Origin of the sequence: Pseudanabaena yagii GIHE-NHR1, from assembly GCF_012863495.1 — a bacterium.
Lineage (GTDB): Bacteria > Cyanobacteriota > Cyanobacteriia > Pseudanabaenales > Pseudanabaenaceae > Pseudanabaena > Pseudanabaena yagii.
This window is the reverse complement of sequence record NZ_JAAVJL010000004.1, coordinates 227,844-339,643: the sequence shown is the minus strand read 5'-3', so window position 1 is coordinate 339,643 and position 111,800 is coordinate 227,844. Positions and strand designations below refer to the sequence as shown.

100 protein-coding genes and 2 pseudogenes (1 of these 102 only partly in view) are annotated in these 111,800 nt (G+C 41.5%); 47 read left to right on the top strand and 55 right to left on the bottom strand.

Translation table 11 applies throughout. The features are described 5' to 3' along the window. Positions 1–68 precede the first annotated feature (68 nt). The 7 genes from rfbC to HC246_RS23900 form a co-directional block, all read right to left on the bottom strand. A complete protein-coding gene (rfbC, locus tag HC246_RS23930) occupies positions 69–602 on the bottom strand; it encodes a dTDP-4-dehydrorhamnose 3,5-epimerase (RefSeq protein WP_169365930.1) in 534 nt (177 codons plus the stop codon). Further along, positions 599–1,834: a class I SAM-dependent methyltransferase gene (locus HC246_RS23925; RefSeq protein ID WP_169365929.1), complete on the bottom strand. Its 1,236-nt coding sequence runs from the start codon at positions 1,832–1,834 to the stop codon at positions 599–601. The genes rfbC and HC246_RS23925 overlap by 4 nt, the downstream gene beginning before the upstream one ends. A gap of 52 nt (positions 1,835–1,886) precedes the next feature. Further along, a complete protein-coding gene (gene rfbG, locus HC246_RS23920; protein WP_169365928.1) occupies positions 1,887–2,963 on the bottom strand; it encodes a CDP-glucose 4,6-dehydratase in 1,077 nt (358 codons plus the stop codon). Then, entirely contained in the window at positions 2,963–3,730 is a 768-nt protein-coding gene (rfbF, locus tag HC246_RS23915; RefSeq protein ID WP_169365951.1) for a glucose-1-phosphate cytidylyltransferase, read from the bottom strand. Before rfbF ends, rfbG begins: the two co-directional genes overlap by 1 nt. Positions 3,731–3,840: 110 nt before the next feature. Further along, positions 3,841–4,947, bottom strand: coding sequence for a radical SAM protein (locus tag HC246_RS23910; protein WP_225903101.1), 1,107 nt, complete (start codon positions 4,945–4,947; stop codon positions 3,841–3,843). Between the two features lie 11 nt (positions 4,948–4,958). Beyond that, the gene (locus HC246_RS23905) at positions 4,959–6,242 is read right to left on the bottom strand and encodes an ABC transporter ATP-binding protein (protein ID WP_169365926.1); all 1,284 of its coding nucleotides are present in this window, start codon (positions 6,240–6,242) and stop codon (positions 4,959–4,961) included. Positions 6,243–6,378: 136 nt separating this feature from the next. Then, positions 6,379–6,930, bottom strand: a complete 552-nt coding sequence (locus HC246_RS23900) for a hypothetical protein (RefSeq protein ID WP_169365925.1) — start codon at positions 6,928–6,930, stop codon at positions 6,379–6,381. A 248-nt stretch (positions 6,931–7,178) separates the two neighbouring features. Between HC246_RS23900 and HC246_RS23895 the strand changes: the two genes are divergently transcribed. From HC246_RS23895 to HC246_RS23885, 3 genes are all read left to right on the top strand, one after another. Next, positions 7,179–7,955 carry a DevA family ABC transporter ATP-binding protein gene (locus HC246_RS23895; protein ID WP_169365924.1) on the top strand — a complete coding sequence of 259 codons (777 nt, stop codon included), beginning with the start codon at positions 7,179–7,181 and terminating at the stop codon, positions 7,953–7,955. Positions 7,956–8,128: 173 nt separating this feature from the next. Beyond that, a complete protein-coding gene (locus HC246_RS23890) occupies positions 8,129–8,428 on the top strand; it encodes a type II toxin-antitoxin system HigB family toxin (protein ID WP_169365923.1) in 300 nt (99 codons plus the stop codon). Beyond that, the gene (locus tag HC246_RS23885) at positions 8,412–8,810 is read left to right on the top strand and encodes a helix-turn-helix domain-containing protein (RefSeq protein ID WP_169365922.1); all 399 of its coding nucleotides are present in this window, start codon (positions 8,412–8,414) and stop codon (positions 8,808–8,810) included. The genes HC246_RS23890 and HC246_RS23885 overlap by 17 nt, the downstream gene beginning before the upstream one ends. Positions 8,811–8,899: 89 nt before the next feature. Here HC246_RS23885 and HC246_RS23880 read toward each other — a convergent pair whose 3' ends face one another. Further along, a complete protein-coding gene (locus tag HC246_RS23880; RefSeq protein ID WP_169365921.1) occupies positions 8,900–9,499 on the bottom strand; it encodes a hypothetical protein in 600 nt (199 codons plus the stop codon). A 66-nt stretch (positions 9,500–9,565) separates the two neighbouring features. Then, positions 9,566–9,823 carry a chlororespiratory reduction protein 7 gene (locus tag HC246_RS23875; protein WP_169365919.1) on the bottom strand — a complete coding sequence of 86 codons (258 nt, stop codon included), beginning with the start codon at positions 9,821–9,823 and terminating at the stop codon, positions 9,566–9,568. Positions 9,824–9,882: 59 nt separating this feature from the next. On the opposite strand from HC246_RS23875, the gene scpB reads away from it, so the two are divergent. After that, positions 9,883–10,521, top strand: coding sequence for an SMC-Scp complex subunit ScpB (gene scpB, locus HC246_RS23870; RefSeq protein WP_211167938.1), 639 nt, complete (start codon positions 9,883–9,885; stop codon positions 10,519–10,521). Positions 10,522–10,590: 69 nt separating this feature from the next. Then, positions 10,591–11,253, top strand: coding sequence for a hypothetical protein (locus tag HC246_RS23865; protein ID WP_169365917.1), 663 nt, complete (start codon positions 10,591–10,593; stop codon positions 11,251–11,253). Positions 11,254–11,272: 19 nt separating this feature from the next. Here the strand turns inward: HC246_RS23865 and HC246_RS23860 are convergent, their stop codons facing one another. After that, positions 11,273–12,463, bottom strand: coding sequence for a DNA cytosine methyltransferase (locus HC246_RS23860; protein WP_169365915.1), 1,191 nt, complete (start codon positions 12,461–12,463; stop codon positions 11,273–11,275). Positions 12,464–12,549: 86 nt separating this feature from the next. On the opposite strand from HC246_RS23860, the gene HC246_RS23855 reads away from it, so the two are divergent. The 5 genes from HC246_RS23855 to HC246_RS23835 all read left to right on the top strand — a co-directional run bounded on the left by HC246_RS23855 (position 12,550) and on the right by HC246_RS23835 (position 16,872). Further along, a complete protein-coding gene (locus HC246_RS23855) occupies positions 12,550–12,753 on the top strand; it encodes a hypothetical protein (RefSeq protein WP_169365913.1) in 204 nt (67 codons plus the stop codon). A gap of 63 nt (positions 12,754–12,816) precedes the next feature. Next, positions 12,817–14,205, top strand: a complete 1,389-nt coding sequence (locus tag HC246_RS23850; protein ID WP_169365912.1) for a dihydroorotase — start codon at positions 12,817–12,819, stop codon at positions 14,203–14,205. A 100-nt stretch (positions 14,206–14,305) separates the two neighbouring features. Then, entirely contained in the window at positions 14,306–15,061 is a 756-nt protein-coding gene (locus HC246_RS23845; protein WP_169365910.1) for a hypothetical protein, read from the top strand. A gap of 48 nt (positions 15,062–15,109) precedes the next feature. Then, positions 15,110–15,808 carry a hypothetical protein gene (locus tag HC246_RS23840; protein ID WP_169365908.1) on the top strand — a complete coding sequence of 233 codons (699 nt, stop codon included), beginning with the start codon at positions 15,110–15,112 and terminating at the stop codon, positions 15,806–15,808. A gap of 254 nt (positions 15,809–16,062) precedes the next feature. Continuing rightward, positions 16,063–16,872, top strand: a complete 810-nt coding sequence (locus tag HC246_RS23835; RefSeq protein WP_169365906.1) for a PhzF family phenazine biosynthesis protein — start codon at positions 16,063–16,065, stop codon at positions 16,870–16,872. A 43-nt stretch (positions 16,873–16,915) separates the two neighbouring features. Here HC246_RS23835 and HC246_RS23830 read toward each other — a convergent pair whose 3' ends face one another. Then, positions 16,916–17,152: a hypothetical protein gene (locus HC246_RS23830; RefSeq protein WP_169365905.1), complete on the bottom strand. Its 237-nt coding sequence runs from the start codon at positions 17,150–17,152 to the stop codon at positions 16,916–16,918. Positions 17,153–17,262: 110 nt separating this feature from the next. Between HC246_RS23830 and HC246_RS23825 the strand changes: the two genes are divergently transcribed. After that, on the top strand, positions 17,263–17,442 hold the full coding sequence (locus HC246_RS23825) for a hypothetical protein (protein WP_169365903.1): 180 nt from the start codon (positions 17,263–17,265) through the stop codon (positions 17,440–17,442). Positions 17,443–17,498: 56 nt separating this feature from the next. Here the strand turns inward: HC246_RS23825 and HC246_RS23820 are convergent, their stop codons facing one another. Together HC246_RS23820 and HC246_RS23815 are read right to left on the bottom strand one after the other, a co-directional pair. Beyond that, positions 17,499–18,599 carry a hybrid sensor histidine kinase/response regulator gene (locus HC246_RS23820; RefSeq protein ID WP_169365902.1) on the bottom strand — a complete coding sequence of 367 codons (1,101 nt, stop codon included), beginning with the start codon at positions 18,597–18,599 and terminating at the stop codon, positions 17,499–17,501. Positions 18,600–18,736: 137 nt separating this feature from the next. Further along, positions 18,737–20,011 (bottom strand): hybrid sensor histidine kinase/response regulator, encoded by a 1,275-nt coding sequence (locus HC246_RS23815; protein WP_169365900.1) that lies wholly within the window; start codon positions 20,009–20,011, stop codon positions 18,737–18,739. 114 nt (positions 20,012–20,125) lie between these two features. Here HC246_RS23815 and HC246_RS23810 point away from each other — a divergent pair, with 114 nt between their 5' ends. The 4 genes from HC246_RS23810 to HC246_RS23795 all read left to right on the top strand — a co-directional run bounded on the left by HC246_RS23810 (position 20,126) and on the right by HC246_RS23795 (position 23,220). Further along, positions 20,126–20,851: a glycosyltransferase gene (locus HC246_RS23810; protein ID WP_169365899.1), complete on the top strand. Its 726-nt coding sequence runs from the start codon at positions 20,126–20,128 to the stop codon at positions 20,849–20,851. Positions 20,852–20,870: 19 nt separating this feature from the next. Next, positions 20,871–21,530 carry a hypothetical protein gene (locus HC246_RS23805; protein ID WP_169365897.1) on the top strand — a complete coding sequence of 220 codons (660 nt, stop codon included), beginning with the start codon at positions 20,871–20,873 and terminating at the stop codon, positions 21,528–21,530. Between the two features lie 49 nt (positions 21,531–21,579). Next, on the top strand, positions 21,580–22,881 hold the full coding sequence (mltA, locus tag HC246_RS23800; RefSeq protein ID WP_169365895.1) for a murein transglycosylase A: 1,302 nt from the start codon (positions 21,580–21,582) through the stop codon (positions 22,879–22,881). A gap of 78 nt (positions 22,882–22,959) precedes the next feature. After that, positions 22,960–23,220: a hypothetical protein gene (locus HC246_RS23795; RefSeq protein WP_169365894.1), complete on the top strand. Its 261-nt coding sequence runs from the start codon at positions 22,960–22,962 to the stop codon at positions 23,218–23,220. 83 nt (positions 23,221–23,303) lie between these two features. On the opposite strand, the gene HC246_RS23790 is transcribed toward HC246_RS23795, so the two are convergent. Further along, entirely contained in the window at positions 23,304–24,251 is a 948-nt protein-coding gene (locus HC246_RS23790; protein WP_169365893.1) for a F0F1 ATP synthase subunit gamma, read from the bottom strand. Between the two features lie 271 nt (positions 24,252–24,522). Here HC246_RS23790 and HC246_RS23785 point away from each other — a divergent pair. Continuing rightward, a pseudogene (locus tag HC246_RS23785) lies at positions 24,523–25,320 on the top strand (thiazole synthase); the annotation flags it as partial. 40 nt (positions 25,321–25,360) lie between these two features. Here the strand turns inward: HC246_RS23785 and HC246_RS23780 are convergent. Both HC246_RS23780 and HC246_RS23775 read right to left on the bottom strand, forming a co-directional pair. After that, positions 25,361–28,015 (bottom strand): EAL domain-containing protein, encoded by a 2,655-nt coding sequence (locus HC246_RS23780; protein ID WP_169365891.1) that lies wholly within the window; start codon positions 28,013–28,015, stop codon positions 25,361–25,363. 218 nt (positions 28,016–28,233) lie between these two features. Continuing rightward, entirely contained in the window at positions 28,234–29,241 is a 1,008-nt protein-coding gene (locus HC246_RS23775; RefSeq protein WP_169365889.1) for a glycosyltransferase, read from the bottom strand. A 44-nt stretch (positions 29,242–29,285) separates the two neighbouring features. Here HC246_RS23775 and HC246_RS23770 point away from each other — a divergent pair, with 44 nt between their 5' ends. The 4 genes from HC246_RS23770 (at position 29,286) to HC246_RS23755 (ending at position 35,328) form a co-directional block, all read left to right on the top strand. Beyond that, positions 29,286–29,864, top strand: coding sequence for a hypothetical protein (locus HC246_RS23770; RefSeq protein ID WP_169365888.1), 579 nt, complete (start codon positions 29,286–29,288; stop codon positions 29,862–29,864). Positions 29,865–30,119: 255 nt separating this feature from the next. Next, positions 30,120–32,042, top strand: coding sequence for an ABC-F family ATP-binding cassette domain-containing protein (locus HC246_RS23765; RefSeq protein ID WP_169365887.1), 1,923 nt, complete (start codon positions 30,120–30,122; stop codon positions 32,040–32,042). Between the two features lie 28 nt (positions 32,043–32,070). Beyond that, positions 32,071–34,494, top strand: a complete 2,424-nt coding sequence (locus HC246_RS23760) for an ATP-binding protein (RefSeq protein WP_169365885.1) — start codon at positions 32,071–32,073, stop codon at positions 34,492–34,494. A 12-nt stretch (positions 34,495–34,506) separates the two neighbouring features. After that, the gene (locus HC246_RS23755) at positions 34,507–35,328 is read left to right on the top strand and encodes a response regulator (RefSeq protein WP_169365884.1); all 822 of its coding nucleotides are present in this window, start codon (positions 34,507–34,509) and stop codon (positions 35,326–35,328) included. A 9-nt stretch (positions 35,329–35,337) separates the two neighbouring features. Here HC246_RS23755 and HC246_RS23750 read toward each other — a convergent pair whose 3' ends face one another. From HC246_RS23750 to HC246_RS23730, 5 genes are all read right to left on the bottom strand, one after another. Continuing rightward, positions 35,338–37,341: an NAD(P)/FAD-dependent oxidoreductase gene (locus HC246_RS23750; protein ID WP_169365882.1), complete on the bottom strand. Its 2,004-nt coding sequence runs from the start codon at positions 37,339–37,341 to the stop codon at positions 35,338–35,340. A gap of 52 nt (positions 37,342–37,393) precedes the next feature. Next, the gene (locus HC246_RS23745) at positions 37,394–38,074 is read right to left on the bottom strand and encodes a DUF4276 family protein (RefSeq protein WP_169365880.1); all 681 of its coding nucleotides are present in this window, start codon (positions 38,072–38,074) and stop codon (positions 37,394–37,396) included. A gap of 3 nt (positions 38,075–38,077) precedes the next feature. Next, entirely contained in the window at positions 38,078–39,172 is a 1,095-nt protein-coding gene (locus HC246_RS23740) for an AAA family ATPase (RefSeq protein ID WP_169365878.1), read from the bottom strand. A 21-nt stretch (positions 39,173–39,193) separates the two neighbouring features. Next, positions 39,194–40,513 (bottom strand): M16 family metallopeptidase, encoded by a 1,320-nt coding sequence (locus HC246_RS23735; RefSeq protein ID WP_211167936.1) that lies wholly within the window; start codon positions 40,511–40,513, stop codon positions 39,194–39,196. A gap of 239 nt (positions 40,514–40,752) precedes the next feature. Beyond that, entirely contained in the window at positions 40,753–41,781 is a 1,029-nt protein-coding gene (locus tag HC246_RS23730) for a tetratricopeptide repeat protein (protein WP_169365877.1), read from the bottom strand. A gap of 173 nt (positions 41,782–41,954) precedes the next feature. Here HC246_RS23730 and HC246_RS23725 point away from each other — a divergent pair. Beyond that, positions 41,955–42,594: pseudogene (locus HC246_RS23725) on the top strand (Uma2 family endonuclease). Between the two features lie 35 nt (positions 42,595–42,629). On the opposite strand, the gene HC246_RS23720 reads toward HC246_RS23725, so the two are convergent. Next, on the bottom strand, positions 42,630–43,829 hold the full coding sequence (locus HC246_RS23720; protein ID WP_169365876.1) for a class I SAM-dependent rRNA methyltransferase: 1,200 nt from the start codon (positions 43,827–43,829) through the stop codon (positions 42,630–42,632). Between the two features lie 235 nt (positions 43,830–44,064). Between HC246_RS23720 and HC246_RS23715 the strand changes: the two genes are divergently transcribed. Further along, on the top strand, positions 44,065–44,526 hold the full coding sequence (locus HC246_RS23715; RefSeq protein ID WP_169365875.1) for a Fur family transcriptional regulator: 462 nt from the start codon (positions 44,065–44,067) through the stop codon (positions 44,524–44,526). 11 nt (positions 44,527–44,537) lie between these two features. On the opposite strand, the gene HC246_RS23710 is transcribed toward HC246_RS23715, so the two are convergent. Continuing rightward, positions 44,538–44,999 carry an SRPBCC family protein gene (locus tag HC246_RS23710; RefSeq protein WP_169365874.1) on the bottom strand — a complete coding sequence of 154 codons (462 nt, stop codon included), beginning with the start codon at positions 44,997–44,999 and terminating at the stop codon, positions 44,538–44,540. 248 nt (positions 45,000–45,247) lie between these two features. On the opposite strand from HC246_RS23710, the gene HC246_RS23705 reads away from it, so the two are divergent. From HC246_RS23705 to rpe, 5 genes are all read left to right on the top strand, one after another. Next, positions 45,248–46,273 carry a rod shape-determining protein gene (locus HC246_RS23705; RefSeq protein ID WP_126387336.1) on the top strand — a complete coding sequence of 342 codons (1,026 nt, stop codon included), beginning with the start codon at positions 45,248–45,250 and terminating at the stop codon, positions 46,271–46,273. Positions 46,274–46,284: 11 nt separating this feature from the next. Next, positions 46,285–47,031 (top strand): rod shape-determining protein MreC, encoded by a 747-nt coding sequence (gene mreC / locus HC246_RS23700; RefSeq protein WP_169365873.1) that lies wholly within the window; start codon positions 46,285–46,287, stop codon positions 47,029–47,031. A gap of 36 nt (positions 47,032–47,067) precedes the next feature. After that, positions 47,068–47,577: a rod shape-determining protein MreD gene (mreD, locus tag HC246_RS23695; RefSeq protein WP_318655998.1), complete on the top strand. Its 510-nt coding sequence runs from the start codon at positions 47,068–47,070 to the stop codon at positions 47,575–47,577. Between the two features lie 170 nt (positions 47,578–47,747). Continuing rightward, positions 47,748–49,220, top strand: a complete 1,473-nt coding sequence (locus tag HC246_RS23690) for an inorganic phosphate transporter (protein ID WP_169365871.1) — start codon at positions 47,748–47,750, stop codon at positions 49,218–49,220. 237 nt (positions 49,221–49,457) lie between these two features. Further along, positions 49,458–50,147, top strand: a complete 690-nt coding sequence (gene rpe, locus HC246_RS23685) for a ribulose-phosphate 3-epimerase (RefSeq protein ID WP_169365870.1) — start codon at positions 49,458–49,460, stop codon at positions 50,145–50,147. 64 nt (positions 50,148–50,211) lie between these two features. Here the strand turns inward: rpe and sixA are convergent, their stop codons facing one another. Genes sixA through purS form a run of 3 tightly spaced genes read right to left on the bottom strand, consistent with a single transcriptional unit; the run spans position 50,212 to position 51,669 of the window. Next, entirely contained in the window at positions 50,212–50,715 is a 504-nt protein-coding gene (gene sixA / locus HC246_RS23680) for a phosphohistidine phosphatase SixA (RefSeq protein ID WP_169365869.1), read from the bottom strand. Then, complete coding sequence (purQ, locus tag HC246_RS23675) at positions 50,708–51,406, bottom strand: phosphoribosylformylglycinamidine synthase subunit PurQ (protein WP_169365868.1); 699 nt, start codon at positions 51,404–51,406, stop codon at positions 50,708–50,710. The genes sixA and purQ overlap by 8 nt, the downstream gene beginning before the upstream one ends. A gap of 11 nt (positions 51,407–51,417) precedes the next feature. Next, positions 51,418–51,669 carry a phosphoribosylformylglycinamidine synthase subunit PurS gene (gene purS, locus HC246_RS23670; RefSeq protein WP_126387373.1) on the bottom strand — a complete coding sequence of 84 codons (252 nt, stop codon included), beginning with the start codon at positions 51,667–51,669 and terminating at the stop codon, positions 51,418–51,420. Between the two features lie 241 nt (positions 51,670–51,910). On the opposite strand from purS, the gene HC246_RS23665 reads away from it, so the two are divergent. Then, positions 51,911–54,349, top strand: coding sequence for an NAD-binding protein (locus tag HC246_RS23665; RefSeq protein WP_169365867.1), 2,439 nt, complete (start codon positions 51,911–51,913; stop codon positions 54,347–54,349). 170 nt (positions 54,350–54,519) lie between these two features. On the opposite strand, the gene HC246_RS23660 is transcribed toward HC246_RS23665, so the two are convergent. From HC246_RS23660 to HC246_RS23635, 6 genes are all read right to left on the bottom strand, one after another. Further along, positions 54,520–55,077 (bottom strand): retropepsin-like aspartic protease family protein, encoded by a 558-nt coding sequence (locus tag HC246_RS23660; RefSeq protein ID WP_169365866.1) that lies wholly within the window; start codon positions 55,075–55,077, stop codon positions 54,520–54,522. A gap of 79 nt (positions 55,078–55,156) precedes the next feature. Then, positions 55,157–56,284, bottom strand: coding sequence for a molecular chaperone DnaJ (locus tag HC246_RS23655; RefSeq protein WP_169365865.1), 1,128 nt, complete (start codon positions 56,282–56,284; stop codon positions 55,157–55,159). A gap of 220 nt (positions 56,285–56,504) precedes the next feature. Continuing rightward, a complete protein-coding gene (locus tag HC246_RS23650; RefSeq protein ID WP_211167935.1) occupies positions 56,505–57,380 on the bottom strand; it encodes a M56 family metallopeptidase in 876 nt (291 codons plus the stop codon). Between the two features lie 2 nt (positions 57,381–57,382). Continuing rightward, positions 57,383–57,811 (bottom strand): BlaI/MecI/CopY family transcriptional regulator, encoded by a 429-nt coding sequence (locus HC246_RS23645; RefSeq protein WP_169365864.1) that lies wholly within the window; start codon positions 57,809–57,811, stop codon positions 57,383–57,385. Between the two features lie 83 nt (positions 57,812–57,894). Then, the gene (locus HC246_RS23640) at positions 57,895–58,209 is read right to left on the bottom strand and encodes a P-II family nitrogen regulator (RefSeq protein ID WP_169365863.1); all 315 of its coding nucleotides are present in this window, start codon (positions 58,207–58,209) and stop codon (positions 57,895–57,897) included. 402 nt (positions 58,210–58,611) lie between these two features. Beyond that, positions 58,612–59,598: a sodium-dependent bicarbonate transport family permease gene (locus tag HC246_RS23635; RefSeq protein WP_169365862.1), complete on the bottom strand. Its 987-nt coding sequence runs from the start codon at positions 59,596–59,598 to the stop codon at positions 58,612–58,614. A gap of 324 nt (positions 59,599–59,922) precedes the next feature. Here HC246_RS23635 and HC246_RS23630 point away from each other — a divergent pair, with 324 nt between their 5' ends. From HC246_RS23630 to HC246_RS23620, 3 genes are all read left to right on the top strand, one after another. Continuing rightward, positions 59,923–60,609, top strand: coding sequence for a Uma2 family endonuclease (locus HC246_RS23630; RefSeq protein WP_169365861.1), 687 nt, complete (start codon positions 59,923–59,925; stop codon positions 60,607–60,609). Positions 60,610–60,996: 387 nt separating this feature from the next. Further along, positions 60,997–61,617 carry a CPP1-like family protein gene (locus HC246_RS23625; protein ID WP_126385655.1) on the top strand — a complete coding sequence of 207 codons (621 nt, stop codon included), beginning with the start codon at positions 60,997–60,999 and terminating at the stop codon, positions 61,615–61,617. A 204-nt stretch (positions 61,618–61,821) separates the two neighbouring features. Then, positions 61,822–63,525, top strand: coding sequence for an NAD+ synthase (locus HC246_RS23620; RefSeq protein ID WP_169365860.1), 1,704 nt, complete (start codon positions 61,822–61,824; stop codon positions 63,523–63,525). 25 nt (positions 63,526–63,550) lie between these two features. Here HC246_RS23620 and hisF read toward each other — a convergent pair whose 3' ends face one another. The 4 genes from hisF to ndhL form a co-directional block, all read right to left on the bottom strand. Then, the gene (hisF, locus tag HC246_RS23615) at positions 63,551–64,321 is read right to left on the bottom strand and encodes an imidazole glycerol phosphate synthase subunit HisF (RefSeq protein WP_169365859.1); all 771 of its coding nucleotides are present in this window, start codon (positions 64,319–64,321) and stop codon (positions 63,551–63,553) included. Between the two features lie 84 nt (positions 64,322–64,405). Then, positions 64,406–66,082 (bottom strand): hypothetical protein, encoded by a 1,677-nt coding sequence (locus tag HC246_RS23610; RefSeq protein ID WP_169365858.1) that lies wholly within the window; start codon positions 66,080–66,082, stop codon positions 64,406–64,408. Then, the gene (locus HC246_RS23605) at positions 66,079–66,408 is read right to left on the bottom strand and encodes a DUF3007 family protein (protein WP_169365857.1); all 330 of its coding nucleotides are present in this window, start codon (positions 66,406–66,408) and stop codon (positions 66,079–66,081) included. The genes HC246_RS23610 and HC246_RS23605 overlap by 4 nt, the downstream gene beginning before the upstream one ends. A 72-nt stretch (positions 66,409–66,480) precedes the next feature. Then, entirely contained in the window at positions 66,481–66,711 is a 231-nt protein-coding gene (ndhL, locus tag HC246_RS23600) for an NAD(P)H-quinone oxidoreductase subunit L (RefSeq protein WP_169365856.1), read from the bottom strand. 263 nt (positions 66,712–66,974) lie between these two features. On the opposite strand from ndhL, the gene rpsJ reads away from it, so the two are divergent. The 4 genes from rpsJ to HC246_RS23580 all read left to right on the top strand — a co-directional run bounded on the left by rpsJ (position 66,975) and on the right by HC246_RS23580 (position 70,833). After that, positions 66,975–67,289, top strand: a complete 315-nt coding sequence (gene rpsJ, locus HC246_RS23595; RefSeq protein ID WP_009625825.1) for a 30S ribosomal protein S10 — start codon at positions 66,975–66,977, stop codon at positions 67,287–67,289. A 348-nt stretch (positions 67,290–67,637) separates the two neighbouring features. Then, positions 67,638–68,660: an MBL fold metallo-hydrolase gene (locus HC246_RS23590; protein WP_169365855.1), complete on the top strand. Its 1,023-nt coding sequence runs from the start codon at positions 67,638–67,640 to the stop codon at positions 68,658–68,660. Positions 68,661–68,871: 211 nt separating this feature from the next. Beyond that, a complete protein-coding gene (locus tag HC246_RS23585) occupies positions 68,872–69,894 on the top strand; it encodes an MBL fold metallo-hydrolase (protein ID WP_225903100.1) in 1,023 nt (340 codons plus the stop codon). 57 nt (positions 69,895–69,951) lie between these two features. Next, positions 69,952–70,833: a M23 family metallopeptidase gene (locus HC246_RS23580; RefSeq protein WP_169365854.1), complete on the top strand. Its 882-nt coding sequence runs from the start codon at positions 69,952–69,954 to the stop codon at positions 70,831–70,833. Between the two features lie 174 nt (positions 70,834–71,007). Here the strand turns inward: HC246_RS23580 and HC246_RS23575 are convergent, their stop codons facing one another. Next, positions 71,008–71,832 (bottom strand): prepilin peptidase, encoded by an 825-nt coding sequence (locus tag HC246_RS23575; RefSeq protein WP_169365853.1) that lies wholly within the window; start codon positions 71,830–71,832, stop codon positions 71,008–71,010. 34 nt (positions 71,833–71,866) lie between these two features. Further along, entirely contained in the window at positions 71,867–72,256 is a 390-nt protein-coding gene (locus HC246_RS23570) for a DUF4189 domain-containing protein (protein WP_169365852.1), read from the bottom strand. 129 nt (positions 72,257–72,385) lie between these two features. Between HC246_RS23570 and HC246_RS23565 the strand changes: the two genes are divergently transcribed. Further along, positions 72,386–73,183: a TrmH family RNA methyltransferase gene (locus HC246_RS23565; protein ID WP_169365851.1), complete on the top strand. Its 798-nt coding sequence runs from the start codon at positions 72,386–72,388 to the stop codon at positions 73,181–73,183. Positions 73,184–73,252: 69 nt separating this feature from the next. On the opposite strand, the gene HC246_RS23560 is transcribed toward HC246_RS23565, so the two are convergent. The 6 genes from HC246_RS23560 to ubiE form a co-directional block, all read right to left on the bottom strand. Next, positions 73,253–76,723 carry a WD40 domain-containing protein gene (locus HC246_RS23560; protein WP_169365850.1) on the bottom strand — a complete coding sequence of 1,157 codons (3,471 nt, stop codon included), beginning with the start codon at positions 76,721–76,723 and terminating at the stop codon, positions 73,253–73,255. 78 nt (positions 76,724–76,801) lie between these two features. After that, positions 76,802–78,730 carry an AAA-like domain-containing protein gene (locus tag HC246_RS23555; RefSeq protein ID WP_169365849.1) on the bottom strand — a complete coding sequence of 643 codons (1,929 nt, stop codon included), beginning with the start codon at positions 78,728–78,730 and terminating at the stop codon, positions 76,802–76,804. 455 nt (positions 78,731–79,185) lie between these two features. Beyond that, complete coding sequence (gene mdh / locus HC246_RS23550; protein ID WP_169365848.1) at positions 79,186–80,142, bottom strand: malate dehydrogenase; 957 nt, start codon at positions 80,140–80,142, stop codon at positions 79,186–79,188. A 44-nt stretch (positions 80,143–80,186) separates the two neighbouring features. Further along, on the bottom strand, positions 80,187–81,443 hold the full coding sequence (rodA, locus tag HC246_RS23545; protein WP_169365847.1) for a rod shape-determining protein RodA: 1,257 nt from the start codon (positions 81,441–81,443) through the stop codon (positions 80,187–80,189). Between the two features lie 116 nt (positions 81,444–81,559). Continuing rightward, positions 81,560–82,123, bottom strand: coding sequence for a Uma2 family endonuclease (locus HC246_RS23540; RefSeq protein ID WP_169365846.1), 564 nt, complete (start codon positions 82,121–82,123; stop codon positions 81,560–81,562). A gap of 20 nt (positions 82,124–82,143) precedes the next feature. Next, positions 82,144–82,851, bottom strand: coding sequence for a bifunctional demethylmenaquinone methyltransferase/2-methoxy-6-polyprenyl-1,4-benzoquinol methylase UbiE (ubiE, locus tag HC246_RS23535; protein WP_169365845.1), 708 nt, complete (start codon positions 82,849–82,851; stop codon positions 82,144–82,146). Positions 82,852–83,088: 237 nt separating this feature from the next. On the opposite strand from ubiE, the gene HC246_RS23530 reads away from it, so the two are divergent. The 6 genes from HC246_RS23530 (at position 83,089) to HC246_RS23505 (ending at position 90,923) form a co-directional block, all read left to right on the top strand. Next, complete coding sequence (locus tag HC246_RS23530; protein WP_169365844.1) at positions 83,089–83,742, top strand: hypothetical protein; 654 nt, start codon at positions 83,089–83,091, stop codon at positions 83,740–83,742. 637 nt (positions 83,743–84,379) lie between these two features. Then, positions 84,380–86,044, top strand: a complete 1,665-nt coding sequence (locus HC246_RS23525; protein ID WP_169365843.1) for a GAF and HD-GYP domain-containing protein — start codon at positions 84,380–84,382, stop codon at positions 86,042–86,044. A 210-nt stretch (positions 86,045–86,254) separates the two neighbouring features. Then, complete coding sequence (locus tag HC246_RS23520) at positions 86,255–87,007, top strand: hypothetical protein (protein WP_169365842.1); 753 nt, start codon at positions 86,255–86,257, stop codon at positions 87,005–87,007. A 351-nt stretch (positions 87,008–87,358) separates the two neighbouring features. Continuing rightward, positions 87,359–89,083, top strand: coding sequence for an AAA family ATPase (locus tag HC246_RS23515; protein ID WP_169365841.1), 1,725 nt, complete (start codon positions 87,359–87,361; stop codon positions 89,081–89,083). Then, complete coding sequence (locus HC246_RS23510; RefSeq protein ID WP_169365840.1) at positions 89,080–89,637, top strand: DUF3038 domain-containing protein; 558 nt, start codon at positions 89,080–89,082, stop codon at positions 89,635–89,637. The genes HC246_RS23515 and HC246_RS23510 overlap by 4 nt, the downstream gene beginning before the upstream one ends. Positions 89,638–89,648: 11 nt before the next feature. After that, entirely contained in the window at positions 89,649–90,923 is a 1,275-nt protein-coding gene (locus tag HC246_RS23505) for an after-VIT domain-containing protein (protein WP_169365839.1), read from the top strand. A gap of 204 nt (positions 90,924–91,127) precedes the next feature. On the opposite strand, the gene HC246_RS23500 is transcribed toward HC246_RS23505, so the two are convergent. The 6 genes from HC246_RS23500 to HC246_RS23475 all read right to left on the bottom strand — a co-directional run bounded on the left by HC246_RS23500 (position 91,128) and on the right by HC246_RS23475 (position 97,375). Then, positions 91,128–92,099: a CHAD domain-containing protein gene (locus HC246_RS23500; RefSeq protein ID WP_169365838.1), complete on the bottom strand. Its 972-nt coding sequence runs from the start codon at positions 92,097–92,099 to the stop codon at positions 91,128–91,130. Between the two features lie 220 nt (positions 92,100–92,319). After that, positions 92,320–92,526, bottom strand: a complete 207-nt coding sequence (locus tag HC246_RS23495; RefSeq protein ID WP_169365837.1) for a hypothetical protein — start codon at positions 92,524–92,526, stop codon at positions 92,320–92,322. A gap of 463 nt (positions 92,527–92,989) precedes the next feature. Next, the gene (locus tag HC246_RS23490) at positions 92,990–93,784 is read right to left on the bottom strand and encodes an FHA domain-containing protein (RefSeq protein WP_169365836.1); all 795 of its coding nucleotides are present in this window, start codon (positions 93,782–93,784) and stop codon (positions 92,990–92,992) included. Between the two features lie 74 nt (positions 93,785–93,858). After that, positions 93,859–95,139: a vWA domain-containing protein gene (locus HC246_RS23485; protein ID WP_169365835.1), complete on the bottom strand. Its 1,281-nt coding sequence runs from the start codon at positions 95,137–95,139 to the stop codon at positions 93,859–93,861. Next, positions 95,140–95,523 carry a response regulator transcription factor gene (locus tag HC246_RS23480; RefSeq protein WP_169365834.1) on the bottom strand — a complete coding sequence of 128 codons (384 nt, stop codon included), beginning with the start codon at positions 95,521–95,523 and terminating at the stop codon, positions 95,140–95,142. A gap of 382 nt (positions 95,524–95,905) precedes the next feature. Then, the gene (locus HC246_RS23475) at positions 95,906–97,375 is read right to left on the bottom strand and encodes an adenylate/guanylate cyclase domain-containing protein (protein ID WP_169365833.1); all 1,470 of its coding nucleotides are present in this window, start codon (positions 97,373–97,375) and stop codon (positions 95,906–95,908) included. A gap of 526 nt (positions 97,376–97,901) precedes the next feature. Here HC246_RS23475 and HC246_RS23470 point away from each other — a divergent pair. Next, on the top strand, positions 97,902–98,720 hold the full coding sequence (locus tag HC246_RS23470; protein WP_225903099.1) for a vWA domain-containing protein: 819 nt from the start codon (positions 97,902–97,904) through the stop codon (positions 98,718–98,720). Positions 98,721–98,761: 41 nt separating this feature from the next. On the opposite strand, the gene HC246_RS23465 is transcribed toward HC246_RS23470, so the two are convergent. The 5 genes from HC246_RS23465 to HC246_RS23445 all read right to left on the bottom strand — a co-directional run bounded on the left by HC246_RS23465 (position 98,762) and on the right by HC246_RS23445 (position 105,403). Further along, positions 98,762–99,598 (bottom strand): septal ring lytic transglycosylase RlpA family protein, encoded by an 837-nt coding sequence (locus HC246_RS23465; protein WP_169365831.1) that lies wholly within the window; start codon positions 99,596–99,598, stop codon positions 98,762–98,764. 1,061 nt (positions 99,599–100,659) lie between these two features. After that, a complete protein-coding gene (locus HC246_RS23460; RefSeq protein WP_169365830.1) occupies positions 100,660–101,532 on the bottom strand; it encodes a pentapeptide repeat-containing protein in 873 nt (290 codons plus the stop codon). A 136-nt stretch (positions 101,533–101,668) separates the two neighbouring features. Further along, positions 101,669–102,742 carry a glycosyltransferase family protein gene (locus HC246_RS23455; protein WP_169365829.1) on the bottom strand — a complete coding sequence of 358 codons (1,074 nt, stop codon included), beginning with the start codon at positions 102,740–102,742 and terminating at the stop codon, positions 101,669–101,671. Positions 102,743–102,832: 90 nt separating this feature from the next. Further along, entirely contained in the window at positions 102,833–103,927 is a 1,095-nt protein-coding gene (locus HC246_RS23450; RefSeq protein ID WP_169365828.1) for a GGDEF domain-containing protein, read from the bottom strand. A gap of 375 nt (positions 103,928–104,302) precedes the next feature. Next, positions 104,303–105,403, bottom strand: a complete 1,101-nt coding sequence (locus HC246_RS23445; protein WP_169365827.1) for a DMT family transporter — start codon at positions 105,401–105,403, stop codon at positions 104,303–104,305. Positions 105,404–106,238: 835 nt separating this feature from the next. On the opposite strand from HC246_RS23445, the gene HC246_RS23440 reads away from it, so the two are divergent. The 4 genes from HC246_RS23440 to HC246_RS23425 all read left to right on the top strand — a co-directional run. Then, complete coding sequence (locus HC246_RS23440) at positions 106,239–106,538, top strand: HU family DNA-binding protein (protein WP_169365826.1); 300 nt, start codon at positions 106,239–106,241, stop codon at positions 106,536–106,538. Between the two features lie 103 nt (positions 106,539–106,641). Further along, a complete protein-coding gene (locus tag HC246_RS25660; protein ID WP_211167934.1) occupies positions 106,642–108,543 on the top strand; it encodes an AAA-like domain-containing protein in 1,902 nt (633 codons plus the stop codon). Continuing rightward, positions 108,544–111,552 (top strand): CHAT domain-containing protein, encoded by a 3,009-nt coding sequence (locus tag HC246_RS23430; protein WP_169365825.1) that lies wholly within the window; start codon positions 108,544–108,546, stop codon positions 111,550–111,552. Positions 111,553–111,748: 196 nt separating this feature from the next. Further along, positions 111,749–111,800: the 5' end (the start) of an AAA-like domain-containing protein gene (locus tag HC246_RS23425; protein ID WP_169365824.1), read on the top strand. The gene runs 3,473 nt beyond the window's last position; only the first 52 of its 3,525 coding nucleotides appear in the window; it begins with the start codon at positions 111,749–111,751; its stop codon lies off the right edge, out of view.

The following is a 111,800-nucleotide window of genomic DNA, read 5'->3' as shown; positions in this document are numbered from 1 at the left end:
CCATCTTTTCTGACCACAGGGCAAAATCTTGTTCATACAAAGTCGTCATAATTTGTATAGCCTCCATGCTAGTCATCTTGCCAAAAAGAATAAGACAGGTCTCGCTCTGAAATGATTTTATTTTCTAGCTGCCATTCTACTTGAAATACTGGGTCATCCCAGCGAATACCTCGCGCTCCTGTTGGATGATAAAACTCTGACATCTGATAAAAAACTTCAGTATTATCTTCTAAGGTTTGGAACCCGTGGGCAAAGCCTTCAGGTATATAGAGCATTTGACGATTAGTAGCACTTAGCTCAACTGCAAACCATTTTTTAAAAGTTGGCGAGTCAGCACGAAGATCAATAATCACATCATAAATTGCACCTTGAGTACATCTAACTAGTTTGGCTTCTTCATGGGGCTTTACTTGATAATGCATACCCCGTAAAGTGCCTTTTTTGATATTAAAAGAAATATTACATTGCACTAAGTTTGAGTTTAGTCCGTGATCGCGAAACTCTTGTTCGCACCATGATCGCGCAAAGAAACCACGGTGATCAATAATTGGTTCTAATCGAATAATATAAGCTCCCTTGAGCTTAGTTTCTAGAAACTTCATTCTAAAACCTCAACCTCTGGAATTGGCACAATAAATTTGCCATCCCATTGACGAATATAGGCAAGCTGTTCTTGAATTTCTTCTTTGAGGTTCCAAGGCAAAATCAGAACATAGTCGGGTTTAGTGACTTGGATTTGTTCAGGAGCATAGATAGGAATGTGCGTTCCAGGTAGAAATAGTCCTTGTTTGTGGGGACTGCGATCGCAGGTGTAATCAAGAAAATCTCCACGAATACCGCAATAGTTTAAGAGAGTATTACCCTTAGCGGGAGCACCATAACCCACAATGGTTTTGCCACTGCGTTTAATATCGATTAAAAAGCTCAAGAGCTTATGCTTGGAGGCAATTACCTGTTCACTAAATTTCAAATAGGTTTGGACTTGATCTAAACCTGCATCTTTTTCTTTCTCCTGTAAAGCAATTAAGCGATCGCTAATGGTTAGTTGATGATTATCGTGATGTTTAGCATAAATCCTCAAGGAACCGCCATGGGTAGGCAGTTCTTCCACATCAAATATAGTCAAATCATGGGCAGCAAAGATCTGCGAAACTGCAATTAAAGAAAGATAAGAAAAATGCTCGTGGTAAATTGTATCGAATTGATTTTGGTTAATCAGTTGTAATAAGTGGGGAAACTCCATCGTAATTACGCCATCAGGTTTTAAAGCAATTTGCATCCCTGCCACAAAATCATTAATATCAGGAACATGGGCTAACACATTATTTCCTAATAACAAATCCGCCTGTTGAGCTTGGGAAACTAATTCTTGAGCAGTGGCAACGCCGAAGAATTTAACTGTGGTATTAATTCCCTTCGCGATCGCCACCTTTGCCACGTTTACCGCAGGCTCTATGCCTAAGACAGGAATCTGCTGATTGTGAAAATATTGCAACAGATAGCCATCATTACTAGCGATCTCTATAACTTGGCTCGACTGACTCAGGCTAAATTTTTCGATCATTAAGTTTGTATATTGCTGGCAATGCTTTAACCAGCTATTGGAATAGGAAGAAAAATAAGCGTAATCACTAAAAATATGATCGGGAGATTCAAATTCTTCTAACTGTATTAACAGGCATTTTGAACATACATAAGTATGTAAAGGATAGAATTTTTCTGATTGGTTTAATTGCTCAGCTTTGAGATATGAGTTAGATAAAGGCGACATACCCAAATCAACAAAAGAGTGTTTCAAATCAGTTTTACAAAACCTACATTGTGCTTTGGTCATAACCCTTTAACTTCTAATTTCTTGATTTATTGCAATTTATTGAAAGCCAATTTTAAGATGCTTCTAAAAGCATAAATTGTTTAATTTGATCAATTGTGATATCTCTCATATCAGCACTAGTCTCTAAAGACTTAGTCCAATTCACTAACCAAGTCAAAGCATTATTCACATCTAATCTTGGATGCCATCTTAATAAACTTCGTGCTTTTGAGCAATCCAACTTTAAGTAATGAGCTTCATGGAGTTGGGGTGTATTTTCTGCGATCCAACCTGCATTTCCTCCCCATAAATTTGCCATCTGTTCCACAATCCATCCTACTGTTTTGGTGTCAGATTCATTAGGACCAAAATTCCATGATCCACCATATACTATCCCGTCTTTATATAACCTCTCTCCTAAAGTGAGATACCCAGATAAAGGTTCGAGTACATGCTGCCAAGGTCGTATGGCTTGAGGATAACGAATTACAACTTTTTGTCCAGATTGCCAAGCTCTCAAGATGTCGGGTATGAGGCGATCGCTTGCCCAATCTCCGCCTCCAATTACATTGCCTGCACGAGCTGTCGCTATCCCCACGCCATGCTGAGCATAGTCTTTGGGATGAAAGAAAGAATTGCGATAGGCAGTAGTTACTAATTCTGAGCAACCTTTACTACTACTATAGGGATCGTAACCGCCCATAGCTTCTGACTCACGGTATCCCCAAACCCATTCTTGATTGTCATAGCATTTATCAGAAGTCACATTGACAATTGCTTTAATGCTATTGACTTGTCGAGCTGCCTCTAACATATTCACAGTTCCCATAACATTAACAGCATAAGTGTCTACGGGATTTTTATATGACTCACGGACTAAAGCTTGGGCTGCCATGTGGATGACTATATCTGGCTGATAGGTTTTCATCACCTGTGCAAGATGATGGAGATCGCGGATATCGCCAACTATGGAAATCATGCGATCTCCTACTTTTGCCAAATCAAATAAACATGGATTAGTAGGAGCAGGCAAACTATAGCCAATTACCTCACTTCCAAGTGTTTGTAACCATAGTGAAAGCCAACTGCCTTTAAAACCCGTATGTCCAGTGATAAAAACTTTCTTACCTTGCCAAAACTCTGGAGTCATTACCATACCTTCCACGGAGCATTACCTGAGTTCCATAATTCTTCTAGGTAGTTTTTATCCCGCAATGTATCCATTGCTTGCCAAAAACCGTAGTGATTAAAAGCTGCCAATTCTTGTTTTTGAGCAATGGTTGGTAGGGTTTGTCCCTCCCAACTAGTTTGATCCCCTTCTAAAAAGTTAAAAACTGCTGGCTCTAAAACAAAATATCCCCCATTAATCCAGCCACCGTCACCTTGAGGTTTTTCCTGAAAATTCAAAACTAAACCTTGATCGATATTGATATTGCCATAACGTCCAGGTGGCTGCACTGCTGTAACCGTAGCAAGATGATTTTGTTGTTGATGAAAAGTAATTAATTCGCGAATATTAACGTTACTAACACCATCGCCATAGGTAAAACAAAAGGTTTCATTACCAACATATGTTTTAACTCTTGCCAATCTCCCTCCTGTAAGCGTTTCTTCGCCAGTATCAACTAAAGTAACTCGCCAAGGTTCTGCTTTCTTGTGATGTACTTCCATCTGATTAGATTGCATATCAAAAGTAACATCAGACATATGCAGAAAATAGTTGGCAAAATACTCTTTAATCACATAGCCTTTGTAGCCGCAGCAAATAATGAAATCATTAACTCCATAGGCAGAGTAAGTTTTCATAATATGCCATAAAATTGGTTTGCCACCAATCTCAACCATAGGCTTAGGCTTTAAGTGAGTTTCTTCACTAAGTCTTGTACCTAATCCACCTGCTAAAATTACAGCTTTAATCATAGTTGACTGTTGAGCATTTATTGGAAACTTCATTGCTTTAATAGGACTTATGTCACCTTATCAAGAAAGTGCCATAAGTCCTATTATTAACTAAGTATTAGTATTAATTAAAACACTGAAGATAAAGCACTACGAATTAGGCGTTTTATAACCCTAAATTTTTTCTTGGAAGAGCCTATGAAATTCTGAACGACAAGTTCCTTTAGGTACATTTTAAGTCCCCTTATTGGAGAATTAGACATTATATTTCTTATAGCTAACTCATTTAGTTCATCACCTCCATAAGTTCCATAAACATGGACACCATGTTTCATACAATTTGAACAAGTTTTTTGGCTGTTATCTGAATACTTTGTAGCTTGTATATCTGATAGAGGAGTTGTTAGATAAGAAGCAATAGTATATTTTTGGGAATCGAATACACCGCAGCATAGTTGCACATTACCTTGAAAATCCATAGCAATTTGTTGGTCTCTCAATATGCAAGGTCTATGGCTGTACTTCGAAGAAATATCTAATGCTTCCTTTAATGGTAATGCCAACTTATTGATAGTTTTATAATCATCAGCAGTCAAAGCAGGAGAATTAGAGTTTTCTTCAATGCTATTTACATAAGCTAATATCTTTTCTAAGGGCATCATAAAAGCCCAAACAGGGTCAAACCCAAAGCCAAGAGATTCTGCAAACTTTCTCATTAAGTCTTCTTCTTCCAAATTGGTTAGATATCTGTGATAAACAACATGGATGTAAGTACTGCTATTTGTTCGTTTTTTTGCCTCTGCAAGAGCACGCATATTATCTTTCACTCTCTCTATGTTTCCTCCTCTATGGGTAGAACCATAAACTTCCTGTGTAAATCCAGAAAGAGATATACGGAAGATATGAGGATTGGAAGATAGTAATTGATCAATATTTTTGAGAATATTTAAATTTGAACTTATGCCACATGGAACACCATAAGACTGAACAAGGCTTACAAGTTCTGGCAACTTGGGATGTAGAAGTGGTTCTGTCCAATTAAATAAGCCCACCCCGCTTAATTTACACTCACTGGTAGCTTTTCTCATAATTGAGTCCAGCAGTTCCAGTTCCATAAATCCTCTAGGATTTTGCACTTCTGCTGAATTTCCTACAGGACATGAAGGACAGCTCAAGTTGCATGATCCAACAACATCAATATGGAAATGAAACGTAGATTCTCCTATTCCCGACATCCTTTAAAGCCTCAAGATATTTTTGTGATTCCGCCTTGAAATTGTGGACGCACAACACCAGAAACTGGTCCACTATAGTCATGATTTCGAGTTCCGTCAATAGGATCTCTGATATTAAAAGTAAGAGCATTCATTTCTTGAAAATGCAGACTACGGTACGGAGTAAATGAATGCAAATTTAATGTAACAAAATAAATGCCTTCATTCAAGAAGTTGGCTGGTACATGACATTCATAGGTATAGTCTCCAACGTCAAGTACGACACATTTATGGTCGGGTGAAGCACCAAAAGCATATGTTCCATCTGATGTACGAAAATCAAAAGCTGGAACAGGGACAATGTTGGATTTCTCTAGAATCCTAAAGTGCATCATAACTTTTAATGGTTTATTAATTAACACCTCAGATTGGGGTTCATTGTTTTCATCCATAACAGAGGCATATATTAATCTCGCGTAATTGTCTCCAACCACTTTTTCAACTTTGGAAAAATCAAGTTGGCAGGTAGATAATTCTCCACTTGAGTAATATTTACTAATCACATAGGCAGAACTTCCTTGTTCTGAGATTTGACCATTTTCTAGGAGTATAACATTTTCACAAAGTGAAGTAATTGTGGGCATACTATGACTTACAAACAATACTGTTCGCCCTTCACAACTTACATCCTTCATTTTGCCTAAGCATTTCTTTTGAAATTGAGCATCTCCTACTGCAAGAACCTCATCAATAATCAAAATTTCTGGCTCTAGATGGGCGGCAACAGCAAACGCTAATCTCACATACATGCCTGATGAATAGTGCTTAACAGGTGTATCCAAAAATTTTTCAACCTCAGCAAATTCAACTATTTCATCAAACTTTTTTGTGATTTCGGCGCGATCCATTCCAAGGACTGCACCGTTAAGAAAAATATTTTCTCTACCAGTAAGTTCAGGATGAAAGCCTGTCCCTACTTCTAATAAGCTAGATACTCTGCCTTTTATTCTGACTTTGCCTGCTGTGGGTTCTGTAATGCGGCTCAAGATTTTTAATAATGTGGATTTACCTGCGCCATTGCGTCCGATAATGCCAACTCGATCGCCTTGCTTTACCTCAAAAGAAACATCCTTAAGCGCCCAAAACTCTTCGCTGATATCACTTGAGTCTTTACCTCGCTTACCAGTTAATCCTTGCCACAAAGATTTTGCCCCGTTGGAAACGACATCTCGTAAGGCTGTATAGCGCTCCTGCTTTTGATGTCCAATAATATACTTCTTACTTAAGTTTTCAACTCGAATTACAACGTCAGACATCTTATATTTATTTACATTGCCCTTTAGTTAAGGCTGTACTATCAGAAAAATAGTAGCAAACTAGCGATCGCTTTTTACCGAAACATTCATTAGCCACGTATAGATAATATCTACAAGTCTAGCTGTAATTATAAATCTATATTTCTACTGAAGATTTAACCAGTTTTAGTACTGAATCTCTGAGGTTGTGGATTGTCTGTGCATCTTCTTCCTCGGAACTGTAAGTTGCGTTAGGTGGAATGACATTAGACTCTTGATCTTCTTGATCTGTTGAATTTTGAGCGAGGCGATCGCATAGTGCATCCATATGCGTAGCTAACTTCACAGGGACATGGGGTGAAACTAAATCAAGATTGGGATGATTGGGTAAATCATCACATGGGCAGCAAACGGGTGTGCGAGGACCAACACCTAGGGTTGGTACAAGTAAGTTGCAACGGGCACAAGCAATTATTTCCCATTGGTTGCTCAGCAAGTCACTGATGGTTTGGCTAGTACCACTTAAATAGGCTTCTTGTGCTTTATTAGTACTAATTTCAGACCAGAGATTGTTAAAAGGTGTTGAATACCTCTCGCCCTGTAGGATTTTATGGATATGTACTGGTTTGTTTTGCGTAGACAAACTCACTGTTTTACCCATTTGCATCCATTGGGCAAGATAATTTTTGACTAAGGTTCGTGATGCCATAAGTTTGAACCTTTGATAAATGCTTAAGTTGGATTACTGTAGACAGGCAATAAATACACCTATCATAGCTAATATAGTCTGATAGCTTCATAAATAATCTGAATAAATTTTTTACTTTGCTGTTTAGGGACGAGAAAGAAAAGAAGGAACCAATTTTGTAGTGCGACAAAGTCACATCACAAAAAATCTAGTTCTCTATTAAACCCCCTAAATCCTTACTTAATTTTGTCCATAGGTTACTTAAGACTATGCTCGAAACTTTTTCTTCTCCTGCGCCAGTTCCTTTGAATCAATCTATAGAAGCATCGATTCAAATTCGCAATTTAAATTTTCACTATGGTGAAGGTGATTTATTTAAGCAGGTTTTGTTCGATATAAATTTGGATGTCTATCCTGGACAAATTGTGATTCTGACAGGTCCCTCTGGATCGGGTAAAACGACATTATTAACTTTGATAGGGGCTTTACGCACGATTCAAGAGGGTAGTCTAAAGGTTTTGGGGCAGGAATTGAGGAGCTTGCATCCTAAGCAATTAGTGCAAATTCGTAAAAATATTGGGTTTATTTTTCAGGCGCATAACCTTTTTCATTCGCTAACGGCTAGACAGAATGTAATGATGTCAACGGATCTATATCCCAATGATTTTCATAATGTTGCGCCTGCAAGTCGAGCCGCCGAGATTCTTGGACAATTGGGGCTAGCCGAAAGGGTTGATTATAAGCCCCATGCATTATCGGGTGGACAAAAACAACGGGTGGCGATCGCCCGCGCATTAGTAAATCGACCTAAGTTAATTCTGGCGGATGAGCCAACGGCGGCTTTGGATAAAAAATCAGGGCGCGATGTGGTGACTTTGATGCAAAAAATGGCGAAGGAGGAAAATATCACAATTTTGATGGTGACTCACGATAACCGCATCCTTGATGTGGCGGATCGCATTATTAACTTAGTAGACGGCAATCTCGAATCAGATAATGTCGTGAATACAGATGTAACTAACGATGCGCGTACATTTATGTTGTAATAAGCCCTAAGTGTCAAACAGGGATAGCATTCTAATGATGTCAAGCAAAAAGGGACGCTTTGCGTCCCTTTTTGCTTGACATCATCCTCTCAGTTTGAGAGGATGATGTCAAGCAAGTCATTACTACGTGTAGGTCTAAATACGAATATGAAAATTACTAGTAAGAATAAAATATGCGAATTTATTCTAAGAAAACACTTGATGAGTTTGGGAAAACTCATGCTGATGTAGTTACTGCTTTAAATAGCTGGCATCAAGTCGCAAAATCTGCATCATGGCAAAGTATCCAAGATGTTAAAAAATCTTATTCGTCTGCTGATGCGGCGGGACGATTCACTATTTTCAATATCAAAGGTAATAAATATCGCCTAATCGTCAGCATTGATTATGAAAGACAAGTTATCTACATCAAATATGTCCTAACTCACGCTGAGTATGACTCAGGTAGGTGGAAAAATGACCCTTACTATTAATAAAAAAGCCTATGGGGATTTACTGGCAGAAATTCAGCCTCAAGTAATTACAAATGATGCTGAAAATGAAGTTGCTCTACAAAATATTGAAAAACTGTTAGCAATTCCCCAACCTACAGCCGAGGAAGAAAGGATACTACAATTGCTTCTTACTTTGGTTGAAAAATACGAAGATGAGCATTATCCAATGAATAATGCTTCACCTTTGGATATTCTCCTGCATTTAATGGAGTCTAATGATTTAAAGCAAGCCGATCTAGTGAATGTAATTGGCTCAAGTGGTGTTGTGTCAGAAGTTGTCAACGGTAAGCGTCAAATCAGCAAAAATCAAGCACAAGCACTTGGTAAATTCTTTCATGTTGATCCTAAGTTGTTTTTGTAAGTAGCTTGTGCAATTAAATAACCTTAAAAGCTATGGCGCACGCGCAGCATGCGCCATAGCTTTTGGTTCTATTTTTTAGTTATGCCTAGCTACTTGGAAACAAAGTTTAGGAGAATACCGAGAATTTTACCTATATCTGTGATGTAGTGATCAGTAAGGTCGATCGCTACTATTTGCTCAGTTATTTGCAGAAATTTCCAGATTTCCCCAGTCGTTACAATGCCGTAGATTGTCTCAAGCTCATTATTTTCTAGCTCATTAAATAATTGAGCTGCTACCATTTCAGCTATACATTGTCCTAAGCCTGATTTGATATCTTCATTTTTTGCTTCTACAATGGCGATCGCTGGGGCGCTAATCCGCAGTTGTTGCTTGGATAGGCTAACTAAATAATCGCAATAGCCCGTTAATCCTTGTTCAGGGCTAACGTTAAACTCTGTTCCAGAAAATAGACTGATGGGGACTGGCGATCGCCTTCTTAGCTCTAGCAAGATGGGCGCGATCAAAAATTCTGATCTGGCTTTTTCAGTATTAATCGCAAGGGCAAGAGGAATGTTTTCAGCTAGTAATTTTTGGATTTCTTCACTCGGTGAGATCGGCTCAACATGGGCAAATAAATTAATTTTTTCTTCGATTTGTAAGTGAAAATCTTTTTCGACCTGTCTCAGGGTGAAATTACTGTAAGCCATAAAATTCTCACGTTAATTTATTTGATTTGAGATATAGGCGGAGCATTGCACTGCCTATATCTCAATTTATTTATCAAGACGGACGACGTACCATTGCCATGTGCCGCGATCGCCACAATCGAGATCACAGGCAGTTTTAATGAGGCGTTGTACCTGTTCGGGGATCGTTTTGAGGTTTTGTAAATCGCGAGGTAGGTCATCTTGCATATCGACTAACAAATCATGCAAAAGCTTTTCTAATTCGGGCTGAGTTACAAACTGTTCTTGCATATCGGGCGGCAGCACCACATAAGTGTCTTCGTAGTACATCATGCTGCTTGGCATATCGGTTCTCAGCTATTGTAAATTTTTTGGGAAGTGTCGTCTGTGTGTAAAATTTTAGCATGACGAATGAAGTGCCTTTTGAACAACCCATAGAGCCAATAGAGCTAGAGCCTGAAGCATCTTCAACCTCGGAAGATGTTGTTGATCTTGTTGAGCCTGTTGAAGAAGAAGAGTCATTTGCTTTATCAATGGACTTGTATGAGCAACCAGAATTACCGATCGCTCAATCACTTAAACAAAAAGTAGAGGCAGTTTTATATCTCAAGGGACAGCCAATGAATTTGGCAGCGATCGCGGCGGCTTTGGGTTGCGAAGTTGAGGATGCGGAAATGGGGCTAATCGACTTGATTACAGAATATGCCCATCGCGATAGCGCTTTAGAAATTGTGGAAACCGATGTGGGGTTTTCGTTACGGTTGCGATCGGAGTTTGAGGATTTAGTTCATAAGCTCATTCCTGTGGATTTGGGACGTGGAGCTTTACGGACTTTGGCAGCGATCGCCTTGAAAAAAAATATTGTGCAATCAGAATTGATTGAGTTGCGTGGGGCAGGAGCATATCAACATGTGCAGGAACTTGTTGAGCAAGGCTTTGTGAAAAAGAAAAGACAGGCAGATGGGGGGCGATCGTCTGTACTACAAGTAACTGCCAAGTTTCATCAATATTTTGAAATTGATGATTTGACTAAATTGATTTAGGTTCATTTGATATTTATTTCGTCACTCTCATGTAATCTTGCCATAACTTAATTTATTGCGAGAAAAATCATGGGATATAACAAAGGTGATAACTATGAGCAAAATATTTTTGATTTATTGTCGTCAAAAGGATTAATTGCGACTGGCTCAACTAGAGGTGGGGCAGGAAATGCAACGGATATCAAGTTTCTATACAATTCTCAGGAATACAATCTAGAGGTTAAACTCGATCTTGAGGCTGATTACGGACAGAAAATGTTGCGATGGGATAATGGAATTTGGGGTTGGTGTGTTGATGATGCTGTGACTGCATTTTATACATCTGTTGGAGTTTTAGATATCGTTAATGCTAAAAACTTCATTCCTAATCGATATTCCATACCCAGAGATGAAATTACTGTGCAACAAAAAAAGCAAGATCAAAAAGCTTTTGAAGATAAATTAGAAATCGATATTAATAGTTTATATGATTTTTATGGTGATAAAAATTGTTACTATATTCAGATTGGTGGATACGGGTTTTATCATCTCAAACGAGATATTCTCCATCTAGGTACACCACAACTTAATTGTAAAATGAACTTGAGATTTAGAGCTAAGACTAACCATAGTAATCCAGTTTATAAGTATAGTTTCTATGCAGTTTTAAAAGTAGATAAAAAAGGAAAGCCCAAAAAATCTTACTATGATCTTGAACAAAGAGATGGACGTTTATTTCCACCAATCATCTAAATTTAATGTGTTCTACAATTCAAAATAATGCAAGCTGAGTAGATTTTACTTTGTCAAGTTGCTTAGATTTATTAAAAGCATTTTCTTTATAAGAAAATGCTTTTGCTCTAATTGATTGAATATCTTCAATTGAGGTAGTTATTTCCATATTATTTTTAGTGGAATCCAACATAAGTATGGATTCACCGATCGCTTTTGCAAGAAGTGGTGGGACAGCATTACCAATTTGTCGCCATTGTTGAGTTAGAGTGCCACAAAAAAAATAATTAGATGGAAAGGACTGAATTGCGGCGGCTTCCCTAGCCGTTAAATAGCGGTTTTCAACTGGATGATAGTAAGTGGTGCGACTGGTGTTAATTGTATTTGCACAATCATCACAATCTAAACGATTTAATTTAGCTTCTCTAAAGCGCTCTTCATGAATACTTGACCAATCGACATCAAACCATAGATTTTTAGGTAAATATGCTAACTGATCTTTCTCATATCTAATGCTTTTTCCTTCGGGTATATGACTAATTCTTTCTCTTTCTAAATCATTAGCAATTTGCGATCGCTTGATATCATGATTTAAGATTTCACCGTTTGATTCTAATAAATTATCAAAAGCCCATCCAACAGTTCTAGGCAAAGGTAAATCTTGAAGATCTTGATCTGAATCCTTAAAAATTTTATCTGGATAAATATTTCTTACGCCAAAGCGATTTCCCAAAAATATTGTCCGTCTTCTTTTTTCTGGGACTCCATAATGATGCGCTGATAAAACTTTGACATCAATGGTATAGCCCAAATCTGTAAAGCTTTTAATTATTGATTTTAAAACACTTTCATTTCTTTTGGATAAAAGACCTGTCACATTTTCAACAATAATGTAATCAGGTTCTAAGGCTTCTACTATTCGAAGAAACTCAAGAAATAGAAAGTTACGTTCGTCTAGGTGATCATTTTGTCCAATTGTAGAAAATCCTTGACAAGGCGGCCCACCACAAATTAAGTCAACTTTTTGATGATGGGTTATTTCTTGAATTTGTTGGTTAGATATTTCGCGAATATCGCCAGCGATCGCTTTCGCTTGTGGATGATTATGCTGAAAAGTTTCAATGGCAGCGCGATCATGGTCAATTCCTAGTAAGCAATGCCAACCAGCCATTTCCAACCCGCAAGACATCCCACCTGCACCAGAGAATAAATCTATAAACGTTTTTTTCATATTTATATCTTCAAGAATAGCTAATTAGCCAATTATATACTTAGCCGTGATATGATGAAGATCATTAATTTATTGCTAAGTTAAAAATGGCGCAAACACAGAGAAAGCCTGTATATGTTTTGCCAGAACATCACGATATTTTAAGGCGCATTGCCTATGAGCAACGTTGTAATCTATCTGATGTATTGGATGCTGTGCTAGAAAATGCCGATTGGGAATTAATTGAAAGCAAGGCTAAAAATAAACCTTTGCAAAGAGCTAATGAAAGAGGCATTTCTTACAGGGTTTAGTATTAATGACTTCTTTTTTGCAAATATCACTTAACTGTATAATTACCGAATAGAGATTTTATTTTGAGCATATTAATTAGACAAAGCACGATTATTTTGCCCGATCGCGAGACTTTGATTGGCGATGTTTACGTCCAGCATGGCAAAATTGCAGCGATCGCCCCAACCCTCAATCCCGATGATCTAAGTACTGATAATCAACCATTAGAAATTATCGAGGCAGCAGGCTTAACCCTAATGGCGGGCGTAATTGATCCACAAGTGCATTTTCGCGAACCGGGGCTAGAGCATAAAGAGGATTTACGAACGGCGAGTCATGCTTGCGCGAAGGGGGGCGTGACTAGCTTTTTAGAAATGCCGAATACTCGACCCCTCACGATTACCCAAGCAGCATTAGATGACAAGCTCAGTCGGGCAGCTAGTAAATGTGTAGTGAATTACGGCTTTTTTATTGGGGCAACGGCCGAGATTTTGCCTGATTTACTAACAGCGAATCCCACCTGTGGCATCAAGATATTTATGGGATCGATGCATGGGGCTTTGCTAGTCGATCAAGAGGAAATATTGGATCGGATTTTTTCTCAGGGCGATCGCCTCATTGCCGTTCATGCAGAAGATCAGGCGAGAATTGCTCAACGACGCATCGAATTTGCAGATAGCAAAATTCCTGCTAAGCATTCACTAATTCAAGACAATCAAGCAGCACTCAATGCCACGCAACTTGCTGTCAAACTTTCTAAGAAATATCAACGACGGTTACATATTCTTCATATGTCCACAGGGGAAGAAGCAGAATTTTTACGTCAAGACAAACCTGCATGGGTGACAGCCGAAGTAACACCACAGCATTTATTGATGAATATTAGTGCTTACGACAAAATTGGTTCCCTAGCGCAGATGAACCCACCTTTGCGATCGCCTCGTGATCAGGAAATCCTTTGGCAAGCTTTGCTCGATGGTGTGATTGACTTTATCGCCACTGACCATGCCCCCCATACTTTGGCGGAAAAGGGACTGGCAGGAAGTGAAGATGACCAACTCAATCAGACTGAAAAATCCTCAAAAGATACGGTATTTCTAGAGCCAGCCAATGTCCCATCAGGAATGCCGGGGGTCGAGACCTCGTTACCATTGATGTTGACCCAAGCCGCAAAGGGGCGTTGCACCGTCCATCAGGTCAGCCAATGGATGAGTAGGAATGTTGCGAAAGCATACAAAATTGCCAATAAAGGCGAGATCCGCATTGGTTGGGATGCTGACTTGGTGCTAGTCGATTTGAATAACTATAAACCTGTCCGAAATGAAGATTTGTTGACTAAATGTGGATGGAGTTCCTTTGCGGGATGGGAGCTTACAGGTTGGGCGGTGACTACAATTGTCGGTGGTCAGGTGGTATTTGCTGATGGTAAAGTCAATGCTGATGTGCGGGGTCAAGCCTTGCGGTTTGGCTAGATTAACGACACAATGAATTACATAGACTTAAAAAATTAAAAGCCTTGCTTTGCAAGGCTTTTAATTATCTGGGTTTGACTAGAACGCACACGCAACATTTATGTTTCTTTATCAAAAGTTGTCGATGAGGGTATCGATGTTACTGCCCTTAGCAGCGATCGCTATGCTGCTATTCACAGCCTGTAGTAACTCCAATACTGGTGGCAAGAGTAATGTGTCTATGCCAGCTACTGATATCACCAAGGTTTCGCCAACTCCAACCAATACCAAAAACAATCCTAGTCCTAATCCTACTAATGCAACTAATCAAATTGCTAGTCCCGCTAAGTCCCCTACACCAAGTCCCACAATTGACTTTAGCAAGCTCCCTGAACTAGAGATTGGCGAACTCGAACTGTATAAGCATCGTTCAGGCATTTTGGAAATTAGTGTACCTAAGGATTGGCAAGTTGTGGATAACAGCCAACCTAGCGAAATTCTTGTTACTTGGAATGAGAAAGCAGGACGAGCTACTATTTCCTCGAATATTTTTGTGCCGCCTAGTGAAATTCCTGAAAATCGTCTGAGTGATGTTTTTGAAATAATTGTTAAAGGAATGTATGGCAACCAGCCCGATTTTGAGATGCGATCGCCAGTGGTGGAATCGGCGGGAAATATTGTGATCGAATGGACATCAACTGTAACAATTGGCGATAAAAAACTGAAATTCCAAGCCAATAGTAAAATGCAACGGGTTAATAACAAGTTTGCTATTTTAACTTTTGGGGCGATCGAACCCAAATTTACAGAAATGAAAGATTCCTTCGCTAAAATATCCAACAGTCAGACGGTGAATGCGAGTTTGGCTATTCCTTAAAAGTTCATGATTTAAAATCTCAAATTAATTTCTAAAGTGAGGAGTGAAATGCGAAAAACTAATTTTATAGTGACATCTCTTGGCGCGATCGCCTTCTTTGGCAGTTTGCTCGGAAGCTGCACCCCTAATGCCCCTGAAACTAAACCTAGTGCATCTGCTAGTCCTACCACATCTAGTGCTGCGAAAACTCCAGATGCCAAAAGTGTAGCTACTAATCCTGATGCTGCGCCAAAGTCCGATGCACGTATTATCAAAGTCAAAATCGATGGTTTAGAGCCATACAAACATCCCTCTGGACTATTCCAAATTGATGTGCCTAAAGGGTGGAAGCCTCAAGAAAACAAGAAGCCTAATGAGGTAATTGTTTTATGGTTTGACCCTAGCAAAAACGCTTTGTTGTCAGTAGATGTATTTAAAGCTCCCACAGAAACAACGCCTGAGCAGTTGACTTCACTGTTAGAAACCTTCCTCAAATCAACTTTTGGCTCTAGAGCAGGATTTACCTCCGAAAAGCCCATCCAACAAAAAGATGGCAGTGTGCAAATTGTGTGGAGCTATGATGAGTCCATCAAAAATATTACTGCCAAGGTACAGGGCAATAGCTTTATCAGCCGCAATGGTGACAAAATTTCCCTAATTACTACTGGTGGTGTTGCCGATCAAATTCCTGCCTTAAAAGATTCCTTTGATCGTGTTGTCAATAGCTATAAAGTCGATCCCACCGTCGCAATTCCTGCAACTCCTTAATCTGGAGAATGAGTCCCACTTACAGGGCTTTGCGCTCAAAACCGAACCAAGAATTTTTTAAAAGAGTTGCTTTGCAATACTTGTAAAAAATTCTTGTGGTTCGGTTGATCGGAAATTGCTGTAGGGTGATGCGATTTGCTCAAGAACTAGATTTTTGTAGCGTGGTGAAGTTGCGCTACAAAAATCGGTTCCTTGTTTTACTGCGCGTTACCTAAGTGGACACTTACATTCACTTAAATATTCAAAAAATATCTATGCAACTGACGATCGCAATTATTGACGCATTTACCAATCAGGTCTTTCAGGGTAATCCTGCGGCAACAGCCTTGGTGGATAAGTTTCCTGAAGATGCTCAAATGCAGCAAATTGCCGCAGAAATCAATCTATCGGAAACTGCTTTTGTCAAACCTTTAGGTAAAAATCATTTTCAGTTGCGTTGGTTTACGCCAAAACGAGAGGTTCCACTATGTGGCCATGCCACTCTTGCCATGGCGCATTATCTCCGTGAAATCGAGGCGATCGCTACCGATACCCCACTTATTTTTTCGACCCTGAGCGGTGATCTCCAAATTAGCTTTGAAGATAATTTGATCGTTATGGATTTTCCTGCGGCTTTTTATCAGAATTGCTCAGATCGATCGCAACTGGTGCTTAAACATATTTTTGGCGATCGTTCCTATATATCTCTTGGACAAAGTGCAGATTATCTAGCTGTAGTTTTAGAGTCTGAGTCAGCCGTTCAAGATTTTGATCCCCCCTATGAGCTTATCGCTCAGTTAGATGGATTTGGATTTATTATTACAGCGATCGCCGATGCAGGTCAGGACTATGATTTTGTATCGCGCTTTTTTGCCCCCAAAGCGGGAATTCCTGAAGATCCCGTCACTGGTTCAGCCCATTGTAGTCTGACTCCCTATTGGTCAAAACGTCTCGGTAAGGGGAGTCTCAAAGCCAAACAATTATCACAGAGGACAGGTAATCTTGAGGTAAGCGATCGCGGAGAGCGAGTTTTGCTCAAAGGTGAGGCAGTCACTTTTTTACGGGGTCAAACTACATATTCTTAAAGTTCCTAGGCTTAATCTCAGAACAATATTTTTTCACAATGTTTCAGAAACCCGTATATTCAGAAAAATACCACCATAGAGAAACCCGATCCCCCTCATCGACAACGATGGAGAGCATTCCTTCATCTAAATCACGACGACAAGCTGCGATCGCTTCCTCTTGGTTGGGATGAATATTAATCGGTAAAAAGGTTTTACCCAAATAATAAATTCCTTTTTCATCACCCCAAGGGGTTAGTAAATTGATTGGCTGAATTTCAGAGGAAGATAGAATAATCATAACTTTGGATTACCATAGGACGATCTGCACAGTTCCTATGTTCTAACAATTCTCTTCTATCCACAGTGATCACCAACTAAATCTACTGGTGACTATCACAGACTGTATCCGTGACCAAACTAAGCGATGAGAGTGACGCAAATCACCTACAGGGCTTGTTGCTCACCAAGAAATTTTTGGGAAGTGTGGCTTTGCCACACTTCCCAAAAATACTTGAAGCTTTTGGGCTACTTAGGGACTTGCTATTAACTAAAGTACCTGTGGCTTCGACTTCGCTCAGCCAACGTTAGCTGAGCGAAGTCGAAGCTAGATAACTTTGGTGGGACATTTTTTATCCGCAAGAGCCTTATGCTGTTTTAATGATTGGTAAAAACACTTTTACTTGAGTTAGTTCGTAGGGAATACTCTCAATTTCTAAGCGTCCACCATGTAGTTCAATCAGTCTTTTGGCGATCGCTAAACCTAAACCAGTTCCTTGTTGAATATATAGTTTCTTCTCAAACTTCATGTAAGCACCAAAAGTTGCAATCTGTTCAGGCTCGATCCCCTGACCACGGTCGGTAACACATAGACAATATTCTGTTTGATTGCTGCTCCCTGATACGCTGACAGTTGTGCCTTCAGGAGAAAACTTAAATCCGTTATCAATGATTTCCTTAGCGATTACATTCAAATAAGAATCGGAGATTTGAATAGTCTCGTCCTTAATCTCAACAACTAAATCTGAGGCGCGATTATAATGTTCCGCAATTTTCCTAGCACAACTGGAGATCTCAATATCGACGAAAGTTGTCTTACTATTGCGGATCTGGCTCATCCACTCGGTATTATTTTCAGTTGACTCTAACTCAGCATACAGCAGAAATTTTTTCACCATCTCATGCATATTTCGACCCGCTTTCCGAATTCGCTTACCGATATCGGGCACTTCATGAGCTTCCATCGCATGATAATTTTTAACCAAGATATCTGCCAAACCCATTACCTCGATCGCAGGAAACAGCAACTGATGGGGTAATGACTTAGAGATATTGCCGCGTAAATTATCTAATTCTTGCTTGTAATAACTATTGATGATCTCTTGCTTTTTAAACTGAGCATTAATTGCACCAAGTAATTCGTCTCTGGTAAATGGCTTAGTCAGGTAGTCATCGGAACCAAGTTCCATGCCTTGACGAAAGTCAGTTTTATCAGACTTAGCACTGAGAAATATAAAAGGAATTGCAGTGGTTGCAGGATTATTCCGTAATGCGCTAATAACTCCATAGCCATCAATCTCTGGCATCATAATATCGCAAATGATTAAGCTAGGGATTTGCTGCTGAGCCATGTCTAGACCTTGGCGACCATTATTCGCCGTGATTACCATATAGCCCTCAGCTTGCAGCATTCTTGATGTGTTTTGCAAAACGTTGGGATTATCTTCGATTAGGAGAATTTTTTTCATGCTAGCCTTGCAGTATCCTTAAGGACATTATACCGATAGATATCGTTACTCAAAATTAGACATACAGCATCTTGCATAAATAGTAGATCTAGAGAAATTTTGGACAGGGCTGCAAAGCAGCCCTGTCCAAAATTTCTCTAGGTTGTTAGATGATTATCAATTGGTAAGGTAACTCTAAATTCTGTTCCTATATTTAATTGACTCTTGACAGATATTAAACCATTGTGAATATCTACACAGTTTTTAACAATTGATAAACCTAATCCTGTACCAGGTAATATACCAACATTTTTACCTCGATGAAATGCGCTAAATAAATGGGTTAAGTCTTCTTCAGGAATACCGATCCCATGATCACTGATGATGAAGATCGCATTCTCCTGATCAATGATCATTTGAAAATCAATATCTTTATTTTCAGGAGAATACTTAATTGCATTAGTGATTAGATTTGAAAGGATTTGACGTAAGAGTTTCTCATCCATTTGCACTGTAAATTGAGGAATATCCTGTTGTAGATGAGGATTATCAATTGATATATCATTCACTGAATGATGGAATGATGAATGGAGGTTATAGTTTTTACCAAATGTTCTTTGGATTTGGCGTATTAGTTGCTTGCAAAATTTTAAAAGATCAAATTCAGTTACATTTAGCTTTGCCTTGTTGGCATTAGTCCGACTAAGGAATAGCACATCTTCCATTAATTCAGTCATATGCTTCACTTCCGATTGGATTTGATGCAATTGTTCAGTTTGTTCCTCTTTTGTCCATTCATAGTGTTCTAGTAGCTCAGCAGCACTCTGAATCGTAGTAAGGGGAGTGCGGAACTCATGGGAGACAACTGAGATAAAGTTAGTTTTCATTTCACTAAGTTCTCGCTCTTGTTTTAGCGATCGCGCCAATACTGAAGCGGATAATTGTAACTGTTCATTTTGTTCTTGTAATTTCTTTTGGAGAGAACATAATCGCAGATGGGTTTCGATTCTGGCTAGGACTTCGATTAATTGAAACGGCTTACTAATATAGTCCACACCGCCTACAGAAAACGCTTCTACCTTTTCCGATGGCTCTTCAATGGAACTAATGAAAATGATCGGGATTCCTTGGGTTGTAGGATTAGCTTTGAGGATTTTACAAACTTCATAACCATCAATATCAGGCATCCGAATATCAAGCAAAATTATGTCAGGTAAGAGTTGAGTCGCTTTTTCTAAGGCTTCTTGACCATTTGTTGCTTGTTCAACCACATAACCTTGTCTGATGAGCATTAGGGATAACAGTTGAATGTTATAAAGGGTGTCATCAACGATGAGTATTGAAGAAGTATTTATTGCTTTTTCCTCTTCTTCCACTTTTTGTATTTGCTGTAATTCCTGATTAAAATCTTGATTGGGATCTAGATTATTCATAGCCAAAGTTTTTGGATGTTTCTAAAATAATATAGCAATCCTAAATAGTTTGAGAGAGTATGCCCCGAAGAGACATACTCTCTCAAACTATTTAGCGTCACATTTGGTAAATCTATGCAGTTTTCGATAATTCTTCCATGTCTCAATGAAATTAGGCATGGTTATCTAGAAAGTATTCTCAATAATTTAGTTTCACAAAATGGGGAAAAGGAAATTATTGCTGTTGTCAGTGCTAGTGATGATGGAACTGATCGAGTTTTAGAGGAATATGCGTCTCAGTTTGCTGAAATCCAAGTTGTGCGATCGCTAGCTCGAAATCGCGCTCAGAGACTCAATGAGGGAATTGCAATTAGTCAGGGTGAGGTTGTTTTATTACATCATCCTGCCACACTATTACCAGAGGGCATTGCTTTACAGCTAATTGAGGAGGTGTTAGGTTCAGGTTATCAATGGGGCGCATTTCAGCATAGTTTCGATATTTCCCATTGGCTACTGCGCTTTACCTCTTGGTATTCCGACAATGTGCGAGTTAAACAAAAAGGAATTGTCTATTTTGATCATTGTCCATTTGCCGATCGCCAATTTCTAGCGACGGTTGGTAATGTCCCCGATCTTGATATTTTTGAAGATACGGTATTGAGCGATCGCCTTTGCCGATTGTCTCAGCCAGTCATAGCCAAAGGCAAAGTGACAACCTCAGCACGGAGATTTCAGCAAAGAGGAATTTATCGCCACGCTATGCTCAATCAATTGCTGAAAATCTGTTATCACTTCAATATTGATCCCCAATGGCTCAATCGTTTGTATGAACAAAAATCTAGTATTAACGTCAAATATTGAGAGAGTTTAGAGACTAGATATGATAAGTAAATCTACAATCAACAGCAATCTATTTCGAGCATTCCTAATGGTTGGCACTTTAGGGGCTTTGTCATTAGGGACTCCATTTGCTAATGCCCAAATAAATACTCCTACTAACAGCCAAACCAATAATGGCGGTTTGAATAATCAGCAAAAGTTATTACTAAAGTCCTTGGGGATTGAGATCGCCGTACCGAGTTATGTGCCCAAAGGATTTCGTGTAGCGGATGTGCAGATCACGCCATGTCCTGCGAATGCTCAGCGCAATGCTAAGGGGGTATGTCGATTTGGCCCTAGCTATACGATTGTCTATCGCAATTTCCAAAACAATTGCTTTGAGGTAAATGCGATCGGTGGTGGCATTGGTGGTCCTGATGGCAAATATTCCCGCAAGGTCAATAGCCAAATTTTAGGTGAGGTGGATCTCAATATTGATATTTCCAGAGGACAACGCAGTCAACCAATTTCGGAGGCAATGGGTAAATTACCCCAAACGAATATGTGGACTTTCCCCGCAGGTACATCGCCCTTTTATCAAGTTGCCACGATTGAGGTTAAGAGAGTACGCCAAGACAAGCCAATTTTCTGTAGTTCTAGGGCATATATGACTCCCAATGAATTAACAAAAATTGTCCAATCCCTTGATTGGCTGCCATAATACAGGTTGCAATTAATTCCAGAAAAGCTTTAACGAGGAGTTCTTAAGGGTGACAGGCTCTAACCATAATCACATTCATGCCTATGACCGATTACAGCGATCGCCTCAATATCAGAAATCGGCACATCGAAAATCGGGAAATCAAACATTGGGGAAAGGGCGATCCACGTCATGGCAATCATGGTTATATCGTGGTGGTGATGTTTTATTTGCAACTTGGGTGGGTTTGATTTGTGCTGTGCCACCCTGCTATATGCAGACAGAATTTCAAGCGCCAGTTGAGGCGGCGGAATTAAAACTCGCTCAGGCGATCGCCCCGATTTCACCACGTGCGGTTAATCCGCTCAGCCTTGATCTGACCGATGATCTATTAGAGAGTGATCGCCCCAATCTGTTGCAAGCGATCGACAATAGTATTCAATACATTCGCACCCCTTCCGCCGAGCGTCGTTACCCCGTAGCAGGAATTAGTCGCGATCGCATGGAGCGGAGTCTCATGAGATTTCGCCGCCTTGTGCAAGTTTCCCGCACTGCCAAAGATCTCCAACAGGCTGTCAATCGTGAGTTTGATCTCTATCGTTCGGTTGGTCGTGATGGTAATGGGGCAGTACAGTTTACGGGCTACTACGAAGCGGTATATAAAGCAAGTCGTACCCGTACCAATGAGTTTAAATATCCCCTCTATCGTTTACCGTCAAACTTTGATCAATGGCGATCGCCCCATCCAACTCGCGCCATGTTGGAAGGGAGCAAGCAGTTAGCAGGTTTAGAAATTACATGGCTCAGCGATCGCTTTCAAGCCTTTTTGGTTCATGTCCAAGGCTCGGCAAGGTTTGAGTTACCTGATGGCAAATTATTGACCGTTGGCTATGCAGGCAAAACCGATCAGCCCTATCGCTCAGTTGGCGCAGAGCTAGTTAGAGATGGCAAAATGCGTCTCGAAGACGTGACCCTGCAAACCCTCATCGAATATTTCCAAAAAAATCCCCAAGACTTAAATACTTATCTCAACCGTAATCCGAGTTTTGTATTTTTCCGTGAAACTAATGGCAAACCTGCAACGGGTAGCCTTGGTTTACCTGTGACGGCTGAGCGCTCAATTGCTACGGATAAAAAGATATTTCCCTCTGGTGGTCTTGGTCTCATTCGTACTGAAATCCCCTTTGAAAATCCCAAAACTGGCAAGTTGGAATTACGTCAAGTTCAGAGATTTGTGCTTGATCAAGACACGGGTGGTGCAATTCGTGGTGCGGGGCGCGTGGATATTTTTATGGGAACAGGCGATCGCGCCAAACAAAGGGCTGGGCTAATTAAGGGTGACGGTGAATTGTACTATCTTGTACTAAAGTAAAAATTTTGAACCAGATTTGTGGTGTGGCGTAGCCACACCACAAATCTGGTTCAATCCCCTAAGCGATCTCTTTTAGATATGCCAATTAATAATCCTTTCACCATCAGAATGCAAATTACGCGGATGTTTGAGCAGGGGCAATCCCTCTTTGCTGAACTCAAAGTCCAAGACTGGCTCAAGGAACGCAATCATAATCCTAAGGATTACATAATTCGCTTTCATCAGAAAATGGCTCCTGTTGGTTCTGCTTCTTCGATGAATGTAGAGATAGAACTCATTCGCAAAGATGGTCAACCCGTTGATGAATGGTTATTACAGGAGCTTCAGCGTCAAAGTTAAACACAAAAAATTGGTCTGACCGCTAGCGGTCAGACCAATTTTTTAATCAAAAAAAGGCGGCGCATCGCGCCGCTTTTTTTAATTTAAGTCAAAGCGGCTGCGCCACCGACAACTTCAAGAATTTCTTGAGTAATTGCGGCTTGACGAGCTTTGTTGTATTGCAAGGTAAGATTTTTGATGAGGTCAACTGCGTTTTCGCTAGCGTTGTTCATCGCAGTCATCCGAGCTGCGAGTTCGCTAGCTACGGATTCTTGTAATGCACGGAGGATTTGGTTGCTGAGGTAGAGTGGCAATAATGCATCAAGGATTTGCTCAGGATTTTGTTCAAAGATCAATTCCTTAGGCAATTCCTTAACGGTGATTTCGCGCTTTTCACGCTCGACTTGGAACTTACCGCCACGGGTAATCAAGCGGAAAATTTCGTCATCTTGAGGTTCTAATCCCTGTGGCTCAAGAGGTAGCAGGGTTTGGACTACTGGGCGAGAGCTAATCAAGGAGACAAAACGGGTGTAGATCAACTCAACGCGATCAATTACACCAGCCAAAAATGCTGAGGTAATTTCATCTTCGATCGCATTGGCTTCAGCAGCATTAGGAATTTGGTTTAAGTTGGTGAACTTTGCGGCGATAGGTTGATCGCGACGGGCAAAGTATTGGGCAGCCTTACGACCGACCAAGATAAAGGTGTAATTAATACCTTGTTCTTTTAATTCCTTAGCGCGAGCTTCAGCACGACGAATAATCGTTGAGTTATAGCCACCACAAAGACCGCGATCGCCTGAAATTACCAGTAGACCAACGGTTTTTACAGGACGCTTATCGAGTAGGGGCAGACTGACATCCTCGAAAGCGATGCGCTGCTGGAGGCGGTATAGGACTTGAGCTAAGCGATCGGCAAAAGGACGTGTTGCTAAAACTTGCTGCTGAGCGCGTCTGACCTTTGCGGCGGCGACAAGACGCATTGCTTCAGTGATCTTGCGAGTATTCTTAACAGTGCCGATGCGATCGCGGATGGATTTGAGGTTAGCCATGAAACTAAATTGCTACTTGCTATGGGAATACTATGGAAAATTGGGGATATTACAAAAGACACTAAAGTATCTTGATTATCTTAATAAAAAATTGCACCTTCAAACTGCAAACTGTTGTATATCCTTGAAATTGATCTTCTTGATAAACAAGGGGCTTAAGCCCCTTGTTTATCAAAGACCCACAAATAATCTTTTAATCCCCTGTTAATCCTTTGATATGGTCGCTTCTTCGCCTTTTTTCACGATAACTAACCAAACAGCTAATCCTACTGAGTCATCGGATGATTTGCTCGAAATTGCGGGACGTAAGTTCCGATCGCGTTTAATGACTGGCTCAGGCAAATATGCCAACTTTGAGATCATGCGTCAAGCGATCGCCTCAAGTGGTTGCGAGATCGTCACCGTGGCAGTGCGGCGCGTGCAAACTAATGCGGCAGGGCATGAAGGTCTAGCAGAAGCGATCGACTGGAGCAAATATTGGCTATTGCCCAATACCGCAGGCTGCCAAACCGCCGATGAAGCTGTGCGTGTGGCAAGACTGGGGCGCGAGATGGCAAAAATCTTAGGACAAGAAGATAATAATTTCGTCAAGCTCGAAGTCATTCCCGATCTTAAATATTTACTGCCCGACCCCATTGGCACTTGTAAAGCTGCTGAGCAATTGGTGAAAGAAGGCTTTGCGGTACTACCTTATATCAATGCTGACCCCAGATTGGCGAAAACCCTCGAAGAAATTGGTTGCGTCACGGTGATGCCCCTTGGTTCGCCCATTGGTTCAGGGCAGGGGATTAACAATGCGGCGAATATCAGGATTATTATCGAAGAATCAAAAGTACCTGTAGTTGTCGATGCGGGAATTGGTGTGCCCAGTGAGGCGGCGGCAGCTATGGAACTAGGTGCAGATGCCTTGTTGATTAATACAGCGATCGCCTGTGCGAATAATCCTGTAGCCATGGGTCGTGCTATGGGAATGGCTTGCGAAGCAGGACGCACTGCCTATCTATCAGGTCGAATTCCTGTCAAAGCCTATGCTAGTGCCAGTTCGCCATTAACAGGGCTCGTAAATTAAGCAAACAAAGCCCAAAATGACATAGCCATTTTGGGCTTTATTAGAAAAAAGCGGTGCGAAGCACAGCTTTTTCTAATAAAGCTGAGGCAGCTTCCGCACTGAGCGATCGCGCAAAATAATAACCCTGTGCAAAATCACAATCCCATGCTTGCAGTTGAGATATTTGCTCGCGTAGCTCTATACCCTCGGCAATTACTTTAATATTCATGGCATGGGCAAGGGCAATAATTGCTTTGACAATCTCAACATTGCGATCGCCTGAATGAATTTGACTAATAAAAGAGCGATCGATCTTAATGATATTGACAGGAAATCTCTGGAGGTAGCTCAGGGATGAAAAACCTGTACCAAAGTCATCAAGACTGAGGTGAATATTGCGCGCACGTAACTGCTGAAAAACTCTCACCGCAATTTCTGTATTCTCAATGAGAATTGTTTCTGTAATTTCTAGATTTAAACAGCTTTGCGGAATTCCTGTTTCATGGAGAATATCGTCAATTGTGTTAATGATCTGTGGATCTTTTAATTGCTTGCCAGAGAGATTGACATTAATAGTTAGAGACTTGAGGGATGGATATTGCTCTAGCCACAACTTGATTTGACGACAGGCAGTTTGTAAAACCCATTTCCCTAAACTCACAACTAAGCCAGTTTCTTCAGCAATAGGAATGAATTCCCCTGCGGTGATGAAGCCTCTAGTGGGATGTTGCCAACGGACTAAGGCTTCAAAACCGCATAGATGCATTGTTTTTAAACATACAATCGGTTCGTAATAAACCAGAAATTCCTCACGTGCGATTGCCTGTCTTAGTTCATTTTCGAGTTGGAGACGACTGAGCACTAAGTCATACATCGCTTGATCAAAGATTTCATAACAGGCACGACCTTGATCCTTGGCTCGATACATCGCGATATCCGCATCTCGAAGGAGGTCACTCGCATTGTCATAATCATGGGAACCAAAGACAATGCCAATACTAGCGCTTGTCAGAATTTGGTTGCTATCAATCTCAATTTCATTTAGGAGCCTTGCATGAATCCGTTCGGCAACTTCGATCGCATCCTGAGAACTATCAATATCATCTAAAAGAATCGTAAATTCATCGCCACCCAGTCTTGCCACCGTATCAAAGGAACGCACAGATCTTTCGAGGATTTCGGCAATCTTAATTAAGAGGCGATCGCCTACTAAATGCCCCAGACTATCATTGATGACTTTAAATCGGTCTAAATCAATAAATAGAATGGCAAAACGATGCTCTACCATCCGCTTAGATTTTTTGAGCACCATTTCGAGGCGATCGGTAAACAATGTGCGATTGGGTAAGCCCGTCAAATTATCGTGAAAAGCCTGATAAACGAGTTTGTCTTCACTATATTTGCGATCGGTAATGTCTTGCCCAATGCCGACGATACTTTGAATTGCGCCTAATTCATTACGCACTGGTACGGCTCTTTCAAATAACCAGCGAATTTCCCCACTGGGCTGCACCATCCGATATTCAAGACTCCATCCTGTATTGAGATGTTGTTGATGCGTAGCAAGTACTTTCGCTCGATCTTCCTCATGAATTACCTTGATAAATGCTTGAGAATTCTCATAGATCTCTTCACAGGGGAAGCCTGAAATTTTTTCATAGGCAGGATTGATATAGATAAACTGCGTGAAATTGGCATTAACCATCCAGAAGATCTCGTGGATATTTTCTGCCATTTGGCGAAATCTCTCTTCGCTTTCCCTTAAGGCTGTTTCTGCTTGCTTGCGTTCAGTAATATCTTCAGCAAAACAGAGCAGATATTGAGGATATAAATTGCGATCATAGAGAGGGATTTTGACAGTGTGGAGAATACGTCGCCCTAGGCTGTAACTATCAATAGGTTCTTCAGGGATATCTTCAGGAGCACCACTCGCAAAAGCTTCAATATCCTTTTGACTGAAAAAATCTGCTTGTTCTTTGGGGAAGTGATCATAGACGGTTTTACCGATCGCATCTTGGACTGTTACACCAAACATATTTTCACTGGTGCGATTCCAGAGCAACATTTTGCCAAAGTTTTTGGGTCTACCATCCTTGACAAATACAGCCACAGGCAAATGATCGATAATATTTTGCAAAAAATTGCGCGTAGCCTCCAGTTCACTTGCTAAGGAGGCATAGCGTTGTTCACTTTCTTGTAAGGCGAGCGAGGTTCTTTTAAAATCAGTGACTTCTACAAATGTAATTACTATGCGCGTGATCTCCCCTTCTTGATCAAACTCAGGATAGGCATTAATTAAAGCCCAAACTATGTCATTGGTTGCAGAACGATACAAACCCATCTCATAGTTTTTCAAGATTTGCTTTTCACGCAGGATCTTATTCACAGGAAAATCCTCTAAGCGCATGATCCGCCCATCCCCATGATAAAAACGCCAGTTCGGATCATTCACATCCTTCCCTGACATTTCGCTTTGAATGAGACCCAAGATATCTGCCGCCGCAGGATTGGCAAATATAATCTTAGTGTCAGCGTCATGAACGATAATACCTGTTTGGATATTTTCAACTAGTTTTTGAGCGAGATTCGCAATTAAAAATTCAGCCTTATATTTCCTCAGCCGTTCAGCAGAAATTTGCGCTAATTGCTCCCTTAAAGAGAGATTTTTCGCTTCTAGCTCCGTAATTTTTAATTGCAAGATATCTACTTCACTCATGATCTAACTTGCCATTGAGTATCATTCTATGCGCCATAGGTTTGATATAACGTTTACCTAGTGAAGTAAAGATTTGTTTCCCCGCCTTCGGCGGGGAAACAAACCTATTTACCTCGCTTGCTTGAAAAGCGCTATATATCTATGTGTTTTAGGTTTAAAACCCCCTTAATAATTTATAATTTTAGCCCACGATCTCCGATCATCAAAACTGGATTTCTTTAAAGCTTAAATTTCTTTTTGAGCTTAGCTAATATTCTTTGCGATCGCAGCTTTGTGATGTACCAATAGCTTAGTTCGGGAATATTTCCCTGATATCGTTGTTTGTGATCAAAAAATTCATTGAGATCTTCCAAAATTACGGTTAAGCGTTGAATAATATTCTCAGAACGATATTCTGCTAATACTGAAGCGGCTAAAGATAACTTTGGTGGATTTTGAATAGTTTTGATTATTCTTTGTACATCAAATTCTTGAGAATAGCCTGCAATTTTATAGCAATTAAAAGCAGGATCTAAATAATCGGATAATCCATGATTAACACTGGAAAAAACTTGACATCCACAGGCTAGAGCTTCCATAGGTTGCAGTCCAAATCCTTCGGTTACGCCCTGTATCTCCCAATATTCGGCAGAATCATACAAATAGACCTTAGCACGATTAAATAATCCCTCTAAATTTTCTACATAAGAATTAATTACTTCCACACGACATTGCTTTTGCAAAGCTGGAATTAATTGCTTCATTAAGTAATTAGAAGATTTTCGAGATTGGACTAAGACATCAATATCGCGATCGCCATGCCAGTTTTGAAACTGATCAGAAATCTCATTGGGTAAATAGTAAATGAGCGCGTGGGGCGATCGCTGTCCCCAATAACCGAGAGTATTGCGACTGACGGTAATAATTGGCACACTTGCAGGGAGATTAAAGCCATAGCCTGCACTGTGAGCATGATAAATTACATTGAGATGCTTTAACTTAGGGGCAAGCTTAACGACATCAAATCCCCAACTCATCACGAAAATTACATCATCTAAGGCTCGAAATGTATCATCATTACTGAGTAAATCATTTAGCCATAAATGCTCTGGTTCCCGTTGCCGATAGGTGACTACTTCCGCCGCACAAATTTGCTGAGCTAGCTTTAAGGTTTTCAACTCTGCCCACAATCCCCCACAGGCAAATTTATTTGTGGTTCCTGGCAATAAAAAGTACAGTTTTCTCATAGGGAGAGCGCATAAAGGCTAATTACATTAGCAGGATAAAGTCTTTGTTAAAGCAGTTTAGGACAAAAGGGCAAATCATAAGAAACTCTCATGGAGGTTTTCTCCTTCTCTGGACTGGGGCAACTGCGATCGGCTATGCAGGCGGAGGATTACTTAGTGGAGCCGTTGTCAGAATAGTAGGGGGTGGATGGGGACTATTTCTCAGCTTTGCGGTAATTAGCGCAGTACTTGGCTTAACTCAGTGGCTCGTGATCAGAACCAAAATCATGGGCATTGGTTGGCTTTGGACAACATGGGTAGGCGGCACTTTAGGTGGTGCATTTAGTTCTTGGGCAAGTTTTCAGATCGCAATTACCTATGGGGATGCAGTGGATCTTTTGGTGATCTATGGTTGTTTGCGGGGACTAACAACGGGAGCCGCGCAATGGATAATTTTGCGGAGATATAGTAAGTTTGCCGATTGGTGGATAGTTGCTTCCGCAGGAAGTTGGTATGTCAGCGTATTAGTTGGTAGTTTGCTGATGGATAAATTGGGATATTTCTTGATATTGCTTGTCGGTACAATTTACGGCGTTCTTTCGGGATTCGCTTTAATGTTGATCCTTGGGAGGCGACGACAATAACGCTAAACTAGATTATATAGAGGTTTTCATTTTGGCTACGGCAAAATGAAAACGCAAAATTCTTGTTAGGATTAATTTTTTGATTGCAAATGAGTAAGTAGCTAGGCATGAGTAACCTTAAAACCAAGAAGCGTAGGTCGCCCGCTACGCGGGCGACCTACGCTCTGGTTCTGGTTTTTAATTATGTTGAACTACCTATGTACTCATTTGCAATCCGCTATAAGTTTATCGATTTAAGTTCATTAGTTACAAGGCATGGCACTTTTTACATTGCGATCGCTCCGAAAAGATTTTGGCATTAAGGAAATCCTTAAAGATGCTAGCTTTAGCCTTGATGAAGGTGACAAAGTCGGATTGATCGGCACAAATGGTTCTGGCAAATCCACATTACTGAAAATGATTGCGGGACTAGAGCATAGTGATGGTGGTGAGCTATGGGTCAATTCCAGCGCTAAGATCATCTATTTACCTCAGCAGCCAGACTTGAATGAAGAACTGACGGTTTTAGAACAAGTTTTTGCCGATAGTGGCGAACAAATGGCATTAGTCAAGGAATATGAAGAAATTTCCGATAAGTTATCCCACGGACATGGGGATCAAGATCGGTTATTAGCGCAGTTATCGAGCGTGTCAGAACGCATGGACCAGACTGGTGCTTGGGATTTGGAAACCAATGCCAAAATCGTTTTAACCAAGCTCGGTATTGATGATTTAGAAGCTAAAATTGGTAGCCTTTCGGGTGGATATCGCAAACGTATTGCGATCGCCTCTGCACTACTCTCGGCTCCCGATGTCTTGTTAATGGATGAGCCAACCAACCACCTCGATGCTCTCTCTGTAGAATGGCTACAAAGCTATCTCAATCGTTATCGTGGTGCATTGTTGCTGATTACCCACGATCGCTATTTTCTTGATAAAGTCACCAATCGCATTATTGAAATTGATCGCGGCGATTTATATTCCTATGCGGGCAATTATTCCTACTATTTAGAGAAAAAAGCGGAATCGGAAGAGTCGGCATTAAGTACGCAACGCAAACACGCGGGACTCTTGCGACGAGAACTAGAATGGCTGAAAAAAGGTCCCAAGGCGCGAAGTACCAAACAGAAAGCTCGCATTGATCGTGCCCATGCCTTGCAAGCGACAGAATTTAAACAAGCCAATGCCAAGGTTGATATCACGACTTCTGGACGACGCATTGGCAAAAAGGTGGTAGAACTCGATCGCATTAGTAAGTCCTATGGCGATCGCACCCTAATTAAAAACTTCTCCTACAACTTCACACCCGAAGACCGTATCGGCATCATTGGCAGTAATGGCGCTGGTAAATCCACATTGATGAATATGATCACAGGTCGATTACAGCCCGATGCAGGAACTGTCGAAATCGGCACAACAATCCATTTTGGCTATTTCGATCAACATTCCGATGATTTACTGGAGCATGGTAATCAGCGTGTGATCGATTACCTCAAAGATGTATCAGAACTGGTCAAGACCTCTGATGGAAGCATCATTACCGCTTCGCAAATGCTAGAGCGATTTCTCTTCCCTCCCAATCAGCAATATGCTCCGATTAACAAACTCTCTGGTGGAGAAAAGCGGCGTTTATTTCTGCTCAAGGTTTTGATGGAAGCACCCAATGTCTTAATCCTTGATGAACCGACTAACGATCTTGATGTCCAAACCCTTGCTGTTTTAGAGGAATATCTCGAAGACTTTAATGGTTGTGTAATTGTGGTTTCCCACGATCGCTATTTTCTTGATCGCACTGTTGATATGGTGTTCTCCTTTGAGGCTCACGGCGAAGTGCGTTTATACCCCGGAAACTATTCCGTTTACTTAGATTACAAAAAAGATGAAGAAGAGAAACAGGTTAGCGCTCCGAAAGAGCAAAAGTCCATTCCTGTAAAGGTTACTCCCACTGAAATTGCTACGCCAAAACCTGATACTCGCAAAGTCTCAAAACTGTCTTATAAAGAGAAGCGAGAGTATGAGGAGCTAGAATTGAAAATTCCACAAATGGAAGAGGAAAAGCTGCAAATTGAAAAGAAACTTTATCACAATCCTCCTAGTGGACATACAGAAGTCCAGAAACTCGCTAGCCGTTTAGCAGAACTCACGGAGGCGATCGATCAATCCACCGAGCGTTGGCTAGAACTTGCCGAACGTATTTAGTCATCAATTTGCCATGATCCATAACCCCATGACAGCTAAATTAAACCGAAATCTAGCTCAACTCGGTCTAGAATTCAACAATCCTCGGTGGTGGCTTGAAATTTTCGTCATTATTGTGGTCTATTTTGCAATATCTTGGGGCGTGGTTAATGGCATACCCAAAAATCCTGTTACACCTTCTCCTCTCTGGCCTGGAGCAGGAATTATTGTCGGGCTATTACTAGTCTGGGGGCGATCGCGATGGTTTGGTGTTTTTCTGGCGACGTTTATTTATAACCTGCATAGGCGAGGATTTACAATCATCCTGCCTCCTTTAGGAGCAAGCATTGGTTCAACTATTGGAGCCTTGATTACGGTCTCACTGATTTTAAAATTTGCCCGCACGAGCTACCCCATCCGCCAAGTTCGTCATGTTGTCATTTTTTCCCTATCTGCTATATTTACTGGCGTTATATTTCAGGCAAGTATCGGCATTCTTTCCTACGTTTCCTTTATGGGCAAAGCTTGGCATGATTTGCCAAGCGCTTTTTTTAATTGGTGGATTGGTGATGCCATTAGTATTTTACTTTTTGCGCCACTAGTTTTTACTTGGTTGCGATCGCCCAAGGATTCTAAGATTAAGTCTTGGCTAAGTTGGGAAGTCTTTGCAGTTTTATCGAGTTTAACTATTGTTGCTTATCTTGCTTTTTACAATAGCCAACCAATCGAATATCTACTTTTGCCTCCATTGCTTTGGTCAGCCTTTCGCTTTGGCTCTAAATTCACTACCACGATAGTGATGATTGTCTCCATGACAGCCACAATCGCCACAGCAAATTCTATTGGGGTTTTTTATAAGCCGCAAGTCAATGGCAACTCAGTTTTATTACTGCAAATATTCATGGGGGTGATGGCAATTACCACTATGTCTGTGCTTGCCATTGTGGCGGAAAATGATCAAGCCAATCTACGTTTACAAAGAGCCAACATTGATCTAGAACAAAGAGTAATAGAACGCACTCAAGAACTTCAACAAAGTGAAGCAAAATCCAGACAACTTGCGGCTAAAGCTGAAGCAGCAAATCAAGCTAAAAGCGCTTTTATTGCCAATATGAGCCATGAACTGCGCTCTCCCCTAAATGCAGTAATTGGTTTTTCACAGTTAATGTTAAGGACTAAGGAATTGCCCAAAGAACACTATGAAAATGCCAGTATTATTTATCGTAGTGGCGATTATTTATTGACATTAATTAATAATATTTTGGATTTGTCAAAAATTGAGGCAGGAAAATCGACTCTTAATCCTCAAAATTTCGATTTATATCTCTTATTAGATGATATCGAAGATATGCTCCAGCTACGAGCAACTAATGCTGGTTTAAATTTTGTGTTTGAGCGAGATCATGATGTTCCACGTTATATTTATACAGATGCTATTAAATTGCGTCAGGTATTAATTAATTTAATCGGAAATGCGATCAAATTTACCAAGGTAGGTGGAATTTTTATTCATATAACTAATGTTAAATCAGCGGATAGTGATTGTATCCTAAGATTTAGTGTCCGTGATACAGGTGTTGGGATTGCGACAACAGAATTATCAGAGCTATTTGTTTCTTTTGCTCAGGCTCAAGCAGGGCGAGAAAAACAGGAAGGTACAGGTTTAGGTTTAGCAATTAGTCGTAAATTTGTGCAGCTCATGGGTGGAGATATTAGCGTAACTAGTAAAGTGGGAAAAGGTACTACTTTCCAATTTGAAATTCAGGCAAAACTAGGTCAAGAATTAGCCAATGAGCAGGTCGGTAAAAGACGTGCATTGGCGCTTGCTCCTAACCAACCTACTTACAAAATTTTAGTAGTGGATGATAAACCTGTTAATTGTCAATTGCTCACTAAGTTGCTCCGTCCAATGGGTTTTGAGGTTAAAGAAGCAAGTAATGGACAAGAAGCGATCGCCATTTGGGATACATGGGAACCACACCTCATCTGGATGGATATGCGAATGCCTGTAATGGATGGCTATGAGGCAACTAAATATATTAAATCTACAACTAAAGGTAATGCGACAGCCGTAATCGCCCTCACTGCTAGTGTTTTAGAAGAGGAAAAAGCAGTGGTACTATCAACAGGGTGTGACGATTTTCTGCGGAAACCATTTAATGAACAAATAATTTTTGATACACTTGCTAAACATCTTGGGGTGGAATATATATACGAAACAAACCCCAATTATGAGCATGAAATGGATATTTCCACAGAAATACCCCTAACATCTGATAATTTAAAAATAATGCCTAGTAAATGGCTAAACCAATTATACGAAGCATCTCTTGAAGCTGATAAGGATCTAGTAATGAAACTAATTGGAGAAATTTCAGAAACAGAAACCCTTCTGGTGCGATCGCTAACAAAACTTGTTCGTAATTTCCAATTTGAGAAATTAATCGATTTAGTTGAACCTCTATTATCTTAAACCTACTAATTCATGAGCTACAATCCTTCGCTTGAAATCACAGGTAATATTCTCTTGGTAGATGATCTACCCGAAAATTTGCAACTCCTCAGTGATTTATTGACAACCCTAGGCTACAGTGTGCGAAGTGTAACTAGTGGACGTATGGCTCTTAAAACGGCGAAGGTAAAGCGCCCTGATTTAATTCTTTTAGATATTAAGATGCCAGAAATGGATGGCTATCAAGTATGTCAAGCCTTTAAAGCTGACGAAGATTTACGTGATATCCCTGTGATTTTTATCAGTGCCCTCGATGATGTTTTTGACAAAGTGAAGGCTTTTTGGTCAGGGGGAGTTGATTATATTGCCAAGCCTTTTCAGAGCGAAGAAGTTGTCGTTCGCCTCGAAAATCAATTAACAATTCAAAGGCAAAAACAAGCCTTACAGGATGAGATTTCTCGACGGAAAGAAACCGAAGAAATGTTGTATCAGTCGCGAGCTTTACTTACGAGTGTTCTCAATAGTGTGCTTGATGGGATCGCTGCCGTGCAAGCAGTTCGCGATCCGACCACAGGCGACATTGTGGACTTTCGATGTCTTGTTGTTAATCCTGTGATTGCCAAACTATTCGATCGCAGTCGCGAAGATTTAATTGGTAAATTAGTGCTCAGAAAATTTCTTGAGCGAGTTAAACCAGATCTATTTCAGAAATTAGTTGATGTAGTAGAAACAGGGCATACCTTAGATGAGACAATTAATTATCCCGTAAACTCTAACTACTTTTATCAAATCATTGCTGTTAAGTTAGGTGATGGATTTACTGTCACCCTGAGGGATAACAGTAATAAATGCTAAGTAGAAACTCTAGCGAGGTTTGCCCACGGAATAGTTAATGGCATAACTCCAACTGAGCAACCGCAACCACAGACGCGGATTAGTAGGTTCTAGCCATGCTTGACAACTGCGGATTAGTTGGGGCATCCATCCACCCAAAATCGCATTAGCAAAAGAATTATGGGTAAAGGATCCATAGCTAGATAGCCATTTCAGTAAGTCCTGTATCCCTGCCATTTCCAAAATCCAAAGTACTAATTTCGGATTTTTAAAGGCTGCGATGAGAGCAAGGCGGTTAAACATTAACCAATTGAGGCGATCTTTGATAAAGCGATCGCTGACGGGTTGTGGCTCATCGGCAAGCAGTCCAAAGAAAGTATTTAGCATCGAGTTCACTCGCTCAGGGGGCAAGTGCATTCCTGTGGGAACCATCATTCCTTTTGAAAATAGCCATGTAACCGCAATATTGCTTTGATAGGCATTAATCTGGCTCAGATCATCGGCTTTGAGCAAATCATGTTTTAGTGCAGTATCCAACAAAGTAGCTAAGCGGGGCAAATTGCGAACGAGGGAACCAAAGCCCGTAAAGACTAAGGGCGATTGCAAAGAGGCAGCATCACCGATCGCTAGAATTCGATCAAAGGCACATTTTTTAGAATCCTCATTGAGGCTGTAATGTCCTGTGATATAGCCAAAGGTTGCCTTCTTCCAAGTCAGTCTCTCCATGTCACAACGACGATATTCAGGCAAAATCGTGAAGAAGTCCTCATACATTTCCAGTAAAGATCCCGGGTTTTCGGGATGGACTTGATGATAATGGAACAGATAAATCGTTAGTTCATCTTTCTCTGCGGGAAAGAGTTCCCAAATTAATTGCCGTCCTCGCGAAATATCGCCATGACTAAACAGAACATCTCCATATTGGGAATCCCAAACCTGTTTATCAATGCCCTCCAAAACTGCGCCCACAGTGGGACAGACGCTATCAAAGGCTTGTCCTGCATTGAGTTGCTGCGCGATCGCTGAAGCTGATCCCATTGCATCAATTACTAAGCGCGAATTGAGAATTACCTCGGCATTGGTTTCCAAGTTCTTCGCAAAGATAGTCGTGCCATGATCGTTAATTACTACCTTTTGGAACTCGGTGCGATCGCAAATTACCGCGCCATACTGATGTAATTTCTTGCTACAAATTTCCAACAAACGATTAGTATCGATCGCAATATTTAGCACCGTAGGTGTATGCAACACCTTAGCCTTCAGATGCGGTGGATTATTGCTATCAAAGAATTTGTTAAATCCATCCACATATTCCGCTGTAATCATCGCTTCAAATTCTTCCTTCGTGAAGAGTCCAAAATCGATGAGATTCTGAAATTCAGCGCGAGAGATATTCCATTCCCGATTCATCCGCCCAAAGGGAATGCGCTCGACTAAGCAAACGCGATAGCCCAACTTCGCCATCATTGCTGCATGGATCGCGCCCAATGCTCCACCCAGATACACGATGTCATAGATCACTTCTGGTTTCGCAGAATTAGTCTGTGAATCTTCAAAAATTACTTGCTTGGGAGTTTCGGGATTTTTAACACTCTCCCGCCAGCGCTTTTCCCACCAGTAGACGCGATTGAGATCATATTCCCCATTGGGAATTCGTTGAAAGAATTTAACCGTAAGCGGATATTCCTCAGCTAAGGCTTCAAAAATTGATTGATTTGGGGTGATCGCAGGTGGCTGTTTAAACTCGTAGGGAAAAGCTTGACGCACTGCTTTCGTAAAATGCTCAAGAAATTCCTTTTCCCCATCCATGACCTCATCCGACCATCGGAATATTTTGAGGTAGGTCGTGCGCTGCAATGTCCAGATAAATACTGATAATTGCGCGATCGCACCTGAACGATTTTGGCGATCGAGGATAAAGCCATGCTTAGCAACGGATTTTTTCCCAAAGGGAGGTTGGTACTCAGTCTGGAGCCATGTTTTCACGGCTGCAACTTGAGGCGTAGGGATCTCGATGTAAAGTAACTGCTGCATGGCTAAATCAATATCTTCAGTGTTCTCATTTTGGCATATATCGTGATTTGGATCAGATTTGCAAGTTTTCTAGCTGTGTAATCCATTGATTAAAATGCGGACATTTTTCTCTGATTTTTACTAACCCAATTTTTTCAACTACTTGAGGCGCTAAACTGGTTTTTAATTTTTTGTACTTTGGAATAACTTTTTCAAGTCTTTTAGAAGGAGCCGTAGTTACACCTTGGTTAATTAATTCTGGAGAAGAATACCTGTTACATTCCATTAACAGGCGATTAATATCTTTTTTGTATTGTTCATTTTCAGGAAAGTCTTTATACAACTCTTCAAGATCAGTAAATATTAAAGCTTCAAATTCATGTAATTGAATATAGGGTATAAATTGATAATGATTAATATCCTTGGCAAAAGCAGATTCTAATGCTTTAACTTTGAGACAAGAATCTAATATTTTATTGGCTTTTTCAAATTCTGGAAAATCATTTGGTAATGCATATAGATCAAACATTGTTGTAAGTATTACTGGTTGACTATTTCTCTCTTTTAACAAACGATTAATTTCATTTTTAACTTTTGCATAGTTAGCTACTCCTCCTGCTATGCCCTTAGATCTATTTGTTGGTACTAAACTATATTTAATATTAATATTTAGCTGTTTTAAATGTGGGCGCAAAATGTTTTTAACAAATGTTTCCTCTGTTGCTCCTTCTACAAGAATATTTAGAATAACCATCAGCTATGGTCTCCCACCAATTACATTTTTATTCCATAGCTCAGACAATGAATATTCTTCTAGCCAATCTTCTAGATCTGCTTCAACTAATCTTTTAAAAGAAGATTCTCGGTCATTTCTTTCAACAACAATAATATCTTCTGGCTCAAAACAATCTACTAATAATGGTGATTGAGTTGCTAAAATCACTTGGCAGCGATTGGAAACACTATTAATTAAGCTACCGATAATATTAATAGCATAGGGATGTAACCCTAATTCTGGCTCATCTAAAATCAAAACATCAGGCAGACTGTCAGGAGGTTGTAATAAAAGCGTCACTAAAGCCATTACTCTTAATGTTCCATCCGATGCTTGATCAGGACTAAAAAGTAACCCACTACCTTTTTCTGCCCATTGTAAAAGCAACGGATTATCTCCTCCAGGAAATATGAAATCCGCAAAGAATGGAGCAATTTGTCTAATTGTTTCTACAATTCTTTGATAATAACGAGGCTCTTTTTCTCTGATTCTTAGAAGAAAGGGGGCTAAATTTCCAGCATCCTCTTTAAGATAGTGATTATCATTGATACTCGATCTATGTTTAATACTTGCAGTTTCTGTTGTATCGTGAAATTGATATACATTAAGTGATTGTATTAGACTATAGAGATTTTTAGCCTCTTGGTTATATAGTTTGATGTCAAGTAGTTTTGATTCTTTATGTCCTGCATCTAGAGAATTCCAATCTACCCAATGCTTGGCTGTGTTCTGAGAAAAGCGGTATTTCTCTTCAGCAAATATAAAAGTATCTGCCGCTGCATGAAAAAGTCTCAGAGAATAGTCATTTTTTCTAGAGTTAGACTCAAAGTTCAATTCAGCTTCAATTTGGGGGGTAACTGCGGCTCCTTCAAACAAAAAACAGTCTGCTCCACCTGATCTAGCTACAAAAAATTGTAATTGCCCAGATGGTTTCATCATCCAATTTAGCAACTTAAAAAAAGAAATAAAATTAGATTTACCTGAACCATTCGCGCCAATTAAAACGTTAATGGAAGATAAATCTAAATCTAGTTCTTTAATTGATTTAAAGCCTTTGATGCTGATGTGTTTAAGCATAGCGATCGCACAATTTCACACTTAAGGTTTGACAATCAAAATACCGTAGGCATCAGGATTGAGGTATTTGCGAACGGCGGCCTGGATGTCCTCTTTGGTGATGGATTTGATTAAATCGGGATAATTTAAAGCTGGCTCTAGGGAACCGACAATGCGATCGTAATAGCCGTATATACCTGCTCGTTCCTTCGGTGACTCATTGCCGAAGATAAAGCGATTACTGACTTGAGTGCGAATTTTGGCGAGTTCCTCATCGGTGACAGGTACTTCATGGAGTTGGCGGATATGCTCACGAATTGCTTCCTCCACGATCGCTACATCCTCCACATTTAACTTGGCAAATACTTGGAAATTGCCCTGCCAACGCATTGCCGAATTACTGACAGAAATGCGATCAACGATGCGGCGATTTTCGCGTAAGTCCTGTACCATCCGCGAAGTACGTCCACTACCGAGAATATTTGCCAGAATACTCAGAGGATAGGTTTCTGATAGCTCTGTCAAGCCAGAAACGCGCCATGTCATGCTCAATCGGGCTTGCTTGAGACTGGTATCAGTTACTTCGCGCCGCACAATTTCTGTAAAGGGCTTTTCGGGAGTGAAAGTCTTAGGCTGAGGTTTATCGGCGATCGCATCTCCTTCAAAGTAATTAGCAATTACACCAATCATCTCGCTCACGGGTAAATTGCCAACCACAGCGATCGTCATGTTTTGCGGTGCATACCACTGACGATGGAAAGCTTTCATCTGCTCAGATGTGACTTTTTCAATGACATCAACGGGACCTAATACCGCACGGCGATAGGGCAACTGCTCATATACCAATTCGGAAATGTGGCGATAAATGCGGCGATCGGGATTGTCTTCGCTGCGGCGGATTTCCTCTAGCACCACATGACGTTCGCGCTGAAACTCTTCATCGGGAATGCTAGCTTTTAGGACTACATCCAGTTGCAAGGGTGCGAGTTTTGCGAAATCTTTAGGTGCAACATTAATATAAAAATGCGTGTAGTCCTGACTGGTTGCCGCATTGGTGTTGCCACCGTGCGACTCGATCGCCTGTTCAAATTCTCCCAATGCAAGGCGATCGCTACCCTTGAAAACCATATGTTCAAGGAAATGCGCCATCCCATTGATGTCATCGCTCTCTACGGCAGAGCCAACATCAACCCAAATACTCAGGTTGACCGCATCTACAGGAATCTGTTCGGCAATAATCTTAATTCCATTGGGTAGAACATGTTGAGTAGGCGCAGATAGCTGCGCTCTAGTAGCTAGATCATTGAGTGCATGATCGGTCACAGCTACATCTAACCGACGCGGAACGACGATCGCTGGCATGGCAAAATTAGGGTTTTACTAAATTTTTTAAATTAAAAAGCAGAATCGAGTGAAATTAAGTTTTTTATATCAGGGTTTTAGTATCAGGATGGACGACACTAAGTGTCGCCCATCCTGATACTAATTTAAAGTTATACCAATTCAGGGAGGTGTTGTTACAATCTCCTCAAATCAAGTTCTTGTTAGCTGAATTAAAAAATACACATCGACAGAATTTGCGAGGCAAAATCGTTCAATATTTACAATCTTTCTAGTTCCTGCAATTTGTAATAAGCTTCTCGCAGGGGCAAGCTTGTATTATCTCCTAGCATAGCAGCAAAATCATAGGACTCTTGGTACGCAGCGCGTGCTTTTGGCAGATTTCCAAAAGATAGATACAAATCACCTAGATATCGCTGCACGATCGCGGCGGTTTCTTGATCGCCCATCACCAAAGCCAAGCTAGATCGATTTTGCAATAGCTCTTCAATGCGATAGAAGTTAGGCACTTCGAGATAAGCGGCAATAATGCGATCGCTAGCTACCGACATCAGTTTGTAATTGCGATGTTGACGAGCGATCGTTAGCGCCATGCCATAGTCGGTGATTGCAGCTTTGTAATTGTCCAAAGCCATCAAACTATCGCCACTATTGATGTATGTATAGCCCTCGCCGATCGCTTCACGGATGGGATGCACTTTAATCGATGCGTAATATTGTTTGAGAGCTTCTAAATGATTGCCATAGCGCTCTGCAATTAAACCTTTGTTATTTAAAGCGATCGCTGTATTCAGCCCTTGCTCGTTTTTGGTAGATAACTCAAGGGTTGCCTTGTTGAGTTTTGAGGCAGATTCTAACTTGCCTTGAGCAATCTCAAAGCTTACTAAGTTGTTCGAGCTTTCGAGCTTTGCCCCATTATCTTGCAAAGTATTGGCATAGCCGATGCGCTGACGACTGGTATCTTGAGCCGCATTGCTTGCTCCCAATAATTCGTAGGCATCACTCACTCGCGCCAGAGTATAGGAAATTGCTGCTTGGTCATTAACGCGCCGATAGTAACCGATCGCATAGAGCCAAGTTTTAATTGCTTCACGGGTTTTGCCGTCCTTAAGCTGCGTATAGCCAACATCCAGTAAGCGATCGGCTTCATCTCGTACCGCCCGATTTTCGGGATTGATCGTTACTTGTTGTGACTGCATTGGCATTGGCACTACGATCGCCCCAACAAAGGCTGCCAAAATCGTCGCCCCAATGTTAGCAACCGACATTTTCTGACGCTTTCTATACATATCCCTACATCCTCACCAATAAGGTGGACATATTGTAGCGACATAAAAGCAGTTTTTTCTAGAAGTTTTCTGACTTTTTATGACATAACCCAAATGGATGAGTAGCGCGAAGCGCTACTCATCCATGTAATAAGGCTTTGGTATAATTTAGGCTAAGCATTTTGAGGAAATCTATGATTACACTCACGCAACCAAGATCTGATTCAGAAACATCTCAAGAGATGAATCTAGAGCTGGATTTTGACCAGTTCTTAGCGCAATGTCCTGAAGATGGTCGCTATGAATTAGTGGATGGCAAGATGCTAAAAATACCAGCAACTAGACTTCATTACGATGTTGCTGGGCTTAGTCATGGACTCAATGAGTGACGAGATTGAGCGACTAAATTTAAACTACGTGGTTAATGACGTAGCCGCAGTCTTAACGATAAATAAAAAAGGTAAAGAACAGGACAGACAACCAGATGTCAGTGTAATTAATCGCGATCTGTGGCGGAGCGATCGCCTAGATCATCGGGGTATTCGCGAACCAATTCAGCTTGCGGTTGAGGTGGTATCAACCAATTGGGAAGATGACTATATTGATAAGCTCGAAGAATATGAGCGTTTAGGGATTCCCGAATATTGGATCGTTGATTATTTAGCGATCGGTTCGCGCAACTATTTAGGAGAACCTAAACTTCCTTCTGTACTGATATTTACCTTAAATGCAGAAGGCAAATATCAAATGACCAGATTTCAAAATAGCGATCGCCTAATTTCGGCAACATTTCCAGAATTAAATCTCACTGTCGAGCAAATTATGGCTGCCTAAAGCTAATGAGTGGCGGCGCTTTGCGCCGCCACTCATTAGGTCACGCTCAAAACTAAACCCTTAAGATAAGCACCTTCAGGATGAAAAATACTTGTAGGATGATCGGCGGGATGATTGAGATGATCCAAAATGCGAATTGACCGACCCGACTCGATCGCCGCCGCCGTGACTGCACCTGTGAAATTCTCCACATTCACCACTTGCGAGCAGGAAAAAGTAAATAGCAATCCACCACTTTTTAGCTTAGACATCGCCTGTAAATTTAATCGCTTGTATGCCTGCATCGCCGAATGCCTTGCGGATAGGCTCTTGGCAAATGCAGGAGGGTCAAGCACAATCGCCTCATAATCAGATTCGCATTGCTTTAAGAAATCAAAGACATCGCCTGTAAAGGATTGATGAATTGCTTGGCGATCGCGATCAAAATTTGCGGCAATATTGCGCTCTGTCCATTCCATCGCCTTTACAGAACTATCGATCGAATGGACTTCCGTCGCACCTGCCGCCAATGCATAAACCGAGAAGCCGCCAGAATAGCAGAAGGTATTTAAAACTTTTTTGCCAGCCGCATACTTCCCAAACATCCGCCGATTTTCTCTTTGATCTAAGAAAAAGCCTGTTTTCTGACCTTTTTCCCAATCGACAATAAATCGATGCCCATATTCCAAAACCTCAGCGCTATCGGCAGATTTCTCGCCAATTAATAAACCATCCTGAGACTGGGTTTGTGATTTGCGCGAAAGGGTCGCCGAGCTTTTGTCATAAACTGCTTGCAAGCGATCGCCGTAGATATCCTTCAAAATTTCCGCAATATCTTGACGATAGCGATAAGTTCCTAACGAATGGCACTGCAAAACCGCCGTATCCCCATACACATCAATAATTAATCCTGCTAGACCATCCCCTTCCGAATTAATTAACCGATAACAATTGGTTTCTGGATTATCAATTAAACCTAATTGCTGTCTCAAAATAAATGCTTGCTTCAGGCGATCGCGCAATAAGCTCTGCATCGACTCCACAGGCTGAAACGATAGCACCTTAATCGCAATGCTACCCAAGCCCCACAAGCCGATTGCTAAAAATCTGCCATCCTCGCTATAGGCTTCGACCAAGTCGCCATCATGAACGTCACCTTGGAGTTTAGCGATCGCGCCCGAAAAGATCCAAGGGTGAAAACGCTGAACCGCATCGACTTTTTTGCGATGAATAATCGCACGAGGCAACGATGGCATGGCTAATTACTTTAATTTACACAGGTTTTTAACCATAGCATAAGTAGCTACACTCCAATAGCTGCGGCGCACGCGCAAAAGACAAATTAAAGTCCAAATATCGTGAGGCGACGCTTCGCGCCACCTCACGATATTTGGACTTTATGTTCTCAAGAATGGCAATAGCTATAAAAGCGTTGCTAAGCGCTGCTTTTAATTATGCTATTCTCAAGAAGCTATCGTTATTGATAATGCTATGACTTCTGTGGAGACCACCTATTCACCTGAAGCCCTCAAGGCTGAACTCAACTCAAAAGGTTGTCGGATGACACCCCAGCGCGAGGTGATCCTCAATACATTCCAAACCCTACCCGAAGGGGAACATCTTAGCGCCGAAGATCTCTATGAGCGCTTAAAAACTCAAGGTGAAAATATTAGCCTTTCCACAATCTATCGCACGGTCAAAATGATGGCACGCATGGGGATTTTGCGTGAATTAGAGCTTACCGAAGACCATAAACACTACGAAATTAATCAGCCTAAACCACACCACCATCACCATTTGGTTTGTGTCAAAACTAACCGTGTGATCGAGTTTAAAAACGATCAAATCCTCACTATTAGCAAGAAAGTGGCGGATAAATATGGTTTCTCAGTTTTAGATTGCCAATTGACAATTATTGGTGTCAGCCCAGAAGGGCAACGCTCGATTTTTTAAATAATTTCTAACTAACTAGCTGCTGCTTGATTTTGTTTGGCAAAATCCGCTTGAGCATAAACGCGAAATCGCTCTAAGTCTTCTTGCAGGGTCGATTCTACTAACTGCCCTAAAAACAAATTATCCATAAGCTGCCCGATCGCAGGTATGGCGTAGGCAATGCTTAGCTTCACAATTGTTACATTATTGGGGCGACCGTAAAAGCGCACTGCACCACGATTAGGTAATCCCCCAATCGATTCCCACTGCATAATTTGATTAGGAATTTGTTTGAGAATGCGAGATTTCCACGTAAAAGTTAAACCATTTGTGCCAAGTTTCCAAGCTGATATTTCAGGATCATCTGTTATGACTACGGAGTCAATCCACTTCATCCAACGGGGCATTGCGCTTAAGTCTGACCATAACGACCACGCATATTCCACGGGAATAGTTACTTCAGTTTGGACGGTATGTTCTAGCCAGTCACTCATTGGATAATAGTTAATTGTTAATAATTGTTATCTATACCAATCATATCGCAATCACGTTTGCAGAGGAGTGCCCTCAAAGGGCGTTCCCCAATAATTGATGAGAGTGCACCCCGACGGGGCGCACTCTCATCAATTATTGGGGACTGAATGTACCGCTTAGGGAATAGTTATAAGACTAGACTAAGTGACATCAATCGTAATAAAATGTTAAGACGATATAGCTAGTTTGACCACTGGAAGAGTTTACTGTGGGTTTATTACGCCATTTTACAAAAGACATCGGCATTGACCTCGGTACTGCCAACACACTTATATATGTGTCTGGGGAAGGTATCGTGTTGCAAGAGCCATCAGTTGTTGCGATCGATCAACGAGACAAAACTGCCTACGCAGTTGGAGATGAAGCAAACAAAATGATCGGGCGCACACCAGGTGACATCATTGCCGTGCGTCCTCTCAAAGACGGTGTAATTGCCGATTTTGACTCTGCGGAGCTAATGTTACGAGCCTTCATCCAGAAAGTCAAAAAAGGTGTTTTCAATCCGCGCATTGCGATCGGTATTCCTAGCGGGGTTACAGGGGTGGAATGGCGCGCAGTCATGGATGCTGCTCGTCGCGCTGGAGCTAGCGAAGTTTACCCAATTGATGAACCCATTGCCGCTGCGATCGGTGCAGGTTTGCCTGTAACTGAAGCGACAGGTAACATGATCATCGATATAGGTGGTGGTACTACTGAAGTTGCTGTCATGAGTTTGCAAGGTATTGTTTTGAGTGAATCTGTGCGTGTTGCAGGGGATGAACTCAGCGAAGCGATCATGAAGTACATGAAGACTGTACATAACCTTGTTGTCGGGGAACGTACTTCCGAAGAAATCAAAATTAAAATTGGCTCTGCTTATCCCATTAAAGAAGAAACTTCGATGGAAGTAAGAGGTTTACACCTATTGTCAGGTTTGCCTCGTACCGTTACTGTCAAGTCTTCGGAAATTCGTGAGAGTATGAGTGAGCCACTCTCAGTCATTATCGAAGCAGTTAAGCGCACTCTCGAACGCACACCTCCTGAACTTGCTGCCGATATTATCGATCGCGGCATCATGTTAGCTGGTGGTGGTGCGTTGCTAAATGGCATTGACACTCTCATCAGTCACGAAACTGGAATTGTGACGCATATTGCCCCAGCACCCCTTAACTGTGTTGTCATTGGCGCTGGTCGTGTACTCGAAGATTACAAGAATCTTGGTCGTGTATTAACCAGCCGTTTGAAAAGTTTATAGGTAACTTTTTCATGGATTCAATTCGGAGTTGGTGGGAGCGCTATAGCTTTCAGACAGCCATTGTTACTGTTGGCATTGGTTTGGCTTGGGTAATTCGCCAAACGCAAGGGGTGGCGATTATGGAAACCTATCAGTTTCTCAGCAAGCCTTTCCAGTCATCAGTATCTAAGCAAGAGCTATTGCAAGATGCCCAAGTGCGAGAGTTGAAATATCGCTTGACTGAACTAGAGTCACAAAATCAACGCATGAAAGAACTGCTCAAAGTCAAAGCTAGTTCTACGGATGTTGGTGTTTGGGCGACGGTAATTGGTCGTGGAGCTGATTCTTGGTGGAATCAAATCTTGATTGGTAAAGGCAGTAATGATGGCATCAGAGCAGGGGCAGTAGTGGTTGCCCCTGGTGGATTAGTGGGGCGAGTGACTCATGTTTCTCCTAATAGCAGCCAAATCTTGCTAGTCAGCGATCCTAATAGCCAAGTTGGTGTAATCGTTAGCCGCAGTCGTTTTAGTGGAATGTTGAAGGGACAAAGCCAAAACACAGCGATCTTAGAATTTTTTGAGCGAGATCCTGATGTTAAGGTGGGTGATATTGTCCATACTTCGCAATTTAGTACGCTATTTCCTGAGAATGTGCCCGTAGGTCGTATTAAATCTATTAACCTCGATAAGCAGCCTTCACCTGAAGCGATCGTTGAGTTTTCGAGTCCTCTTGGGCTACTAGAATATGTAAAAGTTTATCCTTTTCAAGACAAGCGTTAAATGCTCGATCGCAATACGTCTTTATCTAAAAAGCTTTTGAACTGGGCGATAACCCTTGGTTCATTGGTATTGTGTGTCTTAGCGATGTATACCCGATTTCCGGGAATGACTTTGATGGGAATTGCTCCTAACTGGTTACTCATTTGGTTAGTAGCTTGGAGTGTGAATCGTCCTGTTTTTCTATCGGTGATGGTTGGGATTGCTCTAGGCATGGTGCAGGATGGGATGACCTTTGCCGATGTACGAGTTGCACCGACTCATGTTCTAGGACTAGCGATCGCTGGTGGGATTACATCGCTCTTGCAAAAGCAACGCTATGTACAGGAAGATTTCATTTCGATCGCCTTAATTGTGTTTGGAATGGCGGTAATTGTGGAGACAATGCACGCAGTCCAGCTAACTATGATGGGCGCAAAAATGGATAATGTATGGATTTTGCAGCAAAGAATTGCCCTAAGTTCCGCAATTTTAAGTAGCTTATGGTCGCCAGTAATTTATTTCCCGCTTAGCCGTTGGTGGCGATCTATGGATAGGCAAGAAGATTAAAACCTTTGCTTTGCAAAGGTTTTGGAATAATGCGTTGGTGGCAATCATCACAAAGATAAGAAGATTAGAAATTTTGCTTTGCAAAGATTTTAGAATAATGCGTTGGTGGCAATCATCACAAAGATAAGAAGATTAAAAGCGGTGCTTTGCACAGCTTTTAGAATAAGCAGATGGAATATCTATTTTTTGGTTTAGCGATCGCTTTAGTCATTGGCTTTGAGTTTGTGAATGGGTTTCATGACACGGCTAATGCTGTGGCTACTGTTATTTATACAAATACGCTAAAGCCAACCTATGCAGTTGTTCTATCGGGAATTTGTAATTTGCTGGGAGTACTCACTTCGAGCGGAACGGTTGCCTTTGCGATTATTGCCCTGTTGCCTGTAGATCTGGTGGTGAATAGCTCAACATCACAAAGCTTGGTCATGGCGATCGCTTTACTCCTGTCGGCAATTATCTGGAATTTAGGAACTTGGTATTTGGGATTGCCTGTATCCAGCACCCATACTTTAATTGGCTCAATTACTGGCATTGGGATTGCTAATTCTGTAATAAATTCTTTCTCTTCGACAAATAGCTATTGGTGGGATGGGATTAATTGGCTGAAGATGCAGGAAATCGTGATTTCGCTTGTAATTTCGCCATTGCTAGGATTTTGCGGAGCAGCAATTCTATTTCTAATTGCTAAATATTTAATCCGCCAAGAGGAACTTTATACCGCACCAGAAGAGAATGTTCCTTCGATATGGATTCGTACTGTGTTGATTTTGACCTGTTCGGGTGTAAGTTTTGCCCACGGGTCTAATGATGGGCAGAAGGGGATGGGTTTAATGATGCTGATTTTAGTAGCGATTTTACCTAGCTTTTTTTCTTTAAATTTGCAGACCAGTCCTCAAGCGATCGCGCAATTAGTCGCCTCATCAAATTCTGTGATTCCCGTTTTATCTTCGCAATTTATTATCAATACTAATCAAGATCCCTCTTTCCCAAACAGTCGTGATGAACTTAGTCAGTTTCTCAAACCACAGGGACATGTGAATGAAAATATTTGGCGATCGCTGGTTGCTGAGAGTCAAATCATTGCTGAGAAGTTATCAATTAATAACAATTTGCTGGATATTGCTGCAAGCGATCGTCGCCGAGTTAGAGATGATATTTATCTTGTCGCCAGTACTATTACCAAGTTAGAAAAACAACAATACTTAGCTAATTTTGATCATCCAGAAATAATCACTAACTATCGCAATCAATTGGATCATCTCACCAAATTTATCCCCTATTGGATCAAAATCACAATTGCTCTGGCTCTCGGTTTAGGAACAATGATTGGTTGGAAGAGAGTTGTCGTTACTGTAGGCGAGAAAATTGGTAAAGAGCATCTGAATTATGCCCAAGGAGCATCCGCCGAGCTAATCACGATGACGACAATTAGTGCGGCTGATTATTTCGGATTACCTGTGAGTACTACGCACATTCTTTCCTCAGGTATTGCTGGCTCGATGGTTGCCAACCGTTCAGGCGTGCAAGTCGATACTTTAAGAAATCTTTTGCTAGCTTGGCTATTGACTTTACCAAGTTGTATTTTGCTTGGTTTTACGACTTACATTATTGGTTTATTTACACTTAAATCGGCAGCCTTCTAAATCAACTAAGTAAATGGGTGCAATTAAATATAAACCCCAAAAACTGTGGCGCACGCACAGCGTGCGCCACAGTTTTTGGGTCTGTAAGTAAGGACACAAAACCTAATTGAATATTAATTGTCATCCTTACGTTCAAAACTGCTAAATTTAATTAATAATTAATACAAGGATGTAGTTAAAACTACACTTTTCTGCTGTTTTTTAGATCTTTGTAAAGCTAAGCCCCCCGTAAATCATATGCCTAAGAAGTCCACAGTTATTTCTCCCTCGATCCTTTCTGCTGACTTTAGCCGTTTGGGTGACGACATTCGTGCAGTTGATGCGGCGGGTGCGGATTGGATTCACGTTGATGTGATGGATGGTCGTTTCGTTCCAAATATCACCATTGGTCCATTGGTTGTGTCGGCAATCCGTCCTGTAACCACCAAAATTTTAGATGTGCATTTGATGATTGCTGAGCCAGAGAGATATGTACCTGATTTCGCTAAAGCTGGTGCAGATATCATCACTGTTCATGCAGAGCATACCGCTTGCCCTCATTTACATCGTAATCTTTGCCAAATCAAAGAACTTGGTAAATTAGCTGGTGTATCCCTCAATCCTTCCACACCTTTGAGCTTCATTGAATATGTTCTCGATTTGTGCGATTTGGTCTTGATCATGAGTGTTAACCCAGGATTTGGTGGTCAGAGCTTTATTCCTAACGTCATTCCTAAGATTGCGAAGTTGCGTCAAATGTGTGACGATCGCGGACTTGATCCTTGGATCGAAGTTGATGGTGGTCTGAAGGCAAATAATACTTGGCAGGTTCTAGAAGCTGGTGCTAATGCGATCGTTGCTGGTTCGGCGGTATTTAATGCCCCTGACTATGCTAAAGCGATCGATGGTATTCGCAACAGTAAGCGTCCTGAGTTGGTAACAGCATAAATTACCAGCGCTTTGCGCTCAAACTAACCATAAGAAAGAAGCGGTGCATTGCACTGCTTCTTTCTTATATGAGCAACTTGGGTGGAATCGATAAAAAGAGAATTCCGTTGGCAGTCCAAGGTTGAGACTCTGGTAACACTAAACCAATGATGCCAGCCTTTTTTAATACCAATGCTCCCTTAGACTCTCCCCAGAGCAAAGTTTCTGCCCATGTAGTCAGGTCAGGTTCATGACCAATTATTCCTAGGGATGCCCTAGCAGGTTGAGGATGTTGACTGATCCATTCCGTAACCCACTGGAGCCATGCTTCAAAACTTCCTTCGGGGGCAAGTTCTGAGGATTGCTGCACAGGACTACTAAAGACATTTGTAAATATCTCGGCTGTCTGCTGAGCGCGAACTAGGGGGCTAGTTTGCAATAGGTCAAAGCGCAAGCCTAAATCATAGAGACGCTTCGCAACTTGCTTAGTCTTTTTGCGACCCTCGTCGGTGAGAGGACGGAGGGTATCATCCTCGTAATTCTCACGATCTTCAGCAATGCCGTGACGGATTAAATAGAGGCTAGGCATTGACTAACAACCCTTCAAGAAGTCCTTCAAATAAAGCCTTGCCATCAGTACTGCCCAAAATCCCTTCAGCAGCACGTTCAGGATGGGGCATCATCCCCAAAACGTTACCTTGCTTGTTGCAAATCCCTGCAATGTTAGATACTGAGCCGTTAGGATTAGCGTCATCAGTGATATTGCCGATCGCATCGCTATAACGGAATACAACTTGATTATTATCTTCCAGTTCCTTGAGCGTATCCGCATCCGCGAAATAGCAACCTTCCCCATGGGCGATTGGTAAAGAGATTACCTGCTGCTTTTGATATTTCTTGGTGAAAGCTAAATCATTACGCTCAACTCGCAAAGGTGCGCGATCGCAAATAAAGTGCAAATCGCGATTTCTGACTAATGCACCTTGCAATAAGCCTGATTCTGTCAAGATCTGGAATCCATTACAAATGCCTAATACATACTTACCTTTAGCGGCATGTTCTTGCAAAGATTTCATTACAGGTGCAAATCGAGCGATCGCTCCACAGCGTAAGTAATCACCGTAGCTAAATCCCCCAGGTACAACAATTACATCACAATCGCTAATATCGGTGTCACTATGCCAAATTAATCTCGTGGGCTGTTGCAGAATTCCGCTAGTAACCGTGGCAACATCGCGATCGCAGTTGGAACCGGGGAATACGAGAATACCAAATTTCATATTGTCAATTCCTAAGCGATCGGGGTTAATTCAACACGGTAATTTTCGATGACAGGATTTGCCAACAGCTTGTCCGCAGCTTCATCTAGCTTCTGGGATGCTTCAGCTTCATTATCGGCATCTAGGACTATTTCCACATACTTACCGATGCGAACTGAGTCAACGTGATAATCCATTTGTTTGAGAGCAGACTGTACAGCAGTGCCTGCGGGATCGAGAACCGATGGACGTAAGGTAACAAATATACGGGCTTGATACTTCATGCTGATATACGGGCTTGATACTTCATGCTGAATAGTGAATGGTGAGAAGACCACCATAGATTTTATCGCGAGACTATAAGATCGATCATATAGCAAGAAGATCCCAAAGAAGTAATGAAGTACCTTGCAGAGCAAGGTACTTCATTACTTCTTTGGAGTTCTATATCCTTATAACCTTCTATTAATATTTATAGTCTATGATCAGCCTTTGACAATTCATCCAAATTTTTAAACATAAATAATGCGATCGCTTGCTACTCTCATCAAAAATCACCTGCTTGATTTGGGGATTAAAGTAAATGTCACCGTTAGACAAAAGCGTCAAGAAATACATATTTTGCTAGAGTCTACCTACTTTGGCGATCGCACCACTTTATTAGCTGAAATCTCCAAATGTTTTGACGATCTTGATGATTATTTAGAGATAGCTAAAGTTTATGCTTTTTTATTCGGTCAGCCATTGCCGATATGGTCAGAAAAATTTAAGTTAAACTATCATAAACTTGAAAATATTGCTCATACAGAGAAAGAAGAAGAGAAAGAAACTGTAGCTCAAAAAGAAGCTTTAGATTCTAATAGAAACTTAGATGCAGTAGAAGCACTGACTGGGACGAATATATGCGATCGCTTTATCGTATGTGGTTTGGGTAGCTTAGGACAATATTCAGTATTTAATCTCAAGAAATTTGCCTATGGTGAATATGAAGTCAAAATTTGTGCGATCAATAAAGTACAACCAGAAATAATGGAACTTGATCATTTCTCAGAACTGCTTGATGAACCACTAATTTTAGGGGATTGCCGTCGTTCCGAAATTTTAATCAAGGCTGGCATCCATAATTGTCGCGCAATTTTACTAGTCACTAGTAATGAGAATGTCAATATTGAAGCAGCGATCGCTGCTCGTCGCCTTAATCCCAATATCCATATCGTAGTACGCTCATCCCGCCAAAATCTCAATCAGCTCTTAAAAGAGCAATTAGGAAATTTTGTTGCCCTCGATCCCGTTGATTTACCTGCCGCCTCGTTTGCTGTAGCAGGTTTAGGCAAGGGAACATTAGGATTGTTTCAAATCGGCGATCGCAAATTGCGTGTAGTGGAATCCATCGTTAATCCCGATGACTATCGTCTTGTGAGAACTCCCGCCTATCTATTGCATAAAAAACAATCGCGACTTTTGAGTATTGCTGAACTTAATCCTGATCGCTTATTTTTTCAATGGCAACCCGATCAGCTTGTGCAAGTTGGCGATAAGGTGACAATTATTGAATATGTTGAGCATAACTTTGCTTCTAATTTTCTTGATAAAGGAAAGTCTCATTCTGAGTTAGAAAGTAATCACTTTTCTACCATCCAAAGAATTTATCAATTAGTTCAAAGATTGATCCATCCTTCTTTTTTGATATCTATCTGCAAATCCAAATGGAAACAGCTTTTTACTTGGATTCAAGCAAAGCGATCTCGAAGTTTAGTGCTATGGGGAATCATTACCGCAATCATTCTATTAGGGCTGAGTTCCACAATCTTGTATTTCAACGTACCTAATATCTCTTTGCAAAAAGCTATCTCCACCAGCGTGATCTTACTTTTAGGCGGCTATGGTGATGTGTTTGGGGGGCTGGTTGGTGAAGACCAAGTTCCTCTATGGTTAATGCTGTTTTGTATCGCCATTACGCTCGTCAGCTTACTATTCGTTTTGGGAGTAATTGGACTAATTGCCGATAGTATTCTCAGTTCTAAATTTGAATTTTTTAAGCGATCGCTACCTTTGCCAACTCATGATCACATAGTCCTCATCGGGTTTGGCAGACTCGGACAACGTATTGCTGACCTGCTATTTAAACTGCAAATTCCTCTTGTAATCGTCAGTGAACATACTTATGATTGCGACCTTGCCGACAAGGTTCCTTGGTTCACTGGCAATATCATTGAAGAATTATCTAAAACTAACCTCGCACAAGCTAAGAGTATTCTCACAGTCACTGACGATCAAATGCTCAACCTCGAAGCGGCTCTATTAGCTCGTGACGCTGCTAAAAAGGTAAGCCGTGAAATCAATTTAGCTATTCGTACTTACGATCGCTACTTTAGCGAAAACTTAGCCGAGCTATTGCCAAAATCTCAATCTTTTTGTGCCTATGCGCTCTCCGCAGAAGCATTTGCAGGAGCAGCCTTTGGCGAAAATATGTTAAGTCTATTTCGGCTGAATCAACGCACAGTTTTAGTTGCTGAATATCTAATTTCAGAGAATGACACTTTAGTGGGCAAAAATTTATCGCAAATTGCCTATGGCTATACGGTTGTGCCTATTTACTTAAAAACCAGTGAGCCAAAAGTTAATGGAATTAGTGAGTTCTTTATGCCGTCAGATGATGATGTGATGCAGGCAGGCGATCGCTTAACGGTATTAGCTTCTATTTCAGGACTACGCCGCATTGAATTAGGTAACCTCCATACTCCGAAACTTTGGCAGTTACGAGCCAAACCACCTCTTAACGCCAGTGTGTTACTTGATGCAGGGAATCAACTCAAAAATATTTCAGGTTGTGATCTTGATCTTGCCCGTCGCTTTATGCAAAAACTACCTGCGGCGATCGAGCTTCCCATGTATGACACTCAAGCCTATCGTTTAGGACAAGCCCTCATGAGACTTCTGCCAATTAAAATCTATCCTTTATAGAGAGTGATCTAGCTTCGACTTCGCTCAGCTAACGTTGGCTAAGCGAAGTCGAAGCCACAGGTACTTTAGTCCCTTATAAGAATTACGCATCGGGTAGATGAGGCGCGGGCTTCGCCCGCGCCTCATCTACCCAAAAACCAATAACCTAGTTTTGCTCAACTGTAGCAATTTTAAAAGAATCTACGAGGAGATAACTCAATCATATTCTGTCCGATTTTGATATCGAGATTGCCGAAGAAATCATGACCTAATAATCCCATATTTGCTTTCGTGGCGATTGGTACAGGCATCATTTGAACTTTGAGAGAACCCAATGAAATTGATTTTACTTTGCCGATAGGAAAGCTCACTTTACTTCCGTCAGCAATATCAAACTCCTCTGAAGTGTCGGGTACAACATTCAGCATTTGCGCCATTTCGGCGGTAATTAAAGTTCTACTTGCCCCAGTATCCAACATCATTTCATAGATACGATTACCATTAAAAGTGACTTCAACAATGGGAATACCACGCATACGTCTCTTGATGGGAATTCTGACTATTTCATTTTGGTTCCCATTACATAAACCACTGAGATCAATACGCCGCCCTTTAGAATTAACCATAAAGCAATCTGAAGTTTGAGCATTTGCGTGATTAGCAAGGTTCGATTGATTGACAAATAACTCACTAATCCCAATCAAAGAACTAACTATTAAAGTAATCGTTGCTAAATTGATTTTGGACATAACCTAAAGGGGGGATCGCTTATCGAATATTTTATCAGGTATGAATAAATGATGGGCGGTACAAAGTGCCACCCATCATTTACTTAGGATCATTGGGTGAAGCCCATCCAAGGAGGTTGGATAACCAGCCACGTTGTTGAGGTGGTGGGAGTGCTTTTTTCTGGGTAGTAGAAGGCTTAGGTTTAGGATCGCTTTTTTGATCGGGATTTGGATTAATGAGATCTTTAATATGTTTTAGCGCCAATGGTTCTTGGGGGTTGATCTGAAGCGATCGCTGCAAACTAATTTTCGCCATTTGAGGCTGATTGATGTTTTTGTAAACTACGCCGAGCATCGCCAGACATTTACTATTGTCTTTATCGATTTGCGAAATATCGCGAAGTTCCTTAAGTGCAGTTTGCCAATCGTTTTGACTAATATATGCTTCACATGCTTTCAATCGAGCAGCGATCGCACCATTATCACGTACATCACTTCTGCTCTGAATTACAGTTGCATCATCGTCATTTTGGCTACTTGGTTGATAGGTTGAATATGTAGCTCTTATGTTTGCATAGTTAGGATTTGCATAGTTGGAATTTCCGTAAGTCGGCTTAGCTGTTGGAGTTGGGTAGGTTTCAGGACTGGGATAGGCTGGAGGAAAATATGCATTTTTAGGCTGCACCATGGGCGCTAGGACAGGTGGCATGTTCGGTGCGCCGTATATGTATCCCTCTTTGTAGAGAATATAAACCAGATTGAGTTCACTGATTTGCGCTGTATATTTGAGGATCGTACTGAGGGACTCATATTGCTTTTTGGCGATCGCAGAAACAGAACGCTCGTATAGACCATCATTGGGAGCGAAGAGTAATTCACAGGCAATTGCCGAATAAATTGGAACATTGCGCGATTTTTGCATGAGTCGCTTCGCCAATAATTTAAAGATCCCTTGATAGGCTTGGCGTTCTTGCTCTTGCATTAAGGTGTCATAGGCAGGATTGACCAATTTTGCAAGATACTGAGTAGCGACTGCCTTTTCTTCTGGCGAAAAGCCGTAAACATCAGGATGCAATATGCGGACAATACTCAGATAAACATGACGAATATAAATGGGACTAGTGATAATCGGTAAGCCCAAAGCCGCGTAATAGTCATGGTTAAACTGACTAATGCCTCGATCAATGCGGATAAACTGGAGTTTTTGCTCCTTTGGCAGTTGATTCATAGTTACAGCCTATTGAAGCTTGAAGTAGTACAGAGAAATTTTTGAGAGAGTGGTGAAGCAACTCTTTCAAAAATTTCTCTGGTGTTTAATTCAGCGCAACGCGCTGTAATAGCCTTGAGCATAGCTAAATTGTCATTTTGCTCGGATAATCTATTACATACTTTAACTCTAAACCCAAAAAATAAAGACAGTGCATCGCACCGCCTCTATTTTTTTATGTTTAAGAATGTAACGGGAGTACTGCAAGCGGTAAGAGCGAAAATCCTAGCCAAAAGAGCGATCGCCAAGAAAATTTAGTCAGCGGCTCAGGCTCAGCTAATAAAAAGTTAATCCGTTCTTCTAGGCGATCGCTTGTATTTGTTGAACCAAAAGCGGCGGCAAAGGTTTCTGATGGCAGCATATTATGGCTGACCATTTCTAATAGTGATTCGGCAAGTAATAACCCATCTAAATATTGAGCTGCCCAGCGATCGGCACGTAGTTCACGTAATAGTAGCAACTCTTCCCAAAGCTCTTGGGTATTGGGCAACCAAGGCATGATTTGACGGAGACAGCCTAGCCAGAAGAACCAGAATGTATCGTGGTAATGGGCATGGGCGCGTTCATGAAGTAAAACTGCTTCGAGATGTTCGGCATCAAGGGTATCGAGCAAACCTTGGCTCACAAAAAGCTTTGATCGCCAGAAACCAATTTGCGCGGCAAACAACATTTGGATATTCAGTAACTGCATGGAATCTGAGCTATTTGCTGCTTCGCTATTGATAACTAACTTTTGCAATTTTTGTAAAGATTGCCAGCCAATCAAGGCAAGTTGTCCACTGCGGAAAATGCTATAAATCAAAAATATTAGGGCGATCGCATAGCTGACATAGCCAGCTTGCAAACCGACCATTTGACCTTCGGCTCCCATACATAGCACGGCGATCGCAGTCGTGACGACTAGCATCGGTGGCAGTACAAAGCAAAATAAGGCTCTATGCCAACGCATTTGCCAAGTTAATGATGAATTATGGCTACTCTGCCAACCGTAACGCAAACCCCACGCTAAGCCGAGAGAACCTAAAAGCATCACAGAATGCATCGAGAAAAATAGCATGGCTAACCTTCCTGTGACTGTTCTCTAGATTGGCGAATAGTTTTGAGGCGTGTCGCGATCTCTTCGAGCTTGTCCATACTGGCGCGATCAAGATCATTAGCAAAGGCTGCCACAATGTCCGCATCACCCACTTCTAAGAAACGATTGAGTTGGTGATAAGCAGTTAAGGCTTGTGCCTCCTCGCGAGAAATTAGGGTCTGCCAATAGAAAGTGCGTCCCTCTTTGTCACAAGCGATCCAACCCTTTTGCTCGAGGCGGCGCAATACGGTCATCACTGAGCCATAGGCTAACTCGCGATCGGGATCGGCAAGAATGCGATCGTGGATATCCGTCGCACTAATCCTTGTGCTATCCCAAATAATATTGAGGAGTTCCGACTCTAAGGGACCAAGCGATAACTGTTTCGGTCGATATTTCGGTAATGGAGTCATAGCTACTCAAATTACATTTGCTTCTTACTATAGCGCCTTCAACTCTTTAAACAAAAGGCTTCGCTTAGTGAAGCCTTTTGTTTTTAAAGGGAGGCAACACATTGAATCGATTTAATTTCCATAGCATCGGAAATATAACAAGCACCACCAAATTTATTGATGATTGGTCTTAGTTGTTCGACCAGAGGCTTAGTCTTATCAGCCAAAAAGAAGGCAATCACATAGTCGTTTTCCAACATGCTCATATCTAAATCGCCCGAATTAGTGCCACTGACCCCTTTACCGATCACATTGCGGATAACTGTATAGTTCAAAACCCCAACGGTTTCTAAAACCTTGATAATTTTATGGGATTCGACAGAATCAGATACAATTTCGATCCGTTTCACCGCGTGCATAGTTTTATCTCGACTAAAAATAATAAATTCTAGAATGGCTAACGCTTGGCGCTATCGATTCTAAATATGGAGATCCACCTAAATTATGGGTGCTTTTATTCGTAAGGTGGATAATTTTGCATTTTATTTAACGTAAGTTCGGACTAGTTAACATTTGGTTAAAAAAACAGCCTTGCATGGCAAGACTGTTTACATTGCTTTGTACTAATAGAAACCCTAGTGATTTCTTCAAAGACTTGCTTTACAAGCTTTTCAAAAAATCACCTTACTGGCAAATATAGCGTTTCCTAGTTTTAGGGAAGTAAGGGTTTGTGTCCTCGCCTTTAGAGAGGACACAACTCTCTGTACCTCGCTTGCTTGAAAAACGCTATATCAATAGGTATTTAGAAGATTATTTTGAGTCTAGACCCAAAATAAATTGATTACATATAAATATAAAGGAATTCCGACAATAATGTTGAAGGGGAATGTGACGGCTAGGGCAGTCGAGACATAGAGGCTAGGATTTGCTTCTGGCACGGTCAGACGCATCGCAGCAGGTACAGCGATATAAGATGCACTAGCACATAGCACTGCAAATAGAAGGGCATCTCCCTGCGACATCGAAATTAATCTAGCGATCGCAATCCCCACACCCGAATTTAAGATTGGCATCAAAATCGCAAAGGCAATTAAAAATACGCCTGTTTTTTGTAAATCTTTAATACGTTTTGCGGCGACTAATCCCATATCCATCAAGAAGAAAGTCAACACGCCATAAAACATATCTTGGGTAAAGGGTGACAGGACATGCCAACCTCTCTCCCCCGTGAGGCAGCCAATAATTAAACTACCAACTAGCAAAAATACGGAGCTATTCAGAAAAGCTTCACGGAGGACTTCCCCCCATGCAAATTCTCGTTCTTCCCCTTTTTCGGCTTTCTCTGCGGCGGTGAATAGACTGACGAGGATCAATCCGACAATAATTGCGGGGGACTCCATCAGTGCCAAAGCGGCGACCATATAGCCATCAAAGGGAATATTTAACTGTCCCAAAAATGAGCTAGCGGTGATGAAGGTAACAGCACTAATCGAGCCATAGGTTGCGGCGATCGCGGCAGCGTTATATGCATCAAGCTTGATCCTGAGAATGAAAAATGAATAGACGGGGACAAGGCAAGCCATGAGGATTGCTGCAACCATTGTCAGTACTACTTCTTGGCTAATCCCACTTTTGACAAGCTCGACACCACCCTTAAAGCCGATCGCTAGAAGTAAATATAGTGAGAATAATTTCGGAATTGGCGGCGGAATTTCTAAATCCGACTTAATCAATACTGCCATCATGCCTAAGAAAAAGAACAAGATCGGCGGATTGAGAACATTAGAAACAATTAGGTCTAAATCCATGTGGACAGATCCATATAAAAATAAAAGATTTTTTTAGAAACAAATTGTGCAGAAGTAATTTTTTAAATAATTAATACCTGATGTCAGTCTACAGAATTGTATGGCGATCTCAATCGCAAATGCGTTATTAGGGTCACATGCTTACAGATTTCATCAACTCAAAGAAATGAAAACTCTTGCAAGGTGGCTCTTTTCACTGCTTTGGTTTGATAGCATATGACTAGCTAGGCGCAAATATAAAACCCAAAAAGCTGTGGCGCACGCGCAGCGTGCGCCACAGCTTTTTGGGTTTTATCAAAGTTTTGTCTTTGGGAGATTATCAAGATGACAGCGATCGCTACTCCTCGTCTCAAAAATCAAGAGCCAATATCCCAGCCACTCATTACCGATCAATGGATTAGCGCAACATGGGAAGAGTTTGTGCAGATTCTCGAAAATCCTCTATATGCAGACTCGCGATGTTATTACGACAAAAATCAATTTAGGCAAATGAGGATTGAAACAGAGTTAGTTAACTCTGCACACGCACTCGATCATGGCATGACTCTTTTTGCAATTAGCTTGTACTGCACATTGGCAGCTATTCCTGCAAGAGGTTTGATCAATTGCAGCTATACAAAAACAGGAGTTCAAGGGTGTCAGCCCGATATCTCTTACTACATCGGTGAATCTGCAAGTTTAGCTCCACGCAGCAACTCTGTAGTAAATCTTGATGAATTTGCCGTTCCTAATTTGGTGATTGAAATATCTAGTTCTACACTAGGCGACGACTTAGGCAAGAAACGATTACTTTATGAGCAATTGGGGGCTAGTGAATATTGGGTTGTTGATGTCCAAGAAGTAAAAATCATTGCCTTTGAAATGATCGATGGAGGCAGTCGTCAGATTACAGAGTCGAAGTTGTTAGGTGGTTTAGCGATCGCTGATCTCGAATTTGCCCTAAGACTCAGCCGCGAAAAATCTCAATCTGAAGTTGGAGCATGGCTTTTACAAAAATATAGCGATCGCTAGTTTATGTATCTACTGCGCGAAGCGCAGTAGATACATGATTGGGGCATAACTTTTATAGAAATATAGCGATCTCTATTTCTACTATAGTTACTGCGCGAAGTGTAGTAACTACAGATTTTGAACATGCCTTTTATAGAAATATAGCGATTGCTAGTTAGCGATTTTCAAGCAGATAGGACAAATTTCTCGCCGAAGAGGGGAAATTTGCATCATTAGACTAGCGATCGCTATATATCTAAAAATTCACATAAGGATTTTAAATCAAGCGTTATACTATGGTTAGATATAGGCTGCATACTATTTTCTGATTAGTTGCTAGGCTGTCTTTTGCGTGAATTCCATAGTGAATTCTACAAACACTTAAAGTTAGAAATTACAGTTGGAAAAATGAGCGAACCAACTCCCTACGAAAAACTAGGAGTCCATGACGAAGCCTCCTTTGAAGAAGTGCGTGATGCACGTGATCGCCTATTGCGCGAATATGAGGGGGATGAGTCTCAACAAGAAGTGATCGAGGTTGCCTACGATGCCATCCTTATGGATCGTTTACGCGCCCGTAAAGAAGGCAAGATAGCTGTTCCTGATCGGATTCGCTATCCTGAACGCCTATCGACAGCGATTCCTGCGGCTTTACAAAATAATCCCCAACGTCGCGCTCCCTCTTGGTTATCAAGATTACTAGACAGTCCTAGTCAAAAAGACATTTATATTTCTCTGGGGATTTTTACTGGACTTGGGGCAATCAGCTTTTTTGTACCAACCGCCACCACCACTTGGCTATCATTTGGCTTGATTGTTAGTGTCTATTTACTCACCCGCAAAGAAAATCGTTTTGGACGCGCTCTGTTGATTTCCTTGTCGGGGATCACTGTGGGGGTAGTGCTTGCGGCTTTGACTAACCAAGTTTTGGTATTGTCCCGTTTGGTAAGCGATGGATTTTTCCCTAGTCCAATCCAAATGGCAATTATTTTGTTAGTCATGTGGCTCCATGCTTGTTTCTTGCGTTAATTTAGCTGTTAGCGATTAGCTGTTAGCTGTTAGCTTTTGGCTATGGAGAGTAGCTGTTGCTATGAATGACTAAAAAGGTAAAAAGGTATTGTGAGGATATTGCAAGACAAGCATCTCACAATACCTTTTTTAAGATATAGCAATCCAAAAGCTAAAAGCTAATCGCTAACAGCCAAAAGCTACTTTCCAACGAGATATACCGATATGACCTTAAAGTTTGGGATCGCACAGCTTAATCCGATCATTGGTGATTTGGTAGGTAACTGCGATCGCCTGTTGTCTGCTGTCCAAAAATTAGCGGCGCAAGGTGTGCAGTTAGTCCTGACACCTGAACTTTCAGTCTGTGGCTATCCGCCTCGCGATTTATTGATGAGTCGTCAGTTTGTGCGCGATATGGACTTAGCGATCGCCGATTTAGCCCAGAAACTTCCCCATAATGTGGCAGTACTAGTGGGGACAGTTTCCATAAATCCGCAGGCAAGTCAGATGGGGGGCAAGCCTCTGTTTAATAGTGCCGCTTTGTTACAAGATGGCAAAGTGCAGCAAATTTTCCATAAGCGATTGTTGCCGACCTATGACGTATTTGATGAAGATCGTTATTTTGAGGTGGGTGAGGGGAGTCAAGTTTTTACATTAAAGCTGTCAGACCAAGCTTCATTGCGAGTGGGCGTGACCATTTGCGAGGATATTTGGAATGATGAAAAGTTTTGGGGAAAACGGAACTATGCGGATGATCCCGTTGCAGAACTAGCGCAAAAAGAAGTAGATTTGCTGGTTAATTTATCCGCTTCTCCCTATGCGGTCGGTAAGCAGAAATTACGTGAAGCCATGCTCAGCCATAGTGCGATCGTGCATAACTTGCCCTTGCTCTATGCCAATCAAGTCGGCGCAAATGACGATCTGATTTTTGATGGGCGCAGTATGGCGTTTAATCGCGATGGCGAAATTGTGGCGCGGGGCAAAGGTTTTGATGAAGATTTGCTTGTAATTGATTTTGAGCAAGTTGGTCAGAGTCCAAATTTATCAAGCTATGAAAGTGACGATGCGGAAATTTTTGCGGCTTTGGTTCTTGGTGTGCGGGACTATGTGCAGAAATGTCGCTTTCGGAAGGTCGTCATTGGTTTAAGTGGCGGTATTGACTCAGCGCTAGTTGCGGCGATCGCAACAGAAGCGATCGGCAAAGAGAATGTCTTGGGTGTGCTGATGCCTTCTCTTTATAGTTCCGAGCATTCGATTAGCGATGCGATCGCCCTTGCCCAAAATTTAGGAATTACGACAGAAACGATTCCCATTCAGCCTATGATGTCGGCTTTTGATCATAGTTTGGCGCATCTATTTGCAGGACGTGCTAGTGATGTCACTGAAGAGAATTTACAATCGCGGATTCGGGGGAGCTTGCTCATGGCGATCTCCAATAAATTCGGGCATTTGCTAATTTCTACGGGGAATAAATCTGAGGTGTCCGTGGGCTACTGCACTCTCTATGGGGATATGAATGGTGGTCTGGCGGCGATCGCTGATGTCCCGAAAACGCGAGTATTTTCGATTTGCGAATGGCTCAATCGTTCTGATTCACCGCTAGCGATTAAGCATGGTGTTGCCGAAGTAATTCCTGTCAATATCATCACAAAGCCCCCTAGTGCAGAGCTAAAGCCCGATCAAGTCGATCAAGATTCCCTACCGCCCTACGATATTCTCGATGATATTTTGCATAAATTAATTAACCAGCATTTATCGGCAGCCGAAATCATTGCCTCAGGACATGAGCAAGCAACAGTCGATCGCGTAGTGCGTCTGGTCAAAATTGCCGAATTCAAACGCCGCCAAGCTGCCCCCGGTTTAAAAATTACCGATCGCGCCTTTGGCTCTGGTTGGAGAATGCCGATCGCCAGTAAAGTTACCCCCTAAAAAATTCTGCGTAGCAGAATTTTTTCTAAAGCGATCGCACTGGCACTTGATAAGCGCTGAGATATTCTTTAATTTCAGTGATCGTTAATTCGCCATAGTGCAGTAATGAGGCTAGCAATGCTGCTTCGGCTCTACCTTCTGTTACTGCTTGCAGAATATGCTCACAATTACCTGCCCCACCTGAAGCAATTACAGGCACTTCTACTAAATCCGCAACTTGACGAGTAAGTTCGAGATCGTAACCAGCTTTGGTTCCATCAGCATCCATACTGGTCAGCAAGATTTCCCCTGCCCCTCGTTTAACGACTTCCTGTGCCCACCAGAGCGCATCAATACCTGTATTTTCGCGCCCACCCCGTACATATACATCCCAACCTAAATTCTGGGGATCGTTTCTGCGTCGGGCATCGATCGCTACAACAATGCACTGATTACCAAAGCGATCGCTACTGCGATTAATGAGGTCAGGATCATGAACGGCGGCGGAATTCATGCTGACCTTATCGGCTCCTGCCCGTAACAGTTCGCGAATATTGTCGAGATTGCGGACACCACCACCAACAGTGAGGGGGATAAAAACTTGTTCGGCAGTGCGATAGACCACATCTAAAATCGTGCCGCGATCTTCATGGGTAGCCGTGATGTCAAGAAATACCAGTTCATCCGCTCCTGCTTGGTTATAAGCCTGTGCTAGTTCTACGGGATCGCCAGCATCCTTGAGATCGACAAAGTTCACCCCTTTGACGACTCGACCTGCTTTTACATCAAGACAAGGCAAAATCCGTTTCGCCAGCATAAGCCCTTCAACTATTCCACAATCACGGTAAGAGTGAATATTCTACCTTAAAAGGCAATGGCGGCGCGAAGCGCCGCCATTGCCTTATTTTAGAATTACGATCTCATCGCGATCGCTTGCTTGCTGAAACTCTTCACCAAAATCACAATTTGCCAACTCACCTAATTGAATATTCTGCTCAAAATTGGGAATGGCGGGATTGATTTCGAGCGATCGCAGACATAGGGATAGACGGGTAATTTCGATAGATTCCTCGACCACATCACAGCCAAAGAGATTATGCTGCAAAATATGCGTGATTATCTCCGTTGGCGTTTTGTGAACTAGCGCTTCAGGATGGGGAGAGAATTTGGTTAAGAGATGATGGATACGCTCATGTTCAGAAATTAAAAACTCCAGTGCCGTAGTCAGAAATACGCCTGCACCACATTTGGGATGCACAATTTTGATATTGAGTAAGCGCTCTTGATATGCCTTGCAATATGCCAAGGTGTCTTGAGCAAACTGGCGATCGCGATCGTCATCTTTATTTCCTAGAGACAAATGCTGCTGTAAAGTGCGAATAACGGACTCACTGTGGAGAATCGCTTTGCAAGGTAACTTGGGAGTACGTCTTTTGCTGAGATTACCCAGATCTTTGCGATATTGCGACAATTCTTTAATGGAATCATCAAAAAGTGCGGTCAAAATATGGCGCGTAATATCTTCCCCAAAGTCAAACCGCGCAATCTCTTTAATCTGCCGACATAGCTCATCCCCCACAAACAGCGCACCATCTAAAATGCGATCGCTTTCAAATAAACCCGATGGATAAGCATTAATCGGACTGTGGTAATTGGGATTCCCCTTTTGTACCCAACGAAAAATCGCCTTGTAATTTTCCCAAATATGTTGCTCTATATAGGGATTGATAAACTCGTAAGCATCTTTTATCAGATGTTCAGGTAGTAACCCGCGATCTTCACAACAAGCGACAAATAAGATGCGATTCAACAATTTCTGGGCTTGATAAATCGCGATCGCAATGACATCTTCAGGATTAATTTGCAGATGTGAGTCCAAATTGCCTGTATTGGGAGCTTGAGCTAGCAAAAGCAACCGATAGCGAAAATCTTTGATTAACTGACTACGAATTTTGTAATAGTGACTGTGAAAATTTTTAAGAACTTCAGCTTCCAGTTGGTGCGATTCTTCTAATAGCTGAGTGGTACGCGATCGCTCCTCACTGTTAGCAATGCCCCGCAAAAGTGTCCGCCGCGATAGTAAAAAATAAAAAGCCTTAAGTTGTTCTAAATCCGCCAGCGATTCCCACGCAAATCTTTGGCAAAACAGTCCTGAAACATCGCGATGGTAAAGGCAAATCTCACGATAGTCCAGTACGATCATCCATTCAGTCGTCTCATGCTGCGGCTCAGGCTTGACGATCGCCCCTTCTTCGGCAGCATTGACAATAATTTCGGCAATGACATTAACTGAAGTTTCTGTAAAAAAACCTACGGCAGGTTTGGGATGTAGCTCTAGTTCCCAAGCCCCACCCGCCGTCTCAAAGGGGGATTTATACCCCAAAATATCAACAAAAATATCGTGTAAAAACTGCGCTTCTGCAATTAGATTCGACGGTTCGCCATCATTAGCAAAGCATAACCATCGTTGAATAATTTGAAAGCGATCGCCCAAGTCTCTCGGAAAGCCAAAGGAACTAACCCGCCTCGCAAGCGGCTTAGGATGAAACAGAGAATAATAGGGCGATCGCTGATTCATTCATCTTTGACGGCATTTTGAGTTAGTTTCTTTTCTGCCTCTACCTCAGCAAGCAACTTTTCGCGATCTTCGGGAGACATTTCCTCAAGTTGCTTTGCCAAAACTGCCTTTTTGTAATCATCAAGTTGCTGATTGTAGGTCATGGTTTGTGTGACGGCTCGAAAGACATAGGTAGAAATCCAAGCTAGCAACACACCGACAAGGACAACCTGACTCCAAACGCCTGCATTGGTTGCATCGAAGCCGTAGGCGCGAAACGCCCAAAAGGCAACTCCACCAAATCCAAAAAAAGCAACCATAATTGCTATGGCATCAATGCGGCGCATAATCTTCAATCTCTCAAATATTGATTTAAATCAGCGCTAAGCGCTGATTTAAAGGCATTTTTAACTAGTGCTTTAAATAGTGCGTGCTTCAGGGCGGAAGTTAAAGAAGGGTGAGAGTACTAATAAACCGGGGAAGAAGAAAAAGGCTAAGAAACAAATGAATACTCTTTCAAGAGAGCCTGTTTTATACCAACGTGCCTTGAAATAAAACAAAATGATCAGAGGTAGAACAAGTAAATATGTACCTGCGATCGCGGCATACACAATTGCGGCAAGCATTGGGGCAGAGAGAAGAAACGACATATTTCTATACAGGATTGTGTAGGTGTATCTGTTAATAGATTGTAACAGTATAGTAATCGCGCAACTCAAAAAATCAAGATGACCAAAGTTCCATCTCGATTTTCTGTGTTAGGGATGGGCGGCCGCCCATCCCTAACACAGAAAATCGGACTACCAGATTTTTAGGTTGCATAGAATCTAGCAAAATTTGTGTTTGATTTTAGTTTGTTAGGGTGCTAACATAAGAAACGCTGAAAATTTTACCCGAATACATCCCTAAGACTGTGGCACCTCAACAACAAAAGATTCGGATTCGTCTCAAAGCTTTCGATCATCGCCTGCTAGATTCTTCCTGCGAAAAAATCGTCGAAACTGCTAATCGTACAAACGCGGCTGCCGTTGGCCCTATTCCTCTGCCAACACGCCGTCGTATCTACTGCGTTCTCAGATCGCCCCACGTAGATAAGGACTCTCGCGAACATTTTGAAACTCGTACCCATAGTCGGATTATCGACATTTATCAACCCTCGGCAAAAACCATCGATGCTCTCATGAAGCTCGATCTTGCTGCTGGTGTCGATATCGAAGTAAAACTCTAAAGTTCAACCTTCAAGAAAAGCCCAGAATTATGGAAGTATTCAAGTATTGCTTTCATAACTCTGGGTTTTTCTCATCAAAGTAATAAAATAAGGGAGGTGTAGCACCTCCCTTATTTTATTGCTTACCAAGTAATACCAAAACTAAAAATGGTGTAGCCATTTTTAGTTTTGGTATTACTACTTTAAGATTTGGGATTAAAGTAAATCCCTGTCATTTGCAGAACTTATATTTCGTCACAAATATGGTTTTATTTGTAATGGAAAAAGAGCCGTTTTCCTATACTGAAGCAGGAAGTTTCTGGTTTTCTGGTTATTAGTAAATATTAGTGAAATATATACGGAATAAAAATGCTGAAAAAGCTAAAGCTTAATCACCTTCTTGCCTTTGCTCTTGCGGCGATCGCAGCCATCATGTCAATGACAATTGGGCAAAGTTGGGAGCCTGTGGTAGCTCAAAATCAGTCACAAAATCAAGTTCAAAAGCAAGCCCAAAAACCTGCGGAAGCACCGCTTCAAACTATTAGTTTGCAAAATGCTGGTTTACAGTTGCAAGAGGTTGCTCAAGGTGTATATGCACTGATTGCTAGTACTGATTTTCCACCTGCGAGTCCTGCGGTAGCGATCGCTAATGGTGGGATTGTCATCGGTAGCGAGAGTGTGTTAGTGATTGACCCATTTCAAACCTCAGATTTAGCTGAACTATTGATTGCGACAGTAAAATCCCTGACAGATAAGCCAATCAAGTATGTTTTGAATACCCACTATCACTTTGACCATACAGGCGGTAACGTTGCCTTTGTAAAGCAAAATATTCCTGTGATTGGACGTGGTGTAATTCGTGAATATATCCAGAGCGGAAAAAATAATACTAATGGCATTACCCCACCAACGGTGATTGTCAATAGCCAGACTGATATTTGGCTAGGCGATCGCCAAGTCCGCATTGAACGTGTCGATGGACATTCGGCGGGTACGGATCTGGTTGCCTATGTTCCCGATGCCAAGGTTTTATTCACAGGCGATATGGTTTTCAATAAGCGGATTCCCTACACTGGTGATAGTGATATTCGTCAATGGCAAGGCAGCTTGTATCGCTTGATCGCCACTTTCCCTGAAGCGAAGGTTGTCCCCGGACATGGTGATGTCACTGATGTCACTGGCTTACAAGCTCAGCAAGCTTATTTCAGTTGGTTAGAGCGCACAGCCTTGGAATGGAAAGCTCAGATTTTAACTAAGGAGCAAGTATTAGAGAAATTCGCGAAAGTACCTGATGCTTACAAAGACTACAAATTTAAAGGGATCTATACTCTAAATTTAGAGTCCGCCTATGAGCAATTTACTCGTAGCAGAACTATTCCCTTGATTCCTTAAACTATTAAAGAGCGTCCCTAAAAGACGCTCTTTATTGTTTTGCTAATAGAGCTTCATGATCTAGTTCTAAGGAAGCATTATGCTAAAAAATTTCAAAAAACCAAGCTATATAGATCTAGTACTAAGTAACTGGACGCAATTAAATATAAAACCCCCAAAACTGTGGCGATCGCGCAGCGTGCGCCACAGTTTTGGGTTCTGGGTTTTAACTATGCCCAGCTACTTAACAGCGATCGCTACCATCATGATGTTGATGAGCGATAGTTTGCTTCCTGCGACATCTCAAGCGCAGGCGCAAAAACAAGCACCTAAAGCAGCACCTACGCAAACACCGAAACCAACATCGAAAGATAAACCATTGCCAGTGGTTAAAAAAATTGGTTTACAAGATGCTGGCTTAAAATTACAAAAGGTGGGGCAAGGAGTTTATGCCCTAGTTGCTAATGCTGATATTCCACCAGTAATACAGACGGTGGCAATTTGTAATGGGGGGATTGTCATTGGTAGTGATAGCGTTTTGGTGATCGATCCCTTTCATTCACCACAATTAGCAGAACTGATGATCGCAACGGTGAAATCACTCACAGATAAACCCATTAAATATGTTTTAAATACGCATTATCATTTTGCGCGCACTGGGGGCAACACCACTTTTATCAAGTTGGGTATTCCTGTGATTGGACGTGGGGCAATTCGTGAATATATTTACATGGGCAAAGATGGGACAAAGGGCTTTACACCTCCTAATTTAGTCCTCAATAGTCAAGTCACCCTCGATCTTTGGTTAGGCGATCGCCAAGTCAAAATTGAGCCTGTAGATGGTCATGCGGCTGGCACTGATTTGGTCGTTTATGTACCTGATGCTAAGGTTTTATTTACTGGGGATATGGTTTTTCATAAACGAATTCCCTACACTGGTGATAGTGATATTCGTAAGTGGCAAGGTAGCTTAGCTCGCTTAATTACGAATTTCCCCAATGCTAAAGTTGTGCCCGGAGAAGGAGAAGTTACGGATGTGACTGGTGTAAAAGATCAGCAAACTTACTTTAGCTGGTTAGAAAATTTAGCATTTCAATGGAAAGCGCAAAACTTGACTAAGGAACAAGTCCTAGAGAAATTTGCCAAAGTGCCCGATGCTTACAAAGACTACAAATTTCAAAGCTTATATAGCCTAACCTTAGTCTCAGCCTATGAACAATTTACGCGGAGCCAAAATATTCCCTTGATTCCCTAAATCTGAAGCAAATCAGGTGTCACGATCCTTACTTACATTCCTTTATTCCCTGTTGTTATGGTTATTCGTCCTTTTAAATTGACTTTACTCATTGGTTTGAGCTTACTTTCGGCGATCGCGGCGGTGATATTTGGTGTAGCCAAGGCAGATGCTTTGCAAGTAATGCTGAAGCCAAATCCACCTGTACTTGGGGATACGGTATCGGTATGGATTGCCACTGATCAAAAAACAGGCGTGCCACCAACAGTATCGGTTGATCGCAAGCAGTTTCCTGCTTTTCAAATGTCAGCCAATCGCTGGCGGGCGTTTATTCCCACAACCCCTCTTGATCAAGCGGGACTAAAGCAGGTGGTGGTCACAGGCGATGGCTTGCAGCAAACTTTAGCGATGCAATTAGGCGATCGCGACTTTCCGACACAGAGTATTTGGCTGAGTGGTTCTGGTAGTGATTTAGAGCCAACGGATTATGAATGGGACAAGGTCTCCGCATTTAAGAAATTAGTGACACCCCAAAAGTTCTGGAATGGGGCATTTTTGAAACCCAATGAAGGCGAAATTACCACAGGCTTTGGGGTGCGCCGCTACTACAATGGCGAATTTGCTAATGACTATTACCATCGCGGCATTGACTATGCGGGTGGCTATGGCTCACCTGTGATTGCGCCTGCGGCTGGATATGTGCGCTTAGTAGGAACAGTGTCACAGGGATTTCGCTTGCATGGCAATACGGTTGGAGTCGATCACGGGCAAGGCGTAGAGAGTATATTTCTCCACCTCAGCGAAATTTATGTAAAAGAGGGAGATTTTGTGAAGGCGGGGCAAGCGATTGGTGCAGTCGGGGCAACGGGGGCGGCAACTGGTCCCCATCTGCATTGGGGACTTTATGTGAATGGTGAGTCGATTAATCCTGTAGCCTGGCGATACGAAGGTGTGGAATAAACAAACGCACTTTGTGCGTTTGTTTAAGCAACTTGAGTTCGGGATCATTTAAAACGGGATTTGAGAGATGGTTTGCGTAGCAAACCATCTCTCAAATCCCAAAAGTAAAAGCCTTGCTTAGCAAGGCTTTTACTTTTGGGATTTTAAAATTTGCTAGATTAATCGACACGGTCGTTAAGCAAGTCCAAACCAGCCGAGATAGGTAGTCAGAATCGATTTGCCAAAAAACAGGGAAATTGCGCCGCCGATCGCTAAAAAAGGACCAAAGGGAATAGGCTGTTGTTTGCCGACTTTGCTAAATAGTAAAGCGATCGCTCCCACACAAGTACCGATCGCTGAGGCGAGTAAAATTGTGAGCAAAACCTGTTGCCATCCCAACCACATACCAATCATGGCAGCAAGTTTTGGGTCGCCGCCGCCCATCGCTTCCTTTTGTAAGAAAATTCTGCCAGCGATTCGCATTATGTCGAGTAGCCAAATGCCAAGCACAGCACCACCAATTCCTAATAGTAAATGTGCTGCAAAACTAGTGCGATCGCTATTGGCAAACGCTAAACTGCCCTGATAGACCAAACCTAGTACCAGTCCTGACTGAGTTAAGGAATTTGGTAAAGTCATCGTATCGAAATCGATCATTGACAATGCCAATAACCAACTGAGAAACAAGGCATAAAATCCTAAAACCAAAGGTGGTTGTGAAGTTCCAAAATATGCTGCCACACACCAGAACAAGAACGCTGTGAAGGCCTCGATCGCAGGATAGCGCCAAGATACTGGTGTATGGCAATAACGACATTTACCTCTGATTAAAAACCAACCAATAATCGGAATATTATCACGTGGCGCAAGTTGGCGCAGACAATGGGGACAACGTGAGGGTGGATGCAGAATTGACAGTCCCGCAGGCACACGATAAATCACCACGTTCAAGAAGCTGCCAATGCAAGCTCCGATCGCGATCGCTAAAAGTTGTAAAAAAAGAGATTCGATGAATAGCAAAAAGGTTAGCGAAGTCTAGTAATTTGATTTCTTACTAGTATGGCAAACAAATTGTGCGAGTTATGTAGCAATTTGTGCCGCCGTAATCGTAGCAAACCTGACGAGCGATTCTTTCCGCTTGATCCTCATCGACTGACCAACCACTTCCTGCTGCACCATTCCTACTTTCAGATAGTGACATACAGGCATTTTTAGCCCATATCAACACTTCACAGTCTCCTGCACCAGAAACACTTTCACATTCACTGATAGCTCTGTGTTCCGCAGCATTAAGCGAACGATAATTCCAAGAGTAACCTTTATCGTGAGTTGAGGGAGAGCGTGCAATTGCGCCATAGCTTTGAGCTATGGCTTCTAGTCCCCCTATAGCCATTGTGGGAACAATGGCTGCGATTAATAAAGCATTCCAGAAGTTTTTAGACATAATCCTTGTCCTCCTGAGGGCTTCTGTGAGACCCTATATATCTATGTTAATGCGCCCATAAGGGTCAGACTGAATAGGTTGCGAAGTCTTAACTTAAATAATGCTTAAGCATCTCGAAGGAGTTACAAATTGCTTACAAGTACTAGAAATCCATTAGTTAAACAATTACGATCGCTTGGAGAGAGTGCGAAAAATCGCAAAGAACAGGGACTGTTTTTGGTGGAAGGAACTCATGCATTGACTGAGGCGATCGCTACAGCTTATCCCCTCTCGATAGTCTGCTGTACTGAGAAATGGATGACAACTAATCCTGACTTATATCAGCAAATTGAAGCATCTGTAGATGAAATCGAACGTATAGAAATTGTTTCAGAAGAAGTACTACAAGCGATCGCTACTACCAAAAATCCCGATGGGGCGATCGCGGCAGCCTTCTTACCATCTCGTGAAGTTGCTCCGATTAATAGCTTAGGCTTAGCATTAGAAACTATTCAAGATCCTGGTAATATCGGGGCAATGATTCGATCTGCTGTGGCTGTGGGAATTGATGGCATGTTAGTAAGTAGCGATAGTGTAGATTTGACGAATCCTAAAATTATTCGGGCTACCGCAGGACAATGGTTTCGCTGTCCCATGCAAACTGCCACCCATATTGCCGATGATATTCGCAACTTGCAAGCTAAAGGTGTTAAAGCGATCGCGACTCTGGCAAATGCGAAGCAAACCTATTGGGATTATGATTTTACGCAGCCAACTCTGATTTTGTTGGGAAATGAAGGCAATGGCTTATCTCAGGAATTAATTGAACTTGCCGATGAAGCGGTGGCTATTCCCCAAAGCGATCGGGTTGAGTCATTGAATGTGGCTATTTGTGCATCATTACTACTTTACGAGGCAAAACGTCAGAGAGAAATGGGCAGAAAGTAGTAGGGAAGTGATTCATCGGCTTTGGCTGTGAACTAATCTCTATGGCTCGGCTTTACCGAGCCATAGAGATTAGTTCACAGGTTCATGGGTTTCCAAATAATCCTTAATCCAGTTATTTCCTAATTGCAGAAGATTACCTAAATTAAAATCCCATAAAATAATCCGTCCATTGACACTTCCTGAAACGAGATTTTCACCATCAGGGCTGAAGCAAACAGACTTTACAGTTGCTTGATGTCCTTGCAAAGTTAGGAGTTCTTTCCCATCAATACTCCATATTTTTACTAAGCGATCGCTACCGCCCGATGCTAAATTTTTGCCATCGGGACTGAAGCAAACACTTCTGACTTCTGCATTATGTTCATTGAGAGTGCGTAATAATTTACCTTCAATATTCCAGAGTTTAATGCTGCCATCTTTGCTGCTGCTAGCTACAGTGTTGTTGTCAGGGCTAAAGCACACGCTATAAACCTCTCCTGTATGTCCAACAAAGGTATTGAGCAAAGTTCCGTCCCAATGCCATATTTTGACAGTTTTATCTTGACTAGCGGTAGCGATCATATTCCCATCGGGACTAAAACAAACCTGATAAACCGCATTGGCATGACCAACTAAGGTATGTATCCAGTCTCCTTCCTTCGTCCATAATTTGACTGTACTATCTCCACTCGCAGTGGCAAATAACTCTCCATCACTACGATAGGTAACGCTATAAATTGTTGCTCCATGCTCGTTGTAAATGGTTTTGAGTAAATTTCCTTTGGAATTCCAAATTTTAATGGCGCGATCGCTACTAACTGATACGAGTAAACGATTGTCGGGACTAAAGCAAATACTATTAATGCTCTCTTTATGCCCTTCGAGAGAAGTTAGCATCTTGGTAGAAATTGCCATCCAGACTTTCACTGTCAAATCACTACTAGCCGATGCGATAAACCGACTATCGGAACTATAGGCAACGCAATTAACCTCATCTGAATGTCCAATTAACTGCGGTAAGAAGTTGCCTTGAGACCACCAAAACTTGATCGTAGTATCTTGGCTTCCTGTAAGCATTTTTTGACCATTGCTATTAAATGTAATGCTATGGATCGCTCCCTTATGCCCATAGAGCGTTTTGAGTAAATTACCTTTAATATCCCACACCCTAATTGTGCGATCGCTACTAATCGAAGCAAGGGATTGACCATGAGGATGAAAACGGACTCCCAAAACTTTATCAGTATGTCCTTCGAGAATGGCAAGGAGGCTTCCTTCCATATTCCAAATTTTGATATCGCGCCCACGACTTGCTGAAGCAATCAGTCTACCTGATGGCGAGATATCAACATCTTCGATAAAGCTATCATGGGCTTTAATAGTTCTGATCAAAGTGCCGTCAATATTCCAAATGATTAATGTGCGATCAGCGCTCCCTGTAATTAGACGTTCTCCATCAGGACTAAAACAAAGACAGGTGATCCATTTGTGATGTCCACTGCCAAACGTATTAAAAGGTGTACCATCATTGCGCCATAGCCTAATTTTGGCATCTTCGCCAGAGGATGCAAAGATGGCGGCTGTGGGACTGAATCTGACTGCTAAAACAGGAGCTTGATGATCCTTAATGATTTGAATTGGGTGTTCCAAATAGAATTTTTTGGAACGATCCATTTTCCAGAGTCGGATTGTACTATCACGACTGGCTGATACTAGATATTGTCCATCATTGCTAAAGCTGAGGCTGGTAATCCAATTGGTATGCCCAACAAGGGTTTGCAGTAAGTTACCTTTGCCATCCCAAATTTTAATCGTGCGATCGCTACTTCCTGATGCAATTAAGCGATCGTTCGCTTGGATCGTAATACAGGTGACGATATCTAAATGTGCTTCAAGGTAATTATATTCCTGCAAATTGTAGATAGCTTGGTGCAAAGCTGTAATACCATGCATTCGCAAACCCACTTTTTCAGATATAGAAGTCTCTAAGTCATGTAATTGTTTAGCAGCTTCCATTGCCTCAAGCAAAGCTTCAAATTGTTGATTGAGAATAAATGTCGCTTTTGCTGAGGCACTTTTGAGTACGACTTCGGCTTCTGTTAAGCTGGCTTGCAATCTCTGTTGCATTTCAACGAGTCTAACTTTTGCCTCCTGTTCGGCAACTAGGGTCTGTTCTAACCGTCGCTTAGCAGCCGAAAGAATTTGATTAGCTTCCGCTTGGGCAATGAGCGCGGTTTCTACTTCACGTTTTTCTAGCTCTTGACTCGCCGAAAAGAAATGATAATCGCGATTACTTAAATTCTTGTCAGCCGACCATGCTAGAGCATCCTGTAGAGCCTGTCCACGTAGTAATCTCGACTCATCTTGGTAATTAGAATCGACCCAAGCTTTAAAGGCTTCACCATAGGGGCGTAAATTAGCGAGTGCTTGATTTACCCAATTTTGATTGAAAATAGCGGCATAAATGGGATTGTAAACCCGTAACTTGCCTTCACGCTTGACTACTAAACCCGTGATGCGTAATTCCGTCTGTTCAGGACTATCATCCGCAATAATCCCGCCCTCTAGATTCTTTTTTAAAGATGGTTCGGAAGCTAAGATCTGTTGGTATAAGCCCAGTAGTTTTCCTTGACGATTCTCGCTACTCCAGAGAATACGATCGCGAATTGTTTTGAAATGTTCTGGCTGATCGTGGATTTCCCAGTTAGAGATTAATTGCGATCGCACTAAATTGCTGACCCAGACGAGTTCATGCTGGGCAGGAATCATCTCCTGTGAATTGATAATCAGTTGACAAATTTTCTGGGTGAGAAAGGGTTGTCCACCTGTATAGGAGATGATTGCCTTGAGCACAGCAACAGGATTTTGCGACTTAGATACCAAGCCGCGCATTAGTGGTTTAGCTTCTTTGAGTTGAAATCCCCTTAGCTCGATCGCCCGACCAATGTTAAAAGGAGTCCGTTGCTTATCCCGAATCAGATCTGCAGGTGTGGCAACTCCAAATAGAGCAAAGGTTAAGCGATTATAGGCAATGCGATCGGCGCGACGATTGAATAATTCGCGAATTAAGGCAAAAAAATCATCGACAGGAAAATTCAAACTGAGGATGCTATCGATTTCATCGACAAATAGAATGATTGGTGAAGAGATTTTTTTGAGTAAGCCTTCATCAAGAAATTTACCAAAGCGTTGCACAGGTGATAGTAAGCGGTTGCGCTCCCACCATTCTTCCAAATCGAAGGTTTCGTATAAATCAAGACTACTAATAATGCTGTCAATGAGTCCTGCATACCATTGTTCGGGATTAATGTCAGATGTGCCGATCGCAGTAATATCAATTGCCGCACAGGTGAAGTTTTCCTGCTGTAATCGTTGCATTGTCCGCACTCGCAAACTTGATTTCCCCATTTGTCGTGAGTTGAGGATGTAGCAAAACTCTCCTGCCTTTAAGCTTTCATAAAGATCACTATCCGCCTGTCTTTCCACATAGGTAGGTGCATCTATGGATAGACTGCCGCCAACTTGATAGAGATAATTGGTTTTCTGTTCGACATTCATCATTTTGGTATGATGTTATTTGGCTCTAAGTTTGGCTATCTGGCTCTAGTTGATGTTAATTAGCGTTATCCATATTTATTCCTAAATACATTCTCGAAAATATTGATAATACAGACTACACATCGGGATGATCTGATTTCCTTGTAACTTAACTAAACCTAAACTACGCAACTTAAAAGCTAAATGACTCTCCACATGCAAAGGGCGATCGCTAGCCACTAAATCTTTAAAAGTTTCCATCATTTCGGGATCTTCTCGTAAATAACTGAGCTGCCGTCGGAGATGATCGCCATAAATTCCTTCTTCGGTGGGCGCTAATTGGAGTAACTTGTCCAAATCAATGCGACCACGGGCAATTTGATAAAGAGCTTGCCTCACTAGATAAGGATGTCCACCTGTCAGGGTCATTAACTTTTCTACATCCGCAGGTTGCCAGTCTAGCTGATGGCGATTGACCAAATCTGAAATTTGTAACTGCGTTAGTTCAGGCAATTCAATGGGTAAGCCGACGTTAAAGGGAGATTGATTAATATTTAAGGGAATATAGACTTCCTTGGAATGTACAATTACCAATCTGAGCTTTTTCCAAATATCTTCATTTTTTGCCTTTTCATGCCAAGCGCGTAACAATCCGAAAAAATCGGAAGCTATTTTAGGATATTGGAAAATCAAATCCACTTCATCTAGTCCTAATACTAAGGGAGCTTCTATTGCTGTTAGTAAATACCTCTGAAAATATTTAGTACATTTGTTTTTACTGCCCAGCACTCCTTGCCAATATTCATCCAAATTATCATTTAGATTTAGCTCGGAAGCGATACTGGCACAAAACCATTGCAAAAAAGAATCTAGTTCACTAAATACGTCACTATCTGCTTCTTGAAAATATAGGTGAGCAACTTGATTGCCTTTATATTTGGCATAGGCAAGAGTCCGTGATAGTAAGGATGATTTGCCCATTTGTCTGGGAGCTTTAATCCGAATCAAAGCCCCTGGCTTCAGAACTGTTTCACAACTATCTTTTTCGATGGGGGGACGTTGAATATAAAAGCGAGAGCCTAATTCTACTTGTCCCTCAGGCTCTTCTAGTTGGATTTGCTGCTGTTTTGGTTTTAGGGTAGAAGTTTGCGTAGAAATAGTTGTGACTGCGTTGGAGTTGCTGAGAAGGCGTTCAAGGGCTTGTAACGCTTCGGTTGCGTCCATGAATCGTTGTCGGTAGTCATAGCGCACCATTTTGTCAATAATTGCTGCTAGCCCTGCATGGATTTTGACATTAGCTTTTGCACTTGCTAAGGCACAACTATATTCATTGGTTTGTGGATCTTTTGGTAATTCCTTAAATGCTAGTCCTGTGAAAGCTTGCAAGCACATGATCCCCAAAGCATAGATATCACTACAAAATCTCGGCTGTCCCGCTAATTGCTCATTGGGCATATACACAAGGGAACCCACCACAATGCTGCGGGTTGGGTTGTTGTCTGCCATCAGTTGCTCTAAAGAATCAGTACTCAGAGCTTTGACTGCACCAAAGTCAATGAGCACGATTTTGCGATCGCTTTGACGGCGGATCAAGTTTGTGGGTTTGATGTCGCGATGGATTACTTGGCAACTATGGACAAACGACAGCACCTTGAGAATATCTCGCAAGCCAGAAACTAGCTTCTTTTGTGACCATTGTTGTCCAGCGCTAATCTCGCGATCTAAGGTATGACCTTCAATAAATTCTTGAACTAAATAAAACTCACCGTTTTGTTCAAAATGGGCAAATAGTCGAGGAATCTGATCGTGAACTCCTAAATCATGTAAAGTATTTGCCTCATTATCAAATAATCGTTTTGCGATCGCTAATTCTTGAGGTTTGTTAAACTGCGGCTTGAGTTGTTTGACTACACATTTGGGGAAATTTGGGAGTTGTAGATCAATCGCCAAAAAAGTCTGCCCAAAACCACCACCACCAAGTGGTTTAACTATTTGATATCGTCCTGCAAGGATTACCTTCGCATTGGTCATGGTTGGTGTCTGGGATGGACTGGGAGTTTATCTGAGTAGTAACTTTAGGAATGGCGCAGCGATCGTAAATTGATTAAAGCTGCTTTAAAGCTAGAAGTTATCTATATCCTATTGTATTAACGGAGATCAATAGCTAAAAGTGATTAATAGTGTAAATCACTTAATTCCTATATGCGAATTTGGTATTCTTCAAGATTTTCCTAAAGAGTTAGAAATCATCATTAACCGTAAGACCAAAACTTGAGTCTAAGAACTAAATAAATTCTTGAAATTGCCACTTCGCGACAATTTCAAGAATTTATTTAGTTTCTATGGTAGAGCAAAGTGCTGTAAGTCATTTCCTGATCAGGACTATCAAAAAGACGTTTTAGGGATTATATTTTTCCGTCTTTCAAAAAATATATTTTTCCATAGAAATAATTTGATATCTCAGCCTCACAACAGCCTCACAATTATTATGATATTTGTGGGAGTAGGTTAATGCTTTCTCGAATTGATGTAGCTGAATTATGTAATGCGCTAGTTTCGTCAGATGTTAATTGTAGTTCAATTACTTTTTCAATCCCACGTCTTCCTAACTGTACAGGTACACCAATAAATAGATCGGTTAACCCATATTTCCCCGTAAGATATGCGGCGGTAAACATGAGCCGATGCTGATCATATAGGATCGCCCTGATCATGGCACAGGCTGCTGCTGATGGGGCAAAATAAGCGCTAGTTTGCATTAATTTGACTACCTCTGCTCCACCATGTCGAGTTCTTTGGATGATGCTAGCGATCGCATTCTGACTCATTAACTCCGTAATTGGCACACCATTCACTGTCGAAAATCTTGGTAATGGAACCATCGTATCCCCATGTCCTCCTAAAACCGTGGCTCTGATATCCGCATCAGAGATACCTAGCTCCATGCCAATAAAAGCCTGAAACCTTGCTGCATCTAAAACTCCCGCCATGCCCATAACTCGATGCGGTGGCAAACCACTTACCTGCCATGCTAAATAGGTCATGATATCGAGGGGATTAGTCACCACAATCAAAATTGCGTCAGGGGATTGGGCGATCGCCTTGGGAATGACATCCTTAACAATAGAGGCATTAATCCGCAATAAATCATCTCGGCTCATGCCCTCTTTGCGTGGTAAGCCTGCGGTGAGGACAATAATATCCGCATCCTTTGTATCGCTAAAGTCATTTGTACCGATAATTTGGCGATCGTGATTAGCGATCGCTCTTGCCTGCATTAGGTCTAGGGCAATCCCCTGTGGTTTACCTTGCACAATGTCATATAGCACGACATCTGCTAAATCATTTTCGACAAGCCGATGGGCGAGGGTTCCGCCAACATTGCCAGCTCCGATGATACAGACTTTAGGCGATCGCATATTTGGCACTGGCAAGGTCAACATAGAATTTTCCAAATGATTGTTGCGTCAAGCTTGTAAAGCCTGACTTAAAACTTGATCGTGCGGCGATGGGCAGCAACGGATTCAACGAGACCGATCGCCATAAAATTCGCAATTAATGCTGAGCGTCCATAACTGAGCCAAGGTAGAGGAATGCCAGTTACAGGCGCAACATTGATGTTCATTCCAATATTTACAAAGGTTTGAAACAGCACAAAGGAAAATACGCCGATCGCTAATAGGGAACCAAAATTATCCCGCGCATTTACCGCAATTACCAATAAACGCCAGCAAATGCCTACAAATAGCAACAGAACGCAGATGCAACCAATAAAACCAAATTCCTCACCGATCGCCGAAAAAATAAAGTCAGTATGCTGCTCAGGAATGAAATTTAATTGGGTCTGTGTGCCCTTAAGCCAACCCTGCCCCCAAAGCTTACCTGCGCCGATCGCAATACGGGATTGAATAACGTGATAGCCTGCGCCCAATGGATCTTGGTTGGGATCGATAAAGAGTAACAAGCGTCTTTTTTGATAGTCATGGAGAATATTCCAGAGTAGGAGTCCCGCTTGACCTGCGACGAGATTAACTACTACTGCAATTACTGTGCTGACAACTCGAAACCAAGGTAGGGAAACCCATGCGGCAACACCCATGAGAATGACCCACACAATCCATGCAGGTAAATAGAGTGAAAACAATACTGCCGAAACAATAGGTGAGAATATCAGCGCTAGCCAGCCACCACTTGCCCCTGCCCAGTACAACATCCCAATTGTAATTGCGGCAAATACGAGGGCGGTTCCTAAATTTGGCTGTAAAAAGATCAAAATCCAAGGTGGCAATGTCACCCAAGCGACCTTAAAGGCATCGATGGGATTTTGGATGGGGCGATCTTGCATGACCGCAGCAAGGGAAATAATAATCCCCACCTTGGCAAATTCCGAAGGCTGGATATTAAATCCACCGATGGTAATCCAGCGCTCTGCTCCGAGGGCAGTTGTACCGATCGCTAGTACTAAAATCAAAGAAATATTGGTGATTGCATAGGTAATCCAATGCAATCGTAACAGGCGATCATAATGAAAACGAGCGATTGAGAACATCGCAGTTAAACCAACCACACCTGTTACCCAATGCTGCCACCATTCCGTGCGCTTAGCACTATAGTCGGAACTATAGATGGCGATACCACCTAAAACTGTCAATAAAATTGGAAATAACAACAACATAGGATCGGCATCACGCCATTCCCGTTTGATATTTTCCCAATTTGGCAGTTCTAAACCTTTTACAATCATAAAATTTAGTACTAGATTTTTATCGATACCTTAAACCGTTGCCAAAAATCTGGTAATACAAACTTTCTAGCGATTTAAACTTGGTTTCTAATTACGAAGCCATGATCTCCATGATCTTATTTTAGTAACCAATAAAACAAATCTCTTACTGTAAGTCGAATTTCACTGGCAAATAATGGCACGGGAATCACGGAATCTGGTTCATCAAACACTTCAATTTCTTGCTTTGGACGATATATAAACACCGTTCTTTCATGGGGAAAAATTAGCCAGCCCATTTGCGTCCCGTATTTTAAACAATGCAGGATATTTTTGGTAACTCTAGTTTGACTTTGATCGGGCGATAAAATTTCGATTGTCCAATCTGGAGCGATCGCAAAGTTATTTGCGACTTCGCCATTTTCATCACTGGGAATGCGCTCCCATGTAAAAACTGCGATATCTGGTACAGTTGAGCGTCCACCGAAGGTACAACGCAATTCAGGAAAAGCCCATGCAATTTGCTTTGTTCTTAAGATGCCATTAATTTGGGGGACAAGTTCACCTTGCAAAATGCTGTGCTTTCCTTGGGGCATTGGCTTTTGTAAAATCTGACCGTTAATATATTCACTGGCGGGTTTCGTCTCTGGTTGTTGGAGAAACTCAGCTAAGGTGATGGGATTGCTGATTGTTTGTACCATGGAAATCTAGAGTCCCGATGCTACTTTTGTAAAACTAATATTCCCATCATGCCATTGGCGATCGCATAATGGGTGGCACTAGAAAAACCTGCGGCTTTGGCGAGTTTGACCTGTTCTGCACCAATCGGAAATCTTGCTAAACTTGGCGCAATATAGGCATACTCGGCAGTCATGGCAAAGCGATCAGCTAGGGGGACGACTATGCGATCTAGATAAAAATTTTGAAAAGCTTGCATCAGGAGATCGCTAGGACGATGAAAATCTAAAATTGCCGCCTTTGCGCCATTTTTTAAAACTCGACGTAGCTCGGATAGACACTGAGGAATATTGTTCACATTGCGTAACCCATAGGCTAAAGTCGCCCCATCAAAGCTATTGTCGCCAAAAGGCAAGCTCAATACATTGCCCTCTTGCCATGTCAAACTTTTTTGAATTTTGGGCAAATAGTTCCGTGCTTTGTCCGCTGCGATCGCTAAAAGCTCTTTAGAAAAATCTACGCCGATCGCTTGACCCGTTGGGGCGACTTTTTGGGCAAGTAAAGCAGTCATATCTCCAGAACCACAACAGAGATCAAGCCATGTTTCTCCCTGCTTCGGCTCACACCAACGCAAAGCCATTTTTTTCCAGATGCGATGCTGACCTAAACTGAGGAGATCATTAAAGCGATCGTAAACTGGGGCAATGCGATCGAAAATCTGTTGGACATCAGTTTCCGAAGGTTGAGACATGGATTTACCTAAAACTTTTACCGAATAGTTATAGAAATCATCATAAGGGGTCAGTGATTTAATAAAGAACCAGATTTTTGGTGGTGTGGCTTCGCCACACCACCAAAAATCTGGTTCTTTATTTTGAGGATTGCGATATCAGCACAATCGCTGAGCGAATTCATCACCGAGAGTTTTGTCCTCGTGCGACAATAGTAAACAGTAGGTTCATTGTCGGCAGCGAAATTTTGCCTAACTATGCAAAAACTTTGGTTTAAAAGCAAGCGATCGCAACCATTGCTACCAGAAGAAGATATCCATAGCTCTTCTCCAGCAACAAAGGATTCTCAACAGACATCCACTGCTCCTGATCTCAGTACTTCCGAAACAGTAGGTCAAGAGACTGAGAAGTTTGCATTGACGAAACAGGGAATTTTAAAATATTCTTCCCAAATCCCTCAAAAATCTCCAGAATGGCAAATTTCACCTACTTGGGTGATTTTGTCATTGGGAGTAGGTGGAATAGGCATAGTTACAATGCTCGGAATGCAGTATCTAACTGCTCCTGAAGCGACACCTGATAGCACCCTTACCTGTAGATCGAAAGTCAGTGGCGATTGGCAAACCCCTATTGGCAAGTTAACTTTGCAAGAGGAGCGTGGGGATATGATTTCAGGCAAATATGAATATACCAACTTTGATCGCGGCAAGATCATCGGTGAGTTTACAGGCAAATTGAATAATAATGTCATTAATTTTGATTGGCAGGAAACTCCCAAACAGCAAACCAAACAACAAGGAAAGGGGATTCTTATTTTTGGTGAAGGCTGCAAAGAATTTTATGGCAGTTATGGGACTGGTGAAAGTACTAGTAACTTTGGTAATTGGCAAGGCTCGCGTATGTCAAAATAAAAGCCAACACATTGATCATGCTTATAGCGATTTGACAAGGAAGTGATTTCGTACTTAAGGCTAGTCAAAATCTAAGTCGTAAGGCAAAATTAATCTTCAATCATTGTTCATGATCTGATGGGAGTTGTTTATACTCCGAAAGTGCTATGTCAGTTAGTCATAGCTTTTGATGCAAGCTCTTTTAGCTAACACCAAATCAAGACTCATTAATTCTTCACTTATTATTCAATAGTTCATCAAAAAAACAGTTACAACTAGATTAAACAGTTAGGCAATCGCCTCATCAAACCGATAACATAGAGTTAAGTTGTTTAAATTCCAAATTTATAGTTCAGTTCCTCTTTGGGCGAGTTGCGCCAAATTTATCACCCAAAACCTTCAAAGAGATCACCTAAAGCATCGACAAATAGCAATAAGTCTTATGAAATTTGGAATAATAACAACTCATTTAGCTAAAATTCTACTGTTTAGATGGCGGTGGCTTCATCTACAAATATGTCAACAGCTCTCACACAAAAATGGGTTTTCGCCTTTGTCAGAGATATTTATTGACCTCAGTCAACCTCATCATATTTGAGGAAATATTCCCTTTTAGAAATTTAGAAAAAGATACTGTTGACAAATAGGGACGTAAATTATGGAAATTGGCGACACCAAATCAGAATCATTTGCATTAATCGAAAAGCTAAATGAAATTGGGATTGCGCTATCGGCGGAGAAAAATACGCCTAAGCTTTTGGAGATGATTTTGAGGGGTGCAAAAACAATTTTAAATGCTGATGCTGGAACGCTTTATCTTGCGACTGAGGATAAGAGATATCTGCAATTTGAAATTATGATGAATGACTCCCTTGGCACTATTCTCGTATCTAAGCCAAATGAGCCGATCCCCTTTCCTGCCTTACCTCTCTATGATGATCATGGCAAACCTAACGAGACAATGGTGGCAGCCCGCGCCGCGCTTGATAAAAAAACAATTAATATCCCTGATGCCTATGTTGCGGAGGGGTTTGACTTTGCAGGGACTAGAGCCTTTGATACGAGAACGGGCTATCGATCGCAGTCATTTCTCACCTTGCCGATGCTCAATCATGAAAATGAACTGATTGGGGTATTGCAGTTAATTAATGCTAAAGATCCAGAGACGAATAAGATTATTGAATTTTCGCAAATCTCCCAACGCATCGCGGAATCCTTAGCATCCCAAGCTGCGATCGCTTTAACTAACAACAAGCTAATCGGTCAGTTTCGTGAGCTATTTGAATCGTTTATTAATCTCATGTCTGAGGTGATCGATAAAAAATCGCCCTACAATGGCGCACACTGTCGCCGCGTCCCCAATTTAACGATGATGATCGCCGATGCAGCTTGTAAGGCTGACTATGGCATTTTTAAAGATTTTGCCTTGGATGAAGACGAACGCTACGAATTACGAATTGCTGGATTGCTGCACGATTGCGGTAAGGTGACTACCCCTGTCCATGTGATTGATAAGGCAACAAAATTAGAGACTATTTTTGATCGCATTCATTTAGTGAATACACGCTTTGAAGTGCTGAAGCGGGATGCGGAAATTAGTTTTCTCAACCAAAAAATTGCAGCGATCGAATCAGGTAATCTCAGCATCATTCCCGATCTCGAAGCAGCTTTGCAACAAAAACTAGCCCAATATTCTAGCGATCAGGATTTCCTACGAATTTGCAATATTGGCGGAGAATTCATGCGCGATGAATACAAAGAAAGACTCCAGCAAATTGCTAAATATCGATGGATTGATCCCCAAGGCGTAGAGACAAATTTCCTCACTGACAATGAAGTTTATAACCTGAATATTTCAAGGGGAACACTGACTGCGGAAGAGCGCAAAATCATTAACGATCACATTGTTGTTACGATCGAAATGTTGGAGCAATTGCCCTATCCTCGTAATCTCCGTCGTGTGCCTGAGTATGCGGGTGGGCATCATGAGCGCATGGATGGTAAGGGATATCCTAAAGGCTTAACCCGCGAGCAAATGTCTCTGCCTGCCAGAATGATGGGAATTGCCGATATCTTTGAAGCTCTTAGCGCAAAAGATCGTCCCTATAAGAAGGGTAAAACCTTGACCGAATGTCTTCATATCCTCGGGAAGATGAAGATAGACAATCACATTGATCCCGACCTGTTTGATCTATTTGTCAGCGAAAAGGTTTATTTACGCTATGCCCATGAATATCTCGATCCCGATCAGATCGATGAGGTAGATGAAAATAATATCCCCGGGTATACACCACCTTTTGCTTATTTTTTCGGTACTAGTTAAGGGAGGTGCATTAAAATAAAGAATTGATTTTTTGTGGTGTAGCTTTGTCGAGCCATAACAATTAGGTTATTTATTAAATCGCAGAAACCTAATTTTTTGCCATATTTTTTACCATAAAAATGAGACGATGGAATGCGCTTTGCGTGGTGCATTGCCCCCCCAAAGCATTGTTGCTCAAAATTTTTCAAGAATTTGATTTTGTACTTACTTATGTTCGCTCAGTTTCGCTCTCAATATCCACAGGGGCGCATCCAGACTGAGATGCTCCCTAAAATTGATGGTCTTCATGCTTTTAGGGCGATCGTGTCTCAAGGTGATGCGATCATGGGCACGGCTACGGCTGTTGATAGCGATCTGGAGATAGCGGAAGATCGGGCAGTGAAGCGTGCTTTGACGATCGCAGGGATTGCCTTTGATAATGGGTTTGATAGTAACTATGGCAACTATGCAGGGCGATCGCCGATTTTGACACAGGTTTCCCGTGAGCCTGCGTCGGTCAATTCGTTACCCTCCGCAAATTTAAATAATCTAGGCAGTTTAGGGGCAGGACACCACACAACAACACATACGATTCAATCGGAACCAGCCCTAGAATATGCCAATGAATATGGGGCGAATGACTATACCGATGATAGTTTGCAATATGCGTCTATCGAGCCGCCTAGTAGATCCCACGAAGAAATCCTAACTCGCCCTTCTGACCCTGTCCCCACGCCCAGTAAATCGTCCACTCCGACGATCGCACCAGAGCCAATTGATCTATCCGATGCAATTTCTAAAATTGATGTGGAGATGGATCGACTTAATTGGACAAAGACACAGGGGCGTGATTATTTAGTCCGTACCTTTGATAAAAAATCTCGACAGCAATTAACCAATGATGAGTTATTGCAATTTCTCAGCCATCTCAAATCCTTGCCAACGCCCTATCGTCAACCAGCCAATAATGACGATTTCTTCTAAATTGGAGCTTCAAATAAATAGACGGGCATAATTATCTATAGGATGTGCTAGTAAGATGCGACCTATTCTCTAAATATGCAGAATATGCTCTTAGTCTCTTGCAGATAAAAAATGTCGCACCAAAGTTATCTAGCTTCGACTTCGCTCAGCTAACGTTGGCTGAGCGGAGTCGAAGCCACAGGTACTTTAATTAATAGCAAGTCCCTTACAGCAACTTGTCATCGATCAAAAAGCAATAAATTTTGAGAAAGTGTTGTTTTATGACACTTTCTCAAAATTTATTGGGTTTTACTGAAGCGCAAAGCACTGTATGCTTTGCGTATTTTGATTAATCCCAGACATTCCGCCATAATGAAATCTCTTAATTTTCAAGAAGAACTGAGCTTACTCATCCGTGCCAAATGCCCGATTATTTATGTCGTGACATGGGAAGAAGAGCGTGCGGAGAGGGCGATCGCCCAAGTTGCTCAAGAATGTAGCCCACCACGGCAAATGCTCTATTACGATTTGGTGCGGGGCTTTGAGCATAATCAGGAGGGTAAAAATAATTTATTACAAGCTTTGCAGGTTGTAGAAAATGGCGATCGCCAAACAGCTAGTATTTATGTCTTTCGCGATCTGCATCGTCGCTTAGCCTCACAACGTCTTGATGAAATTTTTGTGCGTCAACTGCGAAATCTCTATCGTAGCTTTCGCAATACGCGCAAGACTTTGATTCTACTTAGTCCGCTTCTGGAAATGCCCTCTGAACTTGAAGAACAGGTGGCAGTCCTCTATTTCCCTTTACCTGAAAATAAAGAAATCCGTAATATTATCGAGCAGATGATTCCTGCTGAACAGTTGCGCTTGGCAGGGAATAGCCTCGACCAACTGGTGAAAGCTTGCATGGGGATGACACGCGATCGCATTTGTCACACATTATCTAAATCCATCGTCCAGAAGCATTATTTGAATGAATCAGATATTGATCGCGTCCTCCTTGAAAAACAAAAGCGGATTCGCCAAACAGAGTTCTTAGAATTTTTCACACCCAATGAAACCTTAGATAGTATCGGTGGTTTAGATAATTTCAAGCTGTGGCTAATGCAGCGTCAGTTAGCCTTTTCCGATGAAGCAAGAGCCTATGGTTTACCGAATCCAAGGGGGGTTTTGTTATTAGGGATTCAAGGAACGGGGAAAAGTCTCTGTGCTAAAGCGATCGCCAATCTTTGGCGTTTACCATTGTTGCGGCTAGATGTGGGGCGTTTGTTTGGTAGCTTAGTGGGGCAGTCTGAAAGCCGTACTCGTCAAACGATTCAGCTAGCTGAAGCCCTTGCACCTTGTATTCTCTGGATTGATGAGATTGATAAGGCTTTTGGGGGAATTGCTAATAGTATGGGGGATTCGGGAACTAGTCAGCGTGTATTGGGAACCCTATTAACTTGGATGCAGGAGAAATCTAGTCCTGTATTTGTAGTAGCAACAGCAAATAATATCCATGCTCTCCCCCCTGAACTCCTGCGAAAAGGCAGGTTTGATGAATTGTTCTTTATCAATTTACCAACCTATGAAGAGCGCAAGGAAATTTTTCAACTCCATTTGAAAAGATTTCGTCCAATGGAATTGAGAAACTTTGATATTGATAAAATGGCTTCTATCTCGAAGGAATTTAGTGGTGCGGAAATTGAACAGGCAATTGTAGAAGGAATGTATCGTGCCTTCCATGAACAAAGGGATGTCACTACTGAAGATATTATTGGCGCAATTAAAGAAACCTATCCCTTGGCTAGTACTGCAAGAGAACAGATTAGCTTTATGCAGGCATGGGCAACTCAAGGAAGGGCGAGAAGTGCTTCGCGTGGCGAAAATAATTCACGCGGTGAAATAGTTAATCAGGGGAATAATAATTCCAATAGCTCTAGCAATAGTGCCACTAATAGCTCAAGAGATATTAGTGTGATTAAGCAGGCAACTAAAGCTGCGATCGAGAAGTCAATTGACTTGTCCATGTCAAAAACCAGTGATCTGGCAACTACTAAGCGTCGTCCTCTACCACCTCCACCTCTGCCTCAAATTAAATCAACCTCAGACTCATGACTCCCCATTCCGCCACATCCTTTGATAACCCAGATTTGCCACAATTGCAGGCAATTAAGGCGCATTTGGATTTAGTGTTGCTTGCCTTAGAGTCGTTGACGGGTCTGGGTTCCGATGAGATGTTGGCGGTTGCCGAAAAGCTTGGTTTAGAGGAGATTTTAAGCGATCGCATTACTCTTTGGCGGTTGCGACAGGCTAGCCCTCTTCGCAAGGGGAAGGGACGTAAAAAGTTAGATGTGGATGAAGCGAGGGCAATGACTCTAATCAGTTGTACCCTAGCTGCCCAGCAACAATTTGCCATTCGCAATGCCGTAGCCCAGCTAGAAAAATGTACGGCTCTCAAACGTCCTCCCTATCGCGAGCCTATCCTCGGTGACTATCTTGATCGCTTTAATACGCTGTATCAAGAACGGATGGCAGAGGAGGAGCAAGCAAAACCTGACGCAATTCAGAAATTAGCGTTAAAATTACTAATAGATCTACTTTTTTACAGTTCCCAAATCGGATCGCGCCGCCTTTGGGTTGCCCTATTCGAGCGAAGCCAGAGTGGTTAGTTTTTAGTATTATGAGCTACTCCCCGTCAGAATCAAATATCTTCAGTCGTCGCTATGAACTGCCAACCTGCTTACTAGAGGTCTGGACAGAGCGATCGCCTTTATCTGACTGGCAAGCGCAAATTGTGGCTCAGAATTTACGCTTTTGCTTGCAGCTCGCGAATAGTCGCAAAGTAATTAAAGGCAATCAACAGCAAATTGCGAATCTCATTGAGGCTGTAACTAGCTATTGCGATCGCTGGTTAGCTCAGGATGATTTTGAAACCCTTGATCATGTGATTGAAATTCCGAAATTATCAAGACTAAAACTAACAACCTTACAATTATTTGATCTTTATGAAAGTATCGAACTCTGTGCCAATGAGTTTGTAATTTTGCCGAATGTGTTGCTAGAGGTACGTCGCCTCAATCTCAATTGGCTCAAGATTATGGCAGGGGTGATCGCCATTGTTGGAGTCAGTATTGGTGCAATCCGTCTGATTTCTCCTCCCTTTGGTGAACAACCTAGTTATCAAATTGCCTCTACCCCCAATGCGGCTCCCCCTGAGCAGGCTGCTGCACCACCTGCCGTTAGCTCAGATAATAAATTAGATAAGGCAGAAAGTTCTGCTAAAGTTGTGGGTTCATCAAAGTCGGCAAATCCTGCAACTCCGAACTCAGCGATCGCACCTGCTCCTAAATCTGCACAGGAAATCAATCCTGTGGCGAAACCTCGTGAGAGAACAGATAAAGTAGCGATCGCTCCTGAACCAATCAATAGCCCGATTGGGAATGTAGATCGTTATCGCCAAGGCTCTACCGCAGGTTCTACTGCGATGAATGATGGTATGACCGCAGCAAAGACTGCACCACAAAGGCGATTGGAACTACCCAATAAAGATACCTTGCAAGCTCCAGTTAGTGCTGAGGCTGCAAAACCTGCTCCTGCTCTTTCCCCATCTACTAAACTGTCAGTCCCTGCGGCCGCATCCCGTGCTGCTAATAGTGATATGGCTACAACTGCTAATATCAAAATTTTGCAAATTAAATCTGAAGTCCCTAGTGACATAACTACGGATCTAGTACGTTACTTACAATCCCAACGTATTACCATTCCGACCTCTGGAACAATCTCTCTCGATCTTGAGATTAATGGCGATCGCATTAGCAATATATCAACCTATAGCCAAAACTCGACATTAAAAGATGGTAATGCGATCGCTGAATTAGAAAATATTATTCGCAAATGGCGATCGCCTAGTTCCACGACAGGAAAAGTCAATTTAATTTTACAGATACAAAATTAATAAGCGCTCTTTTGGCGAGCGTTTGTTAACCATCGATAATTTTGCATGGTATTGATATATCTTCATTCTGTTTATAGACAGCATCCCTTCTATAGCAATCCTAAATGAGTTGAGAGAGGCTTCGACTTCGCTCAGCCATCGTATCCCGATGGCTGAGCGAAGTCGAAGCCCTATTTTTCTCATAAATGATTTAGGACTGCTATATCAGGTAAGAGGCTCTGTAAGGAATGATCGCAATGATTTTCGGAATTCAGAAGATAGGTATTGTGCTTGTAAAGGCTGCCAAATTTGCCAAAATACATTCGCATCTTCTTGGATTGCCTGCTCAATGCTGGGAAGTACCTTATCTAAACTTTCCTTTAATGTAGTTTCAAGAAAATTACGGAGAACTACATGATCTTGGAGTGTTCCCAAAATTTCTTGGATCTGCTTAAACTCTTGAACTCTTTCACGATATGATTCTGCATAGAAATCAGCAAAAAATTCTGACTGATAACGCACTCCTTTAATTTGCTTGCGTAGATCGTGCAAAAAATGACTGAACTTCCTTAATTGTTGATGTAATTCGTCAGAATTCTCAAATGGGATTAAAGAGACTGTACCTGTTTGTATCGTTGTCCCAACTAGCCATCCTGAATGGATAAAAAGCTGGCAAATCAAAGGTAGTAGTAAATCTGGCAAGATTTCTAAGACTGGTAAATCCCCAATTTTTGTATAGGTGGGTTGGGCTAGCCAATCTTGCATAGATTGCTTGAGAGTTTGGTAACGATCGCTTTTCAAGGTTTTCTTTAATTTCAGAAAGCTCTGACCTCGTTTCTGATGTAAATGATGAATTACTTTCTCAAACTTAGCTTGCTCTGAATTCTGCAATAGAGGCTGATAGCGCGTGATCAGATCTTGCTTTAGGACATCTAGATCCCTTGTCTCTCCTAAAATCCTAGCGATTTTGCCAATTGAGGAATTATTTACTCCTTGGGGTAGGGCGATCGCTTTGCCAAATACTTGAATAGCTGTTCTAAAACGACGCATTCCTACTCGCATCTGATGCAAAGCTTCAGGATCTTGATCTTGGAAAACTTCTTCCTCTTGATCAACAAATCTCTGAAAGCTTTGCTGGATGATATGGTAGGCATAATCACTAACTAGTAGCGATCGATCAAACTGAGTTTCTTTCATACAATTTGACCTTTTTTAGTTTCTAAAGAGTTTTAGCCTGTTCAGGTCTAAAATGGTTCAGAGAAATTTTTAAAAGCGGGGCTTATCTAAAATTTAAAAAATTTCTTTGGTTTTAAATGCAGGATAAAGTGTTGTAATAATTGCGAAACAAAATATTAAAGATGTGATGATGTAATGCTCAGAATCTATTACATCGTCATATCTTTAGGACTAATCAAAATTAGTTTAAGCAATTACGCCAGTTCAATTCCGCAGCTAAAAAAATCGCGTTAACGTAAACTTTTTGATTATCCTTATCAACTCCAGACACAATCCAGTTAATAACTCTTCCATGCTGTTTTAGCTCATCTTGAATCGCTTGATAGAGCGTTGAAACTGTGTAGTGATTATGCATGTCAATTTCGAGTTTGAGTAGCTGCGTATCCATAACTAATATCTCCAGCAACGATAGGACTAGCAAATCTATAGAATGAAGCCTCAACTGACTAAGAATACAATGCTTATGATTTTGGTGTTTTAGGAATTGATGAATTTATATTTGGACATCATCTAAACCAATAATTTTTCAACGATAAACTGTATTATTCTGTAATACAACTAATGTGATTGAGAATACAGGTATTACATCAATATCGAATTAAATTTAAGTATATGATAACGCTTATAAAAGTTGTTTATTAAATAGTTTTCTTTATTTAACAAATTAATTACAGAGATAGATGAGACAAATCAAAACCCAAAATAAAAGTGGCGCTTTGCGCCACTTTTATTTTGGGTTTTATGTCCTAAGCAACCCCAAAAGCTGTGGCGCACGCGTAGCGTGCGCCACAGCTTTTGACTCTGGTTTTTAATTATGCCCAGCTACTTATAAAAATTGCTAAAGCTGAAAATCAAGAATTAAGTTGGAAAATAAAACTGACTTTATCACCCTTGCCTAGAGAAATGCGATCGCCTGCTCTGAGCTTATGACGATTGCCCGCAGGTAGGGGCAAGTTATTGATATAAGTTCCATTAGAGCTACCCGTATCTTCAAAATAAAAAGATCCACCCTCGGTGCGAATATCCGCATGAATCCGCGAAACAATATCAGAATCAGGAAAGCCAGAGACATCTATATCAGGTGGAATTACCGTATTGGGCTTGCCGATATGCACAACAGGTAAATGGGGAGGAATTTCAATAGTTAGGTTGGTCTGTACATGGAGCAACGAAGCAGCAAATTGCTGTAACTGAGTTTTTGGGCTTACAGATGCAGGAATATTTGCAGGAGCAGTACTTGGCTCAACAGCTACAAATAGTTCTTCCTCGTGAATATTGGGAGCAGTTTGTACCTCTTGGCTATTCGCGGCTAAGTTTGCCGCAGCATTGCCTTCAGTTGTCTCGTCGGGTAGAGAATTAGACATAGCGCTTGAAGTGGGGATTACAGGGAAAATTTCAGTTGACAGATTGATGGATGGCGATGGATCGGTTGTGCCGCTTCCTAAATTAACTTCTGGCGGATGACTCCCAACCTTAGCTGTACTCAAATTAAATCCACAATGACCACAAAACTTCGCATCCGATAATACTGTTGCATTACAGCTAGGACATTGCACGCTTTTGACAATGGGTAATGGAGTAAAGCAGGCTTCACAGTTTACCGCTCCGTCAGGATTGGAATGAGCACAGTTAGGGCAGGTGATCATAAGAGCAACTTAAATAAATAAAACTTGAAGGAAAACTGACAACAGGAAAGAGAAAGAAATTTCTGTAGCAATTTCTATGTATTAGGCTCGGGCGGTGCTTGCAGTACAGTTTTGGAAGCAATTCGTGTCTTTTTGCGATCGGCTTCACTGAGGAATGTACCTGATTGTAGACGGGTAGCGTTATTCTGCAAGATTGTCGAGGCATTATGATCACCCATTTGCAATGCGGTTTTTGCCGCAGACTGCAACATTGTTGCTGCACCAGTACGATCGCCTTCTTGCAGTTTTTGTTCCGCAAGCTGAGTCTGTCGATATTTGGCTAGAGCCAATACATAATTTTGTACCTGTGGATCGACCTGAGGATTAAAGTCTTGAACTAGCTCGGCGGCGATCGCCACAGATGGTGAGAGCGTATTAACTTGTCCTTGCGAGGGTATGTCATAACGGACTTGAGCGGACAAAATAGGAATTTCTGAGCTATCTGGATAACTCGTAATATAGCTAGCAGGGCTGATGTAGAGATTAAATAGCACCACTCGTTCCACATCAGTCATCAAATCTCCCAACCTGACAATAATGGCATCACCTTCGGTTTGATAGGATAGCTCGATGGTGTCTGGGGCAACTTGGGCGATCGGCTTTAATTCGGCAAGCCTGACATGGGGGGCAAGTTGCAAAATTAAATGGGCATTGGTCAAGCCGATCGCTTGAACACGCCTTAATAATTTCTGAAATTCTGCTCCAGCCGCTTCAGGTGATGGAATATATGCCATTGCGCCACCACCAGCATCAGCAATACGTTCTAGCACATCCTGATTCCAGCTATCACCAAAACCGAGACTATGTAGAGTCATGTTGTATTCTGTGGCTAAGCGTGAAAACTGGAAACAGCGTTCATTATCCCCATGCTCATTTTCGCCATCCGTTAACACGAATAGCTGACTTACAGTGCCATCTTTGCCCTTACTGGTTTCTTGTAAACCCAGTTTAATACCGTCATCAATGCAAGTCCCCCCTGATGCTTTGAGGGATTGAATCTTCTCTTTGATGGAAGCGATCCGCTCAACTAGCTGATTTTCCACTACGACCTTAGCCTTATGGTCAAAGCCAATTACACTAATGCGATCCTGTGGATACATTTGATCGACTAGATCTTGGGCAGCGCGTTTGACCGTCTCTAGCGGCTGTCCCCCCATGGAACCACTATGATCTAGTACAAGACACAGGTTTAAAGGAGCATTGCTGCTAGTACTAGAAGAGCTAGCGGATACAGCGATCGCTAATTGGCGCTGACTACTGCCTTGATGGCTATCGAGATGGCGATCGCTTAACTTACAGGTCAGGTTTACGCTCATTTAAGCTTCTATCCCTAGAATTTCACAGGACTTTTCTAAAATTTCATCAGGGTCAAAGGGTTTAGTCATATAAATATCTGCCCCAACATCCTTACCCCGATCGCGATCGAACTCTTGCCCCTTAGCAGTCAGCATAATAATGTAGACATCGCTTAAGCTGGCATCACTTTTGACGGTTTGACATACTTCATACCCATTCATCTTAGGCATCATGACATCTAAGAAGACTAGGTTCGGTTTTTCCCTCTGAATTACCTCTAGTGCTTCTACACCATTGGTTGCGGTTAATAGCTCTACGTCATAATCTTCCAACTCTTCCAAGGTTTGCTCTAACAGCAAACGAATGTGAGGCTCATCATCAACGATTAATAGCTTCTTAGACATTTTAAAGACTTTGAGGTTTCTCAAAACTAATGTATCACTTACAGCGCTTTGCGCTCAAAAATAATCTGTTTGACCTGATTAACTAATGCAATTGACTATGACAATTTGTCTTGGTTCCTGAATACAGTAATTTACATTTTCTTAAAACCCCAATAAATTTTCAAAAAGCTTGCTTTGCAAGCTTTTTGAAAATTTATCTATACGACATAAAACCTAAATAGACTGTAAGTAATGTGAGTTTGGAAAAATTTAAAATAGGCTTTGAGAGAGGGTTTGCGTAGCAAACCCTCTCTCAAAGCCCGAAATCAAAAGCCTTGCTTAGCAAGGCTTTTGATTTTGGGGTTGTAAAATTTGCAAGCTTAACTCGAACTGAAGTTAAGTACTAGTAAATAACTTCAAAAATTTCTACTAAATTCTTTTTACCTTTGACGGGTAAAGTTCCAAACTCGCGAAATTGAAAACTGGACTGTGTTGCTTCATAAACACTACGGGTTACTAAAATTTGTCCTCCTTGCGCCAAGCCTTGCAAACGTGAAGCAATATTCATCTCATCGCCGATCGCAGTGTAGTCCATATGTTGTGGTGAGCCGATATTACCCACAATCACATCTCCAGAGCTAATCCCAATCCCTGTAATAAAGTTTTCCCGAATCCAATCAATCGGCAATTCTTTGATACGCTTTTGCATATTAATCGCGGCTGCGATCGCCCAATATTCCCGATCGGCGATCGCCGAAGGTGCACCAAACATTGCGACGATCATATCGCCTACAAACTTATTGACTGTTCCCTGATTCGTAAAAATCACATCCACCATTTGGGTGAAATACTCATTCAAGTATGCGACTAGTTGCTCTGGCTCTAGTTCTTCACATTTCGTTGTGAAATTGCGAATATCGGAAAACAACATAGCAATTCTTCGCTTACTCGTGGTGAGGGACACTTCACCTGCATCATTGATGACAGCTTGAGCAACCTGAGGTGAGAGGTATCTTTCTAAATTGTTTTTGATTCTCTCTTCTTGCAGTTTGCTTTCATGGAGTAAGGCATTCTCAATGGCTCCAGAAGCTTGAGTGACCAATGCAGTAAATAACTTAAGATCTTGAGATGTATAACTAATAGGCTCGGAATTACTGATATTGACGACACCTAAACTGCGATCCTTAGTGAGAATTGGTGCACAAATTAACGCATAGGAGTGATTCTCATTAACGATGATATAGCGTGGGTCTTTAGTAGCATCATTAACTAATTCTGGTTTGCCCGTGGTAAAGACATACCCTGCAATTCCTTTATCAACTGCAAATTTTAAACTTCCTATCCGTTCAGCAGTACCTTTAGCCGCAATGATCTCTAGCGAATTATCGTGCTGATTATGGAGCATAACCGATGCACTAGTACATCTGATCAACCGACTCGCTTCCTCTATTACTAGAGTCCCGATTTCCTTAACATCTAGGCAGCTAGACATTTTACTAGCGATCGTATAGAGCAGACTAATCTCTCGATATTTATCTAGAGCATCTGCTGCAAGGGTTTTTCTTTCAAACTCACGCTTAACTATATAGTTTAAAAAATCAGCAACCTGCTTAGTCTGTTCATTTCCAATTACCCAACCTAATACTTCTTCATCCAGTAAAATTGGAACCTTGGTGACATTACTTGGATAGTCATAAGCGTGATTAAATTCAGCTTGTGATGACTTATTTACTTCTATGCCAAGGTCTGCAACTAGGACTTTCCCTTTTTGATCTTGAATCGTGATTGGGGAAGTATGTGTTGTAATTAATCCTCTCAATAGGGACAATACTTCTCCTTTTAGAAGAATCTTGCTGAGATTGATGGATGGCATAGGTTAAGAATTGTATAGTTATGACGTTGAAAACTAGTGCCGCTTGGTGCTGCTTGTCCTACTTATCATCATAATAACTAACAAAATAGAATCAATCGCCATAATGCTGAGAAAGCAGATATAGCTCAAGTGAATTACGAGTTTGTTTCCCCGCCGAAGGCGGGGAAACAAACTCTCCCATAGCATTTTGGTTGTTCGTTATAGTACTGCATTGATTCTTACAAAGCTTTGCACTCAAAACCAAACCAAGAGATTTTTTAAAAGTGTTGCTTTGCAGCACTTTTAAAAAATCTCTTGGTTTGGTTGATCGATAGTTACTCTAGGATTGCCGTGAATAGATTGCTTAGGATAAATAGCTGAATTTTGATTGGGAAAAGGTTTATTGAGCTTACCTTTGCTAGACTGAGGTTAACTCTTGAGACATAAATAAATTAAGGAATCGGGTAAGTTTAATATGCCTTACTCAGCAGAGATCAGTCGTCGCCAACCTAGTTGTTTTCTTTTTCTAATCGATCAATCAGGATCGATGGCAGACGCATTTTCTAGTGAAAGTGCAAGTAAGGGAACAGCCAAAGGCGCAAATGAAAGCTTACACAAAACTAGTGAACCGATCCAAAAAGCTCAGGCTGTTGCCGATGCGGTCAATCGTTTGCTTGACTCTTTAGGACAGCGCTGTGTTAAAGGTAATGAGATTTACGATTATTTTGATGTGGGTGTCATTGGTTATAACAGTGAAGTTGCCTCAGCGCTCAATGGTATTGCTGGCGATCAGGTGATCGCGCCCATTGGCAAAATCTACGAAAATCCAGCCGAATTGGAGAAACGCGCTCAAAAATTACCCGATGGAATGGGTGGTTTAGTTGAAGTTTATAATGACTTTCCGATTTGGTTTAAGCCTGTAGCAAGTGGTGGTACAGCGATGTGCAGCGTATTTGCGATGGCACGACTTTTGTTAGAGGAATGGATTGAAAAACATCCGAATAGCTATCCACCAACGATTATCAACATTACCGATGGCGAATCGACGGATGGTAATCCCACGGAAGAGGCGATGCATCTCAAAAAATTGGGTACTTCCGATGGTTCTGTTCTGCTATATAACATTCATCTATCTGCCGAGTATACTCAGCCAGTTTCTTTTCCCAATACTGTGGAAGTATTGAGCGATCCCTATGCTCGGTTAATGTTTGAACTATCAAGTCCTCTTCCCTATGCTGCCCAAAAAGCGGCTGAGAAAGAAGGTTATAAAATTGCGCCTGATGCTAGAGCTTTTATGTTTAATGCTGATCCTGTCAAGTTAATTCAATTTCTCGATATTGGCACTCGGACTGAAAATCTCAGATAAAAACGCGGCGCATTGCGCCGCGTTTTTATTTTTTATATCAATTATCTCAATGGTGCAAGTATTGTTGCCGTAACTGGTACAACGCCAACTTCATCGCTATTTAGTGCGATCGCTGCGGCATGGGATAAATCGAGACTGCGATCGCCCACGTAGGGACCGCGATCATTGATTCTCACAACTACAGATCTACCATTTTGGCGATTAGTAACTTTGAGGTAAGTGTCAAAAGGCAAGCTGGGGTGAGCAGCCGTAAAATCCTGTTGTTCAAACTGTTCTCCTGAAGCAGTCTGTCTACCTTGGAAATAAGGACCATACCAAGAAGCAATACCATCAATTTTTTCGTTAGTAACTGTTAATTGATACATTTGCTTTTGGGCTTCAACGAGAGTCATTGGCTCTGCCCCAGCCGCAACTCTGAGATTATTAATCCATTGGGTTAGACTCAGCGAAGGATTCACCACTTCGGATTTAGGAATTCTAAATAGGATTGTATTTTTATATTTACCAAGGTATTCGCCATTCACTACCAATGGCTCAAGTTGCCTGGGATCAAAGTCAGGTGTGTTGAGAATAACAGCAAGTTTAGCTGTAGCGATCGCTGCTCTAGGCAAGTCTTTAACCTCAAAAGTAGGCTGCTGATTGACCGTAATTATCCATTCATTAGCGGTCTTTGCCTGAAATTCGATGATGTATTTGGGTTTAGCATCATTTGAGGGTTTTTGACTCGATTGTTTATTTGTCGAGGATTGCTCTGGCGAAATTTGATTGAGATCATAGTTGATTTTATTGTCAGCTAGATCTGCCGCAAATATTGGAGATGTGACGCTAGAAGCTAATGAAATCAAGGATATTGCCCATAATTTAGATAAACTAGACATAGATTGTAAATATTATTAAGCAAAGATGTTCGTTAAAAAAATCAGACTGTAGATAATAAGAAAACATTTATTTTGAATTTCCCAAATAAGTGTTTTGGGATAACAATTAGGAACAAATTAAATGATCTCTTTTTTGAAAAAATTGCATCTAAAGCCAGAAAAATGTTTAAGTATAATTACTGTTGTTTTAACCTACGATATTAGCGGGGATCATAAATCATCCTTTAGAAAGATATAAAAATAGGATTATTCTAATTACTGCAATACTTCAGTTAAAACTTGTTAAACATCCCTTCCGTTATCGTATTTAACTGCTTAATAATTATTGATATATAATGATTGAAGCCTATATTTATTGGTCGTTTAAGTCTTTGGCATTTCTATAATTTATGACTGCTAAACGAACCCATCATCTATATCAAACCCACAAAATTAAATTTGTCTTAAATTTGTAGGCTGCTTATACAAAAATTGTGGGTTATTTGCGTAAGTAGCTTGGCATAATTAAAAACCAGAGCCAAAACCTGTGGTGCACGCGCAGCGTGCACCACAGGTTTTGGGGTTTTATTATTTAATTGCACCTGCCTACTTAGTTAAAGTTTTTGTCAAAAGCCACTCAATCTTTTGCACATGATTTTGCGATCGCTGCAAATTAATGTTTTTTACAGCAAGTCAAGCAATTTTGCGGATGTATAGTCGATTTTTTGTTGATACCTTATTGTAATGTCTCGGATAATTCCTCTATAGCGTGGATTGCTAACTCAAACTTGGCAATACCCGCTATTTTTATTAGCACTAAATTTCAAGGGACAAAATGTTTTGCTGCTAAGCTTGGGGCTTTGCTATAGCAATGTAGGAGATATCTAGGACAAATCAAAACCCAAATAAGTGAAGGCGGCACGAAGTGCCGCCTTCACTTATTTGGGTCTTATGTCCTAAGCAAAACTTACATTGCTATGTTAATTGAAGTACCTGAGGCTTCGACTCCGCTCAGCCAACTTTAGCTGAGCGAAGTCGAAGCTAGATAACTTTGGTGGGAGATTTTTCTATCCGCAAGAGCCTTATGGCATGTAGAGAGAGCCATTGGGCATCGTTGCACCCTTGAGTTTAACGTTGGTTAGCTTGACCATTATTTTTTCGCCAAAACCTACCTTTGCTCCAGTCAGGTTTGCACCACTTAAGTCTGCGCCACTTAGGTCTGCACCAATTAAGTTAGCTCCGCGTAGATCCGCATTTTGGAGATTAGCTTGGAATAGATTAGCTCTAAATAGATTTGCCCCTTGTAGATTTGCCCCTTGAAAGTTGACACGGTGGAGAAATGCATCGGTTAAGTCAGCATTACTGAGATTGGCATAGCTGAGATTCCTACCTTCAAGATATTTTTCGCGTAAATTTGCTCCACGGAAATCCGCTCCAGTGAGATCCGTCGTTTTAGGACTCTGTTGTGGCTCTGATGATGGATTACGTTGGGGCGGCTCAGGCTGGGGATGTTTACTGGTTTGCTGGCGTGCTTGATAAGACTGATAGGGTTGATAGGACTGAGATTGCGATCGCGATTGATAGGAATAATAACGTTCCGAAGTACGTTCCGAAGTGCGATCTGAAGTACGGTCTGCTGCTTTTTGTTGAGTATAGCCTTGAGAAGCACTTTGGTATTTACTGTGATATTTAGTTTGGTGTTGATGAGTTTGTTTATTTTGATGCGAATATCTTTGGGAACCTGATACTTTTTGTTCAGCAGCTTTTCGCAAGCTATCCCTTGCATGGTTAATTTCTTTTAGTTTTTCCTGTGCTTGTAGTTGTAGCTGCACATTCTCTCTGGGGATGCGATCGGGATGCCATTGCATAGCCAGCGCTTTATAAGCTTTGTTGACATCTTCTAAGGTCGCGTTAGATGTCAAACCGAAGAGTTGGTAGCATTGATCGATTTCCATAGTTTGTCGATTCCACAGCGACAGAGATTTTGATTTTACGCTGGCGATCGATCCCAAGTGTATCAAAACAGGCAAGTCATAAATGCCTCGGCAAATTTAATTCGTTAGATAGAGATACAACTTGGGATTTCTTAGTTTAGGCGAAATAGTCCAAAATCGCTTGATTAATAGTTTCTTCTCCATGCATATCTAGCTGTTTTGCCTCTGCTAAATCTGGAGGGAGGAAGGTTGCATTGAGAAATGACCAATCACCTTCATAAAACTCTTGGGGCGAAATAATCAAATGTTCTGAGTAGTTCTTTACTCCAGCTATTAGGGTTTCAGCCTCTAAAAATCCTTCACGGGTCAGACAAACAACGGGAACTCCAACGCGCAGAGCTTCCGCTAATGTGCCATACCCCGGTTTCGTGACGACACGATCGCATACCACCATCAGATCCACAGGACGAAGGCGATCGCAATTGGCTTTAGTCAAATTTGGTAGGTCAGGAGCGCCTCGATCAAAAGTGATAAATTGCCATTCGGGAAACTTAGCGAGATTTTGATAGGGAATCGATTGCAAACTCAACCCCCCAAAGGTGAGCAGAGCCGTAGGGCGATCGCCATCTAAATTAAATTTTTCACGTAAATATTCAGGGGAATGGTTCGGCTTTGCGCCAGTTAGTCCCACATTTTGAATATTGGGGAAACTAGTCATGGGTTCCGCAAAGGGTAAGCGAAATAGGCGATCGCAATGGCTGTAGTTTTCCGATAGGCGATCGGCAAGTTCTGCATACTTACCACCCCAATCACGATAGATAAAGTCCCAGCCAAAGTTGCCTGCCATCCAACAAGGAATCTTCGCTGCTTTGGCAATTTCCGTCAGCATGGGAGGAATATCCCCAAAAATTAAATCAACCTTGTTCTCTTGCAAAAATTTCACTTCTTTAGTAATTAAGTCTGCCTGTTGCTCGTGAATTTTTTGCCATGCCGCAAAGGTTGCTTCTTGATCAGTAACTAAACTATCTATCTGGATTACGCCCACATCAAACACTCGTTGATGGTAAATAAAATCACCTGCGATATATTCCTCCAATAACCAACGTGGAGCCGTCGTCGCAATGATTAACTTAATATCAGGCGATCGCTGTTGCAGATCAGCAAGGACAGCCGCAGTGCGCGTCGCATGACCAAAGCCATGATTGGTAATTGCAGTATATAAAATGGGCATGAATTTAGTTGAGCTGATTATTGTTAATGATTGAAATGTAATGATGTTTAATGCTAGGCACAGCACATTATCCTTTACATTTAGAGTTACTTAAACGGCGATCTCAAAGCGATTGCGCCCATTCTGTTTAGCTTGATATAGAGACGCATCAGCACGTTTAAACAATGAGTCAGTTGTATCATCTGGTCTTGATGTAGCAATACCAATACTAAACGTCACATGACCAACTTTTTCGTAAACCCATTCAGAATTTCGTTCGTATAGACGCTCGGCTAAATGACAGGCTGTCTGCAAATCAGTTTTCTGCAAAATCACGATAAATTCTTCGCCGCCCCATCTTCCTAATATGTCGGAATCACGAAGATTCTGACGCAAAAAATTGGCAAGACAGATCAGTACACGATCGCCAACATCATGACCAAAAGAGTCGTTAACTTCCTTAAAATGATCAATATCTAATACAAATATTGTTAGATGAAAATTTTCTATTTTTGCTAATTCCAGTAAATGATCGAGGGACTGAGTAGCAAATCTTCTATTTGTAATACCTGTGAGGTAGTCGGTTGTTGCCGCAACTGACATATTTTCAGCTTGAGTCTTTATTTGCACAAGTTGTTCTTTTAAAAGAGCTATTCCTAAAAGCATTAAGATATAAATTGGATGAGCAAAACAGACCACCATTGCTGTTAGATATATTTGGGTTGATGCTAAATCAGGAACATACTGAATGAACCTATACGAAACAATGGGGATGACTAAGGATGTATAAAACAAGCCTGAAGCGATAATAGCATTGCGAATTTCCAGCATAATAAATGCTGATATATAGACCATCGGTAGCCATTGTAAGAATGTGGCGACGCTATATAGATCGGCAATAAACAAAGGTAGACCAAAAAGCATTGCTTGAAAATCAACAAAGCAGTAGCTAGCAAAAGTAGTAAAGGTAATATACTCAACTTTTCTTAGGCTTTTGGGCTTTAGATGCAACCAGAATGCACTGATACCAAATACTGCAATCATGATTGGGTAAGCAATGCGATCTATTGGATTTATATGTGATTCCAATGCTTCTATCCACCATGTTCCTACGATCGCTAAAACGGCAAAGGTTAAAAATACCTTCATCAAAATGGCCTTGAGATCGTAAAGCGATCGCAGATATTTGGGTTTGATTCGATCCATAGAAATCGCACAAAGTATCAGTTTAAGCAACTGCTTAAAATTCTCAAATATATCAAGATGAGATACTTTAATTAAAATAAAAAAATATATTGTGTTGAAGATGCTGCTTTTCTAAACTTTCAACAAAAATATAGTGATTAAGCCCAGTTTCTTATTCTTAACGTCAGTTTGGGTTAAGCTGATAAATTTTAAAAGCCCCAAAATAAAAGCCTTGCTAAGCAAGGCTTTTATTTTGGGGCTTTGAGAGAGGGTTTGCGTAGCGACCCCTCTCTCAAAGCTCGTTTCAAACTATCCTGAACTCGCGTTATTCTTAACTGCGGCGAGAATTTCATATGTCACAAATGGCGAAAAATGGTAAGAAATGGCAAGCACTTATTACCATTTTCCGCGTTCATCAAACTGACGTTCGTTGATTAGGGATTCATTAACAGGTTGTTGCAAAATTGGCACAGCAGAACTAACCGCCACTTGCTCAGCCGCAGTCAAAATTTTAGATTCCGTCATTGTTTCAGATTCAGAATTTGCTTCACTGCTATCTGATTCTGAGCCACGTACACTGACAAGATAAATACTCGTTAGCGTCAAAATCACACCAATCCATTGCACTAAAGTCAGATTTTCACCAAGAAAGAGACTGCTAAACATCAGCGCAAATACTGGTGTCGAGAAGGTCAGAGCGCTCAAGGTGGTCAAACTTCCTGACGATGCAAAAAAGAAAAATAATCCATAGGCGATCGCACTACCCATAATCGCCATATAAGCCATGCCTAGCCATCCCCAAGCAGTCACATCTTGCCATTGATGCTGCTCGATCTGGTTAGAAATAAGTAATAAAGGTAAACCCCCAATCACCATATGCCAACCTGTCGCCATGACTGGATCGGCATAGCGCACTACAGGTCTAATTAAAATTGTGCCGATCGCCATGGATAGTGATGCACCGAGCATAAACCACTCACCAAGGGTAAATACTCCTGCCTCTAAAACTGTGCTGAAATCTCCGCTTAACAACGCAGTCATTAGTTCCGATGGTAAGCCAATTAAGCCAATGCCAATTACCCCTACAAATAAACCAAGGGTTGCACCGATACCAATTTTTTCGTTATACAAAACTGCTGCTAGTATGGCAACTGCTAGAGGTTGCGAGTCAATTAGCAATGATCCAAGCCCTGCATTAGTTCTTACTAATCCCTGTGCTAAGAATCCTTGAAACATAGTGCCATCGACTAATGCAAACAAACTAATCCATAACCATGCTTGCCAACTTTTGGGCTGACTTCTACCAAAATAAGCTGCGCCAAGAATTAGTAATAAACCTGCGGGAATTAACCTAACTGCCGCCATAAACATGGGACTAGTTTGTGGTAGCAAAGCCTTCATCACGACCATCGCCGTTCCCCAGAGGAAAAATGGCGCAATTATGAGGGGAGACTGACGGGTTAGCTCATTGGTACTGGATGGCGTGGATGAATGCATATATGGTAAATGGAATGCAAAGTTTGATTGCGAAGATGCTAAGAAGCATTAACAATACTATCTTGTTCAAAACCTAGAATTTTGAATCATAACCAACAAAGTGATGAGAATCCATCTAAAAGTAGAGGTTTAGAAGTAGCGGAAGCCGCACTCATCCTAATTTCTGCCGATAAGTTTGCAAAGATATTTCTTCATAAGGGACTTGCTATAGATTAAAGTACTTGTGGCTTCGACTGCGCTCAGACAACGTTAGCTGAGCGTAGTCGAAGCTAGATAACTTTGGTGGGACATTTTTTATCCGTAAGAGCCTAACGTCAGTTCGAGTTAGGCTTACAAATTTTATAGGTCAGAAATCAAAAACCTTGATTAGCAGGTTTTTTGATTTCTGGCATTGAGAGAGGGGCTGCGTAGCAGCCCCTCTCTCAATGCCTACGGTGTATTCGTTTTAAATTATTCCGAACTTGCGTTACCTACTGATGGCGATTGTTGGTGGGGCAAGTTAGTAGAATTCAGCGATTTATCATAAAAATTTGAACTTTTGTGAAGTGCTTACCCTGTCTAGGTTACGCTGATTTATGATCTTGCTTGATTCTTGAAAAGCTCTCTGGAAGAGGATTTGACGGATTTGATCAAGAATTGCGGCAATAAGTAATTAGAAAAAACTGCTCAAATCCCTATAAATTAACCGTTGTGTATATACACAAGTGGCAAGTTGCTATTAGAATGATCAAACAGAAGTCATAGTCAGTGCGGCTTTCACTAAAAGCGATCGCACAAATATTTCTTTGACATTAAACTCATACTCACAAATCATCTATATATTAAGGGGAAACCTATGAACAAAGGTGAACTAGTTGATGCTATTGCTAAGAAAGCTGCTGAGAAGGGCTTGTCAGTCAACAAAAAGACTGCCGATGAAGTTCTCTCAGCAACCCTTGAAGTAATCATCGATACGGTAGCTAGCGGAGACAAAGTAACTTTGGTTGGCTTCGGTTCTTTTGAAGCTCGTGATCGCAAGGCCCGCGAAGGTCGCAACCCTAAGACTGGCGAAAAGATGGAAATCCCCGCCACCAAAGTTCCAGCCTTCTCTGCTGGTAAGTCTTTCAAAGAACAAGTCAGTCCTCCTTCTGACTAATTCTGATCTCAAAAGAGGAAGCGCTTAGCGCTTCCTCTTTTTTTTGTTGACAAGTACTCAAATAAACTTAAAACTAGATGAAAGTTTAGAGCTTTCTAAAAAAATGACTACCATCCTGTCCAATCGGTATAAAGTTCTCCGAGTGCTTGGCTCAGGTGGATTTGGTCAAACTTTTTTGGCGGAAGATACACAAATGCCATCGCGACGTATTTGTGTGATCAAGCAACTCAAGGCGATCGCAAATAATCCAGAAATTTATCAAATTGTGCGCGATCGCTTTCAGCGTGAGGCAGCAACGCTCGAAACTTTGGGTAAAGATAATTGCCTTGTGCCAGAGCTTTATGCCTCATTTTGTGAAAATGATGAGTTTTATCTGGTTCAGGAATGGGTTGATGGAAAGGATCTGAGCGATCTTATTCATACTGAGGGATGTTTTACAGAGCTTCAGGTCAAGAAACTTCTGCTAGATCTGTTGCCAACCTTAGAGCATATTCACGATCGCGGCATTATTCATCGTGATATTAAACCTGAAAATATTATTTTAAGAACTAGCGATCGCTTGCCAGTACTAATTGACTTTGGGGCAGTCAAGGCAACGTTGGCAACTGCGATGACGGCTCAAGGAGATGTGACTTGCTCAGTGGTGATCGGTACGCCTACTTTCATGCCGTCAGAACAGGCGATCGGGCGGGTGGGTTTTGCCAGTGATTTGTATAGCTTGGGCTTGACTGCAATTTATCTATTAACTGGGAAAATCAGTTCTGAACTTGATACTGATCCTCAAACTGGTGAACTATCGTGGCATCGCTATGCAGGTAATTTTAGTCCGTCTTTTGTGGCGTTTTTAGATAAGGCGATTCGGTTAAACTTTCGCGATCGCTATGCCACTGCTAACGAGATGCTAGTTGCTTTGCGAGAGATTCTTGACGAATCCACGACGATTGTGACCATACCGAAGCAACCATCATTGGATAATGATCATGCGATCGCTTTGGAATCGACGGAAGGTCAGGTTGCTATTAATTCGCACTTTTATATTGCTTCGGGCTATGAGTCACGCTGTTACGAGGAGATCAAAAAAGCGGGATCGCTATTAAGGATTAAATCGCCTCATCGCATGGGCAAGTCTTCGCTGATGGCAAGGGTGATTAATCATGCAGAGAGTCTTGGCTATCGCACAGTGGTTTTAAATCTAGAGCAAACCAATCAAAAAATCTTTGCCGATCCTGAAAAATTCATGCAATGGTTCTGCGCTTCTGTTGGTAAAGCTTTAGGTGTGCGGGTCAAGACTGAGGAATATTGGGATGATATTTTTGGCGCGAATGACAACTGTACCGACTATTTCGAGAAATATTTATTAGAAGGTAACGATCGCCCACTCATAATTGCCATTGATAACTTCGATCGCGTATTTAGCTATCCTGAAATCGAGACGGATTTTTGTGGTTTGCTGCGTGGTTGGTATGAGCGATCGCGCAGTCATCCATTGTGGGGCAAGTTGCGGTTGGTAATTGTCCATTCTCAAGAACCCTATGCCCAAAGAGACATTAATCAATCACCGTTTAATGTTGGTTTTCCTGTAGAACTGCGGGAATTTACCACTGATCAAGTAAGAGAACTAGTCAAGCGACATCAATTAAGTTGGTCAGAGGATGAGTTGCATCAATTTATGGAATTGATCGGCGGACATCCCTATTTAGTACGATCGGCGCTCTATCGAATTGCCTCGCAAGATATTACCTTAGAGGAGTTTTTGCGAACTGCGCCTACGGAAGCAGGAATTTACAGCAGTTACTTGATGGGGCATCTCAAAACCTTAGAAGACTATCCTGAACTTGGTGAGGCAATGCAAAAAGTAGTGATGGCGGATGCTCCCGTGCGGTTGCGATCAGAAATTAGTTTTAAGCTCGATAGCCAAGGGTTAGTATCCCGCATTGATAACGATGTCACGCCGAGATGTTTGTTGTATAAGTTATACTTTCGCGATCGCTTAGGAGGTAGTTAAGTGTCTAGCAATTTCCAATATCAAGTTGGCGGTAGCTTGCCGATTGATAATAATTCCTATGTGGAGCGGCAATGCGATCGCGAATTATTAGAACATCTCAGGGATGGCGAATATTGCTTTGTATTTAACTCGCGACAGATGGGTAAGTCGAGTTTGCGGGTGCGGACGATGCAAAGGTTGCAGCAAGAAGGCTTCGTCTGTGCAGTGATTGATCCGCAGACGAGGGGGACAACTCTGCGAGAGGATCAATGGTATGCGGGGACGATTAAGCGATTGATTGGTGATTTGCATTTAGAACAAGCGATCGACTTTCCCAAATGGTGGAAAGAACTCGATGCTCAGTCAATTTCGGTAGTGGAACGCTTTGATTATTTCATTGAGCAAGTTCTATTACCCAATATTCCCAACAAAATCACAATTTTTATTGAGGAAGTTGATAATCTACTCAGTCTCAAGTTTGATACCGATGGCTTTTTTATTCTAATTCGTTCTTTATATGAACGCCGTGCCGAGAAACCAGAATATCAGCGCTTGACGTTTGCTTTTTTGGGTGTTGCCACTCCGTCAGATTTGATACGAGACAGTGGCAGTTCAGCTTTTAATATTGGTCATGCTGTAGAAATGAATGGCTTTACACTGGGAGAAGCGGAACCTTTGGTGCAGGGTTTGGCTAGTCGAATTAGTGAGCCAGTGCCAATTTTGGCAGCGATTTTGAATTGGACAGGTGGGCAACCTTTTCTTACCCAAAAGCTTTTAAATTTAATTGCGACAGATAGTGATTTAGGGCAAGCTTCGCCCGATGCATTTGTAGAAGCAATCGTGAATGAGAAAGTGATTGAGAATTGGGAAGTACAGGATATTCCTGCACATTTGAAGACGATTCGAGATAGGATTTTGCAAAGTGATGAGAAGGGACGGGGTATGCTTTTGGGGCTGTATCAGCAGGTTTTGGATGCTGAAGGAATTCCCGACGATGAGAGTTATGAGCAGATGCAGTTGCGGTTAACAGGGTTGGTGGTGAAGCGTGATGGGCGTTTGATTGTTTACAATCCGATTTATGGAGCGGTGTTTAATCAAATATGGGTAAGTCGGGCGTTGGCAGATTTGCGTCCCAGTTTTTATGGTTCGGCTTTTCAGGCATGGCAGGAGAGCGATGAGCAAAAGGAGTCATTTTTATTGCGGGGTCAGGCTTTGGTAGATGCGGAGACTTGGGCGAAGGGGAAAAGATTGAGTGATGAGGATGAGCAGTTTTTGCGCGATAGTCGAGATGTGGAGAGACGGGCGATCACTTTGTCATTGGAGACAGAGAGGTTGACTCGGGAGGCGGCTGAGGAGGCAAATTTAATTTTGATAGATGCTGAACGTAATGCCACAAAGAAAGTTAAGACTGGTTCGGTAATTCTGATTTTTACTTTAGGAACTGCTTTACTTATCAGTGTATTTGCAGCGCAATTTGTTAGGAGCGCGACTGAACGTGCTGAAAAAGCTGATCGTGATGCTACAACTAAGATTCAAGAGGCTGAACTGGCAGTGAAAAAGTCAAATGCTCAAAAACAAGAGGCAGTAAAAAATGTACAATTTGCGCAATCACAATTAGATTTAAAAAATCGCCAAGTTTCAGAAGCTCAGGAAAATTTGGCTAATGCGGAGAAAAAGCTAGAAGCAGTTGATCGTGAATCAAAGGAGCAATTGGATCGCGCAAATCAAGAGGTTCAAGAAGCTAAAACAAGAGTATCTCAAGCGCTAAAAGAGCAACAACAAGCTCAGAAAGATGTAGAAGAACAAATAAGTAAATCGCAAGCTGAAGCTCAAAAAATTCAGTCAGAGATTGCAAAGAAAGAAACTGAATTTTCAAAATTGAGTGTTGAATTTAACTTGATTCAAAATCAAAAGAGACTGGCTGAGCAAGCAATTATTGAAAGTGTTGGTGATGCGCCAGCTAGAGTCGAACGTCAAACAGGACAAAGACCTGCAATTATTTATATGAGTTTTATTAATTCAGGAGTTGATAGCAAAGCAAATGATAGTCTTGGCATTTTAATGCTCACAGCACAAGGTCAAGTATCAAAACAAGTATCAATCAAAAATATAGAACTAATAGACCTTCTTCGAGAGTTTCGTCAAACAGTCACAGATTCAAGCAGCAATGATTTATTAGAGCCATCAGAAAAGTTATATAAACTTTTAATCAAGCCGATAGATTCAGAATTACAAAAGCAGAAAATAGACAATCTTGTTTTCATCACTGATCAAAAGTTAAGATATATTCCTCTAGCCGCACTTTATGACGGCAAGCAATTTTTAGTGGAAAAATATAGTATTGGAATTATGCCAGGTCTAAATTTGACTGACACTAGCTATGTAGATATTAGAAATGCTAACGTGCTAGTAACAGGCTTATCATTAGCCAAGAACATAGAAGTTCTAGGTAAAAAAATTTCATTTACATCAACTCCTTTTGTAGAGAAAGAACTAGCAATTATTAAATCTGAATGGAGTCCTAGATCTGAGTCTCTTTTAAATGAGGAATTCACACTAGAAAACTTTATGTCTCAAAGAAAAAGAAACTCTTTTCAAATAATTCATATAGCTTCACCTATTAGCCTTAACAGAGAAGAACCTGATAAATCTTTTTTCTTAATGTGGGATAGAGTAATTAAATTTAACCAGTTTAATCAGTTAGAAGTAGGGAGATTTCCAATAGAGTTATTAGTATTTAGTTCTTGTGAAAGTGGAATATCTCAAATTAAAATGGACGGAAGTGAGAATAAATTCGGTCTTGCAGGAAGAGTTATTCAATTAGGTGTAAAGTCTGTCATAGCAAGTTCTTGGAATGTCCATGACGAAGGGACAACAGTTCTAATGCAAGAATTTTATAAACAATTAAAAACTGCACCGACAAAATCAGAGGCATTTAGGCAGGCACAAATTTCAATGTTAAAAACTAGAAAAAATTTTTCTCATCCATATTATTGGGCTGGGTTTACAATTATTGGCAATCCTTGGTAAAGATTTTGATTATTAATCTTTGATGGCTAAAGATACCATATATCTCTCCACCAACCCCAACGCCACAGACAGCAACAGACAAATGTGTAGCATTGAATCACGAAAAAGGAAAAAATTGTTTTAGCTTTTCATCCTGCTGATGTCCGTCCCTATAATTGTCTATGCTACTGCTTAGAGTCATTGATATGATAACAGTATGACCACACCTTCTAGCAATTTCCAATATCAAGTTGGCGGTAGCTTGCCGA

Excerpts from the sequence above, each read along its gene's own strand:
- purS (WP_126387373.1), bottom strand. The coding sequence starts at position 51,669 with ATGAAGTATCAAGCCCGTATATTTGTTACCTTACGTCCATCGGTTCTC.
- HC246_RS23775 (WP_169365889.1), bottom strand. The coding sequence starts at position 29,241 with ATGAGAAAACTGTACTTTTTATTGCCAGGAACCACAAATAAATTTGCC.
- HC246_RS23580 (WP_169365854.1), top strand. The coding sequence starts at position 69,952 with ATGGTTATTCGTCCTTTTAAATTGACTTTACTCATTGGTTTGAGCTTA.
- HC246_RS23465 (WP_169365831.1), bottom strand. The coding sequence starts at position 99,598 with ATGTCTAGTTTATCTAAATTATGGGCAATATCCTTGATTTCATTAGCT.
- HC246_RS23490 (WP_169365836.1), bottom strand. The coding sequence starts at position 93,784 with ATGATCACCTGCCCTAACTGTGCTCATTCCAATCCTGACGGAGCGGTA.
- rfbC (WP_169365930.1), bottom strand. The coding sequence starts at position 602 with ATGAAGTTTCTAGAAACTAAGCTCAAGGGAGCTTATATTATTCGATTA.
- HC246_RS23750 (WP_169365882.1), bottom strand. The coding sequence starts at position 37,341 with ATGCAGCAGTTACTTTACATCGAGATCCCTACGCCTCAAGTTGCAGCC.
- HC246_RS23470 (WP_225903099.1), top strand. The coding sequence starts at position 97,902 with ATGGCAGACGCATTTTCTAGTGAAAGTGCAAGTAAGGGAACAGCCAAA.
- HC246_RS23640 (WP_169365863.1), bottom strand. The coding sequence starts at position 58,209 with ATGCACGCGGTGAAACGGATCGAAATTGTATCTGATTCTGTCGAATCC.
- HC246_RS23505 (WP_169365839.1), top strand. The coding sequence starts at position 89,649 with ATGAGCTACTCCCCGTCAGAATCAAATATCTTCAGTCGTCGCTATGAA.
- HC246_RS23655 (WP_169365865.1), bottom strand. The coding sequence starts at position 56,284 with ATGAATCAACTGCCAAAGGAGCAAAAACTCCAGTTTATCCGCATTGAT.
- HC246_RS23515 (WP_169365841.1), top strand. The coding sequence starts at position 87,359 with ATGAAATCTCTTAATTTTCAAGAAGAACTGAGCTTACTCATCCGTGCC.
- mreC (WP_169365873.1), top strand. The coding sequence starts at position 46,285 with ATGGATTCAATTCGGAGTTGGTGGGAGCGCTATAGCTTTCAGACAGCC.
- HC246_RS23495 (WP_169365837.1), bottom strand. The coding sequence starts at position 92,526 with ATGGATACGCAGCTACTCAAACTCGAAATTGACATGCATAATCACTAC.
- HC246_RS23620 (WP_169365860.1), top strand. The coding sequence starts at position 61,822 with ATGACCTTAAAGTTTGGGATCGCACAGCTTAATCCGATCATTGGTGAT.
- HC246_RS23525 (WP_169365843.1), top strand. The coding sequence starts at position 84,380 with ATGGAAATTGGCGACACCAAATCAGAATCATTTGCATTAATCGAAAAG.
- HC246_RS25660 (WP_211167934.1), top strand. The coding sequence starts at position 106,642 with ATGACTACCATCCTGTCCAATCGGTATAAAGTTCTCCGAGTGCTTGGC.
- HC246_RS23635 (WP_169365862.1), bottom strand. The coding sequence starts at position 59,598 with ATGGATTTAGACCTAATTGTTTCTAATGTTCTCAATCCGCCGATCTTG.
- HC246_RS23585 (WP_225903100.1), top strand. The coding sequence starts at position 68,872 with ATGCCCAGCTACTTAACAGCGATCGCTACCATCATGATGTTGATGAGC.
- HC246_RS23865 (WP_169365917.1), top strand. The coding sequence starts at position 10,591 with ATGGGATATAACAAAGGTGATAACTATGAGCAAAATATTTTTGATTTA.
- HC246_RS23830 (WP_169365905.1), bottom strand. The coding sequence starts at position 17,152 with ATGATTATTCTATCTTCCTCTGAAATTCAGCCAATCAATTTACTAACC.
- HC246_RS23835 (WP_169365906.1), top strand. The coding sequence starts at position 16,063 with ATGCAACTGACGATCGCAATTATTGACGCATTTACCAATCAGGTCTTT.
- HC246_RS23845 (WP_169365910.1), top strand. The coding sequence starts at position 14,306 with ATGTTTCTTTATCAAAAGTTGTCGATGAGGGTATCGATGTTACTGCCC.
- HC246_RS23480 (WP_169365834.1), bottom strand. The coding sequence starts at position 95,523 with ATGTCTAAGAAGCTATTAATCGTTGATGATGAGCCTCACATTCGTTTG.
- HC246_RS23715 (WP_169365875.1), top strand. The coding sequence starts at position 44,065 with ATGACTTCTGTGGAGACCACCTATTCACCTGAAGCCCTCAAGGCTGAA.
- HC246_RS23740 (WP_169365878.1), bottom strand. The coding sequence starts at position 39,172 with ATGCTTAAACACATCAGCATCAAAGGCTTTAAATCAATTAAAGAACTA.
- purQ (WP_169365868.1), bottom strand. The coding sequence starts at position 51,406 with ATGAAATTTGGTATTCTCGTATTCCCCGGTTCCAACTGCGATCGCGAT.
- HC246_RS23440 (WP_169365826.1), top strand. The coding sequence starts at position 106,239 with ATGAACAAAGGTGAACTAGTTGATGCTATTGCTAAGAAAGCTGCTGAG.
- HC246_RS23660 (WP_169365866.1), bottom strand. The coding sequence starts at position 55,077 with ATGTCCAAAATCAATTTAGCAACGATTACTTTAATAGTTAGTTCTTTG.
- HC246_RS23795 (WP_169365894.1), top strand. The coding sequence starts at position 22,960 with ATGCCAATTAATAATCCTTTCACCATCAGAATGCAAATTACGCGGATG.
- HC246_RS23755 (WP_169365884.1), top strand. The coding sequence starts at position 34,507 with ATGAGCTACAATCCTTCGCTTGAAATCACAGGTAATATTCTCTTGGTA.
- ndhL (WP_169365856.1), bottom strand. The coding sequence starts at position 66,711 with ATGTCGTTTCTTCTCTCTGCCCCAATGCTTGCCGCAATTGTGTATGCC.
- HC246_RS23510 (WP_169365840.1), top strand. The coding sequence starts at position 89,080 with ATGACTCCCCATTCCGCCACATCCTTTGATAACCCAGATTTGCCACAA.
- HC246_RS23540 (WP_169365846.1), bottom strand. The coding sequence starts at position 82,123 with ATGGTACAAACAATCAGCAATCCCATCACCTTAGCTGAGTTTCTCCAA.
- HC246_RS23805 (WP_169365897.1), top strand. The coding sequence starts at position 20,871 with ATGATAAGTAAATCTACAATCAACAGCAATCTATTTCGAGCATTCCTA.
- ubiE (WP_169365845.1), bottom strand. The coding sequence starts at position 82,851 with ATGTCTCAACCTTCGGAAACTGATGTCCAACAGATTTTCGATCGCATT.
- HC246_RS23720 (WP_169365876.1), bottom strand. The coding sequence starts at position 43,829 with ATGCCATCGTTGCCTCGTGCGATTATTCATCGCAAAAAAGTCGATGCG.
- HC246_RS23815 (WP_169365900.1), bottom strand. The coding sequence starts at position 20,011 with ATGAATAATCTAGATCCCAATCAAGATTTTAATCAGGAATTACAGCAA.
- HC246_RS23570 (WP_169365852.1), bottom strand. The coding sequence starts at position 72,256 with ATGTCTAAAAACTTCTGGAATGCTTTATTAATCGCAGCCATTGTTCCC.
- HC246_RS23840 (WP_169365908.1), top strand. The coding sequence starts at position 15,110 with ATGCGAAAAACTAATTTTATAGTGACATCTCTTGGCGCGATCGCCTTC.
- HC246_RS23560 (WP_169365850.1), bottom strand. The coding sequence starts at position 76,723 with ATGATGAATGTCGAACAGAAAACCAATTATCTCTATCAAGTTGGCGGC.
- HC246_RS23710 (WP_169365874.1), bottom strand. The coding sequence starts at position 44,999 with ATGAGTGACTGGCTAGAACATACCGTCCAAACTGAAGTAACTATTCCC.
- HC246_RS23485 (WP_169365835.1), bottom strand. The coding sequence starts at position 95,139 with ATGAGCGTAAACCTGACCTGTAAGTTAAGCGATCGCCATCTCGATAGC.
- HC246_RS23665 (WP_169365867.1), top strand. The coding sequence starts at position 51,911 with ATGCGATCGCTTGCTACTCTCATCAAAAATCACCTGCTTGATTTGGGG.
- HC246_RS23900 (WP_169365925.1), bottom strand. The coding sequence starts at position 6,930 with ATGGCATCACGAACCTTAGTCAAAAATTATCTTGCCCAATGGATGCAA.
- HC246_RS23790 (WP_169365893.1), bottom strand. The coding sequence starts at position 24,251 with ATGGCTAACCTCAAATCCATCCGCGATCGCATCGGCACTGTTAAGAAT.
- HC246_RS23735 (WP_211167936.1), bottom strand. The coding sequence starts at position 40,513 with ATGCCAGCGATCGTCGTTCCGCGTCGGTTAGATGTAGCTGTGACCGAT.
- HC246_RS23760 (WP_169365885.1), top strand. The coding sequence starts at position 32,071 with ATGACAGCTAAATTAAACCGAAATCTAGCTCAACTCGGTCTAGAATTC.
- HC246_RS23455 (WP_169365829.1), bottom strand. The coding sequence starts at position 102,742 with ATGCCCATTTTATATACTGCAATTACCAATCATGGCTTTGGTCATGCG.
- HC246_RS23890 (WP_169365923.1), top strand. The coding sequence starts at position 8,129 with ATGCGAATTTATTCTAAGAAAACACTTGATGAGTTTGGGAAAACTCAT.
- HC246_RS23925 (WP_169365929.1), bottom strand. The coding sequence starts at position 1,834 with ATGACCAAAGCACAATGTAGGTTTTGTAAAACTGATTTGAAACACTCT.
- HC246_RS23810 (WP_169365899.1), top strand. The coding sequence starts at position 20,126 with ATGCAGTTTTCGATAATTCTTCCATGTCTCAATGAAATTAGGCATGGT.
- HC246_RS23910 (WP_225903101.1), bottom strand. The coding sequence starts at position 4,947 with ATGTCGGGAATAGGAGAATCTACGTTTCATTTCCATATTGATGTTGTT.
- HC246_RS23730 (WP_169365877.1), bottom strand. The coding sequence starts at position 41,781 with ATGTATAGAAAGCGTCAGAAAATGTCGGTTGCTAACATTGGGGCGACG.
- rodA (WP_169365847.1), bottom strand. The coding sequence starts at position 81,443 with ATGATTGTAAAAGGTTTAGAACTGCCAAATTGGGAAAATATCAAACGG.
- HC246_RS23555 (WP_169365849.1), bottom strand. The coding sequence starts at position 78,730 with ATGACCAATGCGAAGGTAATCCTTGCAGGACGATATCAAATAGTTAAA.
- HC246_RS23520 (WP_169365842.1), top strand. The coding sequence starts at position 86,255 with ATGTTCGCTCAGTTTCGCTCTCAATATCCACAGGGGCGCATCCAGACT.
- hisF (WP_169365859.1), bottom strand. The coding sequence starts at position 64,321 with ATGCTGGCGAAACGGATTTTGCCTTGTCTTGATGTAAAAGCAGGTCGA.
- HC246_RS23745 (WP_169365880.1), bottom strand. The coding sequence starts at position 38,074 with ATGGTTATTCTAAATATTCTTGTAGAAGGAGCAACAGAGGAAACATTT.
- HC246_RS23625 (WP_126385655.1), top strand. The coding sequence starts at position 60,997 with ATGAGCGAACCAACTCCCTACGAAAAACTAGGAGTCCATGACGAAGCC.
- HC246_RS23475 (WP_169365833.1), bottom strand. The coding sequence starts at position 97,375 with ATGCCATCCATCAATCTCAGCAAGATTCTTCTAAAAGGAGAAGTATTG.
- HC246_RS23820 (WP_169365902.1), bottom strand. The coding sequence starts at position 18,599 with ATGAAAAAAATTCTCCTAATCGAAGATAATCCCAACGTTTTGCAAAAC.
- HC246_RS23450 (WP_169365828.1), bottom strand. The coding sequence starts at position 103,927 with ATGGATCGAATCAAACCCAAATATCTGCGATCGCTTTACGATCTCAAG.
- HC246_RS23690 (WP_169365871.1), top strand. The coding sequence starts at position 47,748 with ATGGAATATCTATTTTTTGGTTTAGCGATCGCTTTAGTCATTGGCTTT.
- HC246_RS23905 (WP_169365926.1), bottom strand. The coding sequence starts at position 6,242 with ATGTCTGACGTTGTAATTCGAGTTGAAAACTTAAGTAAGAAGTATATT.
- HC246_RS23500 (WP_169365838.1), bottom strand. The coding sequence starts at position 92,099 with ATGAAAGAAACTCAGTTTGATCGATCGCTACTAGTTAGTGATTATGCC.
- HC246_RS23530 (WP_169365844.1), top strand. The coding sequence starts at position 83,089 with ATGCAAAAACTTTGGTTTAAAAGCAAGCGATCGCAACCATTGCTACCA.
- scpB (WP_211167938.1), top strand. The coding sequence starts at position 9,883 with ATGACGAATGAAGTGCCTTTTGAACAACCCATAGAGCCAATAGAGCTA.
- rpe (WP_169365870.1), top strand. The coding sequence starts at position 49,458 with ATGCCTAAGAAGTCCACAGTTATTTCTCCCTCGATCCTTTCTGCTGAC.
- HC246_RS23650 (WP_211167935.1), bottom strand. The coding sequence starts at position 57,380 with ATGCTATTTTTCTCGATGCATTCTGTGATGCTTTTAGGTTCTCTCGGC.
- HC246_RS23880 (WP_169365921.1), bottom strand. The coding sequence starts at position 9,499 with ATGGCTTACAGTAATTTCACCCTGAGACAGGTCGAAAAAGATTTTCAC.
- HC246_RS23885 (WP_169365922.1), top strand. The coding sequence starts at position 8,412 with ATGACCCTTACTATTAATAAAAAAGCCTATGGGGATTTACTGGCAGAA.
- rfbG (WP_169365928.1), bottom strand. The coding sequence starts at position 2,963 with ATGACTCCAGAGTTTTGGCAAGGTAAGAAAGTTTTTATCACTGGACAT.
- HC246_RS23855 (WP_169365913.1), top strand. The coding sequence starts at position 12,550 with ATGGCGCAAACACAGAGAAAGCCTGTATATGTTTTGCCAGAACATCAC.
- HC246_RS23875 (WP_169365919.1), bottom strand. The coding sequence starts at position 9,823 with ATGCCAAGCAGCATGATGTACTACGAAGACACTTATGTGGTGCTGCCG.
- mdh (WP_169365848.1), bottom strand. The coding sequence starts at position 80,142 with ATGTTGACCTTGCCAGTGCCAAATATGCGATCGCCTAAAGTCTGTATC.
- HC246_RS23645 (WP_169365864.1), bottom strand. The coding sequence starts at position 57,811 with ATGACTCCATTACCGAAATATCGACCGAAACAGTTATCGCTTGGTCCC.
- HC246_RS23460 (WP_169365830.1), bottom strand. The coding sequence starts at position 101,532 with ATGGAAATCGATCAATGCTACCAACTCTTCGGTTTGACATCTAACGCG.
- HC246_RS23445 (WP_169365827.1), bottom strand. The coding sequence starts at position 105,403 with ATGCATTCATCCACGCCATCCAGTACCAATGAGCTAACCCGTCAGTCT.
- HC246_RS23895 (WP_169365924.1), top strand. The coding sequence starts at position 7,179 with ATGCTCGAAACTTTTTCTTCTCCTGCGCCAGTTCCTTTGAATCAATCT.
- sixA (WP_169365869.1), bottom strand. The coding sequence starts at position 50,715 with ATGCCTAGCCTCTATTTAATCCGTCACGGCATTGCTGAAGATCGTGAG.
- HC246_RS23765 (WP_169365887.1), top strand. The coding sequence starts at position 30,120 with ATGGCACTTTTTACATTGCGATCGCTCCGAAAAGATTTTGGCATTAAG.
- HC246_RS23590 (WP_169365855.1), top strand. The coding sequence starts at position 67,638 with ATGCTGAAAAAGCTAAAGCTTAATCACCTTCTTGCCTTTGCTCTTGCG.
- HC246_RS23610 (WP_169365858.1), bottom strand. The coding sequence starts at position 66,082 with ATGAATCAGCGATCGCCCTATTATTCTCTGTTTCATCCTAAGCCGCTT.
- HC246_RS23860 (WP_169365915.1), bottom strand. The coding sequence starts at position 12,463 with ATGAAAAAAACGTTTATAGATTTATTCTCTGGTGCAGGTGGGATGTCT.
- HC246_RS23780 (WP_169365891.1), bottom strand. The coding sequence starts at position 28,015 with ATGAGTGAAGTAGATATCTTGCAATTAAAAATTACGGAGCTAGAAGCG.
- HC246_RS23605 (WP_169365857.1), bottom strand. The coding sequence starts at position 66,408 with ATGCGCCGCATTGATGCCATAGCAATTATGGTTGCTTTTTTTGGATTT.
- HC246_RS23630 (WP_169365861.1), top strand. The coding sequence starts at position 59,923 with ATGACAGCGATCGCTACTCCTCGTCTCAAAAATCAAGAGCCAATATCC.